The organism is Furfurilactobacillus rossiae, from assembly GCF_013394005.1.
GTDB lineage: Bacteria > Bacillota > Bacilli > Lactobacillales > Lactobacillaceae > Furfurilactobacillus > Furfurilactobacillus rossiae.
On sequence record NZ_CP040586.1, the window covers coordinates 519,045 to 632,999 of the forward strand.

General features: G+C 42.8%; 123 protein-coding genes and 1 other annotated feature (1 of these 124 cut by a window edge). Of the genes, 91 read left to right on the plus strand and 32 right to left on the minus strand.

Annotated elements, in window-relative coordinates:
- The first annotated feature begins 119 nt into the window (after positions 1–119).
- The 3 genes from LROSL1_RS02395 to LROSL1_RS02405 all read left to right on the plus strand — a co-directional run bounded on the left by LROSL1_RS02395 (position 120) and on the right by LROSL1_RS02405 (position 2,877).
- A complete protein-coding gene (locus LROSL1_RS02395) occupies positions 120–737 on the plus strand; it encodes a DedA family protein (RefSeq protein ID WP_178913614.1) in 618 nt (205 codons plus the stop codon).
- Positions 738–937: 200 nt separating this feature from the next.
- Positions 938–2,551 (plus strand): peptide ABC transporter substrate-binding protein, encoded by a 1,614-nt coding sequence (locus LROSL1_RS02400; protein WP_178913615.1) that lies wholly within the window; start codon positions 938–940, stop codon positions 2,549–2,551.
- Positions 2,552–2,637: 86 nt separating this feature from the next.
- Positions 2,638–2,877 carry a hypothetical protein gene (locus tag LROSL1_RS02405; RefSeq protein WP_017260831.1) on the plus strand — a complete coding sequence of 80 codons (240 nt, stop codon included), beginning with the start codon at positions 2,638–2,640 and terminating at the stop codon, positions 2,875–2,877.
- Positions 2,878–3,102: 225 nt separating this feature from the next.
- On the opposite strand, the gene LROSL1_RS02410 is transcribed toward LROSL1_RS02405, so the two are convergent.
- Complete coding sequence (locus LROSL1_RS02410) at positions 3,103–4,518, minus strand: MFS transporter (RefSeq protein ID WP_178913616.1); 1,416 nt, start codon at positions 4,516–4,518, stop codon at positions 3,103–3,105.
- 233 nt (positions 4,519–4,751) lie between these two features.
- Here LROSL1_RS02410 and LROSL1_RS13175 point away from each other — a divergent pair, with 233 nt between their 5' ends.
- The gene (locus LROSL1_RS13175; RefSeq protein ID WP_225436696.1) at positions 4,752–4,838 is read left to right on the plus strand and encodes a putative holin-like toxin; all 87 of its coding nucleotides are present in this window, start codon (positions 4,752–4,754) and stop codon (positions 4,836–4,838) included.
- A gap of 146 nt (positions 4,839–4,984) precedes the next feature.
- Here LROSL1_RS13175 and rlmD read toward each other — a convergent pair whose 3' ends face one another.
- Positions 4,985–6,532, minus strand: coding sequence for a 23S rRNA (uracil(1939)-C(5))-methyltransferase RlmD (gene rlmD, locus LROSL1_RS02420; RefSeq protein ID WP_178913617.1), 1,548 nt, complete (start codon positions 6,530–6,532; stop codon positions 4,985–4,987).
- A gap of 167 nt (positions 6,533–6,699) precedes the next feature.
- On the opposite strand from rlmD, the gene LROSL1_RS02425 reads away from it, so the two are divergent.
- From LROSL1_RS02425 to LROSL1_RS02440, 4 genes are all read left to right on the plus strand, one after another.
- On the plus strand, positions 6,700–7,356 hold the full coding sequence (locus LROSL1_RS02425; RefSeq protein WP_178913618.1) for an ABC transporter ATP-binding protein: 657 nt from the start codon (positions 6,700–6,702) through the stop codon (positions 7,354–7,356).
- Positions 7,349–8,131 (plus strand): ABC transporter permease, encoded by a 783-nt coding sequence (locus LROSL1_RS02430; RefSeq protein ID WP_178913619.1) that lies wholly within the window; start codon positions 7,349–7,351, stop codon positions 8,129–8,131. Before LROSL1_RS02425 ends, LROSL1_RS02430 begins: the two co-directional genes overlap by 8 nt.
- Positions 8,132–8,603: 472 nt before the next feature.
- A complete protein-coding gene (locus tag LROSL1_RS02435; protein WP_178913620.1) occupies positions 8,604–9,083 on the plus strand; it encodes a PH domain-containing protein in 480 nt (159 codons plus the stop codon).
- Positions 9,073–10,614 (plus strand): PH domain-containing protein, encoded by a 1,542-nt coding sequence (locus LROSL1_RS02440; RefSeq protein ID WP_178913621.1) that lies wholly within the window; start codon positions 9,073–9,075, stop codon positions 10,612–10,614. Before LROSL1_RS02435 ends, LROSL1_RS02440 begins: the two co-directional genes overlap by 11 nt.
- A 77-nt stretch (positions 10,615–10,691) precedes the next feature.
- On the opposite strand, the gene LROSL1_RS02445 is transcribed toward LROSL1_RS02440, so the two are convergent.
- Positions 10,692–11,606, minus strand: coding sequence for a DUF4097 family beta strand repeat-containing protein (locus LROSL1_RS02445; protein ID WP_178913622.1), 915 nt, complete (start codon positions 11,604–11,606; stop codon positions 10,692–10,694).
- 324 nt (positions 11,607–11,930) lie between these two features.
- Between LROSL1_RS02445 and LROSL1_RS02450 the strand changes: the two genes are divergently transcribed.
- From LROSL1_RS02450 to LROSL1_RS02460, 3 genes are all read left to right on the plus strand, one after another.
- Complete coding sequence (locus tag LROSL1_RS02450; RefSeq protein WP_178913623.1) at positions 11,931–13,850, plus strand: ABC transporter ATP-binding protein/permease; 1,920 nt, start codon at positions 11,931–11,933, stop codon at positions 13,848–13,850.
- A 200-nt stretch (positions 13,851–14,050) separates the two neighbouring features.
- Positions 14,051–14,641, plus strand: coding sequence for a type IV toxin-antitoxin system AbiEi family antitoxin domain-containing protein (locus LROSL1_RS02455; RefSeq protein ID WP_178913624.1), 591 nt, complete (start codon positions 14,051–14,053; stop codon positions 14,639–14,641).
- Positions 14,638–14,820, plus strand: a complete 183-nt coding sequence (locus LROSL1_RS02460; protein ID WP_225440548.1) for a hypothetical protein — start codon at positions 14,638–14,640, stop codon at positions 14,818–14,820. The genes LROSL1_RS02455 and LROSL1_RS02460 overlap by 4 nt, the downstream gene beginning before the upstream one ends.
- Positions 14,821–14,990: 170 nt before the next feature.
- Here the strand turns inward: LROSL1_RS02460 and LROSL1_RS02465 are convergent, their stop codons facing one another.
- Positions 14,991–16,196 carry an IS110 family RNA-guided transposase gene (locus LROSL1_RS02465; protein WP_225440509.1) on the minus strand — a complete coding sequence of 402 codons (1,206 nt, stop codon included), beginning with the start codon at positions 16,194–16,196 and terminating at the stop codon, positions 14,991–14,993.
- A 332-nt stretch (positions 16,197–16,528) separates the two neighbouring features.
- Here LROSL1_RS02465 and LROSL1_RS02470 point away from each other — a divergent pair, with 332 nt between their 5' ends.
- From LROSL1_RS02470 to LROSL1_RS02485, 4 genes are all read left to right on the plus strand, one after another.
- The gene (locus tag LROSL1_RS02470; RefSeq protein ID WP_225440549.1) at positions 16,529–17,134 is read left to right on the plus strand and encodes a nucleotidyl transferase AbiEii/AbiGii toxin family protein; all 606 of its coding nucleotides are present in this window, start codon (positions 16,529–16,531) and stop codon (positions 17,132–17,134) included.
- A gap of 37 nt (positions 17,135–17,171) precedes the next feature.
- Positions 17,172–18,188 carry a lipoate--protein ligase gene (locus tag LROSL1_RS02475; RefSeq protein WP_178913625.1) on the plus strand — a complete coding sequence of 339 codons (1,017 nt, stop codon included), beginning with the start codon at positions 17,172–17,174 and terminating at the stop codon, positions 18,186–18,188.
- 187 nt (positions 18,189–18,375) lie between these two features.
- On the plus strand, positions 18,376–18,732 hold the full coding sequence (locus tag LROSL1_RS02480; RefSeq protein WP_178913626.1) for a type II toxin-antitoxin system RelE/ParE family toxin: 357 nt from the start codon (positions 18,376–18,378) through the stop codon (positions 18,730–18,732).
- Entirely contained in the window at positions 18,716–18,997 is a 282-nt protein-coding gene (locus LROSL1_RS02485; RefSeq protein WP_017260812.1) for a helix-turn-helix domain-containing protein, read from the plus strand. The genes LROSL1_RS02480 and LROSL1_RS02485 overlap by 17 nt, the downstream gene beginning before the upstream one ends.
- Before the next feature lie 62 nt (positions 18,998–19,059).
- Here the strand turns inward: LROSL1_RS02485 and LROSL1_RS02490 are convergent, their stop codons facing one another.
- Positions 19,060–19,962, minus strand: a complete 903-nt coding sequence (locus LROSL1_RS02490) for a LysR family transcriptional regulator (protein WP_178913627.1) — start codon at positions 19,960–19,962, stop codon at positions 19,060–19,062.
- Positions 19,963–21,087: 1,125 nt separating this feature from the next.
- Here LROSL1_RS02490 and LROSL1_RS02495 point away from each other — a divergent pair.
- From LROSL1_RS02495 to LROSL1_RS02575, 17 genes are all read left to right on the plus strand, one after another.
- Complete coding sequence (locus tag LROSL1_RS02495) at positions 21,088–22,359, plus strand: NupC/NupG family nucleoside CNT transporter (protein ID WP_178913628.1); 1,272 nt, start codon at positions 21,088–21,090, stop codon at positions 22,357–22,359.
- 377 nt (positions 22,360–22,736) lie between these two features.
- Complete coding sequence (locus tag LROSL1_RS02500; RefSeq protein WP_017260809.1) at positions 22,737–23,297, plus strand: VanZ family protein; 561 nt, start codon at positions 22,737–22,739, stop codon at positions 23,295–23,297.
- A 167-nt stretch (positions 23,298–23,464) separates the two neighbouring features.
- Complete coding sequence (gene rsmG, locus LROSL1_RS02505) at positions 23,465–24,196, plus strand: 16S rRNA (guanine(527)-N(7))-methyltransferase RsmG (RefSeq protein ID WP_178913629.1); 732 nt, start codon at positions 23,465–23,467, stop codon at positions 24,194–24,196.
- Positions 24,197–24,220: 24 nt separating this feature from the next.
- Positions 24,221–25,069 (plus strand): nucleoid occlusion protein, encoded by an 849-nt coding sequence (noc, locus tag LROSL1_RS02510; protein WP_017260807.1) that lies wholly within the window; start codon positions 24,221–24,223, stop codon positions 25,067–25,069.
- 27 nt (positions 25,070–25,096) lie between these two features.
- Entirely contained in the window at positions 25,097–25,864 is a 768-nt protein-coding gene (locus LROSL1_RS02515) for a ParA family protein (RefSeq protein WP_017260806.1), read from the plus strand.
- Complete coding sequence (locus LROSL1_RS02520; RefSeq protein ID WP_161001961.1) at positions 25,854–26,753, plus strand: ParB/RepB/Spo0J family partition protein; 900 nt, start codon at positions 25,854–25,856, stop codon at positions 26,751–26,753. The genes LROSL1_RS02515 and LROSL1_RS02520 overlap by 11 nt, the downstream gene beginning before the upstream one ends.
- Before the next feature lie 31 nt (positions 26,754–26,784).
- The gene (locus tag LROSL1_RS02525; RefSeq protein ID WP_017260804.1) at positions 26,785–26,976 is read left to right on the plus strand and encodes a DUF951 domain-containing protein; all 192 of its coding nucleotides are present in this window, start codon (positions 26,785–26,787) and stop codon (positions 26,974–26,976) included.
- A gap of 24 nt (positions 26,977–27,000) precedes the next feature.
- Positions 27,001–28,104 (plus strand): redox-regulated ATPase YchF, encoded by a 1,104-nt coding sequence (gene ychF / locus LROSL1_RS02530; RefSeq protein ID WP_161001962.1) that lies wholly within the window; start codon positions 27,001–27,003, stop codon positions 28,102–28,104.
- A 25-nt stretch (positions 28,105–28,129) separates the two neighbouring features.
- Positions 28,130–28,900, plus strand: coding sequence for a DUF1129 domain-containing protein (locus LROSL1_RS02535; protein WP_178913630.1), 771 nt, complete (start codon positions 28,130–28,132; stop codon positions 28,898–28,900).
- Between the two features lie 167 nt (positions 28,901–29,067).
- Positions 29,068–29,757: a response regulator transcription factor CroR gene (locus LROSL1_RS02540; RefSeq protein ID WP_017260801.1), complete on the plus strand. Its 690-nt coding sequence runs from the start codon at positions 29,068–29,070 to the stop codon at positions 29,755–29,757.
- A gap of 2 nt (positions 29,758–29,759) precedes the next feature.
- A complete protein-coding gene (locus LROSL1_RS02545) occupies positions 29,760–30,896 on the plus strand; it encodes a sensor histidine kinase (RefSeq protein WP_026017036.1) in 1,137 nt (378 codons plus the stop codon).
- A gap of 300 nt (positions 30,897–31,196) precedes the next feature.
- On the plus strand, positions 31,197–34,187 hold the full coding sequence (locus LROSL1_RS02550; RefSeq protein WP_178914910.1) for a YhgE/Pip domain-containing protein: 2,991 nt from the start codon (positions 31,197–31,199) through the stop codon (positions 34,185–34,187).
- Between the two features lie 276 nt (positions 34,188–34,463).
- Positions 34,464–34,919 (plus strand): MarR family winged helix-turn-helix transcriptional regulator, encoded by a 456-nt coding sequence (locus LROSL1_RS02555; protein ID WP_017260798.1) that lies wholly within the window; start codon positions 34,464–34,466, stop codon positions 34,917–34,919.
- Between the two features lie 152 nt (positions 34,920–35,071).
- Positions 35,072–35,623: a tyrosine-type recombinase/integrase gene (locus LROSL1_RS02560; protein WP_178913631.1), complete on the plus strand. Its 552-nt coding sequence runs from the start codon at positions 35,072–35,074 to the stop codon at positions 35,621–35,623.
- Positions 35,624–35,954: 331 nt separating this feature from the next.
- The gene (locus LROSL1_RS02565) at positions 35,955–36,413 is read left to right on the plus strand and encodes a MarR family winged helix-turn-helix transcriptional regulator (protein WP_178913632.1); all 459 of its coding nucleotides are present in this window, start codon (positions 35,955–35,957) and stop codon (positions 36,411–36,413) included.
- A 288-nt stretch (positions 36,414–36,701) separates the two neighbouring features.
- Entirely contained in the window at positions 36,702–37,526 is an 825-nt protein-coding gene (locus tag LROSL1_RS02570; RefSeq protein ID WP_017263096.1) for an AzlC family ABC transporter permease, read from the plus strand.
- Positions 37,519–37,833, plus strand: coding sequence for an AzlD domain-containing protein (locus LROSL1_RS02575; protein WP_017263095.1), 315 nt, complete (start codon positions 37,519–37,521; stop codon positions 37,831–37,833). Before LROSL1_RS02570 ends, LROSL1_RS02575 begins: the two co-directional genes overlap by 8 nt.
- A 217-nt stretch (positions 37,834–38,050) precedes the next feature.
- Here LROSL1_RS02575 and LROSL1_RS02580 read toward each other — a convergent pair whose 3' ends face one another.
- A complete protein-coding gene (locus LROSL1_RS02580) occupies positions 38,051–39,226 on the minus strand; it encodes an SAM-dependent methyltransferase (protein ID WP_017263094.1) in 1,176 nt (391 codons plus the stop codon).
- 623 nt (positions 39,227–39,849) lie between these two features.
- On the opposite strand from LROSL1_RS02580, the gene LROSL1_RS02585 reads away from it, so the two are divergent.
- The 5 genes from LROSL1_RS02585 (at position 39,850) to LROSL1_RS02605 (ending at position 43,800) form a co-directional block, all read left to right on the plus strand.
- The gene (locus LROSL1_RS02585; RefSeq protein ID WP_017263093.1) at positions 39,850–41,025 is read left to right on the plus strand and encodes an ROK family protein; all 1,176 of its coding nucleotides are present in this window, start codon (positions 39,850–39,852) and stop codon (positions 41,023–41,025) included.
- A gap of 172 nt (positions 41,026–41,197) precedes the next feature.
- Positions 41,198–42,283, plus strand: a complete 1,086-nt coding sequence (locus tag LROSL1_RS02590) for an AI-2E family transporter (protein WP_178913633.1) — start codon at positions 41,198–41,200, stop codon at positions 42,281–42,283.
- Positions 42,284–42,358: 75 nt separating this feature from the next.
- Positions 42,359–43,051 (plus strand): 2,3-diphosphoglycerate-dependent phosphoglycerate mutase, encoded by a 693-nt coding sequence (locus LROSL1_RS02595; RefSeq protein WP_017263091.1) that lies wholly within the window; start codon positions 42,359–42,361, stop codon positions 43,049–43,051.
- 181 nt (positions 43,052–43,232) lie between these two features.
- Complete coding sequence (locus LROSL1_RS02600; RefSeq protein ID WP_178913634.1) at positions 43,233–43,523, plus strand: type II toxin-antitoxin system RelB/DinJ family antitoxin; 291 nt, start codon at positions 43,233–43,235, stop codon at positions 43,521–43,523.
- Positions 43,516–43,800, plus strand: a complete 285-nt coding sequence (locus LROSL1_RS02605; protein WP_178913635.1) for a type II toxin-antitoxin system RelE/ParE family toxin — start codon at positions 43,516–43,518, stop codon at positions 43,798–43,800. Before LROSL1_RS02600 ends, LROSL1_RS02605 begins: the two co-directional genes overlap by 8 nt.
- Before the next feature lie 282 nt (positions 43,801–44,082).
- Here the strand turns inward: LROSL1_RS02605 and LROSL1_RS13180 are convergent, their stop codons facing one another.
- Both LROSL1_RS13180 and LROSL1_RS02615 read right to left on the minus strand, forming a co-directional pair.
- Positions 44,083–44,352 (minus strand): TMEM175 family protein, encoded by a 270-nt coding sequence (locus LROSL1_RS13180; protein WP_236402417.1) that lies wholly within the window; start codon positions 44,350–44,352, stop codon positions 44,083–44,085.
- A gap of 174 nt (positions 44,353–44,526) precedes the next feature.
- The gene (locus LROSL1_RS02615) at positions 44,527–45,192 is read right to left on the minus strand and encodes an FMN-dependent NADH-azoreductase (RefSeq protein WP_178913636.1); all 666 of its coding nucleotides are present in this window, start codon (positions 45,190–45,192) and stop codon (positions 44,527–44,529) included.
- 79 nt (positions 45,193–45,271) lie between these two features.
- Here LROSL1_RS02615 and LROSL1_RS02620 point away from each other — a divergent pair, with 79 nt between their 5' ends.
- Positions 45,272–46,198 (plus strand): helix-turn-helix transcriptional regulator, encoded by a 927-nt coding sequence (locus LROSL1_RS02620; protein WP_178913637.1) that lies wholly within the window; start codon positions 45,272–45,274, stop codon positions 46,196–46,198.
- A 79-nt stretch (positions 46,199–46,277) separates the two neighbouring features.
- Here the strand turns inward: LROSL1_RS02620 and LROSL1_RS02625 are convergent, their stop codons facing one another.
- A complete protein-coding gene (locus tag LROSL1_RS02625; protein ID WP_178913638.1) occupies positions 46,278–46,835 on the minus strand; it encodes a TetR/AcrR family transcriptional regulator in 558 nt (185 codons plus the stop codon).
- 105 nt (positions 46,836–46,940) lie between these two features.
- On the opposite strand from LROSL1_RS02625, the gene LROSL1_RS02630 reads away from it, so the two are divergent.
- The 7 genes from LROSL1_RS02630 to LROSL1_RS02660 all read left to right on the plus strand — a co-directional run bounded on the left by LROSL1_RS02630 (position 46,941) and on the right by LROSL1_RS02660 (position 52,834).
- Entirely contained in the window at positions 46,941–47,591 is a 651-nt protein-coding gene (locus LROSL1_RS02630; protein ID WP_178913639.1) for an HXXEE domain-containing protein, read from the plus strand.
- A 14-nt stretch (positions 47,592–47,605) separates the two neighbouring features.
- Positions 47,606–48,283 (plus strand): HXXEE domain-containing protein, encoded by a 678-nt coding sequence (locus tag LROSL1_RS02635; RefSeq protein WP_017263085.1) that lies wholly within the window; start codon positions 47,606–47,608, stop codon positions 48,281–48,283.
- A gap of 463 nt (positions 48,284–48,746) precedes the next feature.
- The gene (locus tag LROSL1_RS02640) at positions 48,747–50,234 is read left to right on the plus strand and encodes a BglG family transcription antiterminator (RefSeq protein WP_017263084.1); all 1,488 of its coding nucleotides are present in this window, start codon (positions 48,747–48,749) and stop codon (positions 50,232–50,234) included.
- Positions 50,234–50,662: a PTS sugar transporter subunit IIA gene (locus LROSL1_RS02645; protein WP_178913640.1), complete on the plus strand. Its 429-nt coding sequence runs from the start codon at positions 50,234–50,236 to the stop codon at positions 50,660–50,662. The genes LROSL1_RS02640 and LROSL1_RS02645 overlap by 1 nt, the downstream gene beginning before the upstream one ends.
- 24 nt (positions 50,663–50,686) lie before the next feature.
- Positions 50,687–51,139, plus strand: coding sequence for a PTS sugar transporter subunit IIA (locus tag LROSL1_RS02650; protein WP_178913641.1), 453 nt, complete (start codon positions 50,687–50,689; stop codon positions 51,137–51,139).
- Positions 51,140–51,156: 17 nt separating this feature from the next.
- The gene (locus tag LROSL1_RS02655; RefSeq protein ID WP_017263081.1) at positions 51,157–52,500 is read left to right on the plus strand and encodes a PTS galactitol transporter subunit IIC; all 1,344 of its coding nucleotides are present in this window, start codon (positions 51,157–51,159) and stop codon (positions 52,498–52,500) included.
- A 46-nt stretch (positions 52,501–52,546) separates the two neighbouring features.
- Positions 52,547–52,834, plus strand: a complete 288-nt coding sequence (locus tag LROSL1_RS02660) for a PTS sugar transporter subunit IIB (RefSeq protein ID WP_017263080.1) — start codon at positions 52,547–52,549, stop codon at positions 52,832–52,834.
- Positions 52,835–52,948: 114 nt separating this feature from the next.
- Here LROSL1_RS02660 and LROSL1_RS02665 read toward each other — a convergent pair whose 3' ends face one another.
- Entirely contained in the window at positions 52,949–53,686 is a 738-nt protein-coding gene (locus tag LROSL1_RS02665) for a sulfite exporter TauE/SafE family protein (RefSeq protein ID WP_017263079.1), read from the minus strand.
- 115 nt (positions 53,687–53,801) lie between these two features.
- Here LROSL1_RS02665 and LROSL1_RS02670 point away from each other — a divergent pair, with 115 nt between their 5' ends.
- The 5 genes from LROSL1_RS02670 to LROSL1_RS02690 all read left to right on the plus strand — a co-directional run bounded on the left by LROSL1_RS02670 (position 53,802) and on the right by LROSL1_RS02690 (position 57,644).
- Positions 53,802–54,362 carry a TetR/AcrR family transcriptional regulator gene (locus LROSL1_RS02670; RefSeq protein ID WP_178913642.1) on the plus strand — a complete coding sequence of 187 codons (561 nt, stop codon included), beginning with the start codon at positions 53,802–53,804 and terminating at the stop codon, positions 54,360–54,362.
- Between the two features lie 468 nt (positions 54,363–54,830).
- Positions 54,831–55,718: an ABC transporter ATP-binding protein gene (locus LROSL1_RS02675; protein ID WP_178913643.1), complete on the plus strand. Its 888-nt coding sequence runs from the start codon at positions 54,831–54,833 to the stop codon at positions 55,716–55,718.
- Complete coding sequence (locus LROSL1_RS02680; RefSeq protein ID WP_178913644.1) at positions 55,708–56,466, plus strand: ABC transporter permease; 759 nt, start codon at positions 55,708–55,710, stop codon at positions 56,464–56,466. Before LROSL1_RS02675 ends, LROSL1_RS02680 begins: the two co-directional genes overlap by 11 nt.
- 27 nt (positions 56,467–56,493) lie before the next feature.
- Positions 56,494–57,258: an ABC transporter permease gene (locus tag LROSL1_RS02685; RefSeq protein ID WP_178913645.1), complete on the plus strand. Its 765-nt coding sequence runs from the start codon at positions 56,494–56,496 to the stop codon at positions 57,256–57,258.
- 20 nt (positions 57,259–57,278) lie between these two features.
- Positions 57,279–57,644 (plus strand): helix-turn-helix domain-containing protein, encoded by a 366-nt coding sequence (locus LROSL1_RS02690; RefSeq protein WP_178913646.1) that lies wholly within the window; start codon positions 57,279–57,281, stop codon positions 57,642–57,644.
- 131 nt (positions 57,645–57,775) lie between these two features.
- Here the strand turns inward: LROSL1_RS02690 and LROSL1_RS02695 are convergent, their stop codons facing one another.
- Positions 57,776–58,207, minus strand: a complete 432-nt coding sequence (locus tag LROSL1_RS02695) for an Rrf2 family transcriptional regulator (RefSeq protein WP_178913647.1) — start codon at positions 58,205–58,207, stop codon at positions 57,776–57,778.
- 163 nt (positions 58,208–58,370) lie between these two features.
- Here LROSL1_RS02695 and LROSL1_RS02700 point away from each other — a divergent pair, with 163 nt between their 5' ends.
- On the plus strand, positions 58,371–58,946 hold the full coding sequence (locus tag LROSL1_RS02700) for an NADPH-dependent F420 reductase (RefSeq protein ID WP_178913648.1): 576 nt from the start codon (positions 58,371–58,373) through the stop codon (positions 58,944–58,946).
- Positions 58,947–59,065: 119 nt separating this feature from the next.
- Here the strand turns inward: LROSL1_RS02700 and LROSL1_RS02705 are convergent, their stop codons facing one another.
- Complete coding sequence (locus LROSL1_RS02705; RefSeq protein WP_017263069.1) at positions 59,066–59,467, minus strand: tautomerase family protein; 402 nt, start codon at positions 59,465–59,467, stop codon at positions 59,066–59,068.
- A gap of 120 nt (positions 59,468–59,587) precedes the next feature.
- On the opposite strand from LROSL1_RS02705, the gene LROSL1_RS02710 reads away from it, so the two are divergent.
- The gene (locus tag LROSL1_RS02710) at positions 59,588–60,337 is read left to right on the plus strand and encodes a LysR family transcriptional regulator (protein ID WP_178913649.1); all 750 of its coding nucleotides are present in this window, start codon (positions 59,588–59,590) and stop codon (positions 60,335–60,337) included.
- A 106-nt stretch (positions 60,338–60,443) separates the two neighbouring features.
- On the plus strand, positions 60,444–61,094 hold the full coding sequence (locus LROSL1_RS02715) for an endonuclease III domain-containing protein (RefSeq protein WP_178913650.1): 651 nt from the start codon (positions 60,444–60,446) through the stop codon (positions 61,092–61,094).
- Positions 61,095–61,273: 179 nt separating this feature from the next.
- On the opposite strand, the gene LROSL1_RS02720 is transcribed toward LROSL1_RS02715, so the two are convergent.
- From LROSL1_RS02720 to LROSL1_RS02730, 3 genes are all read right to left on the minus strand, one after another.
- The gene (locus LROSL1_RS02720; protein ID WP_178913651.1) at positions 61,274–62,920 is read right to left on the minus strand and encodes a peptide ABC transporter substrate-binding protein; all 1,647 of its coding nucleotides are present in this window, start codon (positions 62,918–62,920) and stop codon (positions 61,274–61,276) included.
- An 87-nt stretch (positions 62,921–63,007) separates the two neighbouring features.
- Positions 63,008–63,259, minus strand: a binding site (T-box leader).
- A 156-nt stretch (positions 63,260–63,415) separates the two neighbouring features.
- Complete coding sequence (locus LROSL1_RS02725; RefSeq protein WP_178913652.1) at positions 63,416–64,261, minus strand: MBL fold metallo-hydrolase; 846 nt, start codon at positions 64,259–64,261, stop codon at positions 63,416–63,418.
- Between the two features lie 393 nt (positions 64,262–64,654).
- Positions 64,655–65,635: a choloylglycine hydrolase family protein gene (locus tag LROSL1_RS02730; RefSeq protein ID WP_178913653.1), complete on the minus strand. Its 981-nt coding sequence runs from the start codon at positions 65,633–65,635 to the stop codon at positions 64,655–64,657.
- Between the two features lie 396 nt (positions 65,636–66,031).
- Between LROSL1_RS02730 and LROSL1_RS02735 the strand changes: the two genes are divergently transcribed.
- Positions 66,032–66,883 carry an alpha/beta fold hydrolase gene (locus LROSL1_RS02735; RefSeq protein ID WP_178913654.1) on the plus strand — a complete coding sequence of 284 codons (852 nt, stop codon included), beginning with the start codon at positions 66,032–66,034 and terminating at the stop codon, positions 66,881–66,883.
- A 138-nt stretch (positions 66,884–67,021) separates the two neighbouring features.
- On the opposite strand, the gene LROSL1_RS02740 is transcribed toward LROSL1_RS02735, so the two are convergent.
- Both LROSL1_RS02740 and LROSL1_RS02745 read right to left on the minus strand, forming a co-directional pair.
- A complete protein-coding gene (locus LROSL1_RS02740; RefSeq protein ID WP_178913655.1) occupies positions 67,022–68,068 on the minus strand; it encodes an NAD(P)-dependent alcohol dehydrogenase in 1,047 nt (348 codons plus the stop codon).
- A 57-nt stretch (positions 68,069–68,125) separates the two neighbouring features.
- Positions 68,126–68,992, minus strand: a complete 867-nt coding sequence (locus tag LROSL1_RS02745; RefSeq protein WP_178913656.1) for an alpha/beta hydrolase — start codon at positions 68,990–68,992, stop codon at positions 68,126–68,128.
- Between the two features lie 358 nt (positions 68,993–69,350).
- Between LROSL1_RS02745 and LROSL1_RS02750 the strand changes: the two genes are divergently transcribed.
- From LROSL1_RS02750 to LROSL1_RS02775, 6 genes are all read left to right on the plus strand, one after another.
- On the plus strand, positions 69,351–69,923 hold the full coding sequence (locus tag LROSL1_RS02750; RefSeq protein WP_178913657.1) for a cyclophilin-like fold protein: 573 nt from the start codon (positions 69,351–69,353) through the stop codon (positions 69,921–69,923).
- A gap of 309 nt (positions 69,924–70,232) precedes the next feature.
- A complete protein-coding gene (locus LROSL1_RS02755) occupies positions 70,233–70,748 on the plus strand; it encodes a flavodoxin (protein ID WP_178913658.1) in 516 nt (171 codons plus the stop codon).
- A gap of 85 nt (positions 70,749–70,833) precedes the next feature.
- Positions 70,834–71,370 (plus strand): helix-turn-helix domain-containing protein, encoded by a 537-nt coding sequence (locus tag LROSL1_RS02760; RefSeq protein WP_178913386.1) that lies wholly within the window; start codon positions 70,834–70,836, stop codon positions 71,368–71,370.
- Positions 71,367–72,254, plus strand: a complete 888-nt coding sequence (locus tag LROSL1_RS02765; RefSeq protein ID WP_012390893.1) for an IS3 family transposase — start codon at positions 71,367–71,369, stop codon at positions 72,252–72,254. Before LROSL1_RS02760 ends, LROSL1_RS02765 begins: the two co-directional genes overlap by 4 nt.
- A gap of 15 nt (positions 72,255–72,269) precedes the next feature.
- Entirely contained in the window at positions 72,270–73,550 is a 1,281-nt protein-coding gene (locus LROSL1_RS02770) for an FAD-binding oxidoreductase (protein WP_178913659.1), read from the plus strand.
- 76 nt (positions 73,551–73,626) lie between these two features.
- Entirely contained in the window at positions 73,627–74,157 is a 531-nt protein-coding gene (locus LROSL1_RS02775) for a flavodoxin (protein WP_178913660.1), read from the plus strand.
- Between the two features lie 213 nt (positions 74,158–74,370).
- Here LROSL1_RS02775 and LROSL1_RS02780 read toward each other — a convergent pair whose 3' ends face one another.
- Positions 74,371–75,018 carry a Crp/Fnr family transcriptional regulator gene (locus tag LROSL1_RS02780; protein WP_225440550.1) on the minus strand — a complete coding sequence of 216 codons (648 nt, stop codon included), beginning with the start codon at positions 75,016–75,018 and terminating at the stop codon, positions 74,371–74,373.
- Between the two features lie 184 nt (positions 75,019–75,202).
- Between LROSL1_RS02780 and LROSL1_RS02785 the strand changes: the two genes are divergently transcribed.
- Positions 75,203–75,592: a tautomerase family protein gene (locus tag LROSL1_RS02785; RefSeq protein ID WP_178913661.1), complete on the plus strand. Its 390-nt coding sequence runs from the start codon at positions 75,203–75,205 to the stop codon at positions 75,590–75,592.
- Between the two features lie 249 nt (positions 75,593–75,841).
- On the opposite strand, the gene LROSL1_RS02790 is transcribed toward LROSL1_RS02785, so the two are convergent.
- Entirely contained in the window at positions 75,842–76,675 is an 834-nt protein-coding gene (locus LROSL1_RS02790) for an alpha/beta hydrolase (protein WP_178913662.1), read from the minus strand.
- 220 nt (positions 76,676–76,895) lie between these two features.
- Between LROSL1_RS02790 and LROSL1_RS02795 the strand changes: the two genes are divergently transcribed.
- Complete coding sequence (locus LROSL1_RS02795) at positions 76,896–77,900, plus strand: alpha/beta hydrolase (RefSeq protein WP_178913663.1); 1,005 nt, start codon at positions 76,896–76,898, stop codon at positions 77,898–77,900.
- A gap of 57 nt (positions 77,901–77,957) precedes the next feature.
- Here the strand turns inward: LROSL1_RS02795 and LROSL1_RS02800 are convergent, their stop codons facing one another.
- Positions 77,958–78,830, minus strand: a complete 873-nt coding sequence (locus LROSL1_RS02800) for a LysR family transcriptional regulator (RefSeq protein WP_178913664.1) — start codon at positions 78,828–78,830, stop codon at positions 77,958–77,960.
- A 142-nt stretch (positions 78,831–78,972) separates the two neighbouring features.
- Here LROSL1_RS02800 and LROSL1_RS02805 point away from each other — a divergent pair, with 142 nt between their 5' ends.
- From LROSL1_RS02805 to LROSL1_RS02835, 7 genes are all read left to right on the plus strand, one after another.
- Positions 78,973–79,389: a DUF2255 family protein gene (locus LROSL1_RS02805; protein WP_178913665.1), complete on the plus strand. Its 417-nt coding sequence runs from the start codon at positions 78,973–78,975 to the stop codon at positions 79,387–79,389.
- Positions 79,390–79,393: 4 nt separating this feature from the next.
- Positions 79,394–80,038, plus strand: a complete 645-nt coding sequence (locus tag LROSL1_RS02810; RefSeq protein ID WP_178913666.1) for an NAD(P)H-binding protein — start codon at positions 79,394–79,396, stop codon at positions 80,036–80,038.
- A gap of 12 nt (positions 80,039–80,050) precedes the next feature.
- Complete coding sequence (locus LROSL1_RS02815) at positions 80,051–80,587, plus strand: DapH/DapD/GlmU-related protein (protein ID WP_178913667.1); 537 nt, start codon at positions 80,051–80,053, stop codon at positions 80,585–80,587.
- 108 nt (positions 80,588–80,695) lie between these two features.
- Complete coding sequence (locus LROSL1_RS02820) at positions 80,696–81,442, plus strand: SDR family oxidoreductase (protein ID WP_178913668.1); 747 nt, start codon at positions 80,696–80,698, stop codon at positions 81,440–81,442.
- A 216-nt stretch (positions 81,443–81,658) separates the two neighbouring features.
- Complete coding sequence (locus LROSL1_RS02825; RefSeq protein ID WP_178913669.1) at positions 81,659–81,946, plus strand: type II toxin-antitoxin system RelE/ParE family toxin; 288 nt, start codon at positions 81,659–81,661, stop codon at positions 81,944–81,946.
- Positions 81,947–81,961: 15 nt separating this feature from the next.
- Positions 81,962–82,255: a HigA family addiction module antitoxin gene (locus tag LROSL1_RS02830; RefSeq protein WP_017260413.1), complete on the plus strand. Its 294-nt coding sequence runs from the start codon at positions 81,962–81,964 to the stop codon at positions 82,253–82,255.
- Positions 82,256–82,413: 158 nt separating this feature from the next.
- Positions 82,414–84,144, plus strand: coding sequence for an SWIM zinc finger family protein (locus LROSL1_RS02835; RefSeq protein WP_178913670.1), 1,731 nt, complete (start codon positions 82,414–82,416; stop codon positions 84,142–84,144).
- A gap of 193 nt (positions 84,145–84,337) precedes the next feature.
- On the opposite strand, the gene gap is transcribed toward LROSL1_RS02835, so the two are convergent.
- The gene (gene gap / locus LROSL1_RS02840) at positions 84,338–85,366 is read right to left on the minus strand and encodes a type I glyceraldehyde-3-phosphate dehydrogenase (RefSeq protein WP_178913671.1); all 1,029 of its coding nucleotides are present in this window, start codon (positions 85,364–85,366) and stop codon (positions 84,338–84,340) included.
- Positions 85,367–85,480: 114 nt separating this feature from the next.
- On the opposite strand from gap, the gene LROSL1_RS02845 reads away from it, so the two are divergent.
- Positions 85,481–86,341 carry a LysR family transcriptional regulator gene (locus LROSL1_RS02845; protein ID WP_178913672.1) on the plus strand — a complete coding sequence of 287 codons (861 nt, stop codon included), beginning with the start codon at positions 85,481–85,483 and terminating at the stop codon, positions 86,339–86,341.
- Here LROSL1_RS02845 and LROSL1_RS02850 read toward each other — a convergent pair.
- The gene (locus LROSL1_RS02850) at positions 86,338–86,904 is read right to left on the minus strand and encodes a YdeI/OmpD-associated family protein (RefSeq protein ID WP_178913673.1); all 567 of its coding nucleotides are present in this window, start codon (positions 86,902–86,904) and stop codon (positions 86,338–86,340) included. The two genes, LROSL1_RS02845 and LROSL1_RS02850, sit on opposite strands and share 4 nt — an antisense overlap.
- Before the next feature lie 172 nt (positions 86,905–87,076).
- Positions 87,077–87,964: an AraC family transcriptional regulator gene (locus LROSL1_RS02855; RefSeq protein ID WP_178913674.1), complete on the minus strand. Its 888-nt coding sequence runs from the start codon at positions 87,962–87,964 to the stop codon at positions 87,077–87,079.
- A 112-nt stretch (positions 87,965–88,076) separates the two neighbouring features.
- On the opposite strand from LROSL1_RS02855, the gene LROSL1_RS02860 reads away from it, so the two are divergent.
- The 4 genes from LROSL1_RS02860 to LROSL1_RS02875 all read left to right on the plus strand — a co-directional run bounded on the left by LROSL1_RS02860 (position 88,077) and on the right by LROSL1_RS02875 (position 91,414).
- Positions 88,077–89,267 (plus strand): iron-containing alcohol dehydrogenase, encoded by a 1,191-nt coding sequence (locus tag LROSL1_RS02860; protein ID WP_178913675.1) that lies wholly within the window; start codon positions 88,077–88,079, stop codon positions 89,265–89,267.
- A 200-nt stretch (positions 89,268–89,467) separates the two neighbouring features.
- Complete coding sequence (arsC, locus tag LROSL1_RS02865) at positions 89,468–89,872, plus strand: arsenate reductase (thioredoxin) (protein ID WP_178913676.1); 405 nt, start codon at positions 89,468–89,470, stop codon at positions 89,870–89,872.
- A 23-nt stretch (positions 89,873–89,895) separates the two neighbouring features.
- Positions 89,896–90,429 carry a GNAT family N-acetyltransferase gene (locus LROSL1_RS02870; protein ID WP_178913677.1) on the plus strand — a complete coding sequence of 178 codons (534 nt, stop codon included), beginning with the start codon at positions 89,896–89,898 and terminating at the stop codon, positions 90,427–90,429.
- Between the two features lie 400 nt (positions 90,430–90,829).
- Complete coding sequence (locus tag LROSL1_RS02875; protein ID WP_178913678.1) at positions 90,830–91,414, plus strand: hypothetical protein; 585 nt, start codon at positions 90,830–90,832, stop codon at positions 91,412–91,414.
- A gap of 305 nt (positions 91,415–91,719) precedes the next feature.
- On the opposite strand, the gene LROSL1_RS02880 is transcribed toward LROSL1_RS02875, so the two are convergent.
- The 3 genes from LROSL1_RS02880 to LROSL1_RS02890 are packed head-to-tail and all read right to left on the minus strand — an operon-like array spanning position 91,720 to position 93,926.
- Positions 91,720–92,571 (minus strand): SDR family oxidoreductase, encoded by an 852-nt coding sequence (locus tag LROSL1_RS02880; RefSeq protein ID WP_178913679.1) that lies wholly within the window; start codon positions 92,569–92,571, stop codon positions 91,720–91,722.
- Positions 92,572–92,598: 27 nt separating this feature from the next.
- Entirely contained in the window at positions 92,599–93,462 is an 864-nt protein-coding gene (locus tag LROSL1_RS02885) for an NmrA family NAD(P)-binding protein (RefSeq protein ID WP_178913680.1), read from the minus strand.
- A gap of 32 nt (positions 93,463–93,494) precedes the next feature.
- The gene (locus LROSL1_RS02890) at positions 93,495–93,926 is read right to left on the minus strand and encodes an Rrf2 family transcriptional regulator (protein WP_178913681.1); all 432 of its coding nucleotides are present in this window, start codon (positions 93,924–93,926) and stop codon (positions 93,495–93,497) included.
- 452 nt (positions 93,927–94,378) lie between these two features.
- On the opposite strand from LROSL1_RS02890, the gene LROSL1_RS02895 reads away from it, so the two are divergent.
- The 4 genes from LROSL1_RS02895 (at position 94,379) to LROSL1_RS02910 (ending at position 97,527) form a co-directional block, all read left to right on the plus strand.
- Positions 94,379–94,654 carry a type II toxin-antitoxin system RelB/DinJ family antitoxin gene (locus LROSL1_RS02895; protein ID WP_178913682.1) on the plus strand — a complete coding sequence of 92 codons (276 nt, stop codon included), beginning with the start codon at positions 94,379–94,381 and terminating at the stop codon, positions 94,652–94,654.
- Positions 94,655–94,753: 99 nt separating this feature from the next.
- Positions 94,754–94,936 carry a type II toxin-antitoxin system YafQ family toxin gene (locus tag LROSL1_RS13270; protein ID WP_017260399.1) on the plus strand — a complete coding sequence of 61 codons (183 nt, stop codon included), beginning with the start codon at positions 94,754–94,756 and terminating at the stop codon, positions 94,934–94,936.
- Positions 94,937–95,139: 203 nt separating this feature from the next.
- Complete coding sequence (locus tag LROSL1_RS02905; protein ID WP_178913683.1) at positions 95,140–95,511, plus strand: cupredoxin domain-containing protein; 372 nt, start codon at positions 95,140–95,142, stop codon at positions 95,509–95,511.
- Between the two features lie 81 nt (positions 95,512–95,592).
- Complete coding sequence (locus LROSL1_RS02910) at positions 95,593–97,527, plus strand: copper-translocating P-type ATPase (protein WP_178913684.1); 1,935 nt, start codon at positions 95,593–95,595, stop codon at positions 97,525–97,527.
- A gap of 211 nt (positions 97,528–97,738) precedes the next feature.
- Here the strand turns inward: LROSL1_RS02910 and LROSL1_RS02915 are convergent, their stop codons facing one another.
- Both LROSL1_RS02915 and LROSL1_RS02920 read right to left on the minus strand, forming a co-directional pair.
- Entirely contained in the window at positions 97,739–98,917 is a 1,179-nt protein-coding gene (locus tag LROSL1_RS02915) for an MFS transporter (protein WP_178913685.1), read from the minus strand.
- 330 nt (positions 98,918–99,247) lie between these two features.
- On the minus strand, positions 99,248–100,060 hold the full coding sequence (locus tag LROSL1_RS02920) for a YdcF family protein (protein ID WP_178913686.1): 813 nt from the start codon (positions 100,058–100,060) through the stop codon (positions 99,248–99,250).
- 283 nt (positions 100,061–100,343) lie between these two features.
- On the opposite strand from LROSL1_RS02920, the gene LROSL1_RS02925 reads away from it, so the two are divergent.
- Positions 100,344–101,363 (plus strand): linear amide C-N hydrolase, encoded by a 1,020-nt coding sequence (locus LROSL1_RS02925; RefSeq protein WP_178913687.1) that lies wholly within the window; start codon positions 100,344–100,346, stop codon positions 101,361–101,363.
- Between the two features lie 239 nt (positions 101,364–101,602).
- Here LROSL1_RS02925 and LROSL1_RS02930 read toward each other — a convergent pair whose 3' ends face one another.
- Positions 101,603–102,226 (minus strand): sugar O-acetyltransferase, encoded by a 624-nt coding sequence (locus LROSL1_RS02930; RefSeq protein WP_178913688.1) that lies wholly within the window; start codon positions 102,224–102,226, stop codon positions 101,603–101,605.
- Positions 102,227–102,384: 158 nt separating this feature from the next.
- Here LROSL1_RS02930 and LROSL1_RS02935 point away from each other — a divergent pair, with 158 nt between their 5' ends.
- Together LROSL1_RS02935 and LROSL1_RS02940 are read left to right on the plus strand one after the other, a co-directional pair.
- Positions 102,385–102,732 (plus strand): ArsR/SmtB family transcription factor, encoded by a 348-nt coding sequence (locus LROSL1_RS02935; protein WP_178913689.1) that lies wholly within the window; start codon positions 102,385–102,387, stop codon positions 102,730–102,732.
- Positions 102,725–103,753, plus strand: coding sequence for an NADP-dependent oxidoreductase (locus tag LROSL1_RS02940; protein WP_178913690.1), 1,029 nt, complete (start codon positions 102,725–102,727; stop codon positions 103,751–103,753). Before LROSL1_RS02935 ends, LROSL1_RS02940 begins: the two co-directional genes overlap by 8 nt.
- Positions 103,754–103,830: 77 nt before the next feature.
- Here the strand turns inward: LROSL1_RS02940 and LROSL1_RS02945 are convergent, their stop codons facing one another.
- Positions 103,831–104,232, minus strand: a complete 402-nt coding sequence (locus LROSL1_RS02945) for a MerR family transcriptional regulator (RefSeq protein WP_178913691.1) — start codon at positions 104,230–104,232, stop codon at positions 103,831–103,833.
- A 133-nt stretch (positions 104,233–104,365) separates the two neighbouring features.
- On the opposite strand from LROSL1_RS02945, the gene LROSL1_RS02950 reads away from it, so the two are divergent.
- The 3 genes from LROSL1_RS02950 to LROSL1_RS02960 all read left to right on the plus strand — a co-directional run bounded on the left by LROSL1_RS02950 (position 104,366) and on the right by LROSL1_RS02960 (position 107,114).
- Complete coding sequence (locus tag LROSL1_RS02950) at positions 104,366–105,130, plus strand: SDR family NAD(P)-dependent oxidoreductase (RefSeq protein WP_178913692.1); 765 nt, start codon at positions 104,366–104,368, stop codon at positions 105,128–105,130.
- Positions 105,131–105,358: 228 nt separating this feature from the next.
- Positions 105,359–105,775, plus strand: a complete 417-nt coding sequence (locus LROSL1_RS02955; protein ID WP_178913693.1) for a nucleoside 2-deoxyribosyltransferase — start codon at positions 105,359–105,361, stop codon at positions 105,773–105,775.
- Positions 105,776–105,995: 220 nt separating this feature from the next.
- Entirely contained in the window at positions 105,996–107,114 is a 1,119-nt protein-coding gene (locus LROSL1_RS02960; protein WP_178913694.1) for an IS110 family RNA-guided transposase, read from the plus strand.
- A gap of 808 nt (positions 107,115–107,922) precedes the next feature.
- Here the strand turns inward: LROSL1_RS02960 and LROSL1_RS02965 are convergent.
- Positions 107,923–108,963 carry a zinc-binding dehydrogenase gene (locus LROSL1_RS02965; protein WP_178913695.1) on the minus strand — a complete coding sequence of 347 codons (1,041 nt, stop codon included), beginning with the start codon at positions 108,961–108,963 and terminating at the stop codon, positions 107,923–107,925.
- 212 nt (positions 108,964–109,175) lie between these two features.
- Between LROSL1_RS02965 and LROSL1_RS02970 the strand changes: the two genes are divergently transcribed.
- Complete coding sequence (locus tag LROSL1_RS02970) at positions 109,176–110,039, plus strand: hypothetical protein (protein WP_178913696.1); 864 nt, start codon at positions 109,176–109,178, stop codon at positions 110,037–110,039.
- Positions 110,040–110,295: 256 nt separating this feature from the next.
- Here the strand turns inward: LROSL1_RS02970 and LROSL1_RS02975 are convergent, their stop codons facing one another.
- Positions 110,296–111,246 carry an amidohydrolase family protein gene (locus tag LROSL1_RS02975; RefSeq protein ID WP_178913697.1) on the minus strand — a complete coding sequence of 317 codons (951 nt, stop codon included), beginning with the start codon at positions 111,244–111,246 and terminating at the stop codon, positions 110,296–110,298.
- Between the two features lie 175 nt (positions 111,247–111,421).
- On the opposite strand from LROSL1_RS02975, the gene LROSL1_RS02980 reads away from it, so the two are divergent.
- From LROSL1_RS02980 to LROSL1_RS03005, 6 genes are all read left to right on the plus strand, one after another.
- Positions 111,422–111,925 carry a GNAT family N-acetyltransferase gene (locus tag LROSL1_RS02980; protein WP_178913698.1) on the plus strand — a complete coding sequence of 168 codons (504 nt, stop codon included), beginning with the start codon at positions 111,422–111,424 and terminating at the stop codon, positions 111,923–111,925.
- A 128-nt stretch (positions 111,926–112,053) separates the two neighbouring features.
- On the plus strand, positions 112,054–112,611 hold the full coding sequence (amaP, locus tag LROSL1_RS02985) for an alkaline shock response membrane anchor protein AmaP (RefSeq protein ID WP_178913699.1): 558 nt from the start codon (positions 112,054–112,056) through the stop codon (positions 112,609–112,611).
- Positions 112,612–112,628: 17 nt separating this feature from the next.
- Positions 112,629–112,814, plus strand: coding sequence for a DUF2273 domain-containing protein (locus LROSL1_RS02990; RefSeq protein WP_178913700.1), 186 nt, complete (start codon positions 112,629–112,631; stop codon positions 112,812–112,814).
- Positions 112,815–112,847: 33 nt separating this feature from the next.
- Positions 112,848–113,282 (plus strand): Asp23/Gls24 family envelope stress response protein, encoded by a 435-nt coding sequence (locus LROSL1_RS02995; RefSeq protein WP_017260380.1) that lies wholly within the window; start codon positions 112,848–112,850, stop codon positions 113,280–113,282.
- 52 nt (positions 113,283–113,334) lie between these two features.
- Entirely contained in the window at positions 113,335–113,724 is a 390-nt protein-coding gene (locus tag LROSL1_RS03000) for an Asp23/Gls24 family envelope stress response protein (protein WP_017260379.1), read from the plus strand.
- 160 nt (positions 113,725–113,884) lie between these two features.
- Positions 113,885–113,955, plus strand: the beginning of a protein-coding gene (locus tag LROSL1_RS03005) for a CsbD family protein (protein ID WP_017260378.1). It continues 187 nt past the right edge of the window; 71 of the gene's 258 nt are visible here — the first part of the coding sequence; it begins with the start codon at positions 113,885–113,887; its stop codon lies beyond the right edge, outside the window.

The window sequence follows — 113,955 nt, forward strand, 5'->3', positions numbered from 1 at the left end:
AGTTCAAACGTTATTAATCGCTTTTTTGATGCAAATCAGGAATAATAAAACCACGCTTTATTGCGCATGACTGCGCGTCCCACAGCTCTGACCACTTCGTAAATGAAAGGTGACACCGTATGGAACAACAGTTAATTGATTTTATGAACCAATTTGGCTATTTGGGAATCGTTTTGTTGATTGCCTTAGAAAATGTCTTCCCGCCAATTCCCTCAGAAGTGATTCTGACGTTTGCTGGCTTTATGACCTTGGCCGCGGATTTAACAGTCACAGGCAGTGTGATTGCTGCAACGATTGGGGCCGTGCTTGGGGCCATTATTCTGTATGGAATCGGCCACTGGTTGAATGAGGAGCGATTACAACGTTTGGTGCAAAGTCGTTTTGGACGTTTGCTACGTCTCAAACAAAGTGATGTTACTAAAACGGCCAATTTATTCAAGAAGCATGGTGGCAAGACTGTTTTCTTTGGGCGTTTCATCCCAGTAATCCGAAGCTTGATCTCCATTCCAGCGGGGATGACTCGGATGAAGTGGCAGTCGTTTATCCTGTTTACGACAGTTGGCACACTGATTTGGAATGTCGTGTTGATCGTGCTCGGTCGTCTGGCAGGTCATGCTTGGACACAGGTCTCGGCGGCAGTTGATACTTTTTCAACAGTAACGGTTGTTGTGCTGGCCATTTTGTTGGTTGGTGGCGGCGTTTGGTACTATGTGAAACGGATCAAGGTGCATAACTAAAAAAGATGAAAGAGGCTATTGTCGCCTGCAGAACATTGCGGGCGACAATAGCTTTTTTAGACCAACAAAAGCCAGCGGCAATACAACCAGACACGCTGGAAAATAGTGATTGACACTGTGATATAAAAGAACTACATTTTTAATTAATTATTTATGAGAAAGCTCATCAATAATTAATCTTTGCCCTCGGAGGCGCGTGTATGAAATTAAAACGAATGTTAGTGACAGTGAGTGCTGTAGAAGTGATATCAACGGTGTTTGGTACTCAGATTATTCATGCTGCAGATTCAAAGCAAGATAAAACATTGAACGTTACAGTACAGGCGAATCCAACAACAATTGATCCTGCAAAAGCTAGCGATGCGTATAGTCAGAGTATTGTAGATCAGGTTATGGAAGGTCTATATACGTTTGATAAAAACGGCAAGGTAGCTCCGGGGGCAGCAACAAAGATTGTTAAACCAACGGCAAACGGAACAAAGTATATTTTTTCACTGCGTAAGGATGCCAAATGGAGTAATGGTGACCCAGTTACCGCACAAGATTTCGTTGTTAGTTTGCAACACGAAGTTGCACCAAAAACAGCTTCTCAGAATGCGGCAAGTTATTTGAGTTTCATTAAAAACTTCAGCGCGGTCAACAAAGGCACGAAGCCAGTGTCTGAATTAGGAGTAAAAGCGCTTGGAGACTATAAATTAGAAGTGACACTATCATCGAGGGTGCCTTACTTTAATTCATTATTAGCGACAGGATTTTATCCCGCGGACAAGAAAGTACTCAACAAATACGGTAAGGATTACGCCAAAGATAGTACAAAAATGGTTTACAATGGTCCCTACACATTACAAGGGTGGAAGGGGACTAACGATACTTGGACGTATGTAAAAGATAATAAGTTTCACGCTGCAAAGAACGTGCGAATTAAGAAGGTTGTCGCAACTGTTTCGAAGGAAGATAGTACCTCATACAACATGTTCCAAAGTGGCAAAATTCAAGAAACTGCAATTTCTGGGGAGTATGTGGCAAATAATAAGGGCAACAAAGAATTACATACAGTGCCCGGTGCAAGTCTTAACTATTTGAATTTCAATACGAATAAAAAGCCGATGACTAATGTCCATTTGCGGCGTGCATTTAACTATCTTTTGGATCGGCAGTCGCTAGCAAATTCTGTTTTGAATGATGGCTCGTTGCCGGCAAATAATATGGTACCGAAAGGAATCGTTAAGAATAGTCAGGGCAAGGATTTTTATAGTCTAAATGGTGGCTTAGCAAAATACGATCTCAAGCGTGCGAAGGCAGAATGGAAAGCCTTTGAAAAAGAAAGCCACACGAGTAAGTTAACGCTTAAATTGTTGACTGCTGACGATTCAACTTCCCACAAACTTGGAGAGTTTGTACAGAGTAGTGCACAAAAGAATCTAAAAGGGCTTAGCATTAGCATTAATCCGCAACCAGTTTCGCAAAGAATTGCCAGTGCATTTGCCGGTAAATATGATTTAGTTGCGACTGGTTGGGAAACTTCTTATGATGATCCGCAAGGCTTTTTGACTGTGGTTCAAAAAGATGGCACGGCTAACTTCCCGAAGTGGAATGACGCGCAGTTTAATCAGTTGATGGATAAGGCAGCTAAACAGACTGGCAATACACGTTGGCAAACAATTGCTAAGGCTAATAAACGTTTGAATAATCAAGTTCCAGATACACCACTGTATAATCAAGTAGTCGCACACTTTTTATCAAAAGACATTGGTGGGATAAAGTACACCTCTACTTCTCCCCAAGCGTTGTATCGGTACGCTTATTGGAAATAGTCACTGTTAGGCAGTTTATAATTTCTGTTCACAATTCCGGCCACAAGACCTATGATGGAGTTATTAAACTGTTGGAGGTTTGACTGATGGAAGAACGGAAGTTAATTACTGAGATTTTGAATACAGAAGATGTTTCATACACAATCTCAGAACCGCATGATAACAAGATTACGTTGATGGTTAACCAATTGAAGAATGACAAACGCCCCTTGGATGTTGTTGAAAAGGAAATTGTTCATGAATTGGATCGTGCGGAACTGACGTATAACGAGAAGTTGAATCCAGACGAACAGACCGCAATGCAAATTGATATTGACGTAAAATAACGAATTAAATTTAAAAACACTTCTTTAGTGCAATCGCAGATAGTTGCGATGCATTAGAGGAGTGTTTTTCATTGGCACAATATATAAATGTTAAAGATTTAGCATTACTTAAAACAGTGAATCCAGCTGACTTGATGAAAAATAGGACCAATAAGCAAGCCCGTTTGTCCTTTCTTCAGTCCCAGTTCTTCCGGAAAAATAAGTGCAATACAGATTAGTTATAACTCAACTGTGCAAAGATAAGGCCTTTTTTCTCGACCACAATAGCCAGCCAAGCAAGCCAATGGCAATCACGATTAACCCGAGTGCAAATAGGTAACTGAAATGCATGCCGTAAACGAACCAGCTGGCGTGTCCGTGCGGATAGGCAGTCATATGATGCCCAGCACGTTGACTGATACCAGAATAGAGTAGTGATGTCGCTAATGATAGCCCAATTGCCATGCCTAGGTTACGGCCTAATGCCGCAATAGAACCGGCGATACCTTGAAATTCTGGACCGGCATTACCCATAATCATTGGATTGTTTTGGAAAGCGCCGTTTGCAATGCCAAAAAATGCTAGTCCGAACACGAGCCAGGCCAGTGACCATGTGGGCTGCACAAAGATAAAGATCAACTCTGGAATCAAAAAGAGAAAAAGCGCGAAAAATGACACACGTTCTGCACCGATATGATCCGAAATGACGCCACCAGCCGGGGCGCTGAAGATATTCAATAGCGGCACGGCCATCAGGATTAACCCTGCCGTTGCCGATGAGAGCATCAATGTTTCTTGAAGGTAAAAGGGCATAATGACATTATTGAAAAAGCCCGTCATGTACACGAGCATCGCTGAAATGATACCGATTGAGAAGCCACGATTTGCGAAAATTTTAAGTTGAATCAGTGGTTGTTGTACGCGTCGTTCGATGAAAATAAAAGCAGCCAACATCGCAATGGCTAGACTAAACAAACTAAGTACGCCGGCGGAATGGAAACCAACTGCTTGGCCCAAATAGATGGCGATAAAAAAGGCACTAATCATGGTCGCAAACGTTGCATAACCAGGCCAATCAATCACAATTTTATCGAAGTGGATTTGCTGGTGAGGAAAGATACGGTGTCCAAACAGAAACGCGATAATGCCAATCGGGACATTGATGAAGAATATCCAGTGCCAACTGACAACGGATAAGATAAGCCCACCAAGCCCTGGTCCAGCAATGTTGCCGACTTGAACCACCGAACTATTGAGTCCTAACGCCCGACCATGCTGGTTTGAAGGAAATATTTGGGTGATGATGCCAAAGTTAGTGGCCATCACCATTGAAGAACCAAGCGCCTGCAGTGCCCGAGCACCCAGCAACAACGGTAAGTTTGTGCTCAAACCACAAAACAGTGAGCCTGTGATAAACACCAGAGTACCGACTTGAAAAATGGGGATGCGACCGATTTGATCAGACAATCGACCAAAGAAAATCAGGAGCACGCAGATGAGCACTAAGTAGACGGAAACGACCCACTCGGCTTCATTCATTGGTACATTAAGTTCACGACTGATGTGGGGAATGGCGATGTTAACAATACTGGCATCTAATGTTGACATGAATGATACCGAGGATGTTGCCATTAATAAGATCCATTGTGAGCGTTGCTTCATGAAAACCTCCTGGGACAAAAAAGCTGCTTAATTAAATTTTATATAACCAAAATTTATTCTTTTATAAACACAACTTTTAGTTTTTATGACTGATTTAACATGATAAAATTACTGAGCAAGTTAAGTTGAAGCGGTTGGCAAATTCTAACACAAAGAGGTGTTGCCTATGGGCGATACAGAAAATCTGTGTGGAGGGAGGTGCCACTTTGTCTTGCGGAAATGCGATTATGATGATGCTAACGTTTGGAATGTTTATTCTTGCGTTGCTAACCTTCATCGTGATCTTAATCCGGAGTTTTGGTCAAAGAAAAAACCGCTAATCTAACTTTTGGCAAGGATTAACGGTTTTAATATAGTGATCTAATGCCAGCCGTTTCGGCGGCGCTTGCAGGAGGAAATGTCATGCGACTGACATTTCCTTCTTTCTGTATTATAGCACGTCAAATTTAGCCAGGACTACTAAAAATTACCGCAGAACCAACTTTACGACAGCTTCAACACGTGCCGTTTGAGGAAACATGTCGATGGATTGGATGTATTCAACGCGATAGACACGACCTAACTCAACTAAGTTTTGGGCCAGCGTTGACGGATTACATGAAACATAGACAAACTTTTCAGGCTGTACTTGCATAATGGTATCAATCATTGTGTCAGCAAGGCCTGCACGAGGCGGATCAACGACCAATGCATCCGGCCGCCAACCTTGGCTGACCCATTGTGGTAATAGGTCTTCCGCGGTTCCTACGCTGTATTCTGCGTTGGTAATGCCGTTCAGGTCAGCGTTACGGTTGGCATCATCAACAGACTCTTCAATCGTATCCATGCCGCGCACTTCGCCGGCACGGTCTGCCAAAGATAATCCAATTGTGCCCACACCCGAGTAGGCATCTACCAAGTGGTCAGCATGCGTTAGGTCCAAAGCTTTGATCGTCTCTTCGTACAAACGGGTGGTTTGCTTAGGATTCAGTTGTAAGAATGCCCGTGGCGATAATTGGAACTGCTTACCTAATAGGGTTTCGGTAATGTAGTCCTGTCCCATTAGCTTGGTGGTCTTATCGCCCCAAACTAACGAAGTTTTGCTTTGGTTAACATTTTGCATGACGGAAACAACTTGTGGTAAACGTTCTTCGATCAACGCTAACAATTTCCGTTTGTGCGGCAACTTTTGTGAGTTGGTGACAAAAGTGACCTGAACTTCGCCACTGGCTTCGGATGAACGGACAACGAGCGTTTTGATAATGCCTGAATTGGCCTCTTCATTGTAAATGGGAACCTGTAACTCTTGCAGCATTTTGACCAGCGCGCGAATAACGGTCATGGTAGCTTCATTTTGAGTGCTGGCTTCTGGAAGGTCAACAAGATCATGCGTACCTTCTTTATAGAGACCAGCAATCACATTACCGTCCGCATCCTGCCGTACTTGAAATTGGGCTTTGTTGCGGTAGTGGTAAGGGTCTTCCATGCCGATCGTTGGACGCAGGTCATAGTTTTCCCAGCCGCGCGGTTGAAACTTTTCTAGTGCTTGGCGAATCACGTCACGTTTGAAGGCCAGTTGTGACGGGTAATCGAGATGTGAAAGCTCGAAACCGCCGACTTCGGCTGACTGTGTATCTGGCGGTGTTACCCGATGATCACTTTCTTTACGGATTTGGTGTACTTTAGCGTTCAAAAAGTGGGCGGCGACGTGTGTAACTTCGGCGACGACCACTTCGTCTGGAAGGGCGCCTGGTACAAACGTAATCTTGTGGCGATAATAGCCGATCCCTTCGCCGTTGATGCCGAGTCGTTTGATGGTTAATGGAAAACGTTGGCCAACCTCGACCTGAACGTCAGCTTGTTCTGGTTGACTACTGTGCTGACGATGATACCCATTGCGATCATTGTTTCGTGAATGTTCAAACGAACGGTGGTCGTCACGATGCTGTGAATGCGTTTGATGATTATTGTGATCAAAGTGCGAACTACCGCGTTCTGAGCGGCGATTGCGATTGTTTCGTGATTGAGGTTCCATATTGTCCTCCGATGCTAACTCTAGTAATAATTAGAACCATCATAGCATGTTTAACCACCGAGATGTGGTTTCCGTATTGCCGGAGTCTATCTGGAGTCTTGTAAACGGACAAACGGAAAGCGATGTTTTATGCTTACTTTATAATAAATGAAGAAAGTGGTGAAACGATGACAGCATTGCTGACAATGAACGATATTGACTACCGAGTTGGGGAGCGCCAGATCCTGACAAAAATCAATTTGCGGTTAGAAAAAGAGAGCAACTTGATGGTAGTGGGACCATCTGGTTCCGGTAAAAGCACGATTCTCCAAATTATGGCACGGATGATCTCGCCAAGTGCCGGTCAAATGACATTTGATGGTCATGATGCGTTTACGTATGATCCAATGGTCTACCGCCGAAGGGTGTCATATTGTTTTCAGCAGCCAACGTTATTTGGCAAAACGGTGGCCGACAACCTTAATTTTCCGTTTGAGATTCGTAATCAGGAGATTGATGAGGGACGCCAGCACGAATTGCTCGACCAAGTAAACCTATCGCCGGATTATTTGAATCATGACATTACGGGATTGTCGGGTGGTGAACGACAACGAGTGGCACTTATTCGTAATCTAATATTTGTACCGGACATTTTGCTGCTTGATGAAGTAACGACTGGTTTGGACACGGATAATAAGGGCATTGTGCACGGCTTGGTTGATCATTATCGTGATCGTGGGGGCACCGTGGTGTGGATTACTCACGATGAAAGCGAGATTGCTGCCGCTGATGATCTGTATGAAGTCGTAGCGGGCAAACACAGTCAGGAGGTACATCATGCATAATGCGGTGAATGTTAATAATGTGAGTTTAGCCTTTGCGGCTGGTCTTGTGCTGGTTGCGCTGTTTATTGGTTGGCGTCAGAAGCTTGGTGTTGACCGCGATATGATTATCGGTGTGGTTCGTGCCATTATTCAGCTAACGATTGTTGGCTTCTTACTGAAATACATCTTTGCGGTCAATAACGTGTTGCTCACGTTAGCGATGATTTTGGTGATCATCTTTAACGCGGCTTATAACGCGATGAAACGGGGAAAAGGGATTCCTAATATTTTCTGGTCATCCTTTTGGTCCATCTTAATCAGTACTTCAGTGACGCTAAGTGGTTTGGTTTTGGCAGGCGCGATTAAGTTTGTGCCATCACAGATGATCCCAATTTCGGGCATGATTGCCAGTAACTCGATGGTGGCAATCGGGCTTTGTTATCGCAATATGCGGACGCTTTTTCGGGACCAACGCCAACAAGTGTTGGAACGACTGGCATTAGGTGCCAGTGTGCATGATTCCGCAATTGGTATCGTCCGGGAATGTATCAAAACGGGAATGCAGCCAACGATTGACGCATCTAAAACATACGGGATCGTTAGTTTGCCGGGGATGATGTCCGGACTGATCTTCGCGGGTGTTGATCCGGTTTATGCCATTAAATATCAGATTATGGTGGTGTTCATGTTACTGTCAGCGACCAGCCTCGGGTCTGTCAGCGCTTGTTACATTGCTTACCGCCGTTTCTTTAATGACCAACAACAGTTAATTACCGCATCGGATAATGGCAAATAGCTTTCCACAAAATGTGTGGAGAGTGCTTGCCGTTACGTCGATTAGAGACGCCATACCGTGGGGATCGGTTTCAGCCTCCTGAGAACCGGAGTCTTCTACCTCGATTCTGAGCCGAATAGTTCATCGTCTCAGAACTCGTCCCACAACACTAAATGGCCCCAAACCAGGCCATAAGTGTTGTCGACACGGTACTCTGTCTCTAATCGACTTCACTTCATTGCAGCCACTTGCGGGAGATATAACCTTGCCATTTTTTTGACAGTTCTTGGCCAAACTTAAAACACAAACAGTCTCACAGCAAATTTAATAGTGAAATCTGTAAACGGGTAGTAAATGCTATTCTAAATAAAAATTTTATCCAAAAAAGTGGCGGTGTTATTGGTACACCGCCACTTTTTCGGTATAGTGTGACTAACAAGTTTGAATAATGTGGATATTATGTGGGTCTAGGCAAGAGTGTGGGGGAGAAATCTTGGAAAATGAAACGGAACAGCTGCCACGTCAGATTACGCATGTTTGGCAATTAACTGCTGTAGTGACGGCAATTATTATCGGCGCAATCGGCGGTGGTAGCTTGGCAATTGGATTGAGCAACAGCCTGAGCTTTTTTACGGTGTGCGGGTGGGTTATTATTGGCAGCGCATTGGTGATTCTAATCGCCATGTTGGCACTAGTGCCGTATCGTTGGCGGTTTTGGACTTATCGGATTAGTGACCGCGATGTTGAATTGCATAAGGGGTACTTTTTTCGCAAACAAATCGTGATTCCAATCGCCCGCGTTCAGAATGTGACCCTGGATCAGGGACCATTTTTGCGCTGGCAGAAGCTACAGGAGATCGCGATTGTGACAGCGGCGACATCCCATAAGATTGACGGTGTCAGCCCTGAAACAGCTGAACAGTTGAAAGAGTTAATCATGAAGCTGGCAAAGGAGGCACGCAATGACCTCTAATGGTGGTTCTCACGAGCCAACGCCAGCGCGACATTTACATGCCATTGCGCTGGTGGGATTCTTTATCGAAACGTTGCGGGAATGGATTGTGCCCATCGCGGGTGGTGTCATCGGTAGCTTGGCACTGTATCGTAAACATCCGATGCTTTTTGCAAGTGTCATTGTGATATTGGCAGTCTTTGCGCTAGTGTGGCCGTTGTTGAAGTACGTTACCTTTACGTATCAATTGCTGGACCAGGAAATTTACGTCAAACATGGGTTGATTTTTCGAAAGCAGAATCACGTTCCTTACGATCGCATCCAAAACGTGGCGGTCAAACAGTGGTTTTTTCTCAAGCCATTCGACTTAGTCACATTGGAAGTTGAAACGGCTGGCCATGCCGATGAGGGACCGGAAGTAACACTCATCGCTGTGCCCTTGAGTTTACGTGATGAGTTGGCGTCCCGGCGACGTTTGGCAAACATCGTTGAAGGTGAGAATCAGACAGTATCTGAGTCTGCAAACGGAACGTTACCTGAGTCACAGTTAGCAACGAATGGGACGGCCAGTCAGCCAACATCCGTGTACGAAATTGCGACAAAGGATCTGGTGAAGTTTGCGGCGACCTCACCGGCGTTTCTAACCGCATTGTTGGCGATTATGGCAGTGTATGGTCGTTTGCAAAAACTCATTTCTGAACAGTTATTAGACACAGCCATTAAAGATTTAGGCCAGGCTGGTTGGGTCGTTATTGTGCTAGGAATGTTGGTCGTGGTGCTTGTTTTGTATCTGGGCTCAATTGTCGTCATTGTGATTCAGTATTATCGATTTACATTGAGTTTGTCAGACGGTCAATTGACCACAGTCCGTGGTTTGTTTCAGCGAAAAACGTTGACGTTAGCGCAAAGTCGCATTCAGGCTGTGCGGGTTAGTCAACCGTTGTTGCGGTCATGGTTGCACATGGCGACGGTCAAACTGATCGTGGTGTCGAACTCAAAAAAAGAAAAGGACACCGAAAACGTGGTGATTATGCCCTTGATTGCGGAAGCTGACGTAGATGGTTTCTTGCAACGGTTTGTCACTGACATTCCCGTTGGTCAGGTTAGGCCTAGTCGTCAACGTGGCCGTACCTTATATTATCAACTACGCAATTTTGGGCTAGTTGCGCTGGGGATAGTCCTTGCGATAACGGGGATGACGTTTCCATGGCCGCGGGTGGCAGTGATTGCGGACAGTATCACCATTGTGGTGGTGGTCTTGTTGCTAATTATTCCTGCTTATCTGACGGCGCGGCGGACACAGGTGCAGGTATTGAATGATCACTTTGCGTTTGCCCAGACGAACTTTTTATTTACGCGTGAGCAGTATTACGTGCCACGGCAAAATGTGCAATCGCTGTTGGTCAAACAGAGTAAGTGGCTGCAACAGCGACACTTTGCGTCGTTAACGCTTAACATTCGTTCCGGTAGTGAGGGACGCAAGGTAACTGTCCGTTACTTGCCGGATGAAGCGATTTATTCAGTGTATGACTGGTATCGGCAAGTTGATTAATTTAAAGCATGAAACAAACGAAACAGGCTTCAGTACCATGGCGAAATGTCGTGGACTGAAGCCTGTTTTTTGTGCTGTTATCGTGTTTCGAGTGCTAATGAACCAACAACTGTCATCATGCTGATCATCAAGTCCGATGGATTACCGATGGCACCGGTTTGGTAGTTGCGCTCGTTGTTTGAATAATGTGCGTTGTCGGGTGTTTTTAAACTCCCAATCGATGTTTCCAAGTTAAAGCCATAATCCAATTCGCGTGGCACTTGCAAACGGACGGAACCGGCAGACGACTCGGCGGATAGGTTGCCATCCACTTCTGCAAAACACAGTTTGGCTGTACCGCTAGTTACCTCAAAGCGACCGTGACCATGAGCGTCATCCAGTCGAAGAGAACCGGCTGAGCAACGAACAGAGTAATTACCGCGGGTGTTCATCAAGTGGACGTTGCCGCTCATGGCATTAATCGTGTAGTCATCAGCAGTGAGACTGCGGCCTTTAATTGTGCCAGTGATGGAATCAATACTTAGGCTGCTCGTTTCTACATCATCTAACGAGATTGCGCCGCTAGTTGATGTAATCGCTAAACTACGCAACTTATGCAAGTTATCGATTTCAATTGGACCACTGACTGAACTGATTTCCAGACGGCCATGATAGGTGGTCGGAATCTCCAGTTCGATGCGAATGTTGAGGTTGTCACGTGCTGGCCGTTCACCAGCTGTGATGGCCAGTGTGTCGTCTTCGTGTTTGACATGCGCATAATACGAGGATTCGTCTACCAACATATATTCACGTACCGTCAGTTCGGAACGATCCGTGGACTGTAGCACGATGTTAGCCGCCGAATAATTAATCGTCAGGTGCGCTACGTCGCTCAGCGATTCCGTAAAGGCATTCACTAACATCGGTGCGTGCGTATCCACCCCGATTTCAAACGTCACCTTGCCATTCTCATGACTTGCTCGATGAATAAAGAAATTCCCCAGTCGACTCATTAAAACCATCACCACCGTCAGCATATTTTGACAGTATCGTAGCATGGCTTACGCGCTCTGTGAATAGGGATTGTGTACTTTTTAATTGTCATAATGAAAGTTTAAGGAAGTTGAGGATGATCGTTGCATGGATGCCGATTTTTTAAGACTATATGTTCACGTTAAAAAGCTAAGGGAGCTTTTTCTTTCCATAGGAAACAATTTATTAAGAATCCATTACGACTATCAGTTCACCCCCGTTATCATTTGTATAACGGGGGTGAATTTGCTACTGTTAAGACCAATTTGAATTAACCATAAAATTTTGAAAACGAGGGCAATTTGATGAGCTTTCTAGAGTTGAAGGACATTCACAAATCGTACTACGTGAATAAAGAACCGTTTCCTGTTTTAAAGGGAATTAGTCTTAAGTTTGAACGGGGCGAGTTTGTTTCCATCCTAGGTGAATCTGGTGGTGGGAAATCCACGTTGATGAACATTATCGGTGGCCTTGATCACAACTATGAGGGTGATGTGCTACTGAATGGCAAGTCCATGCATTCCGCGAAGGAACAAGCTATGGACGCCTACCGTCGGCAAACAATTGGGTTCATTTTCCAAAGCTTCAATCTGATTAGCCACTTAACGTTGCTGGACAACGTTATGGTCAGTTTGGAAATGACCAACATGACCCATCACGAACAAGTGGAGCGGGCGACTAGTCTATTGAAGCAAGTTGGCCTGGAAGATCACATTCATAAGTATCCTAACCAGATTTCTGGTGGTCAAAAGCAGCGGGTTGCCATTGCGCGTGCCTTAGCTTCAGACCCAGACGTCATCATTGCCGATGAACCGACTGGTGCGTTGGACTCACAAAACACCAAAGAAATTCTCGAGTTGATGGATGGCATTGCCGAAAGTGGCAAGTTAGTCATCTGTGTCACGCATAGTCAGGATGTGGCCAACCATGGGACGCGAATTGTTCACATGGAAGACGGGAAGATCAATGAAGATCGTGAGCTAAAGGATCCTTTCCCAATCGAAGGCAAACAGTTGTCAACGAAGACAAAGCACCTTAGTTTCCGTTCAACGTTGAAAATGAGTTTGCAGCACATGCGTTACAACACGAAGCGTAACTTGCTTATTGTGTTTGGCGGTTCTATTGGGATCTTCAGTGTTATCCTGATGCTTGCGCTTGGTAACGGGGTTAAGGGGTACATGAATAACCAAATCATGGACCAAATTAATCCGACGACCATTCAAGTCGCTCAAAAGACCGACAAGCAGACGGCGGACGCAGTTGAGATGAAACCGTCTGACCGTGACCGTTTGGCGAAGGTCAAAGGTGTAAAAGAAGCCGTTCTTGGCACCTATGTTCCAAACGGTGTCCAGGTCGATTACAACGGCAAAACGCAGCAAATTCAGCAATTCCAAACTTGGAATAAGACTGAAAAAGAAAGTGACATCAAGACGGGTTCCAAACCCGGCGATAAGGAAATCTTACTGACCAAACGGAATGCGAAGAAGATCAGCAAAGATTACAAGTCGCTAGTAGGTAAGACGGTGACATTGAGTGTGACTGCGATGGATGATAACAATCAGCCCGTTGCGATGACACAAAAGCTCAAAGTATCAGGGATTATCAACTCTGGTACTGACGCAATGTCGTTTGACACTTTGAAGTCGATGTACGCTGCCAAGGGTGCTAAATTACGTGCAAACTTTGTTGCGGTATCAACCAAGGATGTGCAAACAACCAAGACTGTTCAGAACAAGATCAAAGCCTTAAAGACAAACGGTAAGGCGGCGTACGCAATTACTGGTGTCGGGTCTATTCTTGATACGTTGAACACGTACATTTCGCTGGCATTCTATGTATTAGCTGGGATTGCGGCCATTTCACTGCTAGTTTCAGCAATCATGATCATTGTGGTTCTGTACATCAGTGTGTCCGAACGGACCAAGGAAATCGGTGTTCTGCGCGCCTTGGGTGTTCGTCGCCGGGATGTTCGCAACCTGTTTGTTTCCGAGGCGTTCTTCATCGGTTTGTTCAGCGCCATCTTAGGTATTGTGCTCGCTTGGATTGTTCAATTACTAATCAACCACGGCATCAATGGCTTGATTCACTACAGCATCATCCAGATGACACCTGGCTATATTATCTTCGGATTACTAGCAAGCATCATCATCAGTTTATTAGCAGCGCTAGCACCATCACACCAGGCTGCTAAACTGGATCCAATTGAATCGTTGGCGGTGGAATAGTGGGTATGACATTCACCGTTTAAAAGTTAAATCATTGCAAAAATCACTGTGTGGACAGAAGCCTGTCCGTACAGTGATTTTTTTGTTTTCGAAAAAATGCATTTTAACCGATTCCGACACATTCAGATGTTAAATTAAACTTATTTACATATTTAAACATAGTTATATGGTAATATAGTGTTTAAACATGGGAGGCAAATATGCAAAAGGATTCTTTAAAAAAGTTGTTACGGTCTAACAATGGCCAAATTACACGACAACAAATTCTTCAAGCGGGGATTGATCCACACTTGTTGGTCGAACTTACACGAACTGGTAGTTTAGAACGTGTCGATCGAGGCGTTTATATTGATCCCGAAATTTTTGAAGATGATATGTATATTTTGCAATATCGTTTCAGTAAAGGTGTATTTTTCAAAGATTCTGCGTTATTTTTGCATGGAATGATTGACCGAACACCTGGTATTTATGAAATGAATTTTCCACAGAGCTATCACCCTACAGCAATTGGTCGATATCCAGTCAAAGTTTATCGTCAAAAACCCGAATGGCAAAAAATTGGTGTGGAGTTGGTGAAGAGTCCGGGGAACCATCTGGTTCGTACCTATAATGTTGAAAGAACTTTGTGTGACCTATTGAGGACACGTGATGCATCGGACGTTGAAACAATTAAACAAGCTATGGTGTACTTCGCACAAATGAAGAATAAAGATTTACACCGTTTAAGTGAATATGCGGATATCTTTAAGGTGAAAGATAAAATTAGAGCGTACATGGAGGTTCTTCTATGAAACTTGGCTTCACCAATGGACAACAGTTCAAATCTAAAGTTCGGATGCTTGCGAGACAAAAGCATGTTAACCCGCAATTACTTATGCAAGAAGTTGTTCTAGATGAAGTGGCAGATCGTATTGCACATTCTAGGTATCGTCATAATCTTATTCTAAAAGGTGGTTTTTTCTACCTCTAGTCAAGTATTAATATAGGTCTAGCAGTATTTATGTCTTTGAATTGATTTGAACTTAGGGATTCAAAACGGTTTCTTTGCGATTTGAACAGTTTGGAATACGATTTTTGAGTACACTAAATAGACCTTAGCCATTTTATTTTTTGAGTAAGGCTAGTACACTATAGACGTAATCAGAATGATTGGCGCTTGACGCCGTATATATACATCTGATTCGTAATCACGAGATGGTAAATCGTTCGTAACAGGCGACCCATCGCAGCGATGGCAATCCTCTTAGTCCCTGACTGAGGAGATTGTTTTTTTCTGCGTTGATAAAAGTCGTTAATATGATTCGGATGGTAGTGAGCGACCGTCGCGATATTACTGATTGTGCGAAATAGTAGCTTACGGGCAAATGTGTCACCACGCTTACTGATATGGTCAGCGGCCACGAATTCGCCGGATTCATAATGGCGTAAGTCAATGCCAATAAAGGCATTGAGCTTATTAGAGCTACTGAAACGCCGAATATCGCCCAGTTCACCGATTAATAACACAGTGGTTGTCTCCGCAAATCCAGGGATACTCATTAAAATATCAAACTCTGGAAGGGACTTAGCTAACGCTGTCATGGCTTTAATCAGCTGTTGTTTATGACGGGTTAGTTCGCTGACTCGTTTAGCGTGGTAGCGCGTCTGCGACACCGACGGTGCCTCAACGCGATCCGCTGGATACGATGCTTGTGCTAGATGGAGTAATTTCTTTGCGACCATGATCGCGCGATTTAGAGAAATATTCTTGGGAGTCGTTTCCATGATTATTTTTCCTAATCCGTCTGGACTGAGTTCTTCAAGCAGATCGGGGTGTGGATAACGCTGCACGATGTTCCAGTATTGTTCGCCATCCGGTCTACTAAGCAAAGATTCTATTTCCGGGAAAGTTAATTGTAAACTACGATGTAATCGATTCTTCTCACGAACGACATCTTCATTGAGTTGTTCATAGAAGTGACTATCGTCCATCAAGTCGTGGTAAACCGGCTTCTGGTAATATTCCAATCGACGCTTTATAACGAGCTGTGTTTGAGCTAAATGCAAAGCATCGTTATTGTCTGTCTTATTTGGCCGTAGGCTATCTAACTGCTTTTTGGCAGCCAATGGATTCAAACGCGTATAAGCATAATGATTATCTTCTAGAAATCGCTGTACCCGACGAGAGTATACACCTGTGGCTTCAAACACGATTTGCGGTTTTGCGTACTCTTTCATCTCTTTGAGTAAGTTTTGAAAGCCAAACCAGTTATTATCAATCTTGAATTGTTTAACGGTGACACCATCATTCACTATGGCTACTGCCGAAGTAGCCTTACTAACATCAAGACCAAATGCGACTGTCATTTGATTCACCATCTTTCTGAAGTTGTTCCACGTTAATATGATCAATTTAATTTTCAAAACACGACCTGAAGGCCAACAGACTAAGAACAAATTTGGATCATACCGGTGAAGTTGCCATTTTTTATTACGACGTCAAAGCGCCAAAAACTACCACGGCTTGTCAACTTCACCACCACTTTAACAGAAACTAAAAGTGGCGAGAAACGATTCCGTCGAATCATTTCTCGCCACTAAGGTTAGTCTGTTTTAATTGCGTCGATGTTGGGCGTTGACACCCGCTCTACAAGGGACATTGATACTGCAGTTAAGGGATTGCCGGTTAGTAGGGAGAAGTGCAAAAGGTTTTTACAGAAATTCTCAATGCAAGCAAGCCGGATGATGACATCATTATTCGCATCGTGAAAATTGATGACATTCGTGTTGGAGCAGACTATGCGGGTTTTCGTGTTCACTTGCACGCAGATATTTATGCTAGCGAAGTTGAAGCAAAGATTGACGTATCGACTGGAGACACGATTACGCCAAGAGAAGTTTCATGGCATTATCATACGATATTTAATAATCAGGATATTTTAGTTATGGCTTATAATGTTGAAACGATTTTGGCCGAAAAGTTGGAGTCAATGGTGGCAAGAAAAGATCTAAATACACGTTTAAAGGACTACTATGACTTGTATCTATTTGATAAAACACAAATACAAAATATTGATTTCAAAACATTACATTTAGCCATATTAGCAACTTCTAAAGTGAGAGGTACAAGCACACTAGTAGGCAGCTATGTTTCAATCATTGAAGAGTTAAGCGTGAATGACACACTTAAAAAATTGTGGCACAGGTATCAAGACAAAAATGAATATGCACAAGGAATTAAGTATGAAGCAACTTGTTATGCGGCAATTGATTTGGTGAAACGTAGTAAAATAGACGTGAGTTGAAGTCATTTGTTCGTTTGAAAAATCTTGAGGTGATAACATGCGTTATTTAGCTAGTCCAAGTACAGATATTCGTGAAAATTTGGCGATTGAAACATATTTAATGGAGCACGCTAATTTAGATGAACCAATTTTATATTTCTATATTAACTCTCCATGTATTATCGTTGGTCGATACCAAAACGTGCTCGAGGAAATCAATCAAGATTACGTTGACCAACACCATATTATTTTGACTCGTCGAACTTCTGGTGGCGGTGCTGTTTACGACGATCTTGGAAATGTTAGTTTCAGCTTTATTACCAAGGACGACGGGGATGCAGTGGGCAATTTCAAACGGTTCACGGATCCTGTCATCAACGCGTTGCACGAGATGGGTGCGACGGGCGCCGCAATGACTGGCCGAAATGATCTTACAATCGACGGCAAGAAGTTTTCTGGCAATGCGATGCACGTTGAGAAGGGACGGATGTTTTCGCACGGTACCTTGATGTATGATGTCGACCAATCAGTGTTAACTAAGGCCTTGAATGTGCCAGCTGATAAGATTGCATCGAAGGGTATTAAATCGGTTCGGAGTCGTGTTACCAACCTGAAACCACACTTTGCGCCAGCCTATCAAAACCTGACTATTGAAGAATTCAGAGATGCATTAGCAAAGAAAATTTTAAACATTACAAACATTGAAGATGCAAATGCGTATGTATTAGATGATGAGGCATTGGCTGGCGTTCACGATTTGGAGCAACGTTACTTTAAGAACTGGGACTGGATTTATGGCAAGTCACCAGCGTTTAATGTCAAACGACGTGAGCACTTTGCGGCAGGAACGGTGGAATTCTCGCTGAACGTAGATGAGGGTCACATCACGGAGATTCAGATTACTGGCGACTTCTTTGGTCAGGCAGATATTAAAGATGTTGAAAACCATTTGATTGGGACTAAGTATGAGTCAAACGCGGTGAAACAAGTCTTCGACAGCATGGATGTCTCAAAATACTTCGGGAAAGTCACCGAAAATGAATTGGTTGATTTGTTGACGAGACAGGGTGCTTAGAGCTACGGATCCTAAGTTTAAAATGTTATGGTTCTAAATAGACTAGCCTTTAAAAAAACAAAAGGCATTTGAATTACGTATGTTGATAATGATCATAGATTTAAAACTAATAAGAATTGGGAAAATCGAATGATCAATTAACAACGTAAGGTGGTGTCTAATGATAGCATGTGTGCTATCATTGTAAATGAATGATAAACTATACTTTAAATTCGGCCATGAGTTTAAAAGCTTTTTGGACAATCTTCCCAAAAAGGAGCGAGCTAAAATGGTTAGAACCATTCAGGCTATATCACGATTGGGATTGCAAATTGCCATTCGTCAACGTTATGTAAAAAAATTAAAGACTAATCTGTATGAAATTCGGTCAATTCAGGGCAATAATATTCAGCGAGGTATATATTTTCACCTTGAGGAGTCTAACTATTTTATTACTCACGGATTTACAAAAAAGACAGATAAAACACCACAGCGTGAGATTGATCATGCCAAGTCAATTCGGGATGGGAAGATTCGGAGGCACAGAGATGAAGAAAAGTTATGATTTAGATGAGTATGTTGCTGGTCAGCTAAAAGATCCCGAATTCAAACGTGAGTATGATAAGGCTGATCGAGAAATTGTTGCCGCGTTGGCTGTTAAAAACTTACGAGAAGAAATGGGGATTTCTCAACGTGAATTGGCACAAGTGTCTGGGACAGCGCAATCTACAATTGTTAGAATCGAAAATGGCAATTTGGATTTAAAATTGTCGACACTTCAAAAAATTGCACAGAGTGTTGGAAAAGAATTGGAAATTAGACTCGTTTAGTTGAACCTGTTTCGGATAAAAAAGTATCCCCGTCACACCGTGATGGAGATACTTTTTTTTGCTTATTGCCACAATAATTTGTCACCGTACTCACGGCTTAAGTTTTCTCGAATGATTCGTGTCAGTCGTGTGGTGGTGGGCGCTTGTGCCAGTGATTTGTTCACGGCCAAACATAAGGTCCGATAATGCGGTTCATCAAATGGATAGATATTAATGTTCCCAGAAATTCGTTTGAGCGCCAAATCGGGCAGAACACCAAAACCTAGGCCCGCTTCCACCATTGAAATGATTGAGGCGTCATCGATGGAGTAGTTTAGTGAATTAGGTGTGACATTGTACCGGTCCAGCGTCAATTTAGTATCGCGATCATAGTCAGAGTGTTGCAGAATAAAGGTTTTATCCGCTACGTCAGCGCTGGTCATAACATGGCCATTTTTAGGCACAAAGTCCGTCGGCGTCAAACAGTACACTTCGTCCTTAATAAGGGGATGAATCACAATGCTTTCATCGAGTGGCAGCGCCGAAAAGCCCATGTCCAAGGTTCCCAACCGCACGCGCTCTGCAATATCATTAAAGTTCCCTTGGTAAACGGTGATGTTGATATCAGGGTATTGCTGACGAAACTCGCGAATAATGCTAGGCAGCCAATTGAGTAGCACAGATGAGAAAGCGCCAATTCGAATCGTCCCATGTGTTAGACCGTTAATATTGGCTGCTTCTTGGGCCAACCGTTGTTCAGAATTAAGAATATCCTGAATGATTGGATAGACGGTATTCCCGTCGGCAGTGAGCGTCACTCCAGTGCGACTACGAATAAATAGTGGAAAGCCAAGTTGCGTTTCCAACTGACTGATTGAATGGCTGACCGCACTTGGTGTGATGTTAAGTGTTTCGGCAGCAGCAATGAACGTATGCTTATCAACGACGGTGGCAAACACCTGGTAGGCAAAGGATGAAGTGGCCATGAACAGAACCTCGTTTGAATGAATTATGTTGAGTGTAGCAGTAAGCAGCGCAAACAAAAAGCCCTGGGAGAAAATTTCCCAGAGCCTTTCTTACTGCATCAGTCCGTGGATAGAGACTGTTTTACGCTAGAAGCGTGCGACACTCTTATCGTGGGCTGATGCCTTAAGATTATTTCCAATGGTCAAAAGACATCACCCCCTTTCATTTAATGGTAATAGACTAACGCGATCTGGCATGTTAGTCAATTGATAAAACTTGGCAGGAAATTTTGGCTGCTATTTGAATGTGCCGAGGCCTTTTTACGGTATAAAAAGGAAGCAGGTCGTAAACTACTCTCAAGAAAACGGTTGAGGTCTGGCGGCACTTGGGTGTTTGATTGTCGCAGTCAAGTTAGGTTCAACTTTTACAACGTGTCAGAAAATGAAGTGAAATCGCTTAGGAGCGGACTTTGTGTTCGAGAATCACAGTGTAGAAGGAAAGTGAGACCATTGCCACAATAAAATGATCGACCATAACAGGGTGTTACTTGCACCTGCACTAGACCGAAAACGTTTTCCCACCCAAAGGGGACCCGTCATCATATGGCGGGTCCTTTTTTCTTCTCTCATTTTCAGTATTGGAAGTTCCGAATAATGTTTTGACGTTCGGTTGTTTTCAAAAACATTAGTCATGGCTGATCCTTGGCTAAGAATACAATGCCAATAAAGCCGATGTATCAATAGGTGAAACGTTGTACTAAGTTAGAAAATAATTAAAATTATGAAAACGGCGTTCCGTTCGGAAATTACTGTCGGTAAACGTTTTCATTCGTTTTCAATATTCACGTAACCGCTCTAAAAATTAAAAAGGAGCTTCACTGGAGGAATCAATGTTTACACCTAGCTCGATTAACGGTACTATTAATTGGTCAGGGAGGGCGGACTGTACCTTTCCGTTTGCGGAGGCATTTTCAACCAAGCCATTATTTCGTGAAAATTATTCTAAAGTCCGCTTTTCAACTGAAGGAGGGATGAGGTTTTCGACATCGAGATGTGCGTCGAAAAATCGATGCATAACGCTGAGTGGCTCAAATGGGAGCATTTGGGTTGAAACATACCATCATTTTGGAAAGAAGGACATATGTTATGTATTTAGTTGTTAACATCATTGGTGTTATCGTCTACCTGGCGATTGCTTGGGCACTGTCCAAGAACCGCTCGAAGATTAAGTGGCGTTCTGTTGGCATCATGGTTGTCTTAAACTTAGTTATTGCCTGGTTATTAACCAGTTTTGCCGGTGGCCGTGCCGTTGTTAAGGGTGCTGCTGATGGATTTAACTGGTTGGTGCAAGTTGCCTACAAAGGGATCAACTTCGCATTGCCTAACTGGGTTGGTGCTACGGGTACACACCCAGCACCAGTTAACTTCATTACCAGTGCTTTGCTACCAATTCTGTTGATTGTGCCATTATTCGATATCCTGACATACATTGGTGTATTGCCATGGATCATCAAATGGATTGGTCGCGGTTTAAGCTTTATCACTGGTCAACCAAAGTTCGAATCATTCTTCGCCGTTGAAATGATGTTCTTAGGTAACACCGAAGCGCTTGCCGTTTCCAAGTTACAATTGACCACCATGAAGGCTGAACGTGATGTTACTTTGGCAATGATGTCAATGAGTTGTGTTACGGCTTCAATTCTTGGTGCTTACACGCAAATGGTTCCTGGTCAATTTGTTTTGACTGCCGTTCCTTTGAACTGTATCAACGCCTTGATCGTAACCAACATGTTGAACCCTGTTGAAGTTGACCCTGAAGACGACACGATTGCTAAAATCGGTAACGTCGGTGACGAAGGCGGCGAAAGTGAAGCAGCCGCTGAAGAAACTGGCGCTGTTGAATCAAATGGCAAACGTCAACCATTCTTCTCATTCTTGGGTGACTCCATCTTAGGTGCCGGTACTTTGGTTCTGATTATCACTGCCAACGTTATCGCCTTTGTTGCCTTAGCTGGTTTGATCGATAAGTTACTTGGCTTGATCTGGAAGCCATTGTCATTGGAAAGTATCCTTGGTGTTATCATGTTCATCCCAGCTTGGTTGATGGGTTTGAACGTCCACACTGCTTGGGACTTCTCACAATTGATGGGCTTGAAGTTAGTAACAAACGAATTCGTTGTTATGGGTGAAATTACTGGTAAAATTAACCACTTTGCCCCTCACTACCGCGCTATCTTGACTGTCTTCTTAACTTCCTTCGCTAACTTTGGGACTACTGGTATGATTATCGGTGCCTTCAAAGGTATGGTTGGCAAAGAAAAGAACGACATGATTTCTAGCAACGTTGGTTACATGTTACTTTCAGGTATCTTAGTTTCATTACTCTCAGCTGGTATGGTTGGTTTATTCGTTTGGTAATAAGCCCCATTTACTCGATTTAGAAAACTTCATTTTCTCAAATATAAAAAGGCGCCCTTGTGGCGCCTTTTTTTGTTACTATACAAATCGAAAAATTGACGGGCTTACTCGGAATTCTAGGTGAAAACGTAACAATGTACGGCGACATGGAGAGTTAGTGAAGTCGACAGTGGACAGAGTTTCGTGGTCCCATGAAACGGCGTCCACTGTCGACGGAACGAAATTTTAACTTCAAAATTGTTCTTGTCACTCATACCAATGCCCAGCAAACATTACGCAACTTGTTTATGAATTTACCAAGTCTAAGCATGTGAAACCCAAATCATCGCCGGTCAGCGTTAAGCTTAATTATGAAGACGACAAGGAGGGATGCAACAATGATGATTTTTGATCATAATGGGCTGGTAACCAGTCAAATATTAATTGTGCCACTGTTGCTTTTCTTTGCTTTACTTGTCATAAGCGACGTTCGCCATCATCGATTAAAATTTGTTCGGGTGCTTTTTCAGGCTGTTTTATGTGGCTACCTGTGGGCAGTTTTTGACATGACACTTTTTCCAATTAATATCAGTCGCAATGTTGGTACGTTGGCAGCTAGTGGCTATACCTTCCAAGGAGCCATTGATGTCCATCCGTTAGCGATGTGGTATAACTGGCGTCAGCCAACGGTTTTGTATCAGTTAGCTGGTAACGGTTTGATGTTATTGCCACTGACTTTACTGTGCGGTGGTTTATCCGCTAGGTTAAGACCATTCTGGCGTGCAATTGGACTGGCATTTGGCACATCACTTTTTATCGAAACATCTCAACTTGTCATGAATTACTTCAATTTTGGTGAGCGGACGTTTGATTTAAATGATCTGCTTTTAAACACGCTGGGTGGATTACTTGGGTGGATTCTACTCAAGGCTGGGCTCGCAATTTGGCAACGAACCTAAGATGAAACGTAATCAAAATGAGATATGAATTTACAACCGCGACCTTGCGCAGGCAACTGGGTTAAAACCTTGTTGACATCGCTGGGCGCGGTTGTTTTATTGCCTTTTTTTCGGTAAAATGTGTAAGTACGTGAAACACACTGTTGTTTCACATTAAAGGAGTTTTTATGAACCCAGAACAGTTCAAGACTGCCCTAGCTGATCACGGGATTACCTTAACGGATCAGCAACGGGATGCTTTTGATCAGTATTTTAATTTACTGGTTGAAACCAATAAAAAATTTAATTTAACCACGATTACGGCTGAGTCAGACGTTTATCTCAAGCACTTTTATGACTCCATCACAGTCGCGTTGTTTGTGCCGGAGTTGCAAACGCAATCTGTGACTTTATGTGATGTCGGTGCGGGTGCTGGTTTTCCATCGATCCCGCTGAAGATATTGTTCCCACAATTGAAGGTCACCATTGTGGATTCGCTAAACAAGCGGATTAACTTTTTACAAGAATTAGTGACCACTTTGGGATTGCGTGACGTCACGTTGGTCCATGATCGTGCTGAGACATTTGGGGCGAGAAAGTCACCTCAACGCGAGCAATTTGACTACGTTACAGGACGTGCACTGGCTCGAATGAGTGTCATGAGTGAGTTGTGTTTGCCGTTAGTCAAGGTTGGTGGACAAATGTTGGCCATGAAGGCTAGTGGTGCCAACGAAGAACTGACGGATGCGACATACGCGATTCACACGCTTGGTGGGAAGGTTAGTCAAAGCCATCAGTTCGAGCTGCCAGTTTCTGGAGACCCACGGGAAATCATTGTTTTGGATAAGGTTCGGGCAACACCCGGACGTTATCCACGTCGTCCTGGAACGCCAAACAAAGAACCGTTACACGCACACTAATGGTTGGTGAAAGGAAAATAACGGATGCCTTTTTCATTATTTGGGAATCGAAATAAAAGCGATGAAAAACCGCAACAGAAAATTGAACAGTTAGCGCTGACTGCCATTGAACCCAATCGTTTTCAACCACGACAAGTGTTTGATGAAAATGCTATTGCTGAGTTGGCTGAAACGATTAAGGCACATGGGTTGCTTCAGCCGATCGTCGTTCGCGAATACGAGACTGGCAAGTATGAAATTATTGCTGGTGAACGTCGTTTTCGTGCGGTGACTTCGCTGAATTGGGAAACCATTCCGGCCATCGTTGAAAAGATGGACGATCATGAGACAGCGTCATTAGCGTTGATTGAAAACTTGCAACGCGAGGAACTTTCGGCTGTTGAAGAAGCTCAGGCTTATCAACAATTGATGGCGCTTAACGATGTTACCCAGACCCAGCTAGCAAAGGGTGTCGGCAAGAGTCAATCGGCGGTTGCAAACAAATTGCGTTTATTAAAGCTCAGTCAACCAGTTTTGGATGCTATCAGTGCTAAGAAGATTTCCGAACGTCATGGACGGGCGTTACTGCCGTTAAATGCCGATCAGCAACGACACGTGTTAATGCAGATTGAAGATCGCGATATGAACGTTAAGGCTACTGAACGGTTGGTTTCAGAACTAACGACAGAAAAGCCAGTTACACCACAACGGCCAAAGAAACGGTTGCGAGGCTTGACGTCCGATACTCGCATCGCGGTTAATACGATTAAAGAGTCGGCCAAGATGATTCGTGACACCGGCTTATCCGTTCATGTGCACGAAGAAAACACCGATGATGGGTATCGTATTGTTATCGATTTACCAAAAGATGGTCATAGTGGCAGCAAGAATTAAGCAAAGGGATATGAGGAGTTAACGTTGATGGGATATGTAATTGCGCTCGCAAATCAAAAGGGTGGTGTTGGTAAAACAACGACCAGCGTCAACCTTGGTGCGTGCCTGGCTAACCAGGGTCAAAAGATTCTATTAGTCGACACAGATGCTCAGGGTAATGCAACGAGTGGGATTGGGATTCAAAAAGCCAACATTCAAAAAGATATTTACGACGTGTTGGTTAATGAAACACCAATTTCAGAAGTTATTTTACCGACTAATCATCCAGGTATGGATATTGTACCCGCAACGATTCAGTTGTCCGGTGCTGAAATTGAACTGACTAACTTGATGGCCCGTGAAACGCGGCTTAAGGATGCCCTTCAAGAGGTGCATGACGACTATGACTTCATCTTAATCGACTGCCCACCGTCACTTGGACTGCTTACGATCAACGCTTTCACAGCCAGCGACTCCATTTTGATTCCCGTGCAAAGTGAATATTACGCTTTGGAAGGACTCAGTCAGTTATTAAATACAATTAAACTGGTTCAGAAACATTTTAACCGTAGTTTGCGCATCGAAGGGGTATTACTAACCATGTTTGATGCCCGGACTAATTTGGGTGCTCAGGTTAACGCCGAAGTTCAAAAGTACTTTGGTGATCGCGTCTATAAGACAATTATTCCGCGTAACGTTCGTTTGTCAGAAGCGCCTAGTCACGGACTCGCTATCATAGATTACGATCCGAAGTCACGAGGCGCCGAAGTTTATTCACAATTAGCAGAGGAGGTCCTCGAAGCGCATGGCAAGTAAGAAAACGACTGGAAAAGGCCTCGGCAAGGGAATTAACGCGTTGTTCGAGGAAAATGGGTTGGCTGACAGTCTCAATGATGTGACTGCTGAACAAGTCGAGGATGTTGCACTCTCGGACATTCGGCCTAATCCGTATCAACCACGGCGCACGTTTGACCGTAAGGCGCTAAAAGAACTCGCAAGCTCAATTGAAAAATCAGGGGTCTTTCAACCAATCATTGTTCGACAACCTGATGAAAAATTAAATCGTTACGAAATTATTGCCGGCGAACGCCGTTTTCGGGCGTCTAAGTTAGCTGGTAAGAGTAGTATTCCTGCCATCGTTCGGACTATGAATGAACAGGAAATGATGGAAGTTGCTGTGTTGGAAAACCTGCAACGTGAAGATCTAACCCCGCTTGAAGAAGCTGAGGCCTACCAAACGTTGATGAGTAAGCTCAACCTGACGCAAGCTGAGGTATCAGCACGTTTAGGTAAGAGCCGGCCATACATTGCTAACTACATTCGTTTGCTTGGATTACCGGATGTCATTAAAAAAATGTTGGCTGATAACGAGTTATCAATGGGTCAAGCAAGAACATTGCTTGGTTTGAAAGATAAGCGTAAAGTGGTTGCGCTGGCTCGCCGGGTCGTTAAGAACGGTATGACCGTGCGTGAGCTGGAAAAAGTTGTTGGTGAGATGAATGGTGACAAGCAAAAAGTTGCCAAGACTCCAGTAAAGAAGTCTGCCTACGTACGGGCTTCTGAGGATCAGCTACAAGAGAAGTTTGGCACGAAAGTTCAAATTTCAAACGCCAACAATGAGGGTCAAGGGCACATTGAAATTGACTATATGTCAAATGATGATCTTAGCCGGATCTTAGATATTTTAGGCATCTCATTGGATTAGTTGTTAACACGAAAACAGCGGAGGTTAAGCGATGTACGACAAAGGCGACGTTGTTGAAATGAAAAAGCCACATCCGTGTGGCACGAATGAGTGGGAAATTTTGCGTTTAGGCGCAGACATTAAGATTAAATGCCTCGGTTGTGGGCACATGATAATGATGCCACGGCGGGAGTTCGAAAAGAAACTCAAGAAGATTCTCCGCAAGGCATCGGCAGCCGAATAAACAAAGAAAGTGTGAAGGGTTAACATGGCTTTAACAGCAGGAATTGTTGGACTACCAAACGTTGGTAAGTCCACGCTTTTCAACGCAATTACCAAGGCGGGTGCCGAAATGGCAAACTACCCGTTCGCAACGATTGAACCAAACGTGGGAATGGTCGAAGTACCTGACTCACGGCTTGACCGGATTCAAGAAATCGAACCAGCTGACAAGGTTGTGCCAACAACGTTTGAGTTCACCGATATTGCTGGGATCGTTAAGGGTGCCAGTAAGGGTGAAGGACTAGGCAACAAGTTCCTTGAAAACATTCGTCAGGTTAACGCGATTGTTCACGTGGTCCGGGCTTTTGATGACGACAACATCACCAGTGTTACAGGAACGGTTGAACCATTGGAAGATATTGACACCATTAACACTGAGCTGATTATTGCCGACTTGGATGCTGTGAACAAACGGTATGCCAAGGTTGAGAAGGCGGCGACGAACGCTAAGGAAAAGGATGCTATTGCTGAATATGGTGTTCTGAAGCGCATCAAACCAGTTTTGGAAGCCGGTAAATCCGTGCGGACGTTGGACTTTGACAAGGACGAACAGAAAATCGTCAACGGTTTGTTCTTATTAACATCCAAGCCAGTTCTGTACGTGGCCAACATTGCTGAAGATGACATGGCTGACCCGGAAGCTTCTGAGTATGTTAAGCAGATTGAAAAGTTTGCGGCCACAGAAGGCAGTGGTGTAGTTGCTGTTTCGGCGAAGACTGAAGAAGAAATTGCCGAAATGGATGACGAAGATAAGCCAGAGTTCCTTGAAGCTGAAGGGGTTGACGAACCAGGCTTAAACAAGTTGATTCGTGCTTCATACAAACTGCTCGGTTTGGAGACATTCTTTACTGCTGGTGGTAAGGAAACCCGTGCATGGACTTACCGTGCCGGCACAAAGGCACCACAAGCCGCCGGAATCATTCACTCGGACTTCGAACGTGGATTTATCCGCGCCGAAGTTATGTCCTTTAACGATTTAGACAGTCTTGGCAGTGTTCAAAAGGTCCGTGAAGCTGGTAAGTTACGGCTTGAAGGTAAGGATTATGTCATGCAAGACGGCGACATCGTTGAATTCCGGTTCAACGTTTAGAAATTGACACATAAGGAGATTTATTGTGACTGAAGAAAATCGCGAACGTAACGCGGGTGCTAAGCAAGAGCATCATGGTCAAATTCGGACTGATACAAGCCGTTTTAATGATCAAGGGTTGACTAAACGTAACGAAGAATTCATGTACCAGTTAAACAAGATCCTGGATCAACGGGATTATACTGGTGAACAGCGTAATGTTAAAGTGGATGACACGTTAAACAAGTTGAAGGAGGGCCAAAAGACTGGTCAAACAGCAAAACAACTGTTTGGCACGCCAACAGCCCACGCCGATGAACTGATCAACGGGCCTGCCAAGAACACGAATGGTGATGGCACTGAACCAGCTGGCTTCTGGCCAACTGCCGCTGATAGTGCGTTGAGTATCTTGGCCATTTTCACAGCGATGTACGGAATCTTGGGCTTCTTCTCCAAACAGCCAGCACAGCAATCTGGTCAAATGGGGATTGTCGGTATTCTGATCGTGTCAATTGTCTTTGGCCTTGGTTGGTCATGGTTAACGCCAATGCTAAACCCAACGGATCGTCGCAAACGTTTGCCATTATGGCGAATCCTGTTAGCAATGGCAGGACTACTGGTATTAATTCTGGTTCTCTTCATGGGTGTCAGCTTATTACCACCAGTTGTTAACCCGATCTTGCCAGCATGGTTATATATCCTGTTGGCCTTGGCGGCATTTGGTGCTGACTTGTGGCTCCGTCGCCGTTTCAACATCATTGGTGGGATGTTTGCTAACCCTAACAACGCGCGGAACAGACAGAATCAGCGTAAGTAAATTTGGAAATTTTAAAGCTGCCATTAAAATGGTGGCTTTTTCCTTTGCTCTTTCTTAATTTGTCCCAGCCGTCAATGTCTAGTAGAATAGACCACAGGTATTTCGCTCCGTAATCAATCTGGTTACGTTGAGCACACCACGTGTTCCAATAATGGAGGAAAATGTCGATGAAGATTTTAGTGGTTGACGACGACAAAGAAATCGCACAGTTATTAGAAATTTACATTAAAAATGAAGGTTACGAACCAATCTCAGCCTATACCGGTAAGGATGCTTTAACAAAGTTGAACACCAATCCCGATATTGGTTTGATGATTTTGGACATCATGATGCCTGAAATGAATGGGATTGAAGTGGTTAAGCAAGTTCGTAAGGACTCACAAATTCCGATCTTGATTCTATCGGCTAAGACTGGTGACATGGACAAGATTCAAGGACTGATCTCTGGAGCTGATGACTACGTTACTAAGCCATTCAACCCGCTTGAAGTAATGGCTCGGGTAAAGTCATTGTTACGCCGGTCTGAGGATCACGTTACCAGTGACACACCTGATGTTTTAGACATTGGACCATTGACCATCAACAAAGACTCACACGAAGTCAAAACGATTGATGGGCAAACGATTCAATTGACAGCTCTGGAATTTGGTATTTTATACCTGTTGGCGAGTCATCCCAACCGTGTCTTCTCAGCTGATGACATCTTTGAACGTGTTTGGCAACAAGAATCGGTTGTATCCGCAAAAACGGTTATGGTTCACGTGAGTCATTTACGTGACAAGATTGAAGAAGCAACTAACGGTGAAAAGGTCATTGAAACCGTTTGGGGCGTTGGTTACAAGATTGAGGCACACTAATGATGAAACTAACTCCACGCGAAAAGTGGTCGTTAATTTTTGAAGGGGTAGTAACCATTGTGTTGCTGCTCCTTTTAAATCTATCGCTGGTTGTGATTTTGAATGATCTTTTGCACTCTAATCCGGGGATCGCCGGTGGGGTGTACATGATCAAACGGTCACTGGTGATTGGTGGACGGTACATTTGGAGCTATCAAAATATTTTTATTGCAGTCATGATCCTCATTGACTGCGCTGTTTTGTACTGGCGGCTGATTAGACGCTATCACCTTTACCAGATGAATCATATCATAGATGAATTGCACTACATTTCAGACGGTCACTTGGAGCACCGCATTTCATTCAAACTGAATCATCGTTTGCAACGAGTTGTGGATTCAGTCAACTCATTGGTTGATTCCGCCACACAGTCGATGAATGATGAACGACAGGCAGAACGTTCTAAGGATGAATTGATTACAAACGTCAGTCATGATATTCGGACACCATTGACGTCCATCATTGGCTATTTAGGTTTGATTGAGAATAATCAGTATCAGACAGATGAAGATTTGGTCAAGTACTCTCACATTGCCTATTTAAAGGCCACTCAGATGAAATCGTTGGTGGAAGATCTGTTTGAGTACCTGAAAATGCGTGGTACTGAAGCTGAGCTAACCATTAATGAAATTAACTTCAGTCAAATGCTCGAGCAGTTAGCGGCTAGTTATGAATTGGAAGCGAGTCGAAAACAACTGACAATTACGTCGACGACTGTTCCTGACAACATTATGATGGAAGCCGATGCTGAGAAGTTGGGGCGTGTGTTCAATAACCTGATTTCAAACGCACTTAAGTATGGTGAGAATGCGACGTTTATCGAACTTAATGCCAAACTAAAGGGCAATGAAGTCATCGTACGTGTTTCCAACGATGGTCGTGAAATTCCAACGGCAGCGTTGAATCAGCTGTTTGAACGTTTCTACCGCGTTGAAGAATCGCGTTCGAAGGAAACTGGCGGGACTGGTCTGGGCTTGGCAATTGCACAGAGTATTGTTGAGCGTCATGGCGGCTATATCTTTGCTGAGTCCGATGAAAACCTCACGAGTTTTGTGATCCACTTACCGATTCATCACGATCAGCCTTTACAACAACCGTAAATAACTAATGTTATATAGAAGAGATAATCCGTTTTAACGAAAACTTTTTTCGTTTGAAACGGATTTTTTTGTGGTTTCAAAATGCCGTCTAACCGTGCAGTTAAGCGTTATCAACGCTATGGAATAATTAAGAAAACGTTTTAGTGCACTGATAAATGGTTGAGGTTTGTTAACAATCGGTGTATATTGTGGACTTGTAATGTCCGCAATGAAATGATGATTTTTTGTGGGCACGGTCGCATAAAAATGTTTGTATGTAACTTAGAATTACGAGAGAAAAAGAGGTGGCACCACGTGAAGATGATTGCGAATGAATGGAAGTTTATTGGAAAGAATCGGTTAATCCTGATTTCTGTTCTTGCCATTATGATTATTCCATTCTTATACAGTATTTTCTTCTTAAAGTCTGTTTGGAACCCATATGGGGAAACACAGCATCTGCCTGTTGCCGTTGTTAACAACGACCAACCGGTAAAATATCAAGGCCAGACGATGAGTGTCGGGGATCAAGCGGTTAAATCCCTGAAGAAGGATCATCAGCTTGGTTGGCGGTTTGTTTCTGAAAAGAAGGCTAAGCAAGGGTTAAAGGACAAGAAGTACTACACGATTGTTACTTTCCCTAAGGACACATCTAAAAATGCTGCGTCCGTGCTGAGCAAGAACCCTAAAAAGATGGATATCCAATATGAAACCAATGGATCATTAAACTACATTGGTGAAGTTATCAGTCAGATTGGTGCCACCGGGTTAAACGAAAAGATTCGTCAAACAATCATCAAGGCTTATGCCGATGCAACTTTCCAACAAGTTAAGAAGGTTGGGAAGGGGATGAATACCGCTGCCAAGGGTGCTAAGACCTTATCTAAGGGTCAAAAGACGCTTGGTACAGGTATCGATACCTACACGGCTTACGTGAGTCAGGTAAACGATGGTGTCCAAACCATGAAGATGAGTGTTGGCCCATTGTCATCTGGTGTCGGTAAGTTGGCTGATGGTGGTAAGACTCTGAACAATGGTTTACAGACGTTGAACGGCAGTACTGGTCAATTGGCTGGTGGTGTTAATCAGCTTGCCAGTGGTTCAGGCCAATTAGCTAGTGGTGTGCAAACGTACACTAATGGTGTTGGTACACTGAACTCTGGTATCCAGACGTTAAATGGTAGCACTGGCCAATTAGCTACTGGTGTTGGTCAACTTGCCAATGGTGGAAATGCTTTGAATTCCGGCATTCAAACATTGAATGGTAAGACTGCACAATTGGCCAGTGGTGCTAATCAGTTATCCAGCGGTGCTAATCAGGTAAACGATGGGGTTCAGCAATATACTGCTGCTGTGTCCCAATTGAATACTGGATTGGGCGAGATTTCTCAAAATAATGGTCAAATTACTGCTGGACTGCAGAAAATCAAAGATTCATCTGCTCAGTTATCTGAACTACCAGATATGTTGAAAGCGATGCAGTCGGTTCATGATCAAACACCAGCTTTACAGAAGAGCATGGCGGATTTGCAATCCCAGATGGGTACTTTAAGCACACTTTCTGATCTGCAAAAGACTGTTTCTAATGCTAATCTTGGCAGTATTAATACTGGCGATGCCACCAAGGGACTTCAAGTTGCGAAGGACAGTGCTGGTGCAGCCAATGCCTCGTTTGACAAGATTGTTGCCGACATCAATGGTTCTAGTTTAAGTGATGCCGATAAGCAAACTGCAATTAATGCTATTCAAGGCGATGTTGCAGCTGGTAAAACCTCTGCACTAACAGCTCAAGGGGCTGCCGACAAGGTTAACACTGGGCTTAGTGGCATGACTGATGTCTTGACTAAAATTCAACCTGCTCTCAATCAGTTAAACGGGGTTGACGTTAACGCGCTGAGTAAATCAGCGACTTCCACATTCCAACAAGCAGATCAATTATTAGGGACTGCGGGTTCATTGACTTCTCAAGACACGATTAATAAATTACAAAATCTAGCCGCTCAAACATCGAGCATGTCGACACAGTTAGATGGTATTCAAACGTATATTAATAGCGTTGCTAAGGCGTCTGCTGGTGCTTCACAGTTGAACGGTAAGTCAGGTGATCTTGTTTCTGGGACTGCTCAATTGTCGGGTGGCTTAGCACAACTTAACAGTCAGGTTCCTGCACTGACTGGTGGTGTTAGTCAACTGGCTAACGGTTCCGAACAACTCTCTGGTGGTCTTAATCAGTTGAATACTCAAGTGCCAACATTAACCAACGGTGTTCAGCAACTAGCTAATGGGTCATCACAACTGAACGCTAACTCTGGTGCACTGGTATCAGGTGCTAACCAGTTGAACGGTGGTATCGGTCAGTTGAACGCTCAGGTACCTCAATTAGTCGGTGGTGTTCAACAATTGGCAAATGGTTCTTACCAGCTTTCTGGTGGTTTGGATCAATTGAACAGTCAGATTCCAGCCTTAACAGATGGTGTTAACCAGCTTGCTGATGGTACTTCTCAATTGAACAGCAACTCGCCTGCCTTGAAAGACGGCACGAAGAAGCTGGTTACTGGTTCCGTTAAACTGTCGGACGCACTTGGTAAGGGTGCTGATCAAGTTAATGCAATGCCGTTAACTTCTAAGACATCTGACATGTTTAGTGCGCCAACCAAGTTGACACACAAGAGTTACAGTAAGGTTGCTAACTACGGTCACGCATTGGCACCATACGTGCTTTCAGTTGCCTTGTATGTTGGGGCAATCGTCTTCAACTTTGCTTACCCAATTCGGAAGGTTTCGATGTCTGGGCAAAGCGCAACGGCTTGGTTCTTCAGTAAGACCACGATTGGTTTAGTTGTTGCTGAGGTGCAAGCAGTTGCTGAAACTGGTTTGATGATGTTATTCGGCTTGTCAGCTGATCATCCTGGTCAGATGTTTGCTGTTTCAATCAGTTTCTCGATAGCGTCGATGTTCCTTGTCATGTTCCTATCCATGTTGTTGGATAACCCTGGTCGTTTCATCGCCATGGTTCTTCTGATGTTGCAACTTGGTGGTTCAGGCGGTACATTCCCAATGCAAGTAACAAACGGCTTTTACAATGCCATTCATCCATACTTACCAATGACGTACTCAATTCTTGGCTTACGTCAGGGATTAACGTCCGGCTTGGGTAATGACACGGTTACACAGGCAGTTGGCTTGTTACTGCTCATGGCAGTGATCTTCGCAGTCCTGTTATGGTTGTCGATGTTGTTATTGCAACGCATGCATCTGCAAGGCTTCTCGCAGCTTGATGATAATCAGAAGTTACAAGATGTTGAAAAATAGTTTTTAATAAAGAAGTCGTTACGGCCAAACTTGGCTGTGACGGCTTTTTTGGTGGTTTAATTCGAAAAGTGATGAGTAATAATTCCCGTGATAAAAATAAATAAGTGCTCGTTTATGCAATAACTTGATTGTGCGTGATATACTTTAAATATAAATTAATCCCATTGACTATAAACATCATATAAAAATAAATGTTTAACAGATTGACGGGATTGACATTAAACCATTCGTATTAAAAATGGTTGCGCAAGTTACGGATATATTAGGAGAAGTCAAATGCAAAATGAGCAACAACTTGAAATGGTGATTACTATGATGTCAGAAGGCTATTTGGCTAGTTTCCGTTCGATAGAGAAAACGCTGAAACGGGTTGCCAAAAAGTTCGGTTTGGGATGGAGCAGTCTTTCCATTTTGAATCAGATAGCTAATGATTCAAGCGTCACTACAGCTGACTTGATTCAACAAAACCATATTTCTAAGGGTGCCGTGTCGCTTCAAATTACCGAATTGCTCAACCGGAATTTGATTAAAATTAGCGAAGACGAAAACGATCGGCGTCGACATCGTATTGAATTGACCAAACGTGGGGAAAAATTGGCTGATCGGGTACATACTCAGGCGACTGAAATTGCCCAACGGATATTGAATGAAATGCCATTAACTGAAATGCAACGCCTGCACCAAAATTTTGCAACTTTTGCGGAAACGTTGGATAGCACACCAATTAAGTGAACTGTGTTGTAAGATACATGCAGGACAAAGTAAGCGCAGATTCTTCTGCGCTTTTTTTGTCCTTAATTAGGCATCAACCGCTGTATTAATGGTTGCATCGAGTAAACTATTAATGGCAATAATCGTTGTTTAAAAAAGCGGGGGAATATTTTATGACATATAATGTGCAACCATTGCGAACGGCAGTTGAAATTCAGCAATTTATTCATGCAGTTAGCGTTGGACGGTTTAGTAAACGTAATCGTTTTTTGGTGTTATTAGGCATGAACACAGGACTACGGATGAGCGACATTGTCCGTTTGCGGGTCGCGGACGTTAGACGAATTCACAATTGTACGATTACGGAGCAGAAGACTGGTAAAAAGCGATTACTATATTTAGCAAGTATTCGCGAAGAAGTGATGACTTACATTGACGGGTTACCTGACAGTGACTATCTTTTCGTCAGCAGTTATGGACAACCGCTACGTGTGAATTCGGTTTACAAAATCTTTCAAAAGGCAGCCTTGCAGCTCAATCGTCATGATATTGGGACACACACATTACGAAAAACATTTGGTTATCATTATTATCAACAAACACACGATATCGCGACGCTAATGATTTTGTTAAACCATTCAAGTGAGTCTGTTACCAAACGTTACTTGGGTATCGAAGAGCTCGACATTCAAAATGCGTTGCGAGGTTTTCGTTTGGGAAAATAAAAAAGTCACGACTCTAGCAAAAATGTGACTTGGCCTAAAATGTCCACTAATAAAAATTATAACATTATTCATTAATAATATGAATCATCAAGTGGTAATTTACAGTATTCCAGTGTATTGGCTTAAAATAAACAATCGATTGTTTATTTTAAGCCACTAACCTGGAATACTGATCTTAGCTTATATTGTGTTTCAATAAAATGAATAATTATTGTTGTAAACGGCTTTTTAGGCCAAGTCACATTCTTGCTATTTTAGTGAGTTTAAGGCAATTAGTGGCCGAAACCTTAGTTTAAAGGTGTTTCCATCAACAAAAAAAGGTGGTGCACTCATGGACGAAACAGCAGAACAGCAACAAATGGTCGTTGATATGATGACAGAAGGGTATTTGTCGAGTTTTCGCCAAATTGAAAAGGTTCTTGGGAAGGTTTCTAGTAAGTTTGGCGTTGGCTGGAGTGGACTATCAATTTTAAACCAGCTGGCCACGAACCAAAGCGCAAATGTGTCTGATTTGGCAGAAAAAAACCACGTTACTAAGGGCGCAATTTCAATTCAAATTTCTGAGTTAATGAAAGCCAAACTGATTGAGATGGATGAAGATCCAAATGATCGTCGACGACATATCGTTAAATTAACTTCCAAGGGTCAAAAAATGGCCGATCATGAAGTTGCCCAGGCAAAAGAGATGGCTTCGCAAGTCTTGAATAACATGGGTGAAGCAGAAATGATGCGGTTACACACAGACTTTGCTGCTTTTGCGCATCTTCTTGAAGATACTAAACTTGAATAATTTTTTGTGAGATAGTAATATGTCTGAATTTTTAAACATTTCAGATATATTGTTATCTTTTTTTAACCGAACGTTCCTCCTTTGTTAAATAAAAACGCTTTCATTTGTCTCGATGTTCGTCAATCTCCATCTGCATGGTTACAAAGACATTTTAATCATGGTAAAATATACTCGCATTGTTTCGAGATATTCATTGAGTCTTACTTGTTTCTAAAGCGAACCGCTCAGTTTCATTCAAACGAACGGTGAGGGTTTAACTGAGCGTGCTTTAATGATGGAGGATGCATTTTGAAAAAGGAACCGGCGAACTGGCTGGCAGTGCTAAAAATTGCGATGCCGCTATGTTTAAGCTATATTCCCATTGGCTTGGCTTGTGGTGTGCTATTGCATGCGGGCGGTTTGAATACATGGTTGGTTGCACTTGTGTCATTAATCGTGTATTCAGGTGGTGCGCAATTTTTGATTGCCACTATGTTAACGATTCATGCCCCAATTTCCCAGATTGTGATCATGCTGTTTTTCCTTGAATTGCGGTATGCGTTACTGGGGTCTAGTTTGTCACACTATCTCAAAAAGTCATCCCACAAATTTATTTTGGGCTTCGCGTTTTCACTTAACGACGAAAACTACGCGGTGAACTATTTGAAGTTTGCCACGGATAAATATTGGACACCAAGTAATGCCTTGTTGGTTGAGCACTATGCGTTATATACGTGGGCATTTTCAAACGTGGTTGGGAGCTTAATCGGATCATCATTACACATTAATTTGGTGATTGTTGACTTCGCATTGACTGCTTTATTCTTGTTTATGGTTACGATGCAGGTTAAGCGCCGTTTAACGCTGCTGACAGCCATTTTGGCGGGCGCACTGTCTGCTTTCTTCTGTGTTGCGTTAAAGAGTACCTTGGGGATTGTGATTGCGACCTTGCTCGCCTCAACTGCTGGTTTCTTGGCTGACCGGGTGATTCGCTCGATGGCACCGGGCAGTTCCCTATTGTACAAAGTTCGTGGTCCTTCGGGGACACGCGAGACGATTAACGAACAGGAGCTGACTGAAGAGCGGCTGCTGAAGGAAGAACAAGAGAAAGACAAGGATCACGACCATGAATGATTTAGCCTTAGTGTTATTGGCGGGAGTGGCGGCCTTTATTCCGCGGTACTTCCCAATGTTGTTTTTTTCCAAACGTAAGATTCCAGACTGGTTCAACGAATGGATGGGCTTTGTCCCTGTGTCGTTGTTCACCGCGTTAATTGTGAAGCAAATTTTCGTCACTTCGACGTATGCCTTTTCTGTAGGTAATATTGCCGCCATGATTTCCGCGGTGCTTGTCATTGTCATCGCGTACTTCACGCGTTCAATGACACTGTCCGTGGTGTTGGGGTTGTTGCTCATGTGGGCATTAACAACATTCTTATAAAATTGAATGAATTGACGGCTGACTATCGTTTCTTGATGGTCAGCTTTTTTGTGCCTGCCACATTTTTACGCATCAGTATGCTGCATAAAAACGTCGGCAGGTGTTTTTTTCGCATGTTATAGAGTTGTGTCTTTCCTCGGGATTTTCTACACACTGTGAATTAGTTAATGATACGAAAAACAACCGTCAAGAAATTGACGGTTGTTGGTGTGAAACATTATTTGTACATATAATCCCGTGTCATTGGTAGCACACGACCAGATGCACCTTTAGTGAGCAGGAACTGAATGACGTCGATGTTACCAGACTGGAACGAAGCCGCACATGCTTGTAGGTACAAATCCCACATGCGCATGAAGCGTTCGTCGAATTGTTTGGCAATTTCGTCACGATGCTCATTGAAATTCTTATCCCAGATTTCCGTAGTCCGTTGATAGTGACGACGCAGGGGTTCCATGTCGTCGACTTGCAAACCAGCGTCGATCATGTGGTCGATGTTTTCCGTTAAACCGGGAACATAACCACCTGGGAAGATGTATTTGTCGAGCCAAGCGTTCGTGGCACCGCCTTGTTGACGAGTAATTCCATGAATTAAGGCAACGCCGTCGTCGGTGAGGTACTTGGCCACACACTTGAAGTAGGCGCCCAAGTTTTCTTTACCAACATGTTCAAACATCCCAACGGAGGTGATGTAATCCCACGTTTCGTTACCTAATTCGCGGTAGTCTTCCAAACGAACTTCGGCAACATCTTGTAAGTCTTCATCGATAATCCGCTGTTTAACCAAGTCATATTGTTCTTGGCTTAGCGTGATCCCAGTGACCTTTAAACCGTATTCTTTGGCAGCTGTGAGCATTAACGTACCCCAGCCACAACCAATATCCAACAGGCGTTTGCCAGGTTGAGGGTCAAGTTTCTTGATGATGTGATGAACCTTGTTCAACTGTGCTTGTTCCAAAGTGTCATCATCATGTTCGAAGTAAGCACATGAGTAAGTCAACGTTGGGTCTAACCACAATTTGTAGAAGTCATTACCAACATCGTAATGTTTTTGGATGTCTTCCTTAGAATGTGACTCACTGTGTGATTGCTTTGGCATGAACCGTTTGAACTTACTGTTGTTAAAGAAGCTACCAGCACTTTCATAAGCGGACTCGATCAACTTTTGAATGCTACCGTCAATTTCAATCCGGCCGTCCATAACCGCTTCACCAAGTGCCAATGACGCGTTGCGCGTTAATGACTTGATTGGCACAAGTTCGTGAAAGGTAACTGTCACCTGTGGTTCGCCGTCACCACCATAAACATCGCTGGTGCCGTCCCAATAATTGACACGCACAGGGATGTTGAATGAGTGACTGAGAAATGTCTTGTAAAATGTCTTATCCAGCATGAATCCTTCTGTTCCTTTCTCGTTAACCGTTTGATGGTAGTGCCCATATGGCAAAAACGCCATCATGTTTTTTAAAAAATACAATCTTCAGTATAACGCTGTTTGTCAAAACACCCAACGCTTTAAATACGACCAAAAATGACTTATATAAGTCGATTTGTTCAGAATGCAAACAAACCTGATTTAGATTGTCAGTTAATTTACCAATTCTTTCTAACAAAAGATTTGCGCGATTTTTTGTCAGGTTATAAAATTCAGTAGTTTAGAAAAGCCGATTGCTTGTATTGGTATAGACATGACTTCATTGCTATACTGACTTCACAATTGCTTTTTAAACAATTGGTTTTTCATTAGCCAAATCTTTATCCATTGTTGCAACGTCACTTGAAAAGCATCGGTTAGTTAGTTTGTAAAGCGGACACGAAAGGAACTAGACAAAACATTGGTCAATATGGGGCTAAAAATGCCTATTTTGTGTACTTTTACGTACTAGCATTTTATTATGAATATATAAAGATGTTTATAGGCGACGTTAGGAGGGTAGAGATAACGACCTGAATCTAAGCGTTCTGCTTAGTTATCTGATGAACGAATGGATTTAGTATGTTTGTTATCACACTAAAATGATTATTAATAAACACATTATGCGTAGCACCAATGAAAAGCAGGTGCTTCAACAAATTATAAATGAGGGGCCAATTTCGCGTAGTCAGATTTCACGTAATCTAGATTTGAATAAAGTAACGGTTTCTGATATCTACAACCAGTTATTGAAAACCGGCGTTATTCGTGAAGTTGGTCATGGGGTTAGCACTAAAAATGGTGGCCGTCGACCTGTAATGGGAGAGTTAAATGTTAGCAAAAACTACGTCATGGCAGTCAACCTCGGCACCAGTAGCGTTGACATTTTGATCAGCCGTTTTAACGCCTCAAAGTTAAGCATGCAAACGATTGATACAGATGGCATTAATTTAACGACTGTGATGGACATGATTACGTCGGCAATTACTAAGGAAGTTGGTCAGTTAAGTGACCAGTCATTGGCCGGGATTGCGTTTGTTATCGATGGTACAGTCTATAACAATCATATTATTAGTACAGAACTTAAAGGCTTGGAAAACTTTGACTTGGCCAAGTATTTTGCTGATAAGTTTCAGGTGCCAGTGTTGATTGAAAATGCGGCCAACCTTTCCGCCATCTACGAACGTGATTTTCATGATAATGAGTTGTTTAAGAACTTGGTCACACTGATGATCGGCAAACACCTGCGGGCAGGTATTGTCGCTGACCAGCACTTGTATACCGGTCACGAAGGTCACGCTGGTGAAGTTGGCGAAGCCTACCTTGTTGACCGTTATGACCATAGTAAGATGGCTGCCGCCGATGTTTATGCGTCTGAACCAGCCCTAAACAAGGCGATTCGGGACCGCATGGGTTGGCAGGAAATGGACTTTGCAAAACTGACCGAGGCTTATTACCATAAAGACGATCGGGTGATGGAACCGATTGATGATTTTGCCTACTACCTATCACGGGTTTTGACGAATCTTTCCACGAGTTTTGCGCCGGATGTGGTGATCTTAAACGGGGACATGTTCAAACGTTTCCCACAGATTCTCCAATCTGTTCGTAATTCACTTGTCCAGATGATGCCCGATGGCGACACACCGGTAATTTTGACCAAGGGATACACTGAGTCTGCCCTATTAGGGGCTACTTCATATATCATTCACCACGCGCTGGGATTAGATGATCTGAAGCTTGATTTTCAGGCTAAGGCAGAGAGTGTTCCAGAATAACTTCAATGACGAAAACTGTTTCTAACGATTTCAAAAAGGTAGTCGACTAATATTGTTGGCTACCTTTTTTAGTCCAAAGATTAAGTTCTTCATGAGTTTACGGTGCTGTGAGTGGCTGAAAAATAGGCAGTGAGGTACAGTTAAAACAGAGAAATTATTGGGGGATTTGGTTGTGACAACATACTATCAACGATTTGTGAAAAACGTGTCGCTACGACGTTGGACGGTGTTAGGTTTCATCGTATTAGCGTTGTGGTTAATGCGTTCCATGATTAGCATTGTCCTGTTAACATTTGTGTTTACTTTTTTGGTTACTCGACTGACGCAGTTTATTCGCCGATTTGTGAAGATACCAGCGGCAGTGATTGTAATTGCCATTTACTTGTTAGTGATCTTAGGGCTGTATTCAGGAATCACGAACTATATTCCTAAGCTGATTGATGAAACAGTTAAAATGGCGAATACCGTTTACAATTTTTATCGAAATCCGTCGCATGATACGAACTATGTTGTGAACTTTATCAATCAGTATGCCAAACGGTTGGATATCATGAATCAGCTTAAAAATTGGGCAACGATTATTTTGAACTACGTCGGCTATATTGGGCAGATGGCCTTAACCTTGTTTTTCTCGCTAATTTTGAGTTTCTTCTTCACCGTCGAAAATAAACGAGTTCGGGAATTCTCACATCTGTTTTTGGATTCTACATACGGCTGGTTTTTCCAGGATGTTTCCTATTTGTTTAAAAAGTTCATCAACACGTTTGGTGTCGTCATCGAGGCCCAATTCTTCATTGCTATCTGCAATACGGTGATTACGACAGCCACACTGGCTTTCATGCGGATGCCACAGTTGCCAACTTTGGCGTTAATGATCTTCATTCTCAGTTTGATTCCGGTGGCGGGGGTAATTATTTCCGTAGTGCCGTTGGGATTGATTGCATATTCAGTTGGTGGACTGGATTACGTTATTTATATTTTGGTGATGATCCTCGTTGTGCACACATTAGAAGCCTACGTGCTGAATCCACAGTTTTATGCTAGTCGGACCGAGTTGCCCATCTTCTATACGTTTGTCGTCTTACTAGTTGGCGAGCGGTTATTCGGTGTCTGGGGGCTAATTTTCGGCGTGCCACTGTTTACGTTTTTCCTTGATTTACTGGGCGTTAAGTCGATTGGTCGTGAGCGGCCAAGTATCAAACGGATGCGGGAACGCCGTCGTGCCAAGCGAACTGTTGATGGGGATGACGGAAAGTAGTGTGACCTATGTAATTTATGTCTGATTTCGGTTATAATGAGTTGATTATTACATTTAAGAAAGAGGTTATTAGAGATGGCTAAATTAGTATTGATTCGTCACGGTCAATCACAATGGAACTTATCTAACCAGTTTACTGGCTGGGTTGACGTTGACTTGAGCGACAAGGGTGTTGAAGAAGCAAAGCATGCTGGTCAATTGATCAAGGAACATGGTTTGGAATTTGACTACGCCTTCACTTCAGTTTTGACTCGTGCAATCAAGACCTTACACTACGCCTTGGAAGAATCCGACCAATTATGGGTTCCTGAAACCAAGACTTGGCGTTTAAACGAACGTCACTACGGCGCTTTACAAGGCCAAAACAAGGCTGAAGCTGCTAAAAAGTGGGGCGATGACCAAGTTCACACTTGGCGTCGTTCATACGATGTTTTGCCTCCATTGTTGAGTGCTGATGACGAAGGTTCTGCATCAAAGGACCGTCGTTACGCTAACTTGGATCCAAAGATCGTTCCCGGTGGTGAAAACCTGAAGGTCACTTTGGAACGTGTTATGCCTTTGTGGGAAGACGAAATTGCACCTAAGTTATTAGATGGCAAGAACGTTATCATCGCTGCCCACGGTAACTCATTACGTGCTTTATCAAAGTACATTGAAAACATCTCTGACGAAGACATTGTCTCATTGGAAATGGCGACTGGCGAACCAGTTGTTTACGACTTCAACGACAAGTTGGAAGTTCAAAGCAAGGTTAAGTTAGACAAGTAATATTTGATATGAAATGAGGCCCTCAACCGATTGTGGTTGGGAGCCTTTTGTTATGCCGTGAATTTTATTAATAAGTTAATTTACGGGTAAAATGGTGACGTTAAATAATTTTTGAATTCTTATCCGTGTGCTAAATTGTGTATGAAGTGTTACGTCCATGCACAGCAAAGGAGACATGATTATGTCTGAAAAAGCGACAACCAGAGTTACTTTTACTATTTCAACTGAAAAGAAGAAACGAGCAGAAAATGTTGCCAATAGGATGGGATTAAGTCTGAGTAGTGCAATTCAGGTCTTTGTGGAACAGATGATTAAGGATGATAGCATGCCCTTTAGACCCACAAACAAAAATATGCCGTTTGAAACAGCCGAGGCCTTTAAGACAATACAAAATGATCAGGGATTAAAGAAATACTCAGTTGACGAATTTGAACAATACCTTAGTCAGTTAGATGAGGATCAGGATGATTGAATTTGTGCAAACCACGCCACCGCTTAGACGCAATTTGAAAAGACTTGCTAGGCAACATTATCCAGTTAAACATGTCAGTCAAGTTGTTGATCTAATTGTTGCCAACGATATAGAAACGCTGAAACGTCAGTATCTTTATCACAGTTTGTGTGGTGACCTTGCTGGCGTTTTTGATGTTCATTTATCTCAGAATTGGTTATTACTATTTACAATTTCTGAGGACGGGAAAACATTGTTTTTAATTAATACGGGTGATCATTCGATTATTGGTAAATAGATCTTATGTGCGTTGATTAAGAGCCGATAACCTTGGCGCTTTCCTTATTCGAAAAGACGGCAGACGTAATAATCTGCAAAGTAATCAGAATCAGATTGCCGGCGAGGAAGAATAGAAGCGACAAAATCTGTAACACAACTTATACCGTAACCGCTGGCCAGTAAGGCAAATAACGATACAGCGTCAGGTGCTTAATGCTGATGACAACAACTGGATGGTTCTCGTTGGCCTTGATAATCTGGTTGGCTAAGATAACAAACGCAATTGTCTAGACTGCATAAATTAACATGTAGAAAGTTTGCGGTCACGGGCGAAAATGCCTTCACCCACCCACGCAGTTGCTACGAGTAAAAATGAGGTACCAAACAGCCACAGATTGTTTGCCCAAAACACATGACGTGTAATGGTCTTTGCCCTACCGAATAAAAAGTGATGATTGTACCAGGCTGCACAGATAAATAGATAGCCGATGGCATATGAAATTAAATAAGGTACCTGACTAAAAATTGCACTGAATTTTAGTGATTTTGCTGTCTCAAATTCTAAAATCATAATCGTTATTATGGCTAAAACGGCATCGGTAAACTACTCAAGACGTGCTTTATTCATGATAATTTCTCACAACATGTTGTTAAATCAACCATGCAGTGAATAACAGAAATTGTCGAGATATTGCCGTTAGCCTCTATTTGACCTAAATGAATGTATATCGACGGAGCTAATTGATTACTTTTTGTAGAATTCATTAAACTGAGTATCCAATTTCGCAAAAGCCGCATTCAAAATATTTTCTCGTGAAACCGGCATAATAGAAGTGCCTTCTGCACGGACCACGTTGACTTGATCAAACGCCATAACGTCGGCAAAAATGGCCTTTAAGTATTGAACTGCAAAGTCCATTCCTGAGTAGAAGTCGTCGCGAGTATAAATTGAACCACTAGCGATAAGAATCATCAGTCGATAGTCGTTTGTCATCAAGCCTCTTGAAGACTGACCACTTGCCAATGGTTGTGATAAGTATTTGAATGTTTCCCTAGCGATTAAAATGTTATCGATCCAATCCTTCAATTTGGAAGGGACGTTAAAATTGTGAGTTGGCAGAGAAATCACCACGCGCTGGTTGTCCTTTAACTGTTTCAATAATTCAGCGGATAGATCAGCAATATGTTTTTCTGTCGGCGTTAGTTCAGTGTGATCAGCTTCTTTTGTCCAAACGGATAAGAGTTGCCCCTTTTCAATTCGTGGTATTTCCATATCATACAGATTAAGGACAGTTAGGTCTTCAGCCTCAAAGCTCCCGTTATAATCGCTCAAGAATTGTTGTTCAAGTGTATTTGAATACGATGCAGGATTGTCAAAATCTGGATGCGCATTGATTAATAATGTTTTCATGGTTTCCGTTTCTCCTTTTGATTTGATAACATAAGGATATCAATCAAAGGTGTCATAATAAGTCACCATTAAGGACATTATGAAAAAAGCAGAACGACTTAATCAAGAATTGTTTTATCTCAATAATAAAAGAAGGTTTCATCTTGAAGATTTGACCATTGAATTCAATATCTCCAAACGGACGGCGTTGAGAGATCTCGACGAACTGTCAGAAATTGGCCTGCCATATTATACAGATGCAGGTCGGTATGGCGGCTATACGTTATTGAATCAAACCTTGTTGCCGCCGGTTACTTTCAACGTTCAGGAAGTTCAGGCGATTTTCTTTGCTTTGTCGGGGATGAAGGGACTATCCAGTAATCCGTTTGAAAAATCATTTCCGCAAATTCAAAAGAAACTGTTGGAAACACTGCCACGGAAGCAACAACAGGGCATTGACTCGATGGCTAGCGCCGTTTATTTCTATAGCACAGCGCCGGTTAAAAGTGTCGCTAATTTGGACATTGTGATGCAATCGATTTTAAACGAGCAGGCACTTTTAATCACAGATACACAGCATGTAGTGAGAAAAAGCATCATTCAAGTTTTTGAATTGTTCTATCGAAATGGCATTTGGTTTTGTAGCGCCGTTGATTTGGTAACACATAAATGGGGAACCTACCGCTGCGATAAATTAACCGAAATTAGTCTATACGATGGCCAAGTAGAACTGTTTTCGAACGCTGAGCTACAACAGCTGCAGGATAAATATGAAGCGACGTACCACAACATCCAATTTAGATGTGTTGTTAACAAAGCAGGGCGTGATCACTTTTTAAGGGATCATTATCCGAATATGCGGTTAGTTGAGGAAAACGATAAAGCATACGTCTGCGGTGGCTATAATATTACTGAGGAAACCTACATGGTTGAATACCTGTTAAGTTACGGCAAAAACATGAAAATTGAGTATCCTGAATCTTTGGCGAAAAAATATCGGGATTACCTAACAGGACTACTAGAGTGAAGCTCTCAACAATTCTGGAATCGATTTTTTTGACCGCACTTAGTAGGGGGGATTCAGCCCAACTCTCCAATCAAAATTGTCACTCAGCGGTGGTTAAATGAATTTGTATATCCTGAGCAATTTTTGCCATTTCCTTAGGACTCTTAGTCGCGCCTTGTTTGACCCAATGAGAGAGCATGGCAAACATGCCACCAATGGCGAATTGTTGCAGATAATCCGTATTGGCTCCTTTGATTTGGCTGAGCAAACTACTGGAAAGATTTTTAGTCAAAGAATCAGCTAATAGATACATCCGTTTGTTAGTACTCAGTTGGTCGAGTAATTCACGGTAAGACCACCAAAACTCAAAGAACGACAAAACGACCTGAGTAAACGTCAGGTTTTTTTGTTTGGATAATAATTCATACAGATCGATTGTCAGCCCGTCAAGTCGGTAGATCAGGATGTCATCCAGGGTTATGAAATGACGATAAAATGTGCGCCTTGAATAGCCGGCACGCGTGACGATATCGGTTATCGTGATTTTATTGAGCGGCTTATTGGTTAACAACTGGCTCAAGGCCATAACAAAGTCTTGTTGGGTTTGTGTGATTTGGGCAATGCGTTGGTGTCGTTTATCTGTCTCATTTTCAGTCATTTGTGCAAGTTACCTCCGAATAGGTAGTGGATTCTAATTACGGCAACTATAATATACTCAATTAAATGAATCAAATGTGACATTTATTTAAAGGAGTTGAGACTAATGGCATGGTTTAGAAACTACTGGTATCGATTCGGTGGCGGCATGGTGATCTGTTTTGTAGTTTATCTTTTAATCGCGGAACCGCACTGGTCGCAAACGACATGGTTACTCATTATTAACTTGATTGCACTAATCACTCATCAACTTGAAGAGTATCAGTTCCCAGGAGGCGCTCCCTTGGTAATTAATCGTGTTATCTATGATGAACACGAGTTAACGGATCATTATCCTGGCAACACGTTGTCTATTTGCATCGTTAATGTCAGTGCTTGGGTTATATATTTTATTGCAATTATGTTTCCCAATTGGTATTGGTTAGGATTAGGCGTAGTTATGTTTAGCCTGTTTCAGATTCTAGGTCATTGCGTCCAGATGAACGTCAAGATGCATACTTGGTACAATCCGGGGATGGCAACAACGCTCTTACTTTTTCTGCCGATCGGAATTGCCTATATCTATGAAGTTCAGTTTAATCACTTAGTCAACGGCTGGACCTGGTGTGCGGGGTTCCTAACGTTAGTGATGTGCATTTTGTTGACCATTGTGTTGCCCGTTCAAACGTTTAAAAATAAGCAGACTAAATATCGAATGAGTGACTGGCAGGTAGAACGGTTCCGAAAAGTAACCTCGTTTGCCCGCATTGGTCATTAGTTGAAGGAGCAAAAATGAGAAAATTAGTTCGCCATTGGTATGAGATGGAAGTCTATATCGCTGGCTTTTACGTCCTATTACTGGCAATGGGACAATGGGATTTGCTACAAAAAATATTGTTGCTTGGATTAGTCTTCATTCATCTACATTTTTTCGAAGAATTTGGGTTCCCCGGTGGTTTTGCATGGGGCGGCATTAAGGTTGAAATGAAACAAGTGAATGAAGATGTGCGTTTATGGCCGTTAAATCAACTTAGCGCATTGTGGGGGAATGAGTGGTTTGCAGTGATTGTTTATTTGCTACCGCTATTTTTCCCACAGGTACATTGGCTAGCTTTGGCCGCTATCGTTTTTGCCTATCTGGAATTCTTAATGCACGTCGTGATATTTAACCTCGGATTGCATAGTTGGTACAATCCCGGTAGTTTAACTGCGGTGTTAGGACTAACACTTACTTCTACCTGGGGATTGTGGCAGTTGCGCACGCAGAATTTATTCAACTGGGTAGATTTGGTGATCGCTCTGGTGTGGATTTTTAGCAACTATTGGATTGCCTTTCGTTCGCCATTATTTAATCATTTTAATAACAAGAAAGAATTTACGTTCTCACGACAAGACGTTTTAAAAGCTGACAAGTATATGAAAAAGTTTGGCACGACGGTAGATAATCTTAAACATCTAAACCACGATTAAAACGTTTTGAATTCAAGTAGGTCTATTTAGAATAGGCCGGGGATGGCACAGATTAATCTAAAGAACACGCTCATTTTTGAGGGTGTTTTTTTCGCAATGACTGAAGCAATCAACGACCAATTAACAAGCGAAAGAGTTAACAGATTTTGACACCTTTTGAATGTGTATATTAAGGTCCTCAACCAATTGATACAGGTTGAGAACTTTTTTTTAGCTGTACGGTTTATCCTATATATCGTTGACCGATAGGCAGAATAATTGCTGGAACCTTGATGGGTCAGGCAAAATAAAGGTCCGTAATACCGCGAGGAGAATAGCTTCAGGACAAACTTTCGTTGAACAACTTTGAAAAGCTTAAGAGCGATTAGATGGAATCTCGCTCAAAATGTCCCTTGCAAAGGACACTATCTTGTGAAAGCGGATACTTTTTCTAGCCTATTATATTAAAAGGGGTGGGGCGTTTATGCAATTAAATGATCAGCAACAAGCTTTGATTGATATTTTGATGCGACAAAACGATTACATCACTGCCCACAAACTTTCTGAGGTCACCAACACATCTACTAAAACGATTTATCGAAATGTCCGTAGCATTAATGATAGTTCAGAGTCTGGTGATGTCATTGAGGCAGTTCGTGGAAGGGGGTATCGCCTAAATTACGATCGGTATATTTATGAACGGAATACCAGCGTGGATAACACATTGGATTATTCACCAATTGAGCGACGGAACCGGATTTTACTGGAGCTATTGTTCAACGCCCCGTTTGATTTAAACGTTGACCGCTTGTATGAACATTATTATGTGAGTGAAACAGTGATTGAAAACGATATTTCCTTGATGAATAAGCTGGCGTTGTCGTTTGGGCTGGTACTAAAGCATCGCTATCGTCGTTTATCTATAACTGGTCCTGAACCAAACATTCGCCAGGCGATTCGAAATACGATCAATAAAGGCGATCTCATGGATAAAGAAAGCATCGATGATTTTATCGACGATTTCCACGAGCTGTCATCGTTTGATGAACGGTTTTTAATCGCTCAGCTGGAATACTTGGAGCGTTCATTGAAGCTAACGATTCCTTACCCGTATAACATAAATATTTTTTCACATCTCTATATTTTGATGAGTCGTTTTCGTGAGGGCAAGGTCGTTGATGATCCGGAACAGAATCGATTGACCGCTGATCAAAAAGCGTTGACGGAGCGCAACCCCAAGTTTGCAGAAGTGGCTCGAGAAATTATCGGGAAAATTGGTCGCTACCTTAACACAACGTTGCCTGCCATCGAAGACTTTTACCTACTTCAGTACATGGTCTCAATGCGGTACGATCGTGAATTGCCGAGTACGAATCATGAAGATCGGTTGGTTGACCAGCTTGTTGTGTTCTATGTTGATGGTTTTGATTTTAATGGCCGTGCCGTGGATCGGACTGCGCTGGTTGCGGACCTACGAAATCATATCAAGCCGATGGTTAACCGATTGAAAAATGGCATTTCAGTAGCCAATCATTTATTGAAGGAGATTGGGTCCGAATACCCCGATGAACTTGCCCAAGTTAAGCAGCTGTCCAGTGAGGCGCAAACGAAATTTGCCTTGCCAGCCGCGATTAGTGCCGACGAAAGTGGATTTATTACTTTGTACTTTGCGAAGTATCTAGAGCAGGCTAAGCCGGCCAAACGAATTCTCATTATGTGTGCCAGCGGTGTTGGTACGTCACAACTTATCCGAGTGAAAGTTCAAAAGGCTTTCCCAGACTTGGATGTGGTGGCTGTTGTTTCAAAAGACGGGTATCTAAAGCATGCCGCTGACTACGGGCACGTTGACCTTATTATCACGACGGTCAACGTAACACCGGCTGACAATACTAGCGTGGTGATGGTTAGCGCGATGTTCACTAAGGCCGACCGGGATCAGGTCGCTAATTGGATTGAACGGAGGGACAGTTGATGATTGATTCGCAAGAGCTATTTTTTATGTCACTGTCGTCTTCAGACAGTTCGTTAGACGCGTTTCAAACAATGGCACAACGCTTGAGTCAGTTACAACGGGTCAGTGATGTTGATGCGTTTACGGATTTGATCGTTAAACGCGAGGCTCAGGGGCTGACCATGATTGCACCGCAAATTTTGATGCCACACGCTGTGGGATCCGTTGTCCTTAAGAACACAGTTTTGGTTGGTCTATTTCCCACGTTGCAGTATTGGAACCGAGGACTAAGCGTTCGTTTGATTGTAATGCTGGCAACGCCCAACGCCTCCGCAGCACAAAATGATCCGCAGTTGATGGCTTTGCTAACGAAACTAGCTGATGAGCAGGTTACAGAAAAATTAGTGGCACAAAAAACGGTGTCACAGGTCCAGTTATTATTGCAGTAAAAGAAGTGAAAGGGGTAGTCGCACGTGTATTTTGATAAAGATGTGATTTTATTCGACCAGTCGATGGCCGATCAAACCACTGCCTTAACAACGTTAGCCGACGCATTACAAAAAGCTGGCGTTGTTAAACCAAGTTTTAAAGAAGGCATTTTAAGTCGCGAAAAACAATTTCCAACGGGGTTGCTTGCACCATCAATGGGAGTGGCCATTCCACATACGGATGCGGTTCATGTGATTAAACCACAAATTGGCTTTCTTCAATTGAAGGAACCAGTTCATTTCAATCAAATGGGCGATAACGCTGATGTATCAGCTAAATTGATTTTTATGTTGGCACTAAATGATCCTGATTTGCAGTTAGCGATGCTTCAGCGGTTAATGGGATTATTCCAGAACGATGACCTAATGAAGAAGTTGACGACTATTAGTACTACTGCTGACTTCAAAGACATTATGAAACAAGCAGAGATTGATTAATTATTGGAGGAATTGTAATGGCAGCGTTACAGTGGTTTGTTAATTTAGGAGCGAGCGTTATGCTCCCGGTTTTATTATTTATTTTTGCACTTATTTTACGTATCAAACCCGGTAAGGCATTCAAAGCTGGGTTAACGGTCGGCGTTGGGTTCGTTGGCCTAAACTTGGTCATCAGTCTATTGACGAAAAACCTCGGGCCGGCTGCTCAAGCGATGGTTAAAAACTTTGGCCTGCATCTGACGTCGATTGATATTGGTTGGCCAGCAGCATCAGCCATCGCCTACGGAACTGTTTTAGGTAGTTTGGCAATTCCAGTTGGTGTTATTGCAAACGTCATCTTGTTACTGGTCGGTTTGACGAAAACACTGGACGTGGATGTTTGGAACTATTGGCACATTGCCTTTACTGGTTCACTTGTCTATGTTGTGACACATGATTTTGCTCTCGGGCTATTTACCATGATTGTTCACGTTATGTTGATCTACCTGTTGGCGGATTTAGCTGCGCCAACCGTTCAGAAGTATTACGGGTTGGAAGGCATTTCGTTCCCACAAGGGGCCTCAGCACCTGGCTTCTTGATGGCATTGCCGTTAAACTGGTTGTTTGACCGCATTCCTGGGATTAACAAGGTTAAGATCACGCCAGAAACTGTCCAAAAACGAATGGGTATCTTTGGTGATTCAACCGTCATTGGTTTGGTAATTGGATTAGTTATCGGTGCTCTAGCACATTACTCAGTTGCTAAAACCCTTCAACTCGGTGTTAACACCGCTGCCGTATTGTTATTGATGCCACGGATGGTGTCCTTACTGATGGAAGGTTTGACACCCATTTCAGAAGGGGCCAATGCTTTTGTTCAGAAACGGTTCCCTGGTCGCGACTTATACATTGGGATGGATAGTGCTTTGGCCGTTGGACAGCAAGCTGTTTTATCTTCAGCTTTGATCTTGGTGCCACTAACACTGTTGATTGCCGTTATTTTACCTGGTAACACTGTGTTACCATTCGGTGATTTGGCAACCATTCCATTCATGATCGCCGTTATGGCCGCTGTTTTCCGTGGTGATATTTTGCGGACTATCTTGGGCGGTATTGTCGATATCGTGGTTAGTTTGTACATTGCATCATGGGTTGCACCGTTGGTTACCGCTGCCGCAAAGGGCGCTCACTTCAGTTTGCAAGGTAACTCTTCCATTTCTGTATTAAGTGATGGTGGAACTTGGACCACGTTATTAATTGTTGGTTTAGGCAAACTGATTAGCTGGGGTGGTATTGGTTTAATTGGTATCGTGGTATTAGGTTTGATGATTTGGCAAAACAAATTCCGTAAAACTGCAACAACGGTTTCAGACAAAAAGTAACGTTTGAATTAGTTGTTCAGGGAACTCGACATTGGAGGTCGAAAATATGAAAACATTGATGGTAGTTTGTGGTTCTGGCGTAGCAACATCCACGGTCGTCACAGGAAAAATCAAGAATTGGTTAGCTGACGAAGGTTTTGACGGCCAGGTTAAGATGTTGCAAAGTAAAATTTCTGACGAAGTTAACCACATCGATGATTACGACGCTGTTGTTAGCACTACGTTAGTACCAGACAACGTTAAGGATAAGGTTATTAATGGAGTGCCATTATTAACCGGTATGAATACGCAAGCTGTCTACGATCAAATTACAGAGAAGCTTGAATTAAAATAATTTCCAAGAAAAAACGTTCATCTAGAAAATTTTCTGGATGAGCGTTTTTTGCTGCTATTTGTAGCCTATGAGCCTCAAATTTTTACCGCAGTGGATGACCTAGCCATAAAAATTTCAAATAAACATTTTTACGCCAAAATAAATAATCAGCAGTCCCAAGAATGGAGTTAGCACACGATTAACTCGACGCAAATCAAGGCGTTGAATAATCACTGGCGTAACCACCGCACCAACGATAGCCCCCAGCATCAGCAACCAACCTGCTTGCCAAGCAAACGTACTGGTGAACAAGTGCCCGATTAGGCTAATTGAAGACATGGTCATGAGCACATATGTGGCGGTACCTGCGGATTCAACGGCAGTTAATCCTAATAATGTGAGACCTGCAGCTGTTGTTGCACCGCCGCTTAAACCGCCGATGCCGACCATTAGACCACTTAGCAAACCAAAAAATCGCGCCAACCATACCTGTGTTGAGTCTGTGTGAGTATTGTGCGTTTGATGAATTGATTTCAACAAAACCATTGCGCCCATAACAATGAAAATGGTGCCGACGATCCAGTTGTATAGTGTTTTGGGGATGAATTGTGCGCTGTATGTACCGATTAAAATGCCAGGGATAGCAGCTACAATCATTTGGTTGCCAACATGAAAATTAACGTTTTTAACACGTAATTGTGTCAGAAAACCGAAGAATAAGGCCGGTAATGCTACGAGTAATGACGTTGGTACTGCAACCGCAGATGACAAGCCTAATTGGCTGGTCAATACTCCGAGATATAAAGCAGCACCGCCACCACCAATCAAGCTGACAAAAATCCCGATTACTAAACCATAGGCAAAAATGAGCATCAGATAAACCTTCTTTACGTTAAGAGTCTGAATTGATAATAAGCGGAGCATACTCCGTTTGTCAAGAACACACTTTTAGCGTATGGTACTAATTGTAATAATGGAGGGCTAATTGATGCGAAAAGACGCGCAAATTAATCAGCAAAAAATCTTAGATGCCGCTGCCAATTTATTTAAGGAAAGAGCGGTTTCGAAAGTCAGTATGAAGGACATCGCGCAAGTCGCCGGCATTGGAACAGGTACGCTGTACCGTAACTTTCCAAATAAAAGTGAACTTTGCATGGCACTGTCGCTTGACTACATTCAGCAATTCATCACAGGCGAAGAGGCTCAGTTGCAGAATCCTTCGTCACCGGCAACTAAACAGTTCGAGGATTTTTTGACTCGATGGCTTGAATTTCGTGAGCGGCGAATACAGCTGCTGACAGAAATTGAAACGGGACCATCTGTCATGAGCACGTTTTATCATAGTCCGTTATATCAACAGTTGGTTAACTTGACCATGCAGGCATTAAAACCAATAAGCGATAACATTAGTAAAGCTGAATTGAAATTTCGAGCAGACATGCTTATTTCAATGCTGAAAAGTGATAGCTATGCTTACCAACGTGAGCAGGGACTAACCCGTGAACAAATTGCGATTAACATTAGTCATTTGATGATCAAAAAAGTGTGATTAGTTCAAGTCGAAGAGAAAATTTTGAGTGTTTTGAAACGGGATGAATTATATCAGGATCATCATATGATGTTTGATTTTGGTGGCAAGTAGCCAACGAAACTCAGGCCAGACAAAAAAGTCAGTCAGTTGATTAAGGACTGCGATAAGCTTGATTTCGAAACTGAAAGCAGCGTTTAGCACCCTGCTACACAAAAATTTGCCCTCAATCGGGGGCTTTTTTTGTTCCCATATGTAGACGAATTGATGAGAAGGAGAGAGTGCTGTGTTTATCGTCATTTTCTATTGCGCAACCCACTTGAATGTTGATGCACCACCATTTGTCATTGACTTGCGTTACCCTCAGTTGCGCGAATTAGGCTTTCAATTTGCGAAAAAGTAGTGTTTGTTTGCTTGTGTGTGAGCCGGTTTATAGCTAACAGTGGAGATGGTTAAAACATCAATTTGCAATTTGGAGGGTGAATTATTATGCTCAAGGTTCAAAATGCGACAACCTATATTGGTCGAACTAAAATCGTCAAACGTGCGTCTTTTGACATTGATGCGGGAAATATTGTGGGGTTGATTGGACCTAATGGTGCTGGGAAAACGACCATTATGAAAACTATTCTTGGACTGACTAAATTTGACGGCAGTATTCAAATCAATCACCAACCTGTTACGGAAAATCAACACGGGGCATTGAACAGCGTTGGTGCGTTGATTGAGCACCCAGCAATCTATCCGTTTTTGACGGGACGTCAAAACCTTGCACTTTATTCGCGCGATCATGAGGACATGGCACGACTCATCGAAAAACTGGGGATGACAGATTACATTCAGCAAAAAGCAAAAGGTTATTCACTGGGAATGAAGCAGAAGTTAGGTATTGCCATCGCATTGTTGAACCATCCCCAGCTAGTTATTCTAGATGAGCCAATGAACGGGTTGGATGTTGAAGCAACCATTGGTGTCCGCAAACTTATCAAGCAATATGCCGATCAAGGAACTGCATTCCTAATTTCGAGTCACATTCTGAGTGAACTGCAAAAGGTTATGACTCATGTGGTGCTCATTAATCATGGTCAAATTATTGTGAACCAGTCGTTTGAGGAGTTTGAGCAACTTCATCATCGGGATTACAAACTTTTAACAGAAGACGAAGTGCTAACTGCACAGGTATTGCAACAGCGGACAATTCATTACATACAAGAAGGCAATACTTTTAGAGTTAAACGAACCGACATTTTTGATATTCAGGATGCCCTGTATCAGCAACAGATTCACCTCAAAGAACTGGCGCCAATTGAAACTAATTTTGAACAAGTTGTGGTCACGATTCTTGAACAGCAGCGGAGGGCCGATCATGAAGCGTAGTCTACTTGAAGAAACCTTTAAATTTATTCACCAAAGAACGTTTGTCGGCGGTATCGTTCTGTTAGTTATTTTAATGTTGTACAACGCGTTAACAGTGCGCATAAATACAACTACTTTAGTCTTTGAGTTCGGTGCCGTTCAGTGGATTCCGGTGATTATTATTGGCGTAGCGTCAACCTTTTTAGCGATGGAATATCAGTATCACACCATTCTTGTGGTGTTATATAAGAATTCTCACAAGTGGCAAACGTACTTGGCAAAGCTAGTAGTTGTTTGGCTGTACAGTCTTTTATTAACGGTGGTCGCCGTTGTTATAACGTTCGTTTTGAAATTCTTGATGGTTGGGCGGCGGTACGGGTGGTTCACGTATTCCACTGGACAGCCTACGCGCATCGACTTGTTGTTTGGTAATGTTATCGGAACGTTAGTTTATAGTCTTTTTATTGTGACGTTGGCTTTTCTCCTGATTACACTCTTAAAAATGAACACTGCCGTTATCGGTATTGGATTAGCACTGGGTTTTCTCGGTGCGTCCATTTCAGTTGCCCTCATGGATTCGTTTGCTTCTTTGACAACAGTTGTGCGCTGGAATCCATTAAACATGATTTTTGTCACACAGCAATTGGCTAATTCACCGTATGCCAACATGTCTCACTTGAATAACTTAGAAATCATCGTAGGTAATCTGATTTACGCTGCTGGTTTTGGATTTATTGGCTATCAATTGTTCAAACGACGACATGTTTGATCTCGCACAGGGAAGGGGACAATAAAAATGCGTTTTAGTCTTTATCAAGAGTTTTACAAACTGATGCATCAAAAGATGGTTTGGATTTCACCGATAGTCTTGCTGGGGCTAATGGTGACAACGGGATTAACGATTGGCTATAATGAAAGTAAGTTACTGATGACGACTTGTTACGATGCGCCAGATTGGATTATCTTGATCCTGGCTGTAGTTGGGGCGACTTTTTTCTCCATGGAGTTTCAGAATAACGCCATTTTAACGTTGATTTATAAATCGGCTAATAAGCGAGCGGTGTACTTCTCTAAATATATTGTGATTTTAGGCTACAACATTTTGCTGCATGTTATCGCCATGGCTTTTACCTTTGTTTTGTGGATGACACCGCTCAGTCGCCCGTTTTCGTGGTCAACTCTTTATCTCTACCACCAACCACTGTGGGAGAACATGTTGAAGACATCTGCAATAGATGTGCTGACAACGACGTTCATTATTAGCCTGATCTTTTTGCTGTCTTGTTTGATTAACAACAATGCCGTCGTGATTAGTGTGAGTCTGCTGATGATTTTTGTTGGCCAGTTTATTTCTGCTAGCTTACTCAATGGCAATAAGGCAGTACATGTTTTACGGTGGAATCCGTTTAACTTAACGAATTTAACACGGCAATACTACAATTACGCGACTTACGTTGATACGAGTCATCTCTCAAATGTGCAACTACTTTGTAGCACCGCTAGTTACATTGTGATTTTCGTAACGGCAGGTTATTTAATCTTTAGGAAGAAACGTTTTTAACTGATGGAGGATTTTCAATAATGAACAAATTTCCGGCGCAACTCAAAAGACTGCGTAAAGAAACGAACACCACTCAAGACGATTTGGCAGGCAAACTGTTTGTAACTCGTCAGGCAATTTCCAAGTGGGAGTCAGGGGATGCCACGCCTGATTTAGCAAACTTAATTAAGCTTACTGATATTTTTAACGTTAGTTTGGACGCGCTGGTTTTTGGCGCTGAAGAACAGGATACTAAAGTCGATCCGACTCAATTTACATATGACCCAAGAAAAAATCGTTATGTCCGTCGGTTTGGCAAGATGAACTTTTGGGATTTTATGTCAGGTTATTGGTGGGCAATTTTAATGATTGTTTTTGTGATTGGCTTCTTTTACGCAATTCATTAATTAGGTGGATAAATTTAGTAATAAAAGCAAAAAATCCCAAAATCATAATTGATTTTGGGATTTTTTCATCTGGTGATTAAAGATGTGTGACTGTAAGTAATGAGTGTTCTCAAAAAAGAAGTTTTTAATTGTCACAGTTTCTCAGTCAGTTGTGCCTGCAAATCAATATCGTTCATAATATCTTGCAGCGAAATCCGTGCCATCTTCGCTTCAGCCGCGGCCTGAATTTCCATATAATAGTGGTCGAGAACCGGTGGAATGGCGGCGCCCACCGGACAGGTACTTGAAGTTTTTTGATCAACGTGGAAAAGTTCTTGTTGAGGCAAGGAACGATAAATATCGCGAACAGTGATCTCTGCGGCATCGCGAGCTAATGCCAGGTTAGTTGTACCATGGCCTTGTTTTAATAAGCCTGTTTGTTTTAAACTTGCCATTATTTTTCGTACGAGACTAGCTGAGGTTTGGATACTACTGGCCATCTCTTGGCTAGTAATTTTTTGCCCACTGAAATAACTGATATAAGCAAGAACATGAATCGTGTCGCTTAATTGAGTGTTTGCCATAATAGATCTCCTTAAAATTCTGTATTTAATTATATAACAGTTTTTAAAATGTGTGAAATTACTGAATTTAAAACAACTGATAGATTGATTTATTGACAATCATTAAAGACTAGTTTATTTTAAAACTGTACTTAAAAATAATACAAATATCGGAGGCACTCATATGTCAGCAATCACAATTTTTGGTAAGGGTAACATGGGTCAGGCACTTGGTAAGGTCTTTACGGATGCTGGTAATGATGTAAATTACATTGGTAGTAGTGATCCAGTTGATACAATTGGCGACATTGCGATTTTAGCGGTGCCTTTTAACGCAGCTGTGGAAATTGCTAAGGCGCAAAGCGAAAAATTGGCTGGCAAGATCGTTGTTGATATCACCAATCCTCTAAATTTTGATACTTGGGATGAACTGGTTGTTCCCGCAGATAGTTCAGCCGCTGCACATCTGGCTGAGCTGCTGCCTGATTCAAAGGTCGTGAAGGCTTTCAACACTAACTTTGCAGCTTCTCTAAATACGGCGGAAGTTGCCGGCAAACAAAAAACAACTGTCCTTGCAGCTTCTAATGACGAAGATGCCAAAAAAGCGTTGCAATCAGCATTGGAAGGTAGCAAGTTAGCCTTTGTTGACGCGGGTTCATTGCGCCGTGCGCGGGAACTTGAAGGAACTGGATTTTTGCAAATGACATTGGCCGCCAACGAACAAATTGGCTGGGACGGTGGTTTTGCGGTATTGAAGTAGATCAGAGGTTTAATAGCATACCAAGGTTTGCTGACGTAGTGCCTAAATTGAATAAACATTGATACAATAATAGGCCAGGGCTGCTCATATAAGTAGTCCTGGCCTATTATCGTAGAATGCTAATGCGCATCGCCAGCAATATAGCGGTATTCTTGAGTCTTGCCACCATAACCCCAGCTATCGGAAGCGACGTCTTGCAGAACAACATAACTGGTGGGGGAAACGTTTGGGAAAAATTGGCTCATATTTTCAAACGTTGACTTAATAAAGGCTGCTTTATCATCGCGAGAATTAGTGGATTCGGTGATTTTAATTTCAACAAAGAAACTTGTTTCGTTTGTTTCGGCAACGGATTTAGCGCCAATAAACCAATCATTTGGATCAGTGAAATGAACGTCTACGGCAGCAACAGCTCCGGCCTTCCCCAGTTTGTCGACTGCAAGTTGAGTGAGCATTGCGGCAACTTGTTGTGAAGTGACGGTTGTTTTAGGACTAGCGATTCGAACTCTTAAATATGGCATGTGACAATCTCCTTTGTGTTTGCTGAATAACTTATGTTTCTAATTATAGTAACGTCGATTGCTGGTGCATATTACAGGATTGTGATACGGTTATCACAATTTACGATAGGGTGATTCAGTATGCAATTACAAGATTTAGAAATATTTGTCCAACTGTACGCGCAACATTCAATCAATCGGGTTGCTAAACTGATGGGTTTTGCACAGTCAAATATCACGGCCAGATTGCAGGCAATAGAAGCGGAGTTTGGTGTTGAATTATTCACGCGCAGCCATCAAGGCATTGTGCCGACAGAAAATGGCACACAATTTTACCAATACGCGCAGTCTGTTTTGCAGGCCACACGTAAAGTTAGGGCGCAGATGAAGCCGGATGCTGTTTCCAAACGACATATCGTGATGTCGCAACTGCTGTTTAATTTACTAGTTGTTCAGCAAAAACAGTATTCTTTAGCACAAAATACGTTTGATTTACTGAGCTCTACGGAAATCCTAGTGCTGTCAGATAATGAAGTAGACATGGTAGTTACGTACGCGAACTTTAACAACCCAGGTTATCAGGAGATTGCTACTGACTATCTGCCAGCATCGTTCGTTGTTGCAGCAAGCCAAGAGGAGGGCCAACTACCGTACCTCGTTAATAGTGATCGTCACTGTCCATTCCGCGCACGAACGCTACGGCGATTAAATCATAATATGACGAATGTTCAGGAAATTGATTCTTGGGATAGCATTATTAAGCTAGTCAAAAATGGGTTAGGCATCGCCTTACTACCAGATTATTTAACTACTGGTGATGACTTCAAACGGATTGATTCCAAGCATCGTTTTAAAGTGCCGTATGCGACATTTACAAAAGTATCGCGGTAACCAGTTTTGATGACCCGGTGACGCACATTGTCTTTAGTGGTCTGATGGGATAGATTTAATGATAGTTAGTTAATCAGGCTTTGGCTAGAAAAGAGGACATGTATCGATGTTAAAAGATGATCAGATTGTTTGGGCGATTCATCAAATGGAAGCTGAGATCGGGCCGGTTGGACCATCACTGATTACGAGAACGCCATTTCAGTATCTGATTTCAGTCATTCTCAGCGCGCAAGCGACCGATGTTTCCGTGAACCAGGTCACACCAACGTTGTTTGACAGATATCCTGATCCCGAGGCATTGATGCACGCCAATGTTGAAGACGTAGAAACAATCATTAGGCGAGTTGGCCTGTTTCATAACAAGTCGAAGAATATCGTTAAGACTGCTGGCATTGTGCATGAAGAGTTAAATGACACGATTCCAAACGATCGAAAGGGCATCATGGCGTTGCCGGGAGCGGGTCGGAAAACGGCCAATTTAGTGTTGAGCGATGTGTTCGGTCAACCAACGTTTGCAGTGGACACGCATGTTTCGGCGATTTCAAAACGACTTCACTTTGTTAAACAATCAGCGTCACCCTTGCAGGTGGAACAAAAGATTGTGGGTGTCGTTAAGCCCGAGGAATTGTATCAAGCTCATCACACGATGATCGAGTTTGGTCGGAAGTACTCGATGAAATTGACACCGGATAAAGAGGTTTGCCAACTGATTATCGATTGCGACAAGTTGAATGAAGAGAATGAAAGTGCTATTTGAGAGCTCACCTTTAGAAACGTAACGTTTGGGGGAAGCGACCATGGACAAACAGAGCATTGTCTTGAAACCTGACGGCGGACCTTACATGGTGCGCCGTTTTTGTTTTGCACGAAAACCACGAAAACGATCCCTAATCAAAAATCGATTAAGGACCGTTTTTAATGCAACGCGGCTAAAATTTATTTAGCAATGTACGTATCTTTCCAGTCGTAAGGCACACCGGATGGATTGTAATTGACGTCTTTAACTTTGGTATTGAGCAGTTGTGCCTGGACCTTTTGGAAAAGTGGGGCGGTACCTTGTTGCGTCATGAGCAGCTTTTCGGCTTTGACTAAGTTATTCCAACGGTCCTCGGGCTTGTTTGCCAAGCTGTTTTCAGACGCGCTGAGCAATGTGTCGTATTGCTTGTTGTTCCAACCACTGAAATTATACGGACTGTTACTTTCCCAAATATCCAGGAAGTTAATGGGGTCCGTGAAAACTGATTGCCAGCCACCAATGATGAGTTGGAAATTGCCGGACTTTTCACGCGCAAGTTGAGCAGTTTTAGGCAAATTGACGACTGAAACTTTAACGTTTGGCAGTTTTTCGAGCTGTGATTGAATGAATTCGCCGACATTTTTACCAGCGTCATCATCAGTAGTTAGCACCTCTGTCTTGATCGATTTGGTACCAGTCTGTTTGTAACCTTGTTTCAGTAACTTTTTGGCTTCGCTTAAGTTGTAGGTGACGCCGGATTTAACGTACGCTGACTTGGCGAAATCTTTACCGCTCTTCGGATTAGTACCGATGCCAGTTGGTGCAAAACCTTGTGGGACAACAGATCCGTCTGATAACACGTTATTGACAAGATCTTTACGGTTCAAAGCCAGTGAGAAGGCTTTACGAACGTTAACATTTTGGAATGCCTTAACCTTCTTTTGATTGAAGTCGAGGCGGTAACCATTCGAAGATTTCCGAGATACAAAATCTTTGTGGCCCTTAAAGTTGGCAACTTGTTCACCGCTAAGGACTGTTTCATCAATCTTGTGAGATTGATATTCGTTTAGACCAGTGGAGGGGTCTTTAACAACTTGTTCGTTGATTTTGCTCAGGTGAACGTGTTTGTTGTCCCAATATTTGCCGTTTTTAGCCAACGTCCATTTACTGTTTGTGCCAGTCCAGCCGGTGAGTTTAAAGGCGCCGCTATACACATTGTTTTTCGCACTGGTGCCAAACTTACTGCCTTCTTGCGTGGCGACTTTTTTGTTTACTGGGAAGAATAATGGCCATGCTAACAGTTTCTGAAAATAGGAAACTGGTTTCGTGAGGTGAATGGTCAGCTGGTATTTACCATCGGCTTTGATACCAAGAGCGGATAAAGGTTTTTGACCTTTATTGACTGCTTCTGCGTTTTCAACCTGGTACATATAGAAAGCATCTTGGGAAGCCGTTTTAGGATCTAGCGTGCGTTGCCATGAGTACACAAAATCTTGAGCCGTCAGTGGATCACCATTACTCCACTTAGCGTTATGCCGCAGTTTAACAGTGTAAGTTTTGCCATCCTTACTGACCTTTGTGCTAGTAGCGAGGTCATTAACAATTTTGTGACCAGAATCTTTCAAACGATAGAGACCGGACTGCGTGTTCAGCAGAACATTGAAGCTTTCAGTATCCGTGGCCTTCGCTAAGTCGTTTGTTGCCAGTTCTTGACTTTCTGTCCAGTTCAAAGTTTGATCTTTGGCGTACTTACTTGATGCATTAGCGTTTGTGACAGTGCCATTGGCTAAAAAGAGTGCTGATAACAGTGTGACCGTGCCTAATGTGATCGCGTGTTTAAATTTCATAAGTCATTACCCCCGAAAAGCTTTATTGAGTTTTGTTGATGTTTATAAAACAGAAAAAATCCGTCCTCTATTAACAATAATTTGTTAATAAAGGACGGATTTCCGCGTTGCCACCTTATTTTGAAGCAACCTCGCGATTGTTTCCTCGCCAAGTGCCAAGTTCGTGCACAAACCTGATACTCTGGCGCTGTAATGGGCGCACCCAGCATCGTCTAACCAAATTCGGATCAACGGTGTCGCTTGAAGATCATCTTCGGGTTATTCCTCAACAGTGCTTTCACCAACATGCACCTCTCTGTGGATGACGTTTAACCGTACTCTTCTTGTCATTGCGTTTCTGTTTTTAAACTGATGACTTAAATTTACAACTTTTAAAATGAGTGTCAAGTGTGAATTATCATTTGATTTTAATTTGTCGAAAAAACTGCCAGTATAACTTAAATAGGGACCCTCAACATAAACAGTTAAGAATCCCTTTGTAAAACATAGTTTCAATTAACGAATGACAGAATGTGATGCACTCCATAAGGAACCTGGGTTAACGTACTTTGGATAAACAGCAAGCATTTTATTATATAAGTCTTCTGCAGAACTAGCATCTTCAGCAAACTTATTGAAGTTTGTAATGTACTCGATTGTCTGATCTAAAATTTTAGGGTCATCGGGGTTTTCTGGAATCTTATGACCGGCTACGACATACTTAGGATGGAATGTTTTCAAATGCTCATTGACCTTGATCCAATTCTTACGAGCTGCAAGCGTTGTTTCGGGCATGTAAGCATGGATGCCATTGTAGGTGGCATCGCCAGCGACAACTAATCCCAAATCTGGTACCCACAGACTGGTGGAATCGTGCGTGTCAGTAAAACCATCTTGAATGATATCGATTTCGTGATCTTCTAATTCAAAGTGATCACTAACTGGTTGAACATCTTCTGGGCTGGTGATAGGATCTGGCAAACTACCAGGGAATAGCTTCTCCCAAACAGTCGCAATGTTTGCAGGCGTCATTACTGCAGGCAAACCATCGATGGTCGCCTGGGTCGCAATAATTGTCGCTTCAGGAAAGGCTTTTTGAATCATCCCAGCGCCAAAGAAGTGATCGGCATGTGCATGGGTGAGGTAAATATATTTAAGGTTAACGTTATGGTCTCGAATCCAATCGATGAGTTCGTTATTGGCAGCCTTAGTCATATAAGTATCAACTAAAACAGCATCTTTTTGGCCATAAACAAGAGTGGATGTATTTGCGACCCACTGAAGGTCTTTAGTATCCTCTGGAACACCACGGGTAACACTGTTGCGCTTGTTGTTGTAAACATCATAATTTAAAGTTGTCATTATATTTCTCCCCAATTATTTGAATTAAAAATTATATTCAATTGTTTACTCATCGTTAATTAAAATGCCTTACGATGAACAAGTGGTGCGATGTGCATATACTGTAGAAAACGACATCCGGATTGTCTGTTTAACAGCTTGCTGAAACACTTTCTAGCTAGGTAATGGTTATATCTGGTCAGCTCCTTTTTTAACATTGGTAATGCTACTCTCCATGAAATGATTAAGTCAAAGAATAAGTATGGTAAATTAACAATTTCTTTTTGGAAAGGTTTTCTAAAAGGAATACTTGCTACGCACAAAAAGTAACACAATGGCCACTGCGGGGATGATTCATCGCAGTGGCCATTGTGTTGTTGAAAATGTTGCTTTGCATTTTGAAGTAGTGATTTGCTAATTCAATTCTGTAACCTGTTGTTCATTAGTAAAGGGAAACTCAACTGGTTCCGTTTCTTCCAATAGTTCAGGTGTTAGAGAAACCTTGAATACTGACTGGTTGTCATAAGGCACAAAATAGTAAGCCTTTGACGTTGCACCCATAATCCCAATGTATTGAGTGTAATCTGACTCGCCTTGCTTAATGTTGACACCATGCGGAATTTCGACATTGTGCAGTACGTGGAGGATGGCGTTAACCCCGGCGTATTCACCTGTGACAGGGGTGATGTTTTGCTTCAAGAAGGCTGTCCGAACAAATCGTTGTGGTGGCGTGTAACCTCCAGGCAATTGTGAGGTACCGGTTCCTTGACCAAAGGCATGGGCAGTGACGCCCATAAACTGTTTTGACTCGTGAACAGTGGGTTGAAGTGTTAAGTAGTTACTCAAATTTTTAATGTGCCATTGTAGTTCTGGCGAATTGGTCATCACTTCAACGGGGTCACCTTCTAGTTTCAACTGTTCGCTTCGAGGTTCGATGACACAGCAGCGACCACTTGCATCGGTTACGATCCAGTGCAATGGGGGCACAGTATTGATCAATGGCGTTTCAAACGCAATCAAGCGAATCTGATCCAATTCCTGTTGAACCTCGTCTAAATTACAGCAGTTTCCTAATAAAACGGAAACGAGTTCGTGAGGGGCGAGGTTCTTTTTGCCCGATTGAGGTGTTTGATAGTTTGCCTCGCGGGGGAAGTAAAGTGCGGCTACAGAAAGACCGTATTCATTAATCCCATCTGCGAAGAAGTAAGTGCCCAGTTGACGGCCGGTGCCAACGAAGGCGTATTCATTGATAAAAGTGGCCTCTTTTGTGGCACTTTCCCACTGATAGTGACGTGGGAGGAAGACTGGCCGACCACCCAATTCAAAAGCATAGTCCATGGTACGAGCAAGGAAATGGTGATTATCCGTCGTATCAAAGGTTAGGCTTGTACACATACGCATTACCCTCTTATTTTTGGAGTTGACATTATTTTAAGAGGGGATTGTAAAGGGGTCTTCTCAAACTTTTGTGGATTAGGAGTATTGGCGAGAATCTGGAATAGGCTAACACCACTTATAAATGAAATGGATAATTTCTGTCACTATTTAAAGTGCTTTGTTTCAAATATTTGTGTATCTTTTGTGGTAGTAATATAGTTTGCGTTATAAAACACGCCGTTTAAGTGTGTACATAAAATTGAAGATTATTGTGCAGTGTATTTCAGATTTTTCTATTAATTTGCAATTCACTAAAGGGAATGGACTTGCCATCTGTCCTTAACAACAGTCGTTTACTAAAACTAGAATTTAATCCAGAAATGGCAACACGCAGAGTGAGGCAAAGTAGTATCAATGACAGCATACAAAAAGATTAATGTAAAAGGATTGAATATTTTTTATCGGGAAGCAGGAGATATTAGTAAGCCAACAATGTTATTGCTTCATGGTTTTCCAACAGCGAGCCACATGTTCCGTCATTTAATGCCGTTACTTAGTCACAAGTTTCATTTGATTGCACCAGACTTTCCTGGCTTTGGTCAGTCAAGTTCGCCGGATCATACGAGGTTCGAATATACGTTTGACCACTTAGCGGAGGTTACAACGGCGTTTGTCGAAGAACTGAACCTGGATAAATTTTATATGTACGTGTTTGATTACGGTGCTCCGATTGGTTTTCGGATTGCCTTGCACCATCCAGATTGGATCTCCGGCATTGTCAGTCAAAACGGGAATGTTTATCAAGAGGGATTGGGTAAAAAGTGGGCAGAACGTCAGGACTTTTGGAATCGCCCAACGGAGGCCAAACGTAATTCTTACCGAAATGCGTTTGCACCGGCGACAATCAAAGACCAGTATACGTTTGGTACGCAACCGGGAACAGTCTCGCCAGATGGGTATACATTGGATATTGCATACACACGGACTGCTGGCTATGCGGACCGTCAACTTGATTTAATTTATGATTACCAAAATAACATCAAGATGTACCCAGAATTTCAAGCGTATTTACGCCAATATCAACCCAAATTACTGGCCGTTTGGGGTAAAAACGACCCATCGTTCATTTATCCCGGCGCCGAGGCGTTTCAAAAGGATGATGCGCATGCCAAGGTTGCCTTTGTTGATAGTGGACATTTTGCACTAGAAACGCATGCGACAGAAATCGCCCAGATGATGATTGAGTATTTTAGCGATGCCAAGTAATGTCACTTTGAGATAAGTATGTAATAGCTAAACAATGGACCACCCGTTTTGACTGCAAACAGGTGGTCCATTGTGGCAAGGCATCAACATGAATCTAAAAAGGTGTATAGTGCTTCGACTGGAACAAATCATTCTTGCTCATTTTAACGTGCTCATATCGATCACAAAACGATAATGTACATCGCTATCGAGGATTCTCTGATAGGCACTTGGAACGTCATCGATGCTGATCATTTCGATTTTTGGTTTAACATTATTCTTGGCGGCAAAATCTAGCATTTCCTGAGTCATCGCAATTCCGCCGACATTTGAGACAGTGATTGTTCCTTGTTTATCGAAGATACTAAAAATGTTAAATTGCTGTTCATCCATTGTTAAACCAACAAAGCAAAAAATCCCATTTACTGTCAAAAGTTTGAGGTAATTATCTAGATCCAGTTTGACAGCTGCGGTATTCAAAATAAAATCATATTTATTGCTTAGCCGATCAAAATCGTTCTCATCTTGCAGAATTTCATAATTGCTAGCACCAAACTGAGCGGCCTCGGAACGCTTACTCTCAGAGTGACCCAATACTGTTACGTTAGCTCCCAGACGGCGCGCAAACTGTACGGCAATGTGGCCTAAACCGCCTAGACCAATAATCGCAATGTTTGAATTTCCGTTGATGCCGTAGCGCTTCAAAGGATTATAGGTTGTAATTCCGGCACAAAGCAGTGGAGCTGCCAATGACAGGCTTAGATTGTCGGGAATGTGCAAGACGAAATGTTGCTTTACGACGACTGATTGAGAATATCCGCCTTGGGTAATATTACCGTCATAGTCAGGCGTGTTAAAAACGGAAACAAAACCTTTTTCACAAAATTGTTCCTGACCGGCAAGACAATATTTACATTTACCACAGGAATCAATAAAGCAACCGACACCCACACGATCCCCGGGTTTAAATTCCGTTACATCAGAACCAATTGCACTAACAATACCAGTGATTTCGTGACCCGGAACTACGGGATGCTGAAAGGCCGTGCCGATACCTTCAACCTGTGCAATATCTGAGTGACAGATTCCACAGTACTTGATATCGATTGCGACATCATCAGGATGTAAGGTGCGCCGTTCAATGACTATTTGATGAAAAGAGCTAAAATCTGATGTGTCTGCTTGTAATGCTTTAACTTTCTGCATTGTACAATCCTCCATAAATTAGTGTTCAACGCTATCTCGTGTTCATAATAAAGTTAATTAGTTTTGTAAAAAAGTAACAATTTCTTTGATTGCTTTTTCTCGATACTTACCAGAAAAGTCATGTCCCGCACCCCTAAGTTTTATAAAGCTGGCGTTAGAGTAGCTACTGGCCATCTTTTTTGAGTAAGAAATGGGGACTACATTGTCGTCAGTGCCATGAATAATGAGTATGGGATTTGGATATTGAGTTACTGTTTTAGTCAGATTTAAGCCTAATAAATTTCGATAGTAGGTTTTTCCGACAGTTACGCCCCAGATGTCTGAGTGAGAGGGAACCTGGCTTAGCGAAGAGTATTGTTTGCGAGCATCAGCAACAATGCTAAAAGCAGGGTACACTAATGCTACTTTATGAATAGCCTTTCCTTCTTTTGCCGCTGTTAAAGCGGATACTACACCACCCTGACTAGCACCGACTAAAGATATTTGTTTAGGGTCCACTTGGTGTAACAACTTTACATGTGAGATTGCTTGTTGCAAATCTTTTTCTTCTGAAAAGACTGACATATGCGTGGTGGAACCGCTACTTTGACTTTCGGCACTGCCACCCCTGAAATCAAAAGTATATGCAATAAAGCCATGCTCAGCTAAACTCTCTGCGTATGCAGTCATTTGTTCATGTGTACCACCCAGGCCATGTGACAAAATAACTGCTGGTGTTTTGTGCATTGGCTGCTTTTTGGGTAAATATAGTTGCCCATATATGTGTTGTGAATTATTGAAATGAATAACCATCACTTTTTGGGTATATGCGCCATGATCTGTTCTTCTTGAAAGAACGTTTGCACTCACATCATTTGTTGAACCAATTATCAGAGCCGTAAAAAATAACAATGGTAATATAATTTTGATGAATGATTGTCTCAATAATTTGGCCTCCTTTTTTACTATGCGATGAATCTGCTGTTGTGTTTGGTGATTCTAATTTTAGGATAATGTCTTATTGTGGGATGTCCAATACTTACTATGAATAAAGTAATATGTCTATTAAGTATATATTTTTCCGGTCACAAAACTATCGTGGCAGGTATTACCTTTTCAGTGATTTTACTTTTAGGGCTTTTAGAAGATACGAACTTCTAAAGGCCCATTTTGTTTTTTTAACCATGCGTTTTAGTTATAGATATGCATAATTTATCGGTATTTTACATATCAAATGGCACTTTTTATACTAAACTACAACCGAAATTGATCACTTCGGTTTTTAAAACTGAGGAGGAGAAAGATGAAGGCAAATTCATTTTTGAAAGTTGTAGTAACGGCTGCTGCCATCATTGTACTTGGCGGTTGTAGTGCAAGCGCGTCTAAAAAAAGCAATGGCAAGCGTAACATCCAGACAACAAAAGTTAGGAACCACCGTGCGTCAAAGAAAGTGGCCACTGATAATGCAAATATGCAGAGGACGAATCCAGCTATGCCAACTAGAGTCGTTAAACATGGTACAAAAATTCGTATGCATTTTGGCAAAACAGTGATCACTGGCGTTCTTAATAACAGCAAAACGGCCAAGGCACTAATAGCAAAAATGCCATACACAGTCTCCGAGAGTCGTTATGACACAGATTTTTGTGGAACCATTTCGCCGCTTCCGTATAACAAAAGTGAGGAACATTACGGTTGGTTAAACGGTGACATTGACTATGCCACTGATGCGCCGTATTTCACTATTTTGTTCAATGGTGAAAAGACGTCAAATCAGTATGGTTCACAAGTTAACATTGGGGTTATCACCACGCCATTATCGAAAATACGGCACCTACGTGGCAACTATAACGTTCGAATCGAGCTAGACAAGTAGTGTGTTTCGATGAGCGATTAGGATAGTTAAAATACATGATTGTGATCCTTGGGATTTAACAACAAGTCTATGGCACATTGAAATTTTTCTATCTAGTGTCGGTTACAGACAAATAGTTCATCAAAGCAGGGGGAGGTAAGTAATATCAGGAAAAAAGTAGTATTTTTGGCTGGTTTGTTGATTCTTATAGCAGGAATGATGGGTTGGCATATACAGCGTTAGCAAGCGACCAGGCAACTCGGTCAAAATCAATCAAGCCAATTATTTGCCAATACTAAAAAGTCTTCAACAGTTAAGAAATCAAATAAAGTGGATCCTAAACGAATTCTTATTGTGACATTTTCTAGGGTGGGAACTAACTATCCAGATGTCACTCTAAAGGTTGGCCACACACAACATATTGCGAATCAAATTGCTCAAGTCACACATGGACGACAGTTTTCGATTCAAGCAGATGATATGTATCCTAAAAATTATCAGGCAACGGTAGACCGTGCGGAACGAGAGCAGGATAGAAATGCGCGTCCTGAAATTAAAGGTCCACTGCCGGACATGGCAAACTATGACGTGATTTTTTTGGGGTACCCAATCTGGTGGAATGAAATACCAATGCCTGTGAGGACATTTATGGATGAAGAAAATTTGAATGGCAAGGTTATAATTCCTTTTTCGACCAACGCAGGTTCAGGATGGGGTGACTCTCTGTCACAGTTAAGGCAAAAGTATCCACATGCGACTTTGCGTGGGGGATATGAGGTGGAGGGAACAAGAGTTAATCATTCCACTCATGCCATTAATAAATGGCTTCACGAGCTTGGATTTTAAAGAAAGGTGATGGTAAACGTGCTCAGGAAGTATCCAATTGTGAAGTGAACCCCCGAGATTGGACAACAATCTCGGGGGATTTATTATGACTAAATTTAATTTAGAGTTACGAATTTCTATTGTGACACAATATTTAACGGGTATTAGTTCCATTCAATTGGCCAGAAAATACCATATTGCCAACAATGAAACGATTCTCCTATGGGTTCATCGCTTTAATCGTTTTGGCATTGCAGGATTAAAACCGAGACCTATGAACTTGGAATACTCTAGTGAGTTCAAGATAGAAGTATTAAACTGGAAACAACAGCACCAAGCTTCGCTTTCAGAAACAGCACTACACTTCAATCTCTCTTCACCAAGTACTATCTGGAAATGGCAAAGAAAGTTTGATTTAAAGGGACTCAGTGGCCTAAATAGAGTGAGAGGAGATCCAAAGACTATGGCTAAGCATAAGCATAAAAAAGTAACCAAACCCACAACAGCACAAATTCAAGCACGCCACGATAAAGATGAGTTAAAGCAACTCAAGCAAGAAAATAAGATGTTAAGAATCGAGAATGAATTCCTAAAAAAACTCGATGCCTTAGATCACGAAAAATCAGCTCACGCGAAACCGTGACCTTAATTGATGATCTGAGGCGAGTCTTCAAAACGTCGATTAGTTTTATCCTCAAAGCCGTTAAGATACCACGTAGCACGTACTATTACACTAAGCACAGCCAGGGACGAAAATATGATGATGACCAGGTTATCCAAGCCATTGATGAAATTCGCCAAACAGATGCCAAGTATACTCAAAAATACGGTTACCGTCGCATAACGTTAGTTATGCATGAACAGGGATTTAAAGTTAATCACAAACGCGTCCTCCGAATTATGAAGGAACAAGGCTGGACATGTCAGGCCTTTAATAAGCAAACTCGTAAATATAACTCATACAAAGGAGTTGTTGGTAGAATCGCCAAAAACAAGTTACACCGGCGATTCAAGACAGATCGACCATATCAAAAACTTGTCGCCGACGTTAGTGAATTTCGATACGGTCAGATGAGTCAAAGTGAACGAATCTATTTAGAGCCCATCATGGATTTATTTTCGGGTGAAATTTTGGCATTTAACATTAGCGCACATCCAACTCTTGAGTTTGCGTTGAAGCCACTAAAAGAAGCATTAGATGGACTACCTGAGCTTCCTTATCGAACAACGGTACACACAGATCAAGGATTTCAGTACCAACATAAGCAGTGGCAAAAAACGCTTAAAACTCATCATACCTTTCAGAGTATGTCCCGTAAGGCGACTTGCTTAGATAACGCCGCCATGGAATCATTCTTTCATCTCATGAAAGCAGAGATGATGGATGAACACTTCGAAAATCCAGAGAGTCTCGCGCAAGCGATGACTGAATGGATTGAGTTTTATAATAACCGTAGAATCAGGACCAAGCTAAAAGGCAAGTCACCAGTACAATACCGAGAACTTGCCAATCAGTTAGTAGCTTAATTTAGTTGTCCAAACTTGTGGGTTCACTTCATTGCTTTAAATATATTTTGGGCTTTTCTCGTAATTCTTGTACCTACACCTTTGTTGCTGGCATTGTTTGTTTCCATGGGGTCGATTGCCACTGATCAGCGACTGCTAATTGCAGCGGGAATAATTGCGTACACTTGGTGGTTATTGGCTGTTTTCTTATCAACACGACCAAAATGGCTAGAACGTGCTGTTGGGTTACCCAAGATGTATTTACTACATGGTTGTCTTGGCGTAATCGCTCTGGTTTTAGCATTTCTGCATGAGCACTACATGGTCTCAATGGGACAGTGGATAATTGTGACTGGAAAATTGGCCTGGTATTTAACCCTTTTTGGCGTACTGTTTGCCGCGTTTTTTATGTCGGGATGGATTGTTGATCATTTTCCGACTGCAGCAAACGTCAAAATAAGAATGCAAAAAGTAATCAAACACCAGTTTTCAATCTGGATACATCGCCTTAATATAGTCGCAATTTTGCTTGTTTGGTTGCACGTCGAATTGATTGGCCGCGTAAACGCGCATCTTATGTTTATGGTGTTGTTTGAGTTATATACATTTGGAGTCTTGGGCTATTACGGCTGGTATAAGCTGGACCAAAAGGAAGGTAAGATGGCAGGAAAGGTTGTGGAGAACAGGCGATTAAATGCAAAGACATTTCAGTTAACGCTTGAGTTTCAGGATAATGTTCCAAATTTACTGGCGGGTGATTTTTTGTTTTTTACTTTTCCAACACTTTCACAGGAAACACATCCGTTTTCACTCACGAATAAGCCATCCGAAAAATCTCACGTAGTAGTACTTACCATTCGTGAGGTGGGAGATTACACGAAGGGACTTTCAGCAGTTACCGTCGGAAGCTCTTTTTATGCGGAAGGTCCGTTTGGTCAATTTTCAAGAATAATTGAATCTGAGCCAGAAAAAGATTTGACGTTAATTGGCATGGGGACGGGTGTCGCACCACTGATGAGTATAGCTAAGCGATATCATTCAAGACGGAATATTCACTTTATTTGGACCATTAAGAATAAAGAAGATGAATTTTTTAGAAGCGAATTAGAAAGTTTGAATGACAATCGGCTTAAATCTTTTATTCAAGTCGGTCGGGTTACAACCTATGAGCTTTCTCAATTATTGTCAGAACGTGAGATAAAAGAAAATCGCTTTTTTGTGGTTGGATCTTCCCTCGCTGTTTTATCAGTCGAGCGAAGTCTCAAACAAATAGGTGTTTCAAAACAAAATTTGTCTGATGAACGATTGACTATGTAAAAGGAGACTAATTTATGAGAAGAACTTTAAAAGTTTTATTAGCCATTGTTGTCATTGGGGCACAGTGCTTGGTTTTATGAGCGAAGGTAATGCGGCTGTTAAGCATCGATCTGCTGCAAAAAGGACAGTGATTATTTTCTATTCACAAACAAATAATACGACAAGACTTGCTCACAAAATTCATAGGGAAAGCGGTGTAGATGTGATACGTATCAAACCTCAGAAAGCTTATCCGTCTGATGGGGATGCTATTAATGCACGTGTACGTCGTGAGCACAAAAGCAATCAATACGATCAATTGTTAAACGTGCCGTCAAGCTTTAAGAAATACGATAGAGTATTGGTTGGGTTCCCAATTTGGAGTAATGATGTGGCATATCCGATTCAATCGTTTTTGTCACAAAATCAATCAAAGCTGGCCGGCAAGCGTATTGAGCCGTTTAGTACAAGTGCTAGTGCGGATAGCTCGGCAATAAAACAAAGCGTTCGTACCATTAAGCTTTTAGTTCCCGATGCGCACGTTGAAAAAGGATTAAATTTAACCTCGGGAGATACTAACACTAAAAAGGTTAAGGATTGGGTTAAAACGGCTGTATTTAAACGTTAAAAAGAGCCCGAATTATTTTTAGAATGAAAAGATAAAGGATCGTTAAGTAATAAGCTGAGTCTGATACTTGACTGCTCAACGCTTACTTTAGTGAAATTGCCGCAGAGGCGAGACAGAACACTGACTTTTGCTTTTCCAACATATAAATCCGGCGCTCATGGGGGAATTACCCATAAACGCCGGATTTCTGTTACCTGAGAAAGACAAAACGTGTCATGTCCCGCTCTCATTAGTACTATTTTTTATAAACGTGATGTGCCTGCCAGACACGGTAATTACGCCATCGTTTTGAAGGGCCTTCAACTGGCGACTTAACGTTTCTGGTGATAGGCCTAGAAAACTTGCTAATTCCTTTTTCTTAACGGGTAATTGGAACGTATTAGAAGGGGCATTTTCTAGTTTGTCCGTTAAGTAGGACAGAACGCGGTCTTTAGCTAATAGCGTGTCACGACGAACGGAATTCCGCTCAACGGCAACTAGCTTATCGCCAAAATTATTTAATAAGTTTAAGCATAGTTCTGGAGATTCCCGTAGTACTTGTTGAAAGGCCTGATGTGAAACGGAACAAACGTAGAAGTCCTCAAGCGACTCAATAAAATAGTCAGTCTGATGTTGAGAAAATAATGTTTCCTGACCAGTGATGTCACCGGGTTTCATCATGTAGAGAATTTTTTCTTTACCAGTATCCGAAACTGAATAGACCTTGGCAGATCCTTGATCTATAACAAACATACCATCGTTATTATCGAGCGGTTGCTTTATCAAGGTGCCTTTTGGAAACCATTGTCGGTGCTTTGAAGCGGGAACTAGTGACGTTAAGGTCTCCAAATTTAATTTTGAAAATAACGGGGCTCTAGCCAAACATGTTGTTGCGGAATGTTTTGTGATTATTTTTCGCCTTCTTGAGATAGGTCAATTTTTTTATTTGTGGTTCATAGTACCATATTCTTATCAAATGAACGATGACGTGTCACACTTACAACAGTTCTACTATCACCGTTCGTTTCAAATTGTTGTTAACTTAGCTCAAGAAAGAGGTAGAAAAATGCCATTAATGAGAATTGATGTTATCAAAGGGCACGATGAATCTTATTTAAAAACAATGTTGGATATTGCCTATGAGGTACAGGTCGATAAGTTTGCCACACCAGAAGGTGATCGTTACCAAGTGCTGACGCAACACGAACCGTTCGAAATGCAGATTCTGGATACTGGCTTAGGCATCAAACGTACACGCGACGTAGTGGTCTTTAATTTAGTGACGCGCCCACGGTCAACACGTGCCAAACTAGACTTTTATCAGACACTGGTGGATCGATTGAATAAAGAACTAGGAATTCGTAAAGAGGATGTTGTCTTCAGCCTGGTTCCTAACAACGATGATGACTGGAGCTTTGGCAATGGTGAGGCACAATTTTTAAACGGCAAGTTGTAAGCACGTAGCTCAATAAAAATCTTTTTGAGATAAACTTTTACGAAATGAACCTCTAAGATTGGATACAAAATCTAACCTTAGGGGTTCATTTTAATGACAGCCTTCACACTGATATTGATTTGTTGGTCATGACGACAACTTGAAACTTTTAAGCCTCGGATACAAATATCAGCGTTTTCTTAAGATAGTCTAGTTTATCAAAGCGGGCGGAATTCCTAGGCTAACACTACATTTTAATGATAAATTTTTTTATGAAGCAGTATGCATAACCATATTATGGATAAGCGTTTCGACATCAATTTTACGGACGAGGTCAGAATGTTGAGCGTTCTGGCCTGTCACGAGTAATTCATTGAAAACCGCGACATGATTCTGAAATATTTGACGGCTAGCATCCACGCTTTGAACAGGGACGCGTCCGTCGGAACTATATGTCTGGGCACCCAAAATCCCGAATACCATGAGATTGCGTGGAAGCCTGCTTTGGTGTCGAATAAAGTCTTTGAGCATAGTGGTGTGCTGACTTTGAACTGTATTATTGAAGTTAAATGGTGATCCGATAAACATGAATTCGCGGACATCAAGTGCCTGCTGATGATAGTAACGTTCGAGATAATCAGTAAAAATTAGTCCGCCATTTGAATGGCCCACGAGGTTAAAGGTGTGAAGGTCCGCGTGTTTTTTGAGATAGCTAAAGGCCGTCTGAAGCCAATGTGATTGACGGCGGATATTGTTATATCCATCATGATTGTTGGCGAATGAAATTACCACGAAAGGTCGAGTATCACGATGACTGATGGATCCGGTGTGCGTGACCGTGTTGTTTTGGTGCACAGTTAAACGCAACAGACTGTGTTGGCGATGATCACGGTGATTAAGATCTTTGACTAGTGCATCAAAGCGATGAGGTCCTGCACTGCTGCCAGGAATGAGTATTGTTGGGATAGCATTACGACGGATATGTCCAATCTCTGATGGTTGAAACGACTTCCCAATACTGAAAAATAAAAGACAAATAATAACTACGGCAAAACCAAATATGATGCCTTGCAGATGCTTTTTTAACGTAATCTTTTCCTCCACACTCGATATTAATTGGCTAAATTTTAAGTGTGAAAATGCCGTTTGTCGAATATCAATTTCGCATAGTCTGGCATACTTTTTACGTATGACTAAGTTGGACAGATCAATATGCCAAATACGTATGGATTGGTATCACAAGTAGGTATTTAATTTTGATTTGAAATCGCGTTAAAGTTAAATTTATTAAAACCAATATTTGTAAAGATAGGAGCTGACAAAGATGGGAACACGGCCACGTTATGAAGCCGGTCAGAAGAATGTTGAACAGCGGAATACTGAGTTGCCTTTAGGTGATCAGTCAAAAGGTGCAGATAATTGGTATCAAAGTGATCGTGTAGAGCGGTCATCTATCGAGTTCGCTAATCTATATGGAATGAAGTTATCTGGAAATCTATTCAGACCTGTAACGAAACAAACGGGGAAACAATATCCCGCAATTATTGTTGGCGCGCCAAACGGTGCTGTCAAAGAGCAATCAGCCAATTTATATGCGACAAAAATGGCTGAGGCGGGTTTTATTGCTTTGTCTTTTGATCAAGTATTTTGGGGTGATAGTGAGGGACAACCTCGTAATGCGATGGCACCTGATCTGTATGCTGAAAGTTTTTCAGCCGCTGCTGACTATTTAACTTCATTGGAAGATGTCGATAATAAACGGATTGGTGTATTAGGCATTTGTGCGTCCGGTAGTTTTGCCATTAGTGAAGTTAAAATTGATTCTCGTTTAAAGGCTCTAGCAACGGTTAGTCTAACCGATATGGGAGCTGTTGCACGTGGTCAGCGTGATGCAATGGGCAACCATGCGATGGTTGAAGAAGCTTCTGACAAACGAACACGGGAATTTGCGGGCGAAGAAACTGCATATACGAGTGGAACTCCTGAAGAGATTGATGCAAGTTCCGATGCTTTTGCTAAGGAATTCTATGATTTTTATCGAACCCAACGTGGTGCAGCCAATACGACTACTCACCCAACACTGACAAGTTTTGCCAAACTTTTGAATTTTTATTCATTGTCAGATATTGAAACAATTTCGCCACGGCCGCTGTTATTTATTGCTGGCGATCAAGCAATGTCACTTGGTTTTAGCGAAGAGGCATATGAAAAGGCAACTGAACCAAAAGAATTGTACAAGGTAAAGGGTGCCGGCCATGTTGATCTGTATGATAGAACTGAGTTAATTCCGTTTGATAAATTAACGACATTTTTCACGACAAATTTATAGAAACGGTTATAGGAAAAGGGATGAATCATTGAAGATTCATCCCTTTTGCATCTGCCTTTAATCAAGATCACGTTGAAGTTGTTGCAGGAAAGCTTTGGCAGCTAGCGAAAGTCGCTGTCCTTTACGCCAGACAATGCTGGCACCTGAAGTAAGGCGCGGTTCAAACGGAATAAACTTGAGATCAGATTGATTAGTATTAATAATACCGTCGAAACATAAAGCATAACCAACGCCTGCGGATACCATTAAGGCAGCATTGTAGAGTAGATTATACGTCGCCACGACATTTATGTTAGCTGTGCTTTTGCCCAACCAATCATCTAGCAGGGCGGTCATCCCTTGTTGGCTGGACAAAATCAACTTCATCTGGGCTAAGTCGCTAAGTTGCAGGTGGTCCTTATTGGCTAAAGGTGCGTCACCAGGCATTAAAATACCCCAGCGACTCTCACCTGGGAGATGAATGAAATCATAATCGGTTTTGTCTGCTGGTTCCATGATGACACCAAAATCAAAATAACCTGACTTGATAGAAGTACGGATTTCATCTGCATTAGTACTAATGATGCTGGCTTGAATATGTGGGTAATGCTGTTGCAGTGCGCTGATTGACTGCGCAACATTAAGAAACGTGCGTGCTTCTGCGCTGCCGATAACAACTCGTCCATTAATTTGTTGCTCTTCGTGCAAATTTTGCAGTGTCTTGTCCGTTAAAGATAGAATTTGGTCCACTTGGCTGGCAAAGTATTCACCACTGTTGGTTAATTGAATGGATCTTGTACCGCGCACAAACAGTGTCAGTCCTAATTCATCTTCCAAATCTTTCAGTTGCCGTGAAACAGTTGGTTGGGATACATGTAGCATTTCTGCTGCCCGACTGATATTTTGTTCGCGCACAACTGCCTGAAAGTACCGGAGAACTCTTAGTTCCATTTTTAAACCTCCTGTATAGCTAAAAGGCATATGTATAGATTTATATTAGGCATTAGACATATATCTAGTCAAGCCTTAGGATAACTTTATTGCCAGATGGCAAGAATGTAAATGACTTTACGTTTGAAAAAAGGAGTTAGAAATGACAACCCTTGTGAATGAAAATCTGCACTGGACGACTCAGCAATTAACTGCTTTTGCCAGCGCAAACGATATGCAAATCTCACCATTTTATAGTGATGGTAAAACTTATGGTACACCACTGTGGATATGGTCAGTTACCGTCAACAGTGCGTTATATGTACGTGCGTGGCACGGGACACATTCAAGTTGGTATCGTTCGGCGGTGGAACAAGGGGCCGGGCGAATGCACTTAGCAGGCCGCAATTACCACATTTTGTTTAAACCGGTTATGGACCCAAACATTATCCAGACGGTTAACATGGCTTATCAAGCGAAATATACGAATAGTCCCTATTTAGCGGGGATGGTTAACGTGACAGCACAACAATCGACCTTATGTATATTGCCAAGAGACAAGGACAGAAGAAAGGAATAATAAAATGAAGACAATTTTAATTTTAGGCGCAAACGGTGGGACAGCACAGATTCTAATTCAGCGGTTACTAAATGAGACCGACGACAAACTGATCCTATTTTTACGCCATGCTTCGCGTTTGGCACAATATCAAGATAATGGCCGTGTGACTGTAATTGATGGCGATGTACTTGATCAAGACCGGTTACGGCAAGCAATGCAGAAAGCTGATATCGTTTACTCAAATGTTGGTGGTGCCGACCTAGCAGCACAGACGCAAAGCATTTTAAAAGCGATGGCTGCTGAGAACAAACAGCGATTGATTTTTATTAGTGCATTGGGTGCCAATTATGAAGTTAAGGGCAACTTTGGAAGTTGGAATGAACAGGCCATTGCCGCTTATTTGCCGGGATTTAGAGAATCAGATCGGTTGATTCAGGATTCCGGTGTCAACTATACCGAGATTAGACCAGCTTGGCTGACTGATGAAGATGAAATTGATTATGAAACCACCCAGCGTGGTGAGGATTTTAAAGGTACGGAAGTATCCCGAAAGAGTGTCGCAGATCTTGCTTTTAAGTTGATCAGTAATCCTGACATGGATCAACGAGCTAGTGTCGGTGTAAATAAACCGAACACTGATGGTGATAAACCACGTTGGATCGAATGAAAGAGGGGCAAAATGGCAGTTAAAAAGCTTTCAGTGAGTGATGAAGAGTACAAACAGATTAATAAGGTTAATGCAGAAAATCAGATGACGCTGCAACAACTGAACAACCGAGTTAACGATCCCGATCAGACCCGAAGATTGTTGAACAAGATCATCGGCCAACCAGTTGACCAGTCTGTTGAAGTGCGTTTGCCATTTTATACGGACTATGGTCGTCGAATTATTTTTGGTAAAGATATTTTTGTTAATAGCGGGGTTATGTTTACCGATTTAGGAGGGATTGTCATTGAAGATGATGTCCTTATCGGTCCGGGTGCCAGTTTAATCAGTGTTAATCACCCTCAAGATCCTAATAATCGACATGGTCTGGAATTATCTCCGGTTTATGTCCATCAAAATGCATGGATCGGCGCAAAGGCGGTTATTTTACCAGGCGTTTCAGTAGGTAAAAATGCGATTGTTGCTGCGGGCGCGGTTGTGACACATAATGTGCCGGATAATGCGATCGTAGCGGGCGTACCCGCTAAAGTGATAAAAACCGTTGAGTAGCATTAATAAAATAGCAAGATAATCAAAAACATGGTATTACCCGCTATTTGATAGCGAAGATACCGGACAACGAAATAAAAAGTAGTAGCATTTAAATGGAGGAATATTATGAGTATTGAAAATAAAGTTGTTGTAATTACAGGTGCATCCAGTGGTATTGGCGAAGCCACCGCTAAGTTATTGGCCAGCAAGGGTGCCAAGGTTGTCTTAGGTGCGCGTCGTGAAGAACGTTTGGCACAACTCACTGATAGCATCGGCGAGAATGCAGTTTATCAGGTGACAGATGTCACTAATCGGCAAGAAGTGGCTTCATTGTTCAAACTAGCCGTGGATAAATTTGGTCGGATTGACGCACTTTACAATAATGCTGGGATTATGCCGCAGGGCAACCTGAGTGATCGCGATTATGACCGTTGGCAAGCAGAAATCAACGTTAATATCATGGGCGTGTTGAATGGCATTGGTGAAGTTTTACCAATTATGCAAAAGCAGCAGGATGGGTTAATTATCACGACAGATTCTGTCGCCGGTCATGTTGTCTATCCAGCATCCGCTGTTTATAACGGTACTAAATATGCGGTGCGGGCAATTATGGAAGGCTTACGGCAGGAAGAAAAGAACAATGGCATTCGTTCCACAATCGTGTCTCCAGGCGCAGTGCGGACAGAATTGTCTAAGACAATCGGTAACGCTAATGTGGAGGCAGCTCTACAACCAATGTTTGATGCACCACAAGAGGAAGGATTGACATTGGCACCTGCTGATATTGCAAATGCAGTGTTGTTTGCTATCGATCAGCCCAAGCATGTTGCGGTCAGTGAAGTTATTGTTCGGCCGGCACGTCAGGAAGTTTAGGCGTCTGAACAAAGGGATATTGTGTATGATAAAACCCGAAGAGCGTGTCCTGATTTAGTGTCTTCAATGTTTAATTGTCCATAATTTAGTCCCACGATGTTGTTTCTTTGACATCATGGGACCTTTTGTTTTTCTATTTGTAGTGCAAGTTGAATATTGTTGACGTATACACGGAAAGCGTGTATATTTCAGCTAAAAAGATGCTAGGAAAATCCTATGATAAGATCCTTTGCCAATAAAGAGTCTCAAAAAGTTTTTAATCAGGAGTTCTCCAAAAAGTTACCGCAGTCTATTCAAAAAATTGCATTACGGAAATTAGTCATGTTAGATAACGCTACTAGTGTTAATGATCTTAGGATTCCACCTGCAAATCACTTAGAAGAATTTGTTGGTAATCGTGAAGGACAGTATAGTATTAAAGTCAATAAACAGTATCGAATTTGCTTTTCGGTTGAGAATCAAAATGATTTTAATGATGTGGAAATCGTTGATTACCACCGTTGAGAGGAGTAAAAAAAAATGAGTAGAATTCCAACTCCCAAAATTAGCGAGATATTGAAAGAAGAGTTTATGGCGCCAGTAAACCTTTCTGCATATGCGCTGGCCAAGGAACTTAATGTGCCAACGTCAAGAATACAAGATATCTTGCATGATCGTAGAGAAATCACAGTTGACACGTCAATCAGGCTGGGACGTTTTTTTGGAGTATCAGACCAGTACTTTTTAAATATGCAAAATGATATAGATCTGCGTAATACGGTAGAAAATAACGAGGACGAATATAACAAAATTCAGCAATATAAATTCAGCTAATATATAGACGAATACAAAAGGTCTCAAATATTTGGGGCCTTTTTGTATGTGTCTATTAATTTCGTTGCTCTGTGTATGACTGAATTCGGTTATTCTTTATACTTGGAACAACGATAGATAATGTTCGATTAAACACATCAATGAAGGGACTCTACAAAATGGATTGGGAAGGCAATTTTTCAGAGCAAACATTAGAACGTGGGTATGATTATTTTCAGCGAGGCCTAGTGCACGACTTTACCCAGCAGGATGACGGAACGTTGGCTGCTACTGTTTTTGGCACCGAGGCTTATCAAGTAACGGTCAAACTGAATGGTAACCGTCTCGAAAAAGCAGAATGTGATTGTCCGTATGCCACAGGTGGACATAAATGCAAACACATGGTGGCAGTACTCGACTACTATGAGAACAGGATTAATCCCACGGCATTTGACGATGATGACGAGTACGACGGGGATGAGGACGACGATTACTACGAAAACGATATGGAAGCGGAAGAAGCAGATGATGACGAGGATGATTTTGAATCAACGATTCCAACCACCCGTGAAGCCATCGACATGGCCTCCAATGCTCAGATTCGAGAATTCTTGAAATACGCCCTCACTCGTAATCCTGAACTGGCCGTTGAATTCCAAATGAGAACTAATAAAACGGTTATTAAGCGACGGAATAACAGCTATCGGGGCATGATTGACGATATTTTCTCAATGTGTATGGACGCTTCAGGGTTCATTGACTACGATACTGCCGATTTATTTGAAAGACAGTTAAGCGATTTCATTGATAAGTATTTAAAACCACTGGTTGAGGAAGGTCAGGGTACTTTAGCTTTCAAGTTAACTAGCTATCTTGTTGAAGAACTCGCCGAAGTTGATATTGATGATTCTAACGGTGAGATAGTCATGTTAGCAGACGAAACTGCTGATCTTTTGAAACAAATCTTGGCTGAAGCAGACCTGCCGCTTAAACGAACTATCTTTAAGTGGTGTCAAAAACATGCTACAGAAAAGTTTGGTGCGTTTGAAGAAGTGGTTGAAGATATTCTTTTCGATAACTTTGAGGAATCGGAATTTATTCAGAAGAAGCTGACGTGGACCGCCGACAAACTGCAACAATCGCAGCTGAATCCCGGTAGTTGGATGGATCATCGGACGGCTGAAAAGTGGGCAAGCTATCATCTACAAGTCATGCAGGAATTAAAAACTCCTGAGGAAGCAATCAAACAATTCTGTTTGGAAAATCTGTATTATGCCAAATTGAGGACTACCTATGTAGCAATATGTGTTAAACAGCAGAACTATGATGAGGCCATTCGGGTTCTAATTGATGGTCAGCGGTCTACGCCCTACCCAGGGACTGCCACTGATTTTGGTGAACAATTAAAACGAATTTATTTAAAATTGGGGCAAACGGAGAATTACCTAGATGAACTGACTCAGTTAGAAACTGTCCATAATCCAGCTAATCTCGAAGATTTTCAGGAATTGGAGAAAGCATACTCAGCAGCAGAATGGCCGAAAGCGCGTCAAAAATTGTTTGATGCAATGCCAGCGGGCACCGATCTCAAAAGGCTGTACGTGGAAGACGAGCTTTATGATCAGTTGATGGACACTGTCTCAAAAGAAACCGATTTGTTTAGGGATCGGGACTATGAACCGATATTAAAACAAAAGTATCCTGACCGGATGCTGCAACATTACGTAGACGTTATTCAGATAATGGCGTCACATACCAATACCAGAAGGAACTATTGGAAACTAGTGGAGATTCTGAGACACATGCGTCAATATCCTGACGGTAAGCAGGTTACGAGTGAGATAGTTGCGGACTGGCGCAAACGTTATGGGCGTCGGCCGGCGATGATGGAAGAATTAGATCGGTTTTAAAACCGATCTGTTTATCGGTAATTGATAAAAAGTAACCTTAATAAAAACGACTAGAAATTGCCTCTCGAAGCAATTTCTAGTCATTTTTTGTTTAAAGACAATCGGCTTTATTGTTGTCTACTAGCTTTAACAAAGGAGCAACACTTTTGCCGTACTGTCTTGTAAAAGATTGGGTTCAAGCGAAAAAATTCTATTAGTTTAAATCGCCTAGCAATTCTAACGACCGAACCATTTGTGCCGTAAAGCCAGATTCGTTGTCATACCAAGCGACTGTTTTTACCAACTGACCAGCACCATGACCGGTGACTTGGGTTTGGCCTGGATCGAAAATGGCACCGTAAGAAGTTCCGATAACATCTGAAGAGACAATTCCATCATTGTTATAACCAAACGATGCACTGTCATCCGTATGAGTTTTAACGGCTGCATTGACTTGGTCAGCAGTGACTTCTTGTTTAAGCGTGGCAACTAGTTCTGTGACGGAACCAGCGATAACGGGCACTCGCTGAGCATGGCCGTCCAGTTTGCCATTTAGCTCTGGGATAACATTGCCGATAGCTTTTGCTGCACCCGTTGAATGTGGAATGATGTTTTCCGCCGCTGCGCGAGCGTTACGAACATTATCGTGACGATCAGGGCCGTCCTGCAACATTTGTGAAGCCGTGTAGGCGTGAATTGTTGTCATCGTACCAGCATTGATGCCAAACTCTGAGTTAACGGCGTTTGCAAGCAGTGCAATACAATTGGTTGTGCATGAACCAGCTGATGCGATGCGAACATCACTAGTGAGCACCTGATTATTGACGCCATACACGATTGTCGGCATGTTACCCGCTGGTGCAGAAATCAACACGCGTTTAGCGCCGGCTGTGAGGTGAGCCTGTGCCTTATCCGCTGAAGTATAAAAACCAGTGCATTCTAGTACAATGTCAACGCCATCATTTGCGACCCATGGTAGTTTTTCTGCATGAGGTTCGGCATAGACTGGAATCTTATGATTATCCACCACAATGGCATTGCCGTCATCATGGATAGTGTCGATTTTAAAGTTGCCGTGCCGTGTATCATATTTTAAAAGATGTGCCAACATGTGTGCGGATGTTAGATCGTTAATCGCCACAACTTCAAGATTCGTTTGACCTTGTGCCTGTAAGTCAGCAATACGACGAAAGGCTAAGCGGCCGATACGACCGAAACCGTTAATACCAATTTTAACTGTCATTATATGTCCTCCTCTTTTATGTTCAAGTTTATTGTAGTGAGGATTAGATATATAATAAACTACGAAAATAAGAACATGTATATATGAAATAGTGATATCAAGCGAGGCCAATAAATGAACATTGAAACGTTTAAAATGATTATCGCCATCGTGCAAACAGGGACTTTTTCCGGTGCGGGAGAGCAGTTGGGATACGCTCAGTCTAATATTTCAGCTAGGGTTCACCAATTGGAAGATAGTTTGCAAACACCGATTTTTTATCGAACAAACCGAGGTGTTGTGCTGACGTCTGCTGGGCAGTCCTTTTATCAACGAGCTATCCGGATCGTTGACTTGACGGAAGATACGATTCACTTTATGAAAAGTCCCGATATTGTGAACGGTGATCTACGAATTGGGACGCTTCAACCTGCATCCACAACGTACTTGCCACCAATTTTGACGAAATATCATCAAGCGTTTCCGAAGGTTAAATTAACAATCGAAACTGGCAATACAAACGAGAATCTTGAACGGGTGCTGGATTATCGACTCAGTGGTGCAGTTATTGGTGGTGAAGTTGACGATCCTGCATTGTGCAAAATTCCGTTAGCGACTGAAGAACTGTGTTTAATCAGTGCCAACGATGAGCGACCCGATTTAAAAACGGCCTCGTTACTGGTATTCCCACAAGGGTGTGTCTATCGAAAGACGTTGGAAACTTGGCTCAGTTATCGGCGTGTGACTGTTCAACGTCCAATCGAATTTAACTATCTTAATGCAATTTTAGCGAGTGTCAGTGCCGGTCTTGGCATCAGCGTTGTTCCGAAAGCCGTAGCACAGCCATTTGTGGATAGTCACGCAATGAGTATGACGTCATTACCGAAACAATTCGCGACCATTCCGCTGTCATTCATTTATCGAAAGGACCATGTGATTGATCGGGCGTTTGGTGAATTTACGAAGATTTTGACGAACACTGAATCATCACGTTAGTTTAGCAGTCGCCCTTCATCGTTCCACTGCCCGTACATGGTTTGCTCATCGAGAGAGGTCAGAAACTTATCTAACCTTTTGTGATATAGCTCTGGGGTGTCTCTGGCAAACTGAATGTTGTCGATGCGGATACGTTTGTAGAGTTCCGGCAGTGTCTCAAAGTATGCCAGACGCATTTTTGATGAGCCAATGGCTTGCAGAATTTGATCATCTATTTGAAACTGTTGTGGGTCCATTTCAGGCAGGGCGTCGAGACCACTTTGGCGCATCATGCCTAGCTTGTGAAGTCGACGAACGCGAGCTTTGTTGAGTTCAGTCCATGAACTTTTCTTTGAACGTGGCGATAGTCGTTGGGCTGTTTCGGTTGGCGATATCTTTTTTTTGATGCCATCAATCCACCCGAAACACAACGCGGCTTCGACAGCATCAAGATAGCGAATCTTACCTGGTTCAGGCTTAATGCTGGTGATAACCCAACAGCAGTCAGCAGTGTCGTGATGTTCGTCTAGCCAAGCAATAAGATCTGCTTGATTTGTGACGGATAATAAATTTGTGACTTTCATATTTAACGGCTCCTAACTGTAGATAGTGTGTTGCAGTTAGACATGTTTCGTTTTTCAATTGATCATTTGATAATTTGCGACACTACTTTTCGTGGTCATTGTAACATGATGATCGTAAAATCATTGTGAGCGAACTATATCACGTATCTTGTTAATTTTTGCTGGCCACGGGTTAGTTTACGATTTGTGTTTGTCGATATTCTTTAGGCGTCAGTCCGGTACGTTGTTTAAAAATTTTCGTAAAGTATGCACTGTTATTAAAACCAACGCCCAATGCAATAGCGGTGATAGGATCGTCAGTCTTTATCAAACGTTGTTTCGCCTGATCAATGCGATACTGAATTAAATAATCAATCGGACTTTGATGAAAATACTTATGAAATGAACGGCTGCATTCCTTTTCGCTCACACCAACGTGAGCAGCAATATCGGCGACCGTTATTTTTTGATCAAAGTGGCGATGTAGGAAACTAATCATTTGTTTGATTCGTTCTTGAGCGTAAGGCGTGGTTGTAAGCGCATGCTGTTGCTGTGTATTGATTTCGTCCATCAGTGCAAGCCACGCTTGACTCAGCAGATTACGGATCTGAAATTCATTGTCGACTTTTCCATCAAGCTGGGTGAGTTGTTGAAGCAATTTGAAAAATTGTCGGCCGCTTGGGGTGCTTTCCCGAATGATCACAACTTCAATGCTCAGATTCTTGAGAATCGGGTCGAGATATTTGGTTTCAAATACACTCCGGTAGTGGCCAGTTAACAGGATCGGGTGGAATAAGTGTGCGTACTCCATTGCACTTTTTTGACCGGGTCCTTTTCGTTTGGTGTTCATCACGTTGGTGTTGATAAAGTAGGCCTCACCCTGATGAATGGTGTAAACCTGATTAAGTGTCTCCACGATGATCGACCCTTGGTAGGCGTAGTCAAACTCCAATTCTTCGTGCCAGTGCCAAGGCGCAATGAACTGACTGAAGTCCCGCCGGTGCATCGTGTAAGGAAATGTGTACGTTATGCCATCAATTTGTTCGACGGCGTTGTCATCTTGTTCAAAGCCTAGCTTCATATTTTTATCTCCATTTTGTCCGAATAGTTATACTTTAAGACAGAATGATAATATTTTAAAGCCGATTCTCTTTGTATGATGAAGATACATATTACGAGAAAGAGGCAAAACAATGGCTTATAATTTTGATTTTTATTCACCAACAGAAGTTGTGTTTGGTCGCGACACACCTAGTAGGGTTGGCAAATACATTAATAAGTATCATGGTCACAAGATTTTGATTGTCTACGGTAGCGACCGTGTGCGTCAAAATGGTCTGATGGATGTAATTACGAAGGCACTGGCGGATGACAGTCTGACCTATAAAATGCTTGGGGGTGTGGTGCCTAATCCACGTTTGAACAAAGTTTATGAAGGGATCACGCTGGGCAAACGGATGGCTGCTGATTTTATTTTAGCTGTCGGTGGCGGCTCCGTAATCGATACAGCTAAAGCGATTGCATATGGTCTGGCTGAACCTAACGAAGATGTTTGGACATTATTTGCCCATCAACGGACTGCCAAAGCTTGCCTGCCAGTGGCTTCTGTCCTAACAATTGCGGCAGCTGGTAGCGAAACCAGTATGGGGTCCGTGATTACCGATGAAAAAACTAAGGAAAAGCGTGCGTACGATGATGATTTAGCCCGACCAAAGTTTGCCATCATGGATCCTGAGTTAACCCTGTCTGTTTCAGATTACCAAACAGAGTGTGGTGCCACAGATATCATGATGCACACAATGGAGCGGTACTTCACTAATGGCGGTAACATGGCGATTACCGATGCCATTGCGGAAGGCTTGTTACGAACGGTGAAGACAAACGCGCAGGTCTTGCATGCCAACCCACAATTATATGAAGCACGTGCCGAAATGATGTGGGCTGGTTCACTGTCACACAATAATTTGACCGGTTGTGGCAATGACGGTGGTGACTTTGCAACTCACATGTTGGAACATGAATTGAGTGGCATGTTTGATATCACTCACGGTGCAGGTTTAGCTGCAATCTGGCCGACATGGGCCCGTTATGTGTACCAAGATGATTTACCTCGTTTTATCAGTTTTGCGCAGAACGTGATGGGCGTGACTGAAAAGGGTAGTGGTGAGATGATTGCATTAACGGGAATTGCCAAAATGGTGCAGTTTTACCATGCTATTGGGATGCCTGCGACCATCAGCGAGTTGGGCATTACATTGACCGATGACCAGTGCCATACACTCGCTCACAACTGTTCCGTTGCTGCTGGGGGTAAAAAAGGATCGGCTAAGGTACTGTATGAGGATGACATGTATCAAATCTACAAAAAGGCCAGCGAAGCTTAAACGTAGATCAATGGCACTATATTACTTTGAAAATATAGGTTAACATAGGTGGTTCTGTCCTATATTTTGGGGCGGAATCATTTTTGTTTTGCAAACGTGATTTCTATCATAAAGACGTATAATTAAGAGCAAGCAGTCGACTAGAAGTGGGATGGTGATTTTACCCATCTCTTTTGCAAATAAAGGTTTGGTAGCTGATTATGAAACAAATTTATTTTTTATGTACGGGCAATTCATGTCGTAGCCAGATGGCTGAGGGGTTGGCCCGGCAATTATTGGGACCAGAGTGGCGTATTGCTAGTGCGGGAGTAGAGACGCACGGATTAAACGCCAGGGCCGTTGTCGTGATGAATGAAGTGGGAATTGATATTTCGCACCAGTATTCCAAACTGATTGATGTGGATTATTTGAACCATTGCGATCTGGTTGTGACGCTGTGTGGTGATGCGCGTGACCGTTGCCCAATAACGCCACCATCAGTGAAAAAGCTGCACTGGCCCTTACCGGATCCTGCACAAGCGGTGGGCACCGAAGAAGAGCAACTGACAGTATTTCGTTCTGTCAGAGATCAAATCAAATGGCGAATTTTGACAGAAATCAAATAAGGCAAAGGCGAGTAGTGACATTTATGCGAAATTTCTTTTTAACAACATCACGACTGGGCTTTTCTCATTGGCAATCGACGGATATGGAATTGGCACAAACACTTTGGGGTGACATCAATGTTGTTCGATACATTCATCAAGGACCGTTTTCAGATGAAGAGGTAGCCGAGCGTCTGAACACTGAAATGGCCCAACAAGCCAAAGTTGGAGCGCAATACTGGCCAATTTTTTGGAAGGCTGATGGAACATTTATTGGTGCTTGTGGACTGCGGCCAGCAGATGAGCCGAATGTTTTTGAATTCGGTATTCATTTACGACCATCAGTTTGGCATCAAGGCGTGGGAATGGAAGCGGGCCAGGCAGCGATAACGTACGGTTTTAATGAACTGAATGCTAAAAAGATTGTCACGGGTCATAATCCAAATAATATTGGCTCGCAAAAATTGCTCGCCAAACTAGGCTTTGAGTACTATGGCAAAGAATTTTATGCACCAACAGGCCTTGAACATCCGATGTATCAAATGACACCAGCTATGTGGGCGGCAAGAAAATATTAAAAAATGACGGTTAATTGTCTCTTTTACGAGAAGCAATTAACCGTCATTTGGGTTTGTGTCGGTTATTATTCTTGAGCGCCTTTGCCTAAGAATGCGTTGAGCATCTAAACGTTCTTGTCAACGCTCGCCTTAAAGCCATTTAACATATCTTGAGTTGGCTGATGTCAGCAATCAATTGGTTTAATTGATCGCAAATTTCAAACTGAGATGATTGAATTGGGTAGCAGTTGGTTCACTTAACAACCAAACGTTAGTCACTTTTTAATGATGAATAAAGATATAGTTGCTTGCGCAAATAAAACGATCGATTTAGAATACAACTACGTCCATGAATAAGACGTAATGAGCCCAATAATTGCCACATTAACTGTGCATATAAATGACAGCGGGAGGATCAAATATGAGTAAATTTGTTGAGAATTTTGATACAGATAATGAGTATTTAACAATTCCTGATGGTTTTAAAGAAGTCGCCCATGACACTCGCTCTCGTAACGGGGAAGATGTCGAAGTGGTTCGTTATCAACAATCTGACAAGATCGTTCAAAACAATCCGCACGTTACAGTGGTCTACGGTGACGATGGTCGTTTGATCAGCTACAACAATTTTTCTGTTGATAGCCCGGATGCATTACCGGATGATACTGAGGCCATCGACATTGCACTTAATGTCTTTGATTCGTTGGATTCAGAGTATGCAGAAGAACTGTCACTAATGCGGATTGATGAACAAGAGCGACTGTTTATCAACGACGATGGTGATGAGGTTGCCACACCAATCTTGTGGGTTAAGTTTGCGCATATGAATGGTTCCTACAACTGGGTCTCTGTGGGTCCCGCGGGCCAAGTGATCGAATTTGAACGCGAATCCATGTGGGATTACGGTCAAGCACGTCGGGCTACAGAAGAGTGGAACGATGACGACTGGGTGGCTGCTCGGGAACACCGCGGACCACAGTTATCGGCGCCGTCTGCACTAGCGTAACCCAATGTTAGCGACCAATAAAAATGAGTTTGACCGAAATGTGTGAAACTAACGAAAAGGGAGCGGGACATAACACGTTTTGGCTTTCTCAGGTAACGCGAATAAGGCATTCATGGGTGTTTTTCCCATGAATGCCTTATTCGTGTTAGATGAGCAAAAGTCAGTGTTATGTCCCGCGTTTGCGGCAATTTTTCATCCGCATGACCCTTTGCGGTTGAAGAAAAATTGCCTGTTGACGTTTCATTAGAAATTGAGTTGAGGCGTTATGTCCCAGTTTCCTTTTTTGTAGATAAATGATGCTGTGATCACTGATAAGATTGTTGGAGGAATTCCTTCAACGGTGTCGCCTCATGACCCATGATTGTTTGATAATCATCACTGACCGTGTCGAGCAGACCCATGGCCCCGCCGGCATACATGGACGACAACATGTGGCCTTCGTTTCCTTGATTGTACATTTTCTCAAATTCCGTGGCAGAGACAGGCTGGTAGGTAATAGTTTGTCCTGATATGTCACTGAGGACAGCGGCAAGTTCTGGCATTGAATAATTCCGAGCTTGTGTCAGCGTATAAACGTGGTTTTGTAAACTTGGTGTCGTGGCAACTTTAGCAAACGCTTTTGCACTGTCCGCTTGCGAGATAAAGCTCAATGACTGATCACCGACAGGGTAAATGACGTGTTGGCGTTCAATCAGTTCGGGCAAATATGGAACCAGTGGATCTGCGTACAAGGCATTTCGCAGAATGGTGTAGCGCAGGCCTGATCCTGCCAAGCGTCTTGGCAGGTACCCATAGAAGGCAGACAGATCAAACGGATTATTGGCTTGATCCGCAATAAATCCCATCGCAATCAGTTGCTTGACGTGGGCCTGTTGCGCCGCCGCAATAACGTGTTCGAGTTCAGTTACTCGGCTGAAGCTATCGTGACTTTTACTGGGAACATAAATAAATACATCAGCATTATCCAGTAGTTTGGTCAAACTAACTTCGTCGTTATAATCGATTTGATTGATGTCGATTCCCAAAGTCGCCCACATCATTGCTTTTCTAAGTGTGTGAACACCGAGAGAGATATCATCAGGATTAACTAACCGCGTCAGCTCAGTGGTGATCTGGGTGCCCAGATGACCTGTGGCGCCGGTGATAACATATTTCATTTTAGTAATCGCTCCTTCTTAACGTGACTACTGTAGTTTGGACAGTACTTCTTTGACGGCTTCGTTTAGTGGTGTCACTGGGTGACCGAGAACATCGGCCAAATCTGACGAAGAAACATCGAGTTCACCACTGCCCATGAGGTTTTGCATACTGGTCAAAACATCGGCTAGTTGGACATTGACGCCGTTATCGATCAGCGATTGCTTGTAATCAGCTGTAGAGACATTGGTAAACGTGAATGTTTTACCAGTCACTTGATGGATAGCCTGAGCTAAATCCTGGAATGACGTTGGTTGGCCACCAAACTCGTAAACGGCCTTTGTTGAAGTTGCGGCCAAAACTTTAGCACCAGCTTCGGCGTATTCACGTTCCAAGGCATAACTGACCCGGCCGTCACCAGCGGCATATAACATGTCCTTACCTGCAGCACCGGCCGTTAAGTAGTTAGCCTCGTTTTCAAGATACCAAGCGTTGCGAAGGAAAGAGTGGGCGATGCCACTGTCGACAATCATTTTTTCGGTGGCCACATGGTCTGTAGATAATGGTGATTTAGCGGTATCGGCTTTAGCAAAGCTTGTATAAGCAATGTAGCGAACGTCGGCTGCTTTCGCGGCTTCAACGACATTGGCATGCTGTGTTTGGCGAGGAACAGCTGTGCCAGGAATCGACGAGATGAATAGCAAACGGTCAACACCGGTAAAGGCGGTCTTAAGGCTGTCGATGTCGGTATAGTCACCTTGACGAATCTCGACACCAGCTGGCAGTACTTGATGCGCCTTATCTGTGTTTCTGGCAATTGCGATGATGTCAGAAGGCGAAACAAGCTGTGTCAGTGTTTTAATAATAGTTTGGCCCAAATGACCAGTAGCTGCTGTAACTGCGTATTTCATAATGATTAACTCCTTTTTGAATTGATCAACGGTTATAAACTTTGACGGCGACGTTCTTGAATGCCATCAATGATTTCGGTTAATGTAATGGCCTGCATTTCCTGTTCGGCGGCTTGTTGTACGCGATCGTAGACACCATTTAATGTTTCCTGAATGTTAGCGCCGACGGGACACTGCATATTAGTGCGTGGGTCGACGTGCAGGATGCTTTGGCTCGCTTCAACCGCACGATAGACATCAAGTAGCGTAATGTCATCGGCTGATCGTGCCAAACGAGGTTCTGCGGAACCGTTTTTCGTCGTTAACAGGCCGGCCTTTTTGAGCTCAACCATGAGTTTGCGGACGACACTAGGATTGGCCTCGATACTGGCCGCGATGCTAGTACTACTAAGACTGACTGTTGGCGCGATACTAATATAGGCTAGGATGTGAACACCATCGCTTAGACGGTATGAGTATTTCATAAAAGTCACCTACGATTCTAACTGTTACTTTGTAAACAACAGGTTTATTGTAACACCTGTTATTTTTAAGTCAACAGATTGGCGTTTGATTTTGGATGTCGCTTACGGTTGTCAACATTGACACACTCGCCGTGGGACCGGTTCAAGCCGGAAGTGTACCGTCTTTCACCTCGCCTTAAAGCCTCGTGAAGCCCGCGAGTCTTTGCGTCCGTCCGTGTTGTAAATTCGAGAGAATCATTCGAATTAACAACACCTTCACGGTTCGGTATCAATGTTGACGCCCTTCAGCTAATGTGGTGGTTTGGAGGAAGACATTAATGTCGATTTGTAAAAAGTCGAGAACTCATGTAAGAATATTGATACATCATTATAGACGACTAAAATTAACTTTTATTTACTAAAATCCACTTTTTGAATACAATTACATATATAAATATATTTGGAGGTGCCTTATGAGTATTAAAACGCCAAAGAAGATTAACTTGAATGTTAAAATAGATCCTGATTTAAAACAAAAAGCAGATACTGCTTTTGAGAATATGGGTATCACAACGAGTGCTGGGGTCATGTTATTCATTAAGCGAGTGGTGGATGACCAAGAGTTACCGTTTACACCACGTGTTGCGACTGGTGTTGATAAGGCCCTGCAGGATTTAGAAACCGGTAATACACATTCTGCAAAGTCACCACAACAAATGTTCGATGAGTTGGATGGTGACGATGACTGAAAAATGGCTGACCATCGTATATACCAATCAATTTAAAAAGTCATACAAGCGAATAAAGAAACAAGGAAGGCAGTTAAAAAGTTACAAGCTACAATAGAGATGCTCGCCAGTACAAATACAGTTGGTAGTGTCTATCATGATCATCAATTAACGGGGCGTCTAAATGGTTTTCGTGAACTTCATATTGAACCAGACTGGTTACTTATTTACAAACGTGATGATGCAAAATTAATTTTGTTGATTGTGGATACCGGGAGTCATGCTCAATTATTTGGCATGTAAGTGAAAGGTCTATTGGTCTCAGTCTTAATTGACTGAGGCTTTTTCTTTATTTGTTGCTTAACCTAATCAATGTCATCGGATCAAAATTCGGTTTTATCGAGAATTAGGGATTTCCCTCGTTTACAAACGTAAACAAAGATGATATTGTTTAATCAAGGTTTACAAATGTAAACGTAAAACAAATTGAAGAGGTGCAGTGCATTATGGATAAAGTACTCGTTCTTATTGGCGGACTTGCATTGATAGCGTTTATCAGTTGGTGGTTCTTTGGCAAACATCAATCAGCTGCGGTCAACGCACAGGTAACAGAAAAGCAACAGCGAGCTCGAGTCAGTGTTGATGGTGGTTATACACCGTCAACGTTAGTACTGAAAAAGGGTATTCCGGCACAAGTTACATTTAATCGTAAAGATCCATCAAACTGTTTGGAACAAGTGGTGTTTGAAGATTTTGGGATTAATCAGTTTTTGCCACAGGGTCAAGATCAGATTATTGACATTGATACATCTAAAGTTGGTGAATTCAACTACGCGTGCGGCATGAACATGTTCCACGGCAAAGTGGTGGTTAAGTAACGTACTTGATGCAAACATACTGTTCATTTGAGGACAAAATTACGGTTGAACAAAGAATTATTGAAGGGTGGTTGCACCAAGATGAGTTATAAAAATCGTTTTGTGTTTTCATTAGTGGTTTCACTGCCACTATTGGTTGAAATGTTTTTAGCGCCGTTTGGTTATCACATTCCTGGTGGTGATTGGGGCGAGTTTCTGTTGGCAACCGCTGTGATGCTGGTCTCTGCCGGACCGTTCGTTAAAAGCGCATGGGCAGCCTTTAAACATCATCACGCCAATATGGATACGCTTGTCGCTATTGGTACCTCGACAGCATATCTTTACAGCATTTATGCGATGTTGAATCACCAAGCTGTGTTCTACGAGAGCGCTGCATTAGTTGTGACGTTGATTCTGCTGGGACAAGTCTTTGAAGAGCGGATGAAACATTCAGCAAACGGCGCCGTTAAGAAGTTGCTGGACTTACAGGCTAAAGATGCCGAAGTGCTCCGTGACGGAAAAATGGTTATGCTCCCGTTGGATCAAGTTGTGATGGGTGACGTAATTCGTGTGAAACCTGGGCAAAAAGTTGCCGTCGACGGTGTAATCACAGAAGGTAAATCCACGCTCGACGAATCTATGGTCACGGGTGAAAGTATGCCCGTCGAAAAAGGTGTTGGTGATGCTGTCATCGGATCAACGATGAATAACACTGGGACGTTTATGTTTAAAGTAAATAAGTTGGGCAAAGACACTTTGTTATCTCAAATTGTCGAAATGGTGAAGAAGGCGCAAACGTCTCACGCACCGATCGAAAAAATGGTTGATAAGATTTCGAATATTTTTGTGCCGGCTGTTTTGATCACGTCAATTGTCACGTTCATGGTATGGTACGTTTTCTTTGGCGCCACGGTGGGACAGGCCCTAATCTTTATGGTTGCGGTGCTCATCATTGCGTGTCCGTGTGCGCTTGGGATTGCCACACCAACAGCCTTGATGGTTGGAACCGGACGTAGCGCTAAGCTAGGCATTCTGATCAAAAACGGTGAGGCTTTGGAAGCTGCCAACAAAGTGAAAACGGTAGTGTTTGATAAAACGGGTACCATCACAGTTGGTAAACCTAAAGTGACAGATGTCATTGGTGACGAACGGACGGTTCTGAGCGTGGCCGCAAGTTTGGAAAAATCATCAGAGCATCCATTAGCAAGCGCCATTTTGGAACGTGCTAAGTCAAACGGTCTGTCGTTTGCTGAAGCGACTGACTTTCAAGCGATTGAAGGTAAAGGTGTTCAGGCAATGGTGGACGGCAAGTTGGCCTTTGTCGGCAACGATAAGTTACTCCAGGACCACAAGCTGGGAGCTCAACTGAGCAAGCAAATGACAGCGTTACAAACGGAAGCCAAGACCGTTGTGATTGTTGGCTTGGATGACCAAGTTATTGGCTTGATCGCCATTCAGGACGCCCCAAAGCCGAGTTCCATGAGTGCCATTGCGCAACTAAAACAGCGGGGATTGCGAACAGTGATGCTTACGGGTGATAACAAGCTGGTTGCTGAGGCAATTGCTAAGCAAGTCGGTATTGATGACGTGATTGCAGACGTGCTACCTGGTGATAAGGCTGATCATGTGAAAGCCTTACAAGTAAGCGGCCCCGTAGCGTTTGTCGGCGATGGTATTAATGATGCACCTGCGTTAACGACTGCAGATGTTGGGATTGCGATGGGATCTGGCACTGACATCGCCATTGAATCCGGCGGCATTGTGCTGGTGAAAAACAACCTAGAAGACGTGGTTCAGGCACTGGCACTTAGCGAGAAAACGTTTAGCCGCATTAAGATGAATCTATTCTGGGCATTTATCTACAATGCGCTTGGTATTCCGATTGCCGCAGGTGTGTTTGCTACGCTTGGCCTAACCTTGAGCCCTGAGTTAGCTGGGCTTGGGATGGCGTTAAGTTCACTTTCGGTGGTCGCAAACTCATTGTTGTTGAACAAGGTTAAATTGACATCGAATGCAAAGGAGCATGTCGCAGTATGAAATTAGCTGAGATTAAGACGAAAACAGTTGTGATTGTGGCTGGGCTCTATGCAATTGTGGCGCTATCTGTCGGATGCTTTTTAACCAGCATATTCGGGTAGAAAACTGAATGTAAAACAGACTAAAGATAGCTCACTTCAGAGATCATCAATTAGATTTCTGGTGAGCTATTTTTAGTCTGTTTTGGACATTATTTGTGAATTAGGGATAGTTATTTGACCACGGCACGGTGCCGCGCAATGGCCCGGTTTAAAACAATTGTCGTCAGTAACGCCAAGCCTGAAAAGACGGCGCCGCCAAGGCCAAGTTGGGTTAAACCGCTCTGAGCGAGGACTAAGGAGGCCGTGGCCGATCCAACTGAGATGCCAATATTAAAGAAGATTGCGTTTAGCGAAGAGGCCAACAGGATTGCTTGTGGGTAGTCCGCTTCAGCAACGTCTAAAAAGTGAATTTGAATCGGAGAATTCACGACAGTAACGATTAATGTCAAAATTAACAATAAGGTGAAACCCGTGACCTTTGTCGTCATAGCCATTGGAAATAGCAATAATAAAATGATATCTGCGACGTAAAAACCTGGCATGATTTTCAAACCGCGGTGTTCCGCTACGAGTCCAGATAACCGATTACCAAAGATACTGACTAATCCTAAAATGAATAATAACCAATTAAGGGCTGTCGTGTTGAAGCCTAGTGTTGTGGTCAGCAGTGGACGAATATAGGTGTAGTAGGCGTAAAGGGCCGCGGCCGAAAATAAGATCAATAACGCCCCTAAGTAAATCCGTTTATCTGCCAGCAAGATGAGTTGGTCTTTGATGGTACTGGACGTTTGTGGTAAGTTGCGGGGCAATAGGAAGACCATCACAATGATGGTAATCAGGCTGAGAATTGAAATGAGATGAAACGCCATGTGCCAACTGGAGGCGGTACTGATAGCGACCCCGATTGGCACCCCGATGACAGACGCAATGCTAAAACCAGCGGCAATCCAAGAAATCAGCATTGCCCGCCGGTGCCGAGGAGCGATGTCGTTAGCAAATAAAATTACTAATGATTCAATCGCTCCTGCAACAGCCGCTGTTAACATCCGAGTGACTAAAAACCAGCCATAACTAGTGGCGAAACCACTCCAAGTATTTCCGATTAAGAAGACCAGCAACAACGCCATGAGCGTTTTATAACGGTTGAAGCGATTCGCTAAGATGGTAATAATAGGCGTACTGATGGCGTAAACAATGGCAAAGATGGTCACTAAATAGCCCGCAGTCGCCACGGTAACACGTAATGATTTGGCGATATCCGAGAGCACGCCGACCACCATAAATTCGTTACAGCCTAACATGAATGTTACTAATACTAAGGCGCTTGCTTGCCACCGATACTTTGTCATTAAATCTACTCCAAACTGTTTTTATTGATCTTGCGGGTCGTCAAACTTTTATAGGTTGTTTAATCAACACGTGGGTTTTCTTCCCCCAAAAAGGCGGTTAGTTTGTTGAATACGGGGGATCTTGTTTTTTAAAATTGTTGAAATAAAGTAGCAACACGCTTATATCCGTCTAACATCAACGATACCATAAGGCTGCATTTGTGTCCGCAGTCATGGAGTTCGTTTGATTGGGTCGCCATGATGATGGCATTTGGGTATCGATTAATGCTCTTAAAATTTGTGAAATATACAAGAAAGAGCCTCACATTTCGTGAAGACTCTTCCTTGTGTTTAGGATTTAAATGCTGAATTTGCCATTCTGGTCGGTACTTGCAATATTTGGTGAAGATAGGCATCAACGTTTAAAATTGTTTCTGGCACAGACACGTGAGCAATAAACCCCTGTCCGTTTGGACCATAGCCATTTACATCATCATGAAGGCGACTCACTTCACCAAGTAAGAGGGTGATGTAGTCTGAAAACTGCCACATGCCTAGAGGATGATTTGCAAACATCAGCTGGTGGTGTTCTACGACAACTTGAGCATCATAAGTGGCGAAGCTAACTATTTTTATCTGTGGGGCCTCTTTAACAAAACCCGCTGTCAGTCGTCGCTGCATTGTTGCGTCCTGCATAATGCCGAGTGTCTTGACATCGAGGCCGTGTTGTTTGAGCAGCGCTAGGGTATTAGTCACATTATTGCCACTGTTTGTGGATTTTGTTTCCAGTAAATCAATTTGGTCACCAAACTTTTGTTGCAGATATTGTTGAAACATGTTTGCCTCAGTCGCATCTTTGGCGACGGCAACGCCATGGTCGATCATTTGTTGACGCAATAGAGGTGTTGAGTGGCCGGCGCCACCTACGAGAAGATAGTGTTTGGCCCCGTGTTCGCGTATTGCGTCGTGCATGACGTTTGCACCCTCAAGAATGCTACCGCCGAACAAGGCCAGGGCATCTAGTTGTTTTATCCCAAATTGTTTTTGCAAAGTTGTGACTGTTAATCGATTGACATCACGAGACCCAAGAAATGTACTGAGTTGATTCAGGCTTTTAGCGACGCGGTTTAGTTCAGTTGTTGTTAGAGTCGATAGTTGAATCAAGAGGACACCTTCTTTAGTAATTACATATTAACTACACATATTGTACAGTCAGAAACGCGTTTCAGGGCAAGACTCAGATAAAAAATTATGCGTTCACTTTCATAAGAGCAGTCCAACGATTATTTTTTTAGCACAAGTGAGCGGATATTTGTAACTGCTTAATCAGGAGCAATCCCCAAGCTAACTCAACACGCAGACTTGATTCAAAATAATGATTAGCTGAATAAACAAACGTCGATGACAGTGCTATTATCTTTTTAATAACCCAAAGGAGATAATGCGAATGTGTTCGTCAATGTTGATTAAATCAATGCAAGGTGGTTATTTTTGGGGCCGCACAATGGATTTTGCGGCCAGCATGTTTCATGACCAAGAAGCAGGTGGCCACATTCCGTCACAAATTATCAGTATTCCAGCAAAGATCATCGTGCCCGCCCAAAGTGGTGAGTGGGAGAGTCGTTACGCTACGGTGGGTGTTGGTACCGCGGGCAACACAATACTGTACGATGGCATCAACGAGTGTGGTTTGACCGGCGATTTACAGGTATTGATGGAATGTTCATACGCCGACGCGGATTCGCTGCAATCCCGCGGCCTGAAGGGGATTCTTGGTGAAGAAGTCGTCACAAATGTGTTAACGACTTGTAAAGACGTGAGTGATGTTCGTGAGTTTGCTAAAACACATGGTTTGATCAACAAGAAGTACGATGATGGTGGTGATGGGACGAGTATTCCTGTTCACTACGCGTTTATTGATGAAACGGGTGCTGGTGTAGTGCTTGAGCCCACTGATCACGGGGCCTTTAAAGTTTATGATTATATTGGGGAAATGACAAATAGTCCAGAATATGGTTACCACACGACAAACCTCAGAAATTATATTTCTTTGGATAATCTGAACCGTTCACATGCAACGCAAGTAGGCGACACTGAAATTAAACCGATTGAGGCCGGTACTGGTTACGGCATGTTTGGACTACCTGGTGATTTTACTTCGCCATCGCGATTCGTGCGGGCAATGTTTGTAAAAAATAATATTGATGCATTTAACGATGATGAAGGCATTACTACTTTATATAATTGCTTTAAAACGGTGATGATTCCTAAAGGGCTGAGCCGAACCCCTGAAGCAACGGCGGTTACTGATTACACGCAGTACTGGACGGGTTACGATCTGTCCAAACGGACCATGTATTTGCAAGATTCGACGTGCTTAACGATGACGGTTAAGCAGATTGATTCATCACTCAGCAAAATCACCTTTCAAGATATCAACTTGACGCCTGTTGTACATGAGATTTAGACGATAGTCGCTTACGGTTGTCAACATTGACACACTCGTCGTGGGACCGGTTCAAGCCCGAAGTTCACGGTCTTTCACCTTGCCGTAAAGCCTCGTGAAGATACGACCGTCCGTGTTGTAAACTCGAGAGAACCATTCGAATTTAAACCGACACAGGATAAACAGTCGAACGATATTAAAAAGTAGACCACATCAATCACTTCTCCAAGTTAGAGAGTGTGACAATGTGGTCTACTTTTCTATTGCATGTCTGATAAGTGTTGGCTGTCCATCCGCCGATTTTTGAAATAATATTCGCGGTCGTGCTCGTTGATCTCACGCATTACGCGACAAGGATTACCAACTGCGACAACATTGCTAGGGATGTCTTTAGTAACGACACTGCCGGCTCCAATCACCGTATTATCACCAATAGTGACACCAGGAACAACAACCGCGCCAGCGCCGAACCAACAATTTTCACCAATATGGATCGGCATGTTGTATTGATAGCCTTTTGCTCGCAAAGATGGCAATATCGGATGACCAGCACTAGCAATCGTGACGTTTGGACCGAACAGTGTGCGACTGCCGACGTAAATGTGGGTGTCGTCCACCAAGGTTAAATTAAAGTTGGCATATACGTGATCGCCGAAGTGGACATGATGACCACCAAAGTTTGCGTGAAATGGTGGTTCAATGTAACAGCCATCGCCTACCTCAGCCAGCATCTGTTTAAGCAGGGCATTACGTTTATCCTGTTCACTAGGGCGAGTCTGATTATAGTCATAAAGTAATTCCATGGCCTGTCGCTGCGTTGCCAGAATTTCTGGGTCACCCTGCAGGTATAAGTCACCGTTGTGCATTTCTTTAGGTTCAGTCATGATTGGGAATCCTTTCTGTTGTTTATTTATTCATAGTCTAACAGATTTCATTCGTCTCGATTTTCTTTCTCAATGTTGTCGCGAATATCAAAACAGGATACACTACGTTCATTCGATCGGTTCGTTTGTTTAAACCATTCAACGAAACGGAGACTAATATGGCAAATCAAATTTCAACAGAATATTTATCGATCGCCCGTCAAAATTTTTCCGAGTGCCAGACGATGTTTGTTGCACTGGGGGATGAATCCCGTCAGCAAATCATCATGGCATTGATTGGCACAACTTGTGAGATAGGATTGAGGGTCGGTGAAATTACAAAGGCCGTTAACTTGTCACGCCCTGCCGTTTCGCATCATCTCAAGATACTGCGGGATGCTGGGCTGATTAATCAACGTAAAGATGGCACGATGAATTTTTATTCAGTTGATATTCGCTCAAACTTTTCTAAATTAACGAATTTAATCAAGATAATTGAGAAATTACAGGAGGAAACACATGGATAAAGTGATGCAAGCAGTTTTAATTAATAAAAAGGGGACTGCACCAGAACTGACGGAGACAACAATACCAGCGATTGGCGCTCACGATTTATTGGTTAATGTTCGAGCTGCCAGTTATAACCCGGTAGATAACCGTGTTCGCAAGGGTAACGTCAATATTGTCATGAAGAAGAAACCGGGTTTTCCGTTCGTGATGGGTTATGATTTTGCGGGCACTGTTGTGCGGGTTGGCAGTGATGTGACGAAATTTAACTTGGGTGACGATGTATACGGTAGAACGCGAAATGATCGTCCTGGCTCGTTTGCCAACTTTATGGCGGTTGATGAAACGGATATTGCAGTCAAACCGCAGTCGCTATCAATGAGTGAAGCCGCTGCACTACCATTGGTCGGGTTGACTGCTTACGAGGCATTACATGAGCGGATGAAGCTAACGTCAGGGAAAAAAATCTTGATTCTGGCTGGTGCTGGTGGTGTCGGCACAATTGCTATTCAAATGGCGAAACAGATGGACGCTTATGTGGCGACCACTGCCAGTAAGAAGGGTTACGATCTGGTCAAACGGCTTGGCGCGGATGAGATTATTGATTATCACACCACTGATTTTTCAGATGTGTTTCACGATTATGATACCGTGTTGGACACGCAGGGTGGGGATGACTTGATAAAGGCTCTTCAAATCGTCAAACCTAGTGGAACGGTTGTTTCCTTAGCAGGCTTGCCAGATGCTAAGTTTGCCAGTGAGCAACAATTGGGCTGGTTTAAAGCGCGTCTGTTTGGGCTAGTTGCACACAAAATCACCAAGTTGGCTGCACAAAAACGCGTGAACTATCATTTTCTTTTTATGGATGCTGACGGCGATCAGGTTACCAACTTGACTAAATTTGTTGAAGCGGGTGCTCTTAAACCAGTCATTGACCGTAATTTTAATTTCGATGACGCGATTGAGGCGATCGATTACGCTATGTCGGGACATGCTAAGGGGAAAGTTATCATGGAAATGCCGGCAGTATCGCTGAATTAGCTGTCTTGCCGAATAAAAAACCACAGCAACAAAGTTTGTCATCAGGGTTATTGACGCAGACTTTGTCACTGTGGTTTTTAATGTGTAGAAACTGATTTTTTCACTGATGTTAATATTGCACGTTCATGTTCGAAGCGGGCAACTTTATGATCGAGATAAACTTGTTGTTCCTGAAGTTGAGCGATCTTATCATCTGTGTCGGCCTTGAGTCGCTTGAGTAATGCAATGGCTTCATCATAGGCGTCAGCGGCTTTATTGGCGGAATCTAACAGTGTGTGCAAATGCTTAATTTCTTCGATAGTCGCACCTAACTGTCGCAGATGGACGATTTTATCGAGTTCGTCAACATCATGGTCTGAGTATTCGCGTTGGCCATTTGCATTACGTTGAATGTTTTTGAGTAGGCCCTGTTTTTCGTAAAAACGAAGGGTGTCATAGGTGATATTGAACCGGTCGGCTACGTCTCGAATTGATTGCATAAAATTTCTCCTAAAAAGTTTACTAAATGTCTTGCGCTAGTCTAACACCAGCAGAGTAGGATAACAATTGTTCAGTTATGAAACAAGCTGATAAGAAAATAGTTGTTAGTTATAAATTCAGGAGGACATTAAAATGACACAGACAAATAATGAAACATTAACTTTGGTAACTGGTGGTAATCGCGGCATGGGGCTCGAAATCGTTCGTGAGTTGGCGGCGAAGGGGCAGCACATTATTTTAGGTTCACGTAATTTAGTCAAAGGTCAGCAGTCAGCTGATCAGTTGGCAACGGAAGGCTTTTCTGTGGACGTTGTTGAACTGGATGTGACAAACCCGGATTCGGTTACTCAGGCTGCCAAACAGTTGACCGATAAGTTTGGCTACCTGTCAGTGCTGATCAACAACGCTGGTGCTGTGTTTGATTTTGGACAAAAAGCGTCTGATGTTTCTGTCGATACATTGCAAAAAGATTTTGGTATCAACTATTTTGGGTTGATTGATGTCACCCAGAAGATGTTGCCACTGTTGAAAAAGGCACCACAGGCAAAAATCATTAATATTTCAAGCATGATGGGTTCTAAAACTGAGGCACTTAATCCGGAGTCTGTTGTGTATCAGGCGGTTGCTGTTGGGTATCAATCTGCTAAGGCTGCTGCGAACATGTTCACGGTGCAATTGGCCAAGGAAATGCAACGCGAACAATTGAACATTACAGTAAACGCTATTGATCCAGGAATGGTTGCTACTGAGTTTGGCGGCTCAACCCCAGATCGGGCTAAGTCCATGGGCGCCCAACCGATTACACATGGTGTAGCCCGTACGATTGAATTAGCAACTGATTGGAACAACAAAGACAATGCAACATTCTCTAACACTGAGGGACCAGTTGCTTGGTAAGCTATAGTTAAAAACACGCCGCTATCACATTGCTAGAATGTGGTGGTGGCGTGTTTATGTTTAAGGCAGAAATTGCAATCATTTTAATAGATGGATGTGTCCATCAAACAAATAATCAGTAGGGTCAGTAGAAGCGTGATTGTCCCAGCATTTGACCAAAAGTATATTATAAAGGCATATTTTATATTTTTACTGGATTTTTCAAGCCTTAATAAGGAGTGGGAATTGATGAAAATTTACTTTGCTGCATCGATTCGTGGTGGCCGGGATGATGTTGAGGTCTATCGCCAGTTAATCGATCATCTAAACTTAAATAACCAGGTGTTGACAGAGCATATTGGTGATTACAGCCTGTCCGTGGCAGGGCAGAACCAATTGGACGATGATTACATTCGCAATCGTGATATGAGCTGGTTGGCAGAATGTGATCTGATGGTTGCGGAAACTTCCAATCCAAGTTTGGGCGTTGGCTATGAACTAGCGTCTGCAGAACGTTTGCATAAACCAGTGATTATTTTGCATAATGCGAAGCGTAGCCAGTTATCTGCGATGATTGCTGGAACACGGTACTTTGACCATATTTTCAACTATTCAAACGTTGCCGAAGCATTTCAGATTCTAGATCGGGAGTTGCCGCTGATTTAAGTGGTGATAGATGACGCCTACGGTTGTCAACATTGACACGCTCGCCGTGGGACCGGATCAAGCCCGAAGTGCACGGTCTTTCACCTCGCCGCAAAGCCTCGTGAAAAGCCGAGATAATATGAAGTGACCCCCTAGATTGTCGACTCGGGGATTCAGGTTGATAATGTCTTTAGAAGAAGAACACACAACCCTACCCATAAGACAATAGGAGGTCACCACAATGACAAGTGTAGTTTACGTAGGTATGGATGTCCACAAAGCAAGCTTCAGTCTCTGTGCATTAGATAAAGACACTGGTGAAATCATCCGGGAAACTAAGTGTGCGTCGGATCCTAAGCTAGTGGAAAAGTTTGTTGATCGCTTATCGGAGGAACTTGGATCGAGAACCGAATTTCTGACTGGTTATGAGGCCGGTGTTCTAGGCTTCTCACTAAGCAAGTCATTACAGATACTTGGCGTTAACTGCGTGATTATGGCGCCTTCGACAATGTACAGCTCCGGTAAGAATAAGCGGATTAAAAATGACAAGATGGACGCGAAGATGATTGCCCGTAATCTGGCCGCTAACACATACCGCTCCGTACACATTCCGGATGAAGAAGATGATGACGTCAAGGAATTTATGCGGATGCGTAATACGCAGAAGAAGTCCGCAACCCGCATTAAGCAACAGCTTGGCGCCTTAATTTTGCGGCATGGCTTTCAGTACCAAGGTACCAAGACCAAATGGACACAAGCCCACATTGAGTGGATCAAATCCTTGAAGTTGTCTGATACGCTCCAACTGGCAGTAGATGAATATTTGATTCAGCTGGCGGAACTGATTGAAAAAATCGCGCGTTACGACCAGCTGATTGAAAAATTCTCGCACCAGGAACGTTACGAACAACCAGTGAACCGGCTGTGTTGCATGAAGGGCCTTTCAACAATGAATGCCATGACGATTCAAGTTGAGATTTCGGACTTTGAACGGTTTCCAAGTGCACCAGCGTTTATGTCGTATGCCGGGCTAAATCCATCGGAACATTCCAGTGGTGAACACACGCACAAGGGTTCAATCACCAAGCAAGGCAACTCCGTTGTTCGGACGACGCTGGTTGAGGCTAGTCAAGCTCTGGTAAAGGGACGCGTCGGCTATAAAGGGCGGCTAGTAAAGGCCCGGCAAGTAGGACAAGATGCCAGCGTCATTAGCTATGCGGACCGGGCATCGGCTCATCTTCAGCGAACTTTTCACAGAATGATTGAAGCTGGGAAGCCATATAACGTGGCCGTTACGGCAGTTGCAAGAAAACTGGCTGGCTATATTTGGGGTATGGAGACCGGACGCATTGCCGATTAAACAGATGGTACAGGAATTGCGGATTAAACTAACAACAAGGTATTAGGACAACCGAACCCAGCCACGACGAATCCATGTTGGTAGCAACAAGCTTCAGACGCATAACGGTCTGGCGAATTGCGATAAAGACTTTATGGCACAGGTTGTTAATGTGTATGGCCATACACATTAGCGTCGATCTGTGATCCACGAACCGAGATTACAACGCCTTCGACAGGACCATTAACCTGAGGTAGCCAATCCTCGTATAACAGAGTGGTTAAATGTCGAGAGACAGGGGCATCTGAAGTTTGTTAGTGCCAATGATGGAATCGAAAAAAATTGGAGTTCGGCTCTTGACAGGGGGTCACTTCATAACAGTCTTCACGACAGTCCGTTGTGTAAATTTGAGAGAGCCATTCGAATTAACACAACTTTCACGGCTCGGTATCAATGCTGACGCCCTTCAGCTCATTTTTTGTGTGGAATCTTTTAACAATAGCTTACAGCCAGTTTGGGCTTCTTACAGGAGTGGAGCTGGCTGAAAACATAGTTCCGTGTCGGCAACACTTGGCGGCAAGAACTGGGCCGCTTAGTGTTGCGGGATGACTTATGAGACGTGATTTTCGGCTCATAATCAAGGTGTGAAAACCGCGTTTTTTAGCGGGTTGAACCCGGTCCCATGGAACGGCGTTTTCAGTCAGCGTAACGGCAAGTTGTTTGAAATCACTTTGCCGTAAACCAACCAATTTAACACAAAAAAATCTCGTGCCAAACGACAGTAAGAGTCGCTGGACACGAGATTATTTTTTATTATAAATTGCGATTACTAGTCAGTAACAACCAATGACTTGATGGCTTCACGATTAGCCATTGCCTTGTAGGCATCGTCGATGTCATCCAGTTTGAATGACTTGGTGAAAACTTTACCGGGGTGAATATCACCATCCAGCACAGCCTTTAACAGGACGCTCTTATCGTAGGTTGTAACAGAAGCAGGACCACCCGCAATTGAAATATTGTTGTAGAAGGAAGGCGCCATGTCCATTTTTGGCTCATGGGGCAAACCAACACGACCAACGATAGCACCTGGACGAGCAACTTGGGTTGCAGTTTCGTTGGATAACTCAGTGCCGACACATTCGAGCACAGCGTCCGCACCATCATTGTTAGTGAGTTCCATGACTTTCTTAACAGCGTCGTCACCACGTTCTGCAACAATATCCGTGGCACCGAATTCTTTGGCGAGCTTTTGACGGTCTTCGTGCCGGCTCATTGCAATAATCCGTTTGGCACCACGCATTTGAGCAGCAATGACACCACACAGACCGACGGCACCGTCACCAACAACAACGACGGTACTACCAGCGTGAACGTTGGCTACCCGAGCGGCGTGATAACCGGTTGCCATAACATCAGCGAGCGTCAACAGTGAATCTAACATGGCTTCGCTGTAATCTTCTGGTTTGCCAGGAATTTTAACCAGGGCCCATTCGCCATGCGCAAAACGAATGTATTCAGCTTGCACACCTTCACTAAAGTTATCGTCATGGTCCTGGCAGTCACCATCAAAACCGGCACGACAAGCGGCACAATGACCACAACCGTGAGTAAATGGTGCAATAACGAAGTCGCCGGGAACAACAGTAGTGATTGCGCTACCAACTTCTTCAACGACACCGATAGCTTCATGACCAGTGTTTTCAGAATTAGCAGCTTTATCTTCTAAACCACGATAAGCCCATAAATCGGATCCGCAAACACAAGTCCGCACAACCCGGATGATGACGTCATCCGAGGCCTGAACTGTTGGTTTTTCAATGTCTTTAACTTCAGCTTTGCCTGCTTTTATAAATACAGTAGATTTCATTATGTAGAACACTCCCTTCGAGGTTATTTTAAGACATTTTGCGTTCGTTTGCGTACTTAACGGATTGAAATTTTAAATTTATCATCTAGTTTGGCTAAATGGCATGTAAGTGTTTAAGAAAGAATGAAGTTGTGAAACACTATTGTAACCTAAGTAACACTAGCGTAACATTTGAACTATAGAAGAGCGCATGAATTTGGGAGGTCAATGACATGACAATAAAGGGGATTAAGATTGCGTCGGCTGGTTTATTAGCGGTTGTTGTGTTAGCTGGTTGTTCAGCGTCATCAACGGCAAAAACAAGTGCGTCGAGCAGTAGTGTACATACGACGTCGGGAAAAGTCGTTAAAGACAATGCGAGTCAGTCTCGTCAGAAGACGAGTGCCTCAAACGACACTACAGCAGTGAATAGCGGCGTTAATAATGTTGCGGAAAGCTCAGTAGAAAATGTGCAACCGTCGACTCAAGCGGTTAATACTGATTCAAGTAGCACCGTTAGTTCACAATCGTCAAATGTTGCAACAACGACTGCCAGTTTATTGGCTCCCACAACCCAGTCGTCAAGCGTTATTGAATCAACGAAGAACTCGGCACCGGTTACACAATCTGTGACGACCAAGACTGCAAGTACAACGACTGATCAGTCTTCTGTAGCGCAACAATCCTCAGCCAATGGTAACTTACAGGTCGCTCAACAAGCCTCAGCAACTTCCAGTTCACAGGCACCACAGCAATCATCAACTGCTCAAACGGCAGCTGCCATTTTATTGGCAAGCGGTCAGGATCGTAATGTGGCAGACATGAGTCAATTATCCATTGTTAACGCAGATCCTAAATGGGGCAACATAACGCCTGGTGATGATGGGCAGGTTCACGTTCTTAACACAAATAATGGTATTTCTAACGTTGGTTATACAATTACCGGTGACACGGTTAAAATGTACGCGATGCCTTCTGCAGTGAGTGGTGCTGATTGGGTTAATCAGTCAACGGGTTCATTTAGTTTGCAACAAGCTGTCAATCAGTCTCAAACGAATCCAGCAGCTTCATCAATTGCACAAAAATTTGCAAAATAATGATTAAAAAGAAACTGGAACATAACGCCTTAACTCAATTTCTAATGAAATGTCAACAAGCAATTTTTTTCAACCGCAAAAGGTCATGCGGATGAAAAATTGCCGCAAACGCGGGACATAACACTGACTTTTGCTCATCTAACGCGAATAAGGCATTCATGGGAAAAACACCCATAAACACCTTATTCGCGTTACCTGAGAAAGCCAAAACGTGTTATGTCTCGCTCTCATTTAATTTCTCAACGAATAACACCTTTTAATCTAAATCAAGTAACCTAAGCGCATTCTGAAAATAGAGTTGCTGACGCTGTGTGTCTGTTAACCAGTGCGTGTGCGCTAAAGCGCTGTTAAGCCCGAGAACAACAGGCTTTGGTGTGTATGGGTAGTCGGAGGCATACAAGAGCTGCTTCGAATTTACAATTTGTAGTAGCGCGGGCAGTTGGCTGGGTAAAACACGGCCAGCGACATCGAAATAAACATGTTTCATAGCTGCAGTCACGTCAACTTCGTCCGTTTGCAAACGGTGGTTTAACATCTTGGCGCCTAGTGTCCGCGGTGCTAAGACAGAGAGGGCTGCGCCACCGTGTGGAATGATAAATTTAATGTTAGGGTAACGGATGAAAATTCGATTTTGCACTAAATTCAAGAAGGTGCGAGTTGTTTCCGCGAAGAAATCGTAAATTGGGTGCGGAAATTTTTCATCAACATGATAAGGTGTCTTCGGGGGGTCGTTTGGATGGATCAATACGACTGCACCAACGTCATTAAGTAATTGCATGATTGCGTCGTAATGGGGATCACCAAGGTAGATGCCTTGTGCTGAGGTGGGCAATACAACACCAAGCGCTTGCTGATAAAATAGCGCGCTTTTGATAATCGCGATACTTTCGTTTACAAACGGCAAGGGGACTGTTGCAAAATAACCAAGTTTGTCAATATGATTGTGATGAATTTGGCTACCAAACGTGTTGATTTCGTTGGCCAAGGCGGCAGTGGCTTGGGCATCCTGATGATATGCAATGTGTGGCATAGAAACTGATAAAACGGAGTAAGCGATGTGCTCACGTTGCATAAGTGACAGTGTGTCTGTTACTTGCCATTTGGGCTCAGCGACATCACCAGCGAGACCATGAAACTGTTTTTGACAAAATTTTGTATAGCCAGGAGTGACATAATGGCTATGAATATCAATTTTTGAGTAGTTCATTTTAGATTTTTCCTCTTTTGATATAAAGTGGCTAACTTCAAATTACCACCGATAAGGATGACTCACAATTGGCTCATTATGAGGAGCCAATTAGATACGTGAAAACGACGAAGCGAGGCCAAAACTGGCCGTATAATTACGATACTGCACATACCGTAATTGATGGAGAACACAAATGAATGAAAAAGAGATCTGTAACTTATCAATAATTACTAGGAGGGGGATAATTCGTCCCTTTTTGGCTCATGAAGTTGATGCCTTTTTGAGCTACCATAACAACCTTGACTGGATGCAGTATCAGGGATTTAAAGGACTGAGTAAAGCGGAGGCCGTAGATGCACTATTATCAAATCCAACACTTACGCAGGGAAAACAATTTGCGTTTGTAAAACCTGAAATGGATCAGTTGTTGGGTGATTTTTATCTGCAACTGGAGGGTGACACAATGTGGCTAGGCTATACAATCAATCCGCTATTTGCACGGCATGGGTATGCATTTGAAGGCGCTAAAGCATTGATTGAGTTTTTGTCACAGCAGCACGTCAGGGTGCTAAAGGCAGATGTTGATCCAAATAACCAAGCCTCGAGAAGGTTATTGGAAAAGCTAAGTTTCAAACAAATCATGCAAAATGATGAAACGGTTATTTTTGAACGAGGGTTGACCGATTTTAATAATTAGAAAGATTAGTAGTGAATTGTGAGGTAATTCCTTATGATTCACTACTTTTTTAGCGACAGACATATTTTTTGAAAGGTTACTTATGGATTGGATAATATGTACACAATAAAAGGAAAGGAGGTTAGGCAATGAAGGCGCCAACAAAATGGTTAGTTGGGCTAACAGGTTTCTTGACGCTAGTGATTGGATGTCTGTTAGTGGCCATGAATACAAACATCGGCTATGTCTCTGACTGGCTTGTTAGCATCATGAATCGCAACACAAAATTAGCCATGATTGGGTTGATTGTGGCTGGTGGCTTTATTGCGTTGGTCGGGTTAATTATTCTGTTGATTGGTTTATTTAAACCACGGACAGTTGGTATGATCGAGTTCCATGGCTCTCGTGGCGTTGTGCGATTACCTGTCAATGCAATTGAGCAGGATTTGAAACTTCGGATTGAAGATGCTGTTGACGTAGGGCATCTTGAGGTAAATATTCGTGCACACGCCAAACAGCGGCGGGCAGACGTTAAAGTGCATGGCACCGCGTTAGCACAAGACACGCCCAGATATGATGATTTGGGCGAAGCAGTGTTGGCAGTGGTCAATAAGTATCTTAAAGACAGTTTGCAATTTAAGTTGCGTAAACGTCAGGTGACAATTGAAGCATTTCGCAATCCTGACCAGAAGGCACGGGTGGTTTAGCGAAAGGAGGTGGTTTCATGAGTCGTCCGATGTTTGGCACCATCGTCGGGCTGGTACTTGGTCTGGCGTGGGTACTGGCCGGTTTTTGGAGCATGATTGTGGTTGCGGTATTGGCTTTAGTTGGTACGTTAATTGGTAAGTACAGTCGAGTAGTCGATCGACAAACAATCAAGCGTCGCATCAATCAATTTTTGTCTAGTTAAGTTAGGTCCGTTTTGTTATGGAGGGAATCGATAATGGAAAACACTAAACAAGCTGCACAATCACAGTTAAAGCACACATTAAGTTACGACGATGGCGTTATTGAAAAGATTGCCGGATTGGCCGCACGAAATGTTGATGGTGTCTTGTCACTAGATGGTGGCATGCTTAGCGGCATTACTGATCGCTTTCGAAACCAAGCGGATCCGACACAAGGAATAGATGCAGAGGTTGGCCAAAAACAAGTGGCTTTGGATATGCACGCCACCGTTGAGTATGGCAAAGATATCCGCCAATTATTTGAACAGGTTACTCAGCGCGTTGTTCGTGACATTCAAAGTTTTACCGGCTTGGATGTTGTGGAGTTAAATCTACACATCAATGATGTGATGAGCAAACGGGAATGGCAGGATCAAACAAAAGGTAAACCAAATTCATCACATTCAACAGAAACAAAAGAAGTTGAATAAGCAGTTTGAACATCACCTATGACATCACGCGCAACTAACGGAGGTTATAAAGATGGCTGAAGCGATGACAAAAAAGGAACTTGTTTTTGATAACGATGTGTTAGAAAAAATTGCAGGCAAGACCGCGCAAGAAGTCGATGGCGTCTTGGAATTAAAGGGTGGCCTATTCGACAATATTTCAAACCAGATGGGCGTCAATAAACCTGAACAAGGCGTTTCTGCTGATATTGATGAAGATAAAAAGACAGTCGAATTAGAGTTAGACGGCACACTTGAATATGGTAAGGATGCCAACGATATTTTCGATAAAATCACGCGTAAGATTACTGCCGCTGTTCGGTCGATGACTGGTTACACGGTGACATCAATTAAGTTACACGTTAAAGATTTATTGACAGCCGAAGAGTGGCGCGACCAGACAAAAACGGATAAGAAAAAGTAGCTAGTTGATGCTGTTGAGTTCGATTAGAATGGTAAAAATGCCTGTCACGCCTAGATTTCAAGGAAATCAGTGTCGGCAGGCATATTTTTTGAACGTAATTTCAGATTTAGCTAAGCTAATGATAGTAGGATACTTCAGACAACCTTTAAGGAGCGATTAGATGAAAAATTTATTACTCGGTTTTAGTGTTGCAGCCAACATTGCTCTAGCTTACATGATCTTCCAGGATAA

Coding starts and splice junctions, on each gene's coding strand:
- LROSL1_RS02850 (WP_178913673.1), bottom strand. CDS start 86,904: ATGAAAGTCACAAATTTATTATCCGTCACAAATCAAGCAGATCTTATT.
- LROSL1_RS02620 (WP_178913637.1), top strand. CDS start 45,272: ATGAAAAAAGCAGAACGACTTAATCAAGAATTGTTTTATCTCAATAAT.
- arsC (WP_178913676.1), top strand. CDS start 89,468: ATGAAACAAATTTATTTTTTATGTACGGGCAATTCATGTCGTAGCCAG.
- LROSL1_RS02465 (WP_225440509.1), bottom strand. CDS start 16,196: ATGACAGTCGCATTTGGTCTTGATGTTAGTAAGGCTACTTCGGCAGTA.
- LROSL1_RS02915 (WP_178913685.1), bottom strand. CDS start 98,917: ATGACAAAGTATCGGTGGCAAGCAAGCGCCTTAGTATTAGTAACATTC.
- LROSL1_RS02795 (WP_178913663.1), top strand. CDS start 76,896: ATGGGAACACGGCCACGTTATGAAGCCGGTCAGAAGAATGTTGAACAG.
- LROSL1_RS02495 (WP_178913628.1), top strand. CDS start 21,088: ATGTATTTAGTTGTTAACATCATTGGTGTTATCGTCTACCTGGCGATT.
- LROSL1_RS02625 (WP_178913638.1), bottom strand. CDS start 46,835: ATGACTGAAAATGAGACAGATAAACGACACCAACGCATTGCCCAAATC.
- LROSL1_RS02935 (WP_178913689.1), top strand. CDS start 102,385: ATGGCAAATCAAATTTCAACAGAATATTTATCGATCGCCCGTCAAAAT.
- LROSL1_RS02685 (WP_178913645.1), top strand. CDS start 56,494: ATGCGTTTTAGTCTTTATCAAGAGTTTTACAAACTGATGCATCAAAAG.
- LROSL1_RS02395 (WP_178913614.1), top strand. CDS start 120: ATGGAACAACAGTTAATTGATTTTATGAACCAATTTGGCTATTTGGGA.
- LROSL1_RS02615 (WP_178913636.1), bottom strand. CDS start 45,192: ATGAAAACATTATTAATCAATGCGCATCCAGATTTTGACAATCCTGCA.
- LROSL1_RS02525 (WP_017260804.1), top strand. CDS start 26,785: ATGTACGACAAAGGCGACGTTGTTGAAATGAAAAAGCCACATCCGTGT.
- LROSL1_RS02925 (WP_178913687.1), top strand. CDS start 100,344: ATGTGTTCGTCAATGTTGATTAAATCAATGCAAGGTGGTTATTTTTGG.
- LROSL1_RS02910 (WP_178913684.1), top strand. CDS start 95,593: ATGAGTTATAAAAATCGTTTTGTGTTTTCATTAGTGGTTTCACTGCCA.
- LROSL1_RS02975 (WP_178913697.1), bottom strand. CDS start 111,246: ATGAACTACTCAAAAATTGATATTCATAGCCATTATGTCACTCCTGGC.
- LROSL1_RS02725 (WP_178913652.1), bottom strand. CDS start 64,261: ATGACAACTTTAAATTATGATGTTTACAACAACAAGCGCAACAGTGTT.
- LROSL1_RS02730 (WP_178913653.1), bottom strand. CDS start 65,635: ATGTGTACAAGCCTAACCTTTGATACGACGGATAATCACCATTTCCTT.
- LROSL1_RS02400 (WP_178913615.1), top strand. CDS start 938: ATGAAATTAAAACGAATGTTAGTGACAGTGAGTGCTGTAGAAGTGATA.
- LROSL1_RS02630 (WP_178913639.1), top strand. CDS start 46,941: ATGGCATGGTTTAGAAACTACTGGTATCGATTCGGTGGCGGCATGGTG.
- LROSL1_RS02410 (WP_178913616.1), bottom strand. CDS start 4,518: ATGAAGCAACGCTCACAATGGATCTTATTAATGGCAACATCCTCGGTA.
- LROSL1_RS13175 (WP_225436696.1), top strand. CDS start 4,752: ATGCTAACGTTTGGAATGTTTATTCTTGCGTTGCTAACCTTCATCGTG.
- LROSL1_RS02485 (WP_017260812.1), top strand. CDS start 18,716: ATGAAGAAAAGTTATGATTTAGATGAGTATGTTGCTGGTCAGCTAAAA.
- LROSL1_RS02785 (WP_178913661.1), top strand. CDS start 75,203: ATGCCATTAATGAGAATTGATGTTATCAAAGGGCACGATGAATCTTAT.
- LROSL1_RS02450 (WP_178913623.1), top strand. CDS start 11,931: ATGAGCTTTCTAGAGTTGAAGGACATTCACAAATCGTACTACGTGAAT.
- LROSL1_RS02875 (WP_178913678.1), top strand. CDS start 90,830: ATGAGTAAATTTGTTGAGAATTTTGATACAGATAATGAGTATTTAACA.
- LROSL1_RS02890 (WP_178913681.1), bottom strand. CDS start 93,926: ATGAAATACTCATACCGTCTAAGCGATGGTGTTCACATCCTAGCCTAT.
- LROSL1_RS02715 (WP_178913650.1), top strand. CDS start 60,444: ATGTTAAAAGATGATCAGATTGTTTGGGCGATTCATCAAATGGAAGCT.
- ychF (WP_161001962.1), top strand. CDS start 27,001: ATGGCTTTAACAGCAGGAATTGTTGGACTACCAAACGTTGGTAAGTCC.
- LROSL1_RS02500 (WP_017260809.1), top strand. CDS start 22,737: ATGATGATTTTTGATCATAATGGGCTGGTAACCAGTCAAATATTAATT.
- amaP (WP_178913699.1), top strand. CDS start 112,054: ATGAAGGCGCCAACAAAATGGTTAGTTGGGCTAACAGGTTTCTTGACG.
- LROSL1_RS02705 (WP_017263069.1), bottom strand. CDS start 59,467: ATGCCATATTTAAGAGTTCGAATCGCTAGTCCTAAAACAACCGTCACT.
- LROSL1_RS02585 (WP_017263093.1), top strand. CDS start 39,850: ATGATTATTAATAAACACATTATGCGTAGCACCAATGAAAAGCAGGTG.
- LROSL1_RS02960 (WP_178913694.1), top strand. CDS start 105,996: ATGACAAGTGTAGTTTACGTAGGTATGGATGTCCACAAAGCAAGCTTC.
- LROSL1_RS02605 (WP_178913635.1), top strand. CDS start 43,516: ATGATTGAATTTGTGCAAACCACGCCACCGCTTAGACGCAATTTGAAA.
- LROSL1_RS02445 (WP_178913622.1), bottom strand. CDS start 11,606: ATGAGTCGACTGGGGAATTTCTTTATTCATCGAGCAAGTCATGAGAAT.
- LROSL1_RS02945 (WP_178913691.1), bottom strand. CDS start 104,232: ATGCAATCAATTCGAGACGTAGCCGACCGGTTCAATATCACCTATGAC.
- LROSL1_RS02560 (WP_178913631.1), top strand. CDS start 35,072: ATGACATATAATGTGCAACCATTGCGAACGGCAGTTGAAATTCAGCAA.
- LROSL1_RS02825 (WP_178913669.1), top strand. CDS start 81,659: ATGATAAGATCCTTTGCCAATAAAGAGTCTCAAAAAGTTTTTAATCAG.
- LROSL1_RS02660 (WP_017263080.1), top strand. CDS start 52,547: ATGAAAACATTGATGGTAGTTTGTGGTTCTGGCGTAGCAACATCCACG.
- LROSL1_RS02950 (WP_178913692.1), top strand. CDS start 104,366: ATGACACAGACAAATAATGAAACATTAACTTTGGTAACTGGTGGTAAT.
- LROSL1_RS02520 (WP_161001961.1), top strand. CDS start 25,854: ATGGCAAGTAAGAAAACGACTGGAAAAGGCCTCGGCAAGGGAATTAAC.
- LROSL1_RS02810 (WP_178913666.1), top strand. CDS start 79,394: ATGAAGACAATTTTAATTTTAGGCGCAAACGGTGGGACAGCACAGATT.
- LROSL1_RS02870 (WP_178913677.1), top strand. CDS start 89,896: ATGCGAAATTTCTTTTTAACAACATCACGACTGGGCTTTTCTCATTGG.
- LROSL1_RS02675 (WP_178913643.1), top strand. CDS start 54,831: ATGCTCAAGGTTCAAAATGCGACAACCTATATTGGTCGAACTAAAATC.
- LROSL1_RS13270 (WP_017260399.1), top strand. CDS start 94,754: ATGCTCGCCAGTACAAATACAGTTGGTAGTGTCTATCATGATCATCAA.
- LROSL1_RS02565 (WP_178913632.1), top strand. CDS start 35,955: ATGGACGAAACAGCAGAACAGCAACAAATGGTCGTTGATATGATGACA.
- LROSL1_RS02645 (WP_178913640.1), top strand. CDS start 50,234: ATGATTGATTCGCAAGAGCTATTTTTTATGTCACTGTCGTCTTCAGAC.
- LROSL1_RS02695 (WP_178913647.1), bottom strand. CDS start 58,207: ATGGCAAACACTCAATTAAGCGACACGATTCATGTTCTTGCTTATATC.
- LROSL1_RS02690 (WP_178913646.1), top strand. CDS start 57,279: ATGAACAAATTTCCGGCGCAACTCAAAAGACTGCGTAAAGAAACGAAC.
- LROSL1_RS02995 (WP_017260380.1), top strand. CDS start 112,848: ATGGAAAACACTAAACAAGCTGCACAATCACAGTTAAAGCACACATTA.
- LROSL1_RS13180 (WP_236402417.1), bottom strand. CDS start 44,352: ATGATTTTAGAATTTGAGACAGCAAAATCACTAAAATTCAGTGCAATT.
- LROSL1_RS02760 (WP_178913386.1), top strand. CDS start 70,834: ATGACTAAATTTAATTTAGAGTTACGAATTTCTATTGTGACACAATAT.
- LROSL1_RS02815 (WP_178913667.1), top strand. CDS start 80,051: ATGGCAGTTAAAAAGCTTTCAGTGAGTGATGAAGAGTACAAACAGATT.
- LROSL1_RS02855 (WP_178913674.1), bottom strand. CDS start 87,964: ATGAAGCTAGGCTTTGAACAAGATGACAACGCCGTCGAACAAATTGAT.
- rsmG (WP_178913629.1), top strand. CDS start 23,465: ATGAACCCAGAACAGTTCAAGACTGCCCTAGCTGATCACGGGATTACC.
- gap (WP_178913671.1), bottom strand. CDS start 85,366: ATGACAGTTAAAATTGGTATTAACGGTTTCGGTCGTATCGGCCGCTTA.
- LROSL1_RS02545 (WP_026017036.1), top strand. CDS start 29,760: ATGAAACTAACTCCACGCGAAAAGTGGTCGTTAATTTTTGAAGGGGTA.
- LROSL1_RS02895 (WP_178913682.1), top strand. CDS start 94,379: ATGAGTATTAAAACGCCAAAGAAGATTAACTTGAATGTTAAAATAGAT.
- LROSL1_RS02430 (WP_178913619.1), top strand. CDS start 7,349: ATGCATAATGCGGTGAATGTTAATAATGTGAGTTTAGCCTTTGCGGCT.
- LROSL1_RS02830 (WP_017260413.1), top strand. CDS start 81,962: ATGAGTAGAATTCCAACTCCCAAAATTAGCGAGATATTGAAAGAAGAG.
- LROSL1_RS02775 (WP_178913660.1), top strand. CDS start 73,627: ATGAGCGAAGGTAATGCGGCTGTTAAGCATCGATCTGCTGCAAAAAGG.
- LROSL1_RS02880 (WP_178913679.1), bottom strand. CDS start 92,571: ATGAAATATGTTATCACCGGCGCCACAGGTCATCTGGGCACCCAGATC.
- LROSL1_RS02665 (WP_017263079.1), bottom strand. CDS start 53,686: ATGCTCATTTTTGCCTATGGTTTAGTAATCGGGATTTTTGTCAGCTTG.
- LROSL1_RS02595 (WP_017263091.1), top strand. CDS start 42,359: ATGGCTAAATTAGTATTGATTCGTCACGGTCAATCACAATGGAACTTA.
- LROSL1_RS02970 (WP_178913696.1), top strand. CDS start 109,176: ATGACAATAAAGGGGATTAAGATTGCGTCGGCTGGTTTATTAGCGGTT.
- LROSL1_RS02905 (WP_178913683.1), top strand. CDS start 95,140: ATGGATAAAGTACTCGTTCTTATTGGCGGACTTGCATTGATAGCGTTT.
- LROSL1_RS02835 (WP_178913670.1), top strand. CDS start 82,414: ATGGATTGGGAAGGCAATTTTTCAGAGCAAACATTAGAACGTGGGTAT.
- LROSL1_RS02710 (WP_178913649.1), top strand. CDS start 59,588: ATGCAATTACAAGATTTAGAAATATTTGTCCAACTGTACGCGCAACAT.
- LROSL1_RS02540 (WP_017260801.1), top strand. CDS start 29,068: ATGAAGATTTTAGTGGTTGACGACGACAAAGAAATCGCACAGTTATTA.
- noc (WP_017260807.1), top strand. CDS start 24,221: ATGCCTTTTTCATTATTTGGGAATCGAAATAAAAGCGATGAAAAACCG.
- LROSL1_RS02800 (WP_178913664.1), bottom strand. CDS start 78,830: ATGGAACTAAGAGTTCTCCGGTACTTTCAGGCAGTTGTGCGCGAACAA.
- LROSL1_RS02735 (WP_178913654.1), top strand. CDS start 66,032: ATGACAGCATACAAAAAGATTAATGTAAAAGGATTGAATATTTTTTAT.
- LROSL1_RS02980 (WP_178913698.1), top strand. CDS start 111,422: ATGAATGAAAAAGAGATCTGTAACTTATCAATAATTACTAGGAGGGGG.
- LROSL1_RS02670 (WP_178913642.1), top strand. CDS start 53,802: ATGCGAAAAGACGCGCAAATTAATCAGCAAAAAATCTTAGATGCCGCT.
- LROSL1_RS02845 (WP_178913672.1), top strand. CDS start 85,481: ATGAACATTGAAACGTTTAAAATGATTATCGCCATCGTGCAAACAGGG.
- LROSL1_RS02740 (WP_178913655.1), bottom strand. CDS start 68,068: ATGCAGAAAGTTAAAGCATTACAAGCAGACACATCAGATTTTAGCTCT.
- LROSL1_RS02600 (WP_178913634.1), top strand. CDS start 43,233: ATGTCTGAAAAAGCGACAACCAGAGTTACTTTTACTATTTCAACTGAA.
- LROSL1_RS02700 (WP_178913648.1), top strand. CDS start 58,371: ATGTCAGCAATCACAATTTTTGGTAAGGGTAACATGGGTCAGGCACTT.
- LROSL1_RS02820 (WP_178913668.1), top strand. CDS start 80,696: ATGAGTATTGAAAATAAAGTTGTTGTAATTACAGGTGCATCCAGTGGT.
- LROSL1_RS02460 (WP_225440548.1), top strand. CDS start 14,638: ATGAAACTTGGCTTCACCAATGGACAACAGTTCAAATCTAAAGTTCGG.
- LROSL1_RS02965 (WP_178913695.1), bottom strand. CDS start 108,963: ATGAAATCTACTGTATTTATAAAAGCAGGCAAAGCTGAAGTTAAAGAC.
- LROSL1_RS02885 (WP_178913680.1), bottom strand. CDS start 93,462: ATGAAATACGCAGTTACAGCAGCTACTGGTCATTTGGGCCAAACTATT.
- LROSL1_RS02405 (WP_017260831.1), top strand. CDS start 2,638: ATGGAAGAACGGAAGTTAATTACTGAGATTTTGAATACAGAAGATGTT.
- LROSL1_RS02635 (WP_017263085.1), top strand. CDS start 47,606: ATGAGAAAATTAGTTCGCCATTGGTATGAGATGGAAGTCTATATCGCT.
- rlmD (WP_178913617.1), bottom strand. CDS start 6,532: ATGGAACCTCAATCACGAAACAATCGCAATCGCCGCTCAGAACGCGGT.
- LROSL1_RS02490 (WP_178913627.1), bottom strand. CDS start 19,962: ATGGCCACTTCATCCTTTGCCTACCAGGTGTTTGCCACCGTCGTTGAT.
- LROSL1_RS02640 (WP_017263084.1), top strand. CDS start 48,747: ATGCAATTAAATGATCAGCAACAAGCTTTGATTGATATTTTGATGCGA.
- LROSL1_RS02425 (WP_178913618.1), top strand. CDS start 6,700: ATGACAGCATTGCTGACAATGAACGATATTGACTACCGAGTTGGGGAG.
- LROSL1_RS02480 (WP_178913626.1), top strand. CDS start 18,376: ATGAATGATAAACTATACTTTAAATTCGGCCATGAGTTTAAAAGCTTT.
- LROSL1_RS02990 (WP_178913700.1), top strand. CDS start 112,629: ATGAGTCGTCCGATGTTTGGCACCATCGTCGGGCTGGTACTTGGTCTG.
- LROSL1_RS02555 (WP_017260798.1), top strand. CDS start 34,464: ATGCAAAATGAGCAACAACTTGAAATGGTGATTACTATGATGTCAGAA.
- LROSL1_RS02860 (WP_178913675.1), top strand. CDS start 88,077: ATGGCTTATAATTTTGATTTTTATTCACCAACAGAAGTTGTGTTTGGT.
- LROSL1_RS03000 (WP_017260379.1), top strand. CDS start 113,335: ATGGCTGAAGCGATGACAAAAAAGGAACTTGTTTTTGATAACGATGTG.
- LROSL1_RS02655 (WP_017263081.1), top strand. CDS start 51,157: ATGGCAGCGTTACAGTGGTTTGTTAATTTAGGAGCGAGCGTTATGCTC.
- LROSL1_RS02440 (WP_178913621.1), top strand. CDS start 9,073: ATGACCTCTAATGGTGGTTCTCACGAGCCAACGCCAGCGCGACATTTA.
- LROSL1_RS02720 (WP_178913651.1), bottom strand. CDS start 62,920: ATGAAATTTAAACACGCGATCACATTAGGCACGGTCACACTGTTATCA.
- LROSL1_RS02580 (WP_017263094.1), bottom strand. CDS start 39,226: ATGCTGGATAAGACATTTTACAAGACATTTCTCAGTCACTCATTCAAC.
- LROSL1_RS02750 (WP_178913657.1), top strand. CDS start 69,351: ATGAAGGCAAATTCATTTTTGAAAGTTGTAGTAACGGCTGCTGCCATC.
- LROSL1_RS02550 (WP_178914910.1), top strand. CDS start 31,197: ATGATTGCGAATGAATGGAAGTTTATTGGAAAGAATCGGTTAATCCTG.
- LROSL1_RS02575 (WP_017263095.1), top strand. CDS start 37,519: ATGAATGATTTAGCCTTAGTGTTATTGGCGGGAGTGGCGGCCTTTATT.
- LROSL1_RS02805 (WP_178913665.1), top strand. CDS start 78,973: ATGACAACCCTTGTGAATGAAAATCTGCACTGGACGACTCAGCAATTA.
- LROSL1_RS02455 (WP_178913624.1), top strand. CDS start 14,051: ATGCAAAAGGATTCTTTAAAAAAGTTGTTACGGTCTAACAATGGCCAA.
- LROSL1_RS02515 (WP_017260806.1), top strand. CDS start 25,097: ATGGGATATGTAATTGCGCTCGCAAATCAAAAGGGTGGTGTTGGTAAA.
- LROSL1_RS02955 (WP_178913693.1), top strand. CDS start 105,359: ATGAAAATTTACTTTGCTGCATCGATTCGTGGTGGCCGGGATGATGTT.
- LROSL1_RS02475 (WP_178913625.1), top strand. CDS start 17,172: ATGCGTTATTTAGCTAGTCCAAGTACAGATATTCGTGAAAATTTGGCG.
- LROSL1_RS02930 (WP_178913688.1), bottom strand. CDS start 102,226: ATGACTGAACCTAAAGAAATGCACAACGGTGACTTATACCTGCAGGGT.
- LROSL1_RS02680 (WP_178913644.1), top strand. CDS start 55,708: ATGAAGCGTAGTCTACTTGAAGAAACCTTTAAATTTATTCACCAAAGA.
- LROSL1_RS02940 (WP_178913690.1), top strand. CDS start 102,725: ATGGATAAAGTGATGCAAGCAGTTTTAATTAATAAAAAGGGGACTGCA.